The organism is Rhodococcus sp. KB6 (genome assembly GCF_001445685.1).
In the GTDB taxonomy this organism is placed as follows: Bacteria; Actinomycetota; Actinomycetes; order Mycobacteriales; family Mycobacteriaceae; genus Rhodococcus_F; species Rhodococcus_F qingshengii.
This window is the reverse complement of the sequence record NZ_LNAK01000102.1, coordinates 1-115,343: the sequence shown is the minus strand read 5'-3', so window position 1 is coordinate 115,343 and position 115,343 is coordinate 1. Positions and strand designations below refer to the sequence as shown.

Genomic DNA, 115,343 nt, shown 5'->3' with positions numbered 1-115,343 from the left:
TGTGTCGGACCTGGACGAGGTGAGGCGTTACCTGGACGGATCCGCCGCAGTGACGGCACGGCCGGCGTCGCAGACTGGGGTGCCGATCTTCGTGCTGGCGACGCGCACAGGTCTGAAAGTGGCAGCGCAGCTGGGGCTTCCGGTGGTCGTGGGTGGGCCGATACTGGGAATCGGTAGCACCGATCGGGTGGATGCGTTGGACGAGTACCGCCGAGCTTTCCAGCCCACCGACACACACCCCGAACCCTATGTGGTGGTTTCCCTCGAGGTGGCGGTTGCCGATACCACCGAGGCGGCCCGTGAGTTGCTGATCCCGGAGGCGTACGCGCTCGCAGAATCGTCACGGACAGGGGAGTTTCCGCCGCTCGTGTCGCCGGACGAGATCAGGCGCGCCCCGCGCAGTGATCGAAACGCCAGGCGCATCGAGTCGTTCACGGCTTCGGCGCTGCACGGGACGCCCGTCGAGGTGAAGCAGCAGCTTCACGATCTGGCCGAGCGAACCGGTGCCGACGAATTGCTGGCGTCCACGTCGACGTACGACCGTGACGCGCTTGCACTTTCGGACCGCCTACTGCGTGAGGTGGTTTAGCAGTGTGGTTGATCTAACGAGGCACGTGAAACTCGAGCAGAGTGGCGACGGAGTCGTCGAGTTCGGTCCACGGCACCGGTACGGAGAGGACGGCGATCGCCGAAGTCGGGAACTTGTCGCGGATACGTTGGGCCGCTTCGGAGTTTTCGTTCGATGCGAGATCGAGTGCAGTCCAGGGAATTCCGGGTTCGTGTCCGACGATCAGGAGCGTCTTGACGTGGTCGGACGTGGTTCGCGCAGCTGCAATGACGTCTGCGGGTGAGCCGCCGTAGATGGACTTCTCGAACCCGGCGGGAGCTTCGATTCCCGTCGAGGCAAGGGTTTCGACGGTCCGCCGGGAGGTGGAGCACAGAACGGCGTCGACGGGCGGGACGTTTTCACGGATCCATTCGCCGCCGATGCGGGCCTCGCGCAGGCCCCGTTCGGCGAGCGGACGCTCGTGATCACGGATGCCCTCGGGGTAGCTGGACTTGCCGTGTCGCATGAGGACGAGGGTGCGGTGGTCGGCCATGCGTTCACGGTATCCGCTTTGTGCCCGTCAGTCCGGTTACTCTGGATGGTCAGGACCTTGAAGGAGGTTTTCGATGGCCGGTAAGAAGCTCGATCGAACTAATGCCCGAACTGCACTCGAGGTGGTACGCGAAAGCCCCACCATCGCTTTCATCACCGTTGCCCCGGCAGTGGTCGTGTTCGGCGTGGTGTGGTGGCTCTTCGGTTTCTGGGCCGCGATTCTTCTTGCGTTGGTGTTCGGTGTCGCGGCTGTCGCGACCCAGAAACTGCGTTAGAGGGCGCTCACCTGCGCAACTGCGCGGAGCGCTTCGCCGACCAGGAACCAGACCGTGACGGTCTTGTCGTCGACGCGGCTGCGCAGGACGACGTCGTCGCTGGAGACGATGGGGGAGAGGTACTCGATCAGTGCTCGATGCGGAACTGTCCGTAGTTCGGTGCGAGCGCTGAGGACCTCTTCGACTGCCTGCCAGTAGACGGCGTTGTTGACGTGGTCGAACGGGTCGATATCCGTGGCGCGCAGAGCGAACGGCGTGTCCAGAACACCGGCGTCGTCCGCCTCCGGTGCGTTCTCGGCGAGTACCCGCTTCCACTTCAGGCGATGCTCGTCGGTGGATTCCTCCAGTGGCCGCATGAAGTCGTCGCTCATCCGCGTGGGCATGCCCGACTCGGCGCTGATGTTGATCCAGAAGCCTTCGGTTTCCATCAGCGCGCCGTTGCTGCCGTCGAAGCGCACACGCATGTTCGCCCATCTCGTGGAGAAGCCGGAGCACCAGCGAGTCATCGTCAACTCTTCCGGCCAGATCGCCGGGCGTACGACGTCGACGACCGTACGACGCACTATCCAGAGCGGATGGGTGTCGATGGCTCCCGCGGCCTCGATGTTGTCGTTGCCGATGTCCTGCAGGTAGCGGGCGACGGCGTCGAGCCTGACCTGCTTGGCGACGTCGATGTCGCCGGTGCGGACCGGGCGGGACTTGACGAAGATCGGTCCTCGGTCCGGCTGTTGCGCGAGCGTGAGATCTGGGTTCACGTGAGATTCCTGTTCGCTGGAGTGAGCCGATTCTGTCAGGCTTTTCAGCGAGTGGCGATTATCTGCTTTCCGCAGCCGGAGCCGTCGACCATTCGTGCCACGGCGACGGCGGTGTCGGCAAGGGGATGAACGGAGTCGATCACCGGGGTGATGTCACCTGCGTCGATCATCTGCGTCAGGACCTCCAGATCGTCGGCGTTCTCCGAAGCGATGAAGGTGCCCATTTTCTGAGATATGAACGGAGACAAGCACTGTGCGCGTATTTGGCGATCGGTTCCGCCGAGCCACCGTCCGCCGTTCTCGCCGCCGACGATCACCAGCGTTCCGGTGCGTGTGAGCGCCCGTCGAAGATCTCGCAGTCGGCGGTTGCCGCCGGTGTCGATGATGACGTCGTACCGATGCGATCCGTCGGTGGCGTCGTCGACGCGGTAGTCGAGAACCTCGTCGGCACCGATGGAGCGGACGGTATCGGTTTTCGAGGTGCTGCACACGCCGGTGACGTGAGCGCCCATGGCTTTTGCCACCTGCACCGCGTAGATCCCGACGCCACCGGATGCGCCGAGTACGAGGACGGATTGGCCCGCCTGCACGCGGCCGTGGTCGCGCACGGCTTGCAACGCTGTGAGGGCGGAGACCGGCACCGCTGCTGCTTGTGCGAACGACAACCGGGCAGGTTTTGCGGCAATCTTCGTCTCGAGTGCGCGTGCGTACTCCGCGAACGAACCGACCGCGATCCCGTATACCTCCTGGCCGACTGCCACGCGGGTCACCGAACTGCCGACGGCCTCGACTCGGCCGGATACGTCCAGTCCGCGTACCCGGTTCCTAGGTCTGCGCAGCCCGAAACCCGCGAGGCGCAACGGATATGGCAGTCCGGCCATGAGATGCCATGCCCCGCGGTCGACGGACGCGGCCTCGACGCGTATCAGCACTTCGTTGTCGGCGACAGTGGGGCGCGGAATGTGGTCGACGTAGAGAACGTCGGCCTCGCCGTAGCGATCCTGTACGACGGCGGTCATCAGTTCCTTCGGCATGCGAGTCTCCGTTCGTCGAATACTTACAGCGTAAGTATTGCACTTACGGTGTAAGTTCTGTCAACGTGGAGAAGCGCGCAAGATTGACCCGAGACGACGTCGTACACGCTGCTGTCGCGCTTGCCGATTCCGTCGGAATCGATTCGATGACCATGCGGAAGTTGGGCACCGAACTGGGCGTCGAAGCGATGTCTCTGTACAACCATGTTTCGGACAAGGGGGATCTGCTCGACGGAATGGTCGATGCGGTCTTCGCGGAGATCGATCTGCCGACGCCGGGACGCCCGTGGCGCACGGAACTTCACGTGCGAGCGGTATCGACAAGGGAAGTGTTGGGGAGGCACCCGTGGGCAACTCCGTTGATGGAGTCCCGAACGACGCCTGGTCCCGCGACCCTGCGCCACCACGATGCCGTCATCGGAACGCTACGCGCCGCCGACTTTCCCGTCGCCCTTGCTGCGCATGCCTTTTCGATCATGGATGCGTACATCTACGGCTTCGTGCTGCAAGAAGTGAGCTTGCCGTTCGAAACAGCGCAGGAAACGACGGAACTGGCGAAGGCGATCATGGGCTCGTTCGAGAGCGGTCAGTATCCGCACCTGGCCGAGTTGACCACCGAGCACGTCCTTGCTCCGGGATACAGCTACGCCGCCGAATTCGCTTTCGGTCTCGATCTGATTCTCGACGGACTCGAACGTCTGCACATCGGGAGCGAACGATGATCTGACGTGAGTACCGGGTTAAAGTCGAGAAAACCGGGTTACCGGTCCAGACTTCAGATGTCCCGAAGAGGAGCTTTCTGTGCGCGCCATGGTGGTTACGGAACTGTCCGGTCCCGAAGGAATTGTCGCGCAGGAGGTTCCCGAGCCCGCAGCCGAAGGTCTTGTTCTCATCGATGTGAAGGCAAGTGGCGTCTGCTTTCCGGACCTGCTCATCACCTACGGCAAGTATCAGATCCGCCCGGAACCGCCGTTCATTCCCGGCGCGGAGATCTCGGGCGTCGTGGTCTCCGCGCCGGAAGGGTCGGGTTTCGCTCCGGGCGATCGTGTTCTCGCGGCCGCGTATCTGGGTGGGTATGCAGAGCGGATTGCCGTCAACCCGGCGCAGGTACTCCGAATTCCGGACGGACTCGCCTTCGACGAGGCGGCCTCGCTGATCATCAACTATCAGACGATGGAGTTCGCGCTCGCTCGTCGCGCGAAGATCGTCGCGGGGGAGACTGTCGTCGTGCTCGGCGCTGCAGGCGGAGTCGGAACGGCAACCATCCAGCTGGCCAAGGCGCACAGTGCCCGGGTGATCGCCGTGGTACGACGCGAGGGCGTCGATGACTTCTTGCGTGAGCTCGGTGCCGACGAGGTGGTCGCGCTGGCTCCGGGATGGGGAGAGCGGATTCGGGAACTGACCGACGGCGTCGGCGCTCAGATCGTGGTGGATCCGGTGGGCGGCGATGCGTTCGACGACGCGGTCCGGGTTCTGGCACCCGAAGGACGACTCGTGGTGATCGGATTCGCCGGCGGCGGTATTCCCGAGGTAAAGGTGAACCGGGTGCTGTTTCGCAATATCAGCATTGTCGGCGCGGCATGGGGTGAGTTCACGCGTACCAATCCCGAGGCGGTAGCCGAGGTACACGCATCGCTGGTAGAACACGTCCGAAACGGCTTGCGTCCGCTGGTCAAGGCACGGTATCCGCTTGCCGACGCAGCAGTTGCCCTGGCTGATCTCGAAAGCGGCAAAGTTCTCGGAAAGGCCATTTTGCTGCAGGAATGATTCTTCGCAACGTGATGGTGGTCACCAAATAATAAGTTGCAACATGTTTTCATTTGGGCAATAGTTGCAACCGCACTACCATTTGCCAGGTGATCGCTTCCGATTCTGATGACCTGTATGGAGCACTCGACGAGTTGTTCACTCGCCTGATGAGCGCCGGTGATTCGGAGTCGATCGATGCGTTGATCGAACTGGATCTCTCGTTCTCTCAGGTGCGTGTGCTGTTCGTACTTGCACAACGTGATGCGGCGATCCCGATCAACGAGGTTGCCGACGAGCTTCGGCTCTCGGTGGCAGCTACGGGGCGGAACATCGATCAGCTCGTGAACATGGGTCTGGTCGATCGCCGTGAAGACGAGCGGGACCGACGCGTCAAGCGGGTTTCCTTGTCGGAGGCCGGTCGTAAGGTGACGACCAACCACATCGAGTGCAAGCGCGGCCAGCTTCGCGAATTCGCGTCGCGTGTTCCTGAGCCAGAGCGGATTCGTTTGTTCGAGGCTCTCAAGCCCATTCTCGCGGGTGACTATCTGCGAGCACTTAACCAGGAGACTTCGCGATGACATCGCCGAACGCGCCGGCACCGGCGTCCGACAAACTTGACGGGGCGGTCCTCAAGATCGCTTCCGTGGTGGTGCTCGGCGCCATCATGTCGATTCTCGACGTAACCGTGGTGAGCGTCGCGCTCACCACCTTTGCCGAGGACTTCGAAACTTCGTACGCCACCGTCGCGTGGACGATGACGGCCTACACCCTCGCTTTGGCGACGGTCATTCCGGTTACCGGTTGGGCTGCCGATCGTTTCGGCACCAAGCGCCTCTACATGACGGCCCTGGTGCTGTTCGTGCTCGGTTCGGTCGCCTGTGCGATGGCGTGGGACATCACCTCGCTCATCGGCTTCCGTGTGCTCCAGGGCCTCGGCGGCGGCATGTTGATGCCGCTCGGTATGACCATCATGACCCGGGCCGCCGGTCCGGACCGCGTCGGTCGCGTCATGGCAGTTCTCGGAATCCCGATGCTGCTCGGCCCCATCGGTGGCCCGATCCTCGGTGGTTGGCTGATCGAGGCCGCGAGCTGGCACTGGATCTTCCTGATCAACCTGCCGATCGGCATCATCGCGTTGGCAGCAGCATTCATCATTCTGCCGTCCGACAAGGCGAAGCCTTCGGAGTCGTTCGACTTCCTCGGCATGATCCTGCTGTCGCCCGGCCTGGCGCTGTTCCTGTTCGGTGTGTCGTCCATCCCTGAGGTGGGAACCGTCGCGTCCGCTCGGGTTCTGGTGTCGGCCGGTATCGGTCTGGCGCTGATCATCGCCTTCGTGTTCCACGCGCTCAACAAGGATCACCCGCTGATCGACCTGCACCTGTTCAAGAACCGTCAGTTGACCACCGCCGTCATCACGACGTCGCTGTTCATCGTCGCCTTCATGGGCGCCGGGTTGCTGTTCCCGAGCTACTTCATCCAGGTCGGCGGTCACACCACGCTCGCTGCCGGATTGTTGATGGCTCCGCAGGGTCTCGGCGCTATGGTCACCATGCCGATCGCTGGTCGACTGGTCGACAAGATCGGCCCGGGCAAGATCGTCCTGACCGGTTTGCCGCTGATTCTCATCGGTTTGGGTGTGTTCACACAGGTTGCCTCGGATTCCCCGACGTGGCTGCTGATGGGTGCCTTGTTCGTCATGGGCCTCGGTATGGGTTGCACCATGATGCCGCTGATGACCGCAGCTATCGTGACGCTCTCCAACGAGCAGATTGCTCGCGGCTCCACCCTGATGAACATCGTTCAGCAGACCGCAGGTTCGATCGGTACCGCCGTGATGTCGGTGGTCTTGACCAACCAGCTTCTCGATCGTGGCCTCGACACGACGATGGTCGGTGCGGCCTCGCACATTCCGACCGAACCGGGAAGTCCGCAGGAGTCTGCTGCGAATTCGATTCTCAGTGCGGCGTCGGATGCCTTCGGTAACACCTTCCTCGTTGCCACTGTGCTGATCGTCCTGACCCTCATCCCGGCGTTCTTCCTGCCGCGGAGCAAGACCACCAGGCCGGTGGCCGAGGGCGAGACGGCAACGCCGATCGTTATGCACTGACCGCTTTTCGGTAGATCGTTCGTCCAGGTGAGGGCGGCACACATCTTGTGTGCCGCCCTCACCTTTTTGCCGTGGAATACAGCTGGATGGTTGAATGTTTGATCAGTTACATGCAAACGCATGGATCTAGTTCGCGGAGGAGCAACCATGCAGTTCGGAATCTTCACGGTCGGTGACGTCACCACTGATCCCACGACGGGGGCGACCCCGACAGAGCACGAGCGCATCAAGGCCATGACGACCATCGCCAAGCACGCCGAGGAAGTCGGTCTCGACGTCTTCGCGACCGGCGAGCATCACAACAAGCCGTTCGTGCCGTCATCTCCGACCACGATGCTCGGATACATCGCGGCCCAGACCGAGAAGATCACGCTCTCCACGTCCACGACGCTGATCACCACCAATGACCCGGTGAAGATCGCCGAGGATTACGCGATGCTTCAACACCTCGCCGAGGGGCGCGTCGATCTGATGATGGGTCGCGGAAACACCGCGCCTGTGTACCCGTGGTTCGGCAAGGACATTCGCGCCGGTATCCCGTTGGCGCTCGAGAACTATCAACTTCTTCGCCGGCTCTGGGACGAGGAGGTCGTGAACTGGCAAGGGGAGTACCGCACTCCACTCCAGGGATTCACGTCCACACCGCGCCCGCTGGACGGCGTCGCGCCGTTCGTGTGGCACGGCTCGATCCGCAGCCCCGAGATCGCGGAGATCGCGGCGTATCACGGCGACGGATTCTTCGCGAACAACATCTTCTGGCCGAAAGAGCACTACATCGAGCTGATCAATCTTTACCGCCGGCGTTACGAGCACTACGGCCACGGGTCCGCGGATCAGGCGATCGTCGGTCTCGGTGGTCAGGTCTTCATGCGCAAGAACGGTCAGGACGCGGTCAAGGAATTCCGTCCGTATTTCGACAATGCTCCGGTGTACGGCCACGGGCCCTCACTCGAAGAGTTCACCGAGCAGACGCCGCTGACCGTCGGTTCCCCTGAGCAGGTCATCGAGAAGACGTTGGCGTTTGCCGATTTCTTCGGCGACTACCAGCGCCAGCTGTTCCTGATGGATCACGCCGGGCTGCCGCTGAAGACGGTGCTCGAGCAGCTCGATCTGCTCGGTGAGGAAGTTGTTCCGGTTCTGCGCCGTGAGTTCGCGGCCAGGCGGCCAGCACATGTGCCGGACAACCCGCCCACTCACGCGTCGATGAAGGCGGCTCGTGAGGCAAGCAGTGTCACTGCCTGACGAGCAACCGCCTGAGGTTCCGGTCAGCACCACCGAACTCGCCACCGACGCCTGGGAAGCCTTGTTTCGCGCCCAGGTGTCGGTGATGCGGCGGCTCTCTGCCGATGACGTCTGGGATCAGGTGTCGATGCGCGAGTACGACGTGCTGTTCACGCTGAGTCTTGCGCCGAGTAGTTCCCTTCGCTTGCATGACCTGAATCGGGAGATATTGCTGAGCCAGCCTTCGCTCAGTCGCCTGGTGGAACGGTTGGAGGGCGAAGGTCTGGTAACGAGAAGTGTTGATCCACAGGATCGCCGCGGGACGATCGTGCAACTCACCGAAACGGGTGCAGTGCTGCAGAAATCAGTGGGTCGCCGTCATGCGGCGAGCATCCGCCGCCACGTCGGACCGGCCCTGGACGCGGATGAACTTCGACTGTTGGCCGAATTGTGCACGCGTCTGCGTCTCGCGCAGTCATGACTGGAGGCAGGATGGACGATATGAGCAACCTCGAAGCGCAGCCCGTCGAGCAGGAATGCGAAGGCCATCCGGCGGAGAGCGAGATTCAGATCCTCACCCCGCGCGACGTACCGCTCGGTGGCCCGCGGGCCATGCGAGTGCGACGCACCCTCCCGCAACGCGAGCGTTCGCTGATCGGGGGATGGTGTTTTGCAGATCATTACGGTCCGGATGACGTCGGCTCAGGACCGGGCATGCATGTGCCGCCGCATCCGCATACCGGTTTGCAGACGGTGAGTTGGCTGTTCACCGGAGAGATCGAGCACCGTGACAGCATCGGTTCCCATGCGATGGTGCGGCCGGGTGAACTGAATCTGATGACGGCCGGGAGTGGGATCGCGCACTCCGAGGTGTCGACGCCGAATACGAAGGTTCTGCACGGGATGCAGTTGTGGGTGGCCCTGCCGGATGCGGCGCGCGATACCGCACCCGCGTTCGTTCACTATCGACCGGAGCCGGTGACCACCGATGGTGTCACGCTCAGTGTGTTCCTCGGTTCGCTCGCCGGTGAAACGTCTCCGGTGTCTACCTTCACCGAATTACTCGGTGCCGAGGTGATTCTCGATCCTGGGGCCGAGATCGCCCTCGATGTCGATCGTTCACATGAGCACGGCGTGATCGTCGATCAAGGATCGGTTGTTCTGCGTGGTACCACTGTCGGCTGGGCCGAGTTGGGTTATCAAGCACCGGGTTTCGGAAAACTGACTTTGCGCAATCCGGGATCCGAACCGGCTCGACTGCTACTTCTCGGCGGGAAACCGTTGGGCGAGCAGGTCATCATGTGGTGGAACTTCATGGGCCGTACACACGCAGAGATCGTCGAGTATCGACGCAAGTGGCAGGCCGAGCTTGCCTCCGGATTCGACGGCAGCGTCCCGGACCGGCGTTTCGGCGTCGTGCCGGGATACGACGGTCCGGCGCTCCCGGCACCCGAGTTGCCGAACAGTACGTTGCGGCCCCGAGGCTAGTCGTTGCTCTTGCTGCTACCGGCCGCGAGCGTCGTTTCGATCAGGCTTGTTCGATGTCCTGGTGAGCCTTCGCGAGCATGATGTAGCCGGCGCCGTTGGCGGTGATACCGGCCTTTTCACCTTCGGAGAGTTCACGTTTGACTTTGGCGGGCACGCCGGCGACCAGTGATCCAGGTGGGATTTGCATCCCCTGAGACACGACGGCGCCGGCTGCAATCAGTGACCCCGAGCCGATGTGTGCGCCGTTGAGCACCACGGCACCCATGCCGACGAGAACGTCGTCTTCGACGGTGCACCCGTGCAGCACTGCGTTGTGGCCGACCGAGATTCGTTCGCCCAGCACTGCGGGGAACGTCGGGTCGGCGTGCACGGTGCAGTTGTCCTGAATGTTGGTGTCAGCGCCGATGGAGATCGATTCTGCGTCGCCGCGGATAACCGCGCCGTACCAGATGCTGGCTCCCGCAGCGATGGTCACCGCGCCGACAACGGTGGCGTTGGGTGCGATGAACGCACTTTCGTCGATCTGCGGGGTGTTACCGAGAACGGTGGCGATGATCGGGTTGGTCATGGTTCTCCTGTGCGTTGGAATGACGTGCTCTGACGGTACCTGGACTACTTCGCTGTGGGTTTTCGATTCATGACGACTGTGCCGACGCCCGCGGTCACCACCAGTGCGATGGCCACGAGTGTGAACGTGTCGAGCGTTTGCCCGATCACGAGGACTCCGGCCAGTGCGGCCGCTGCGGGTTCGAGGGCGATGAGGACGGCAAAGACTTTCTTGGCTAGAGAGCGCAGCGCCCACATTTCCAAGCTGTACGGGATGACGGACGAGAGGACGGCGACGGCTGCGCCTGCGGCGAGCATCGTCGGATCCAGCAGTTCACTTCCTCCCGAGACGACGCCGAAGGGCAGCGTCAATACGGCCGCGACGATGCTTGCGCCTGCCAACCCGTCGGCGCTCGGGAGCGTCGCGGCCAGGTGGGAACCGGCCACGATGTATCCGGCCCACGCAGTAGCGGCGATCAACGCGAACATCACCCCGATCGGGTCCAAGCCGGATTCGCCGTGATCGCCCAACCCGAGCAGCAACACTCCGCCGAAGGCGAGCAGCACCCATGCTCCGTCGGCCCACCGACGAGACAGAACTGCGGCCAGGGTGAGCGGTCCGAGGAACTCGATGGTGACGGCCGTTCCGATGGGCACCGTGTCGAGGGCGAGGTAGAAGGCGCCGTTCATCACGGCGAGGGCGATGCCCAGCGCGAAGATGCCTTTGCGCTGCCGGTTCGACCATCTGCTCCATCGCGGGCGGACGATGACGCCGAGGATGATCGCGGCGATCGTCAGCCGCAGCGTCGTGGCTCCGGCCGGCCCGATCTGCGAGAACAGTGTCGTCGCGAATGCCGCTCCGAACTGGAGCGACAGTATCGACGTGAGGACTGCTCCGACCGGCAGTAGCTGACTGCCGGCCTTCATTCTCCGGTGAACTCGGGACTTCGACGCTCGAGCATCGCGGCGACGGCTTCGTGGTGATCTCGGGTGTGGTGGGCGATCGACTGCATGGCGGCGGAGAGTTCGAGCAAGCTCTCGAGGCTCTGGTGCTGGCCCTCGCGGAGGAGCTTTTTGGTCATGCGGAGTACCTGCGGGGGATTGGCGGCTACTCGAGCTGCCAAAGCGTGCGCAGCGGAAAGCAATTCCTCGGGCTCGGTCACCTGCGAGACCAGACCCCAGTCGAGTGCTCTCGCAGCATCGATCGGTTCACCGGTGAACGCCATCTCGGCCGCGCGGGCGTTGCCGATCGCGCGGGGGAGCAGCCACGCTCCGCCGTCGCCGGGGATGAGTCCTACCTTGACGAAACTCTCGGCGAAGACTGCGGCGGTCGAGGCGATGCGGAGGTCGCACATGAGTGAGAGGTCGCAGCCTGCTCCGATGGCCGGGCCGTTGACCGCCGCGATGGTCGGCACCTCACACGTGTACAGCGCGAGCGGGATGCGTTGGATGCCGTGCCGGTAGCCCCGGCGGATCTCGCCGGGTGCGCCACCGAACATGCCCTCCTTGTCTCGCATGTGCTTGACGTTGCCGCCGGAGGAGAAGGCCGATCCGGCCCCCGTCAGAATGACCGTGCGCACACTCTGATCTCGGTTGACCGCGGTGACTGCGTCTTCGAGGGCCTCGATCATGTCGATCTCGGAGATCGCATTGCGGGTGTCCGGGCGATTGAGGGTCCACGTGACCACATCGCCGGTTCGCGAGATCAGTACGGCGTCGCTCATGGGTGCTCCTGGTTGTCGATGGCAGTTGAGCTCAGTCTCTCACCACAGGATTTCGCAATAACAATCATTCGTGCTTGATTTTTATGGATGTGAGTGTGATGCTGGTCGCATGGCCGAACTTCAGACGTTCATCGATGACTTGCGGGCCGAAGGCGAGAGCCTCGACGCCCTGGTTGCGGATCTGCCCGAGGAGAAGTGGGCGACAATGACGCCTGCGGAAGGGTGGACCATCGCACATCAGATCGGGCACCTGCACTGGACGGACAGTGCAGCGATCCTGGCGATCACCGACCCGGACGGGTTCGCGGAGCAGTTGAAGGCGGCGTTCGTGAACCCGGCAGGGTTTGTCGACGACGGTGCTGCCGAACAGGCGGCCCGCCAGCCGGCGGAGTTGCTCGCCGATTGGCGAGCGGGGCGCACCGCTCTCGTCGAGGCGCTCACCGCCGCCCCGGCCGGAACCAAGTTCCCCTGGTACGGCCCGCCCATGGGCGGTGTCTCCATGGCTACCGCGCGACTGATGGAGACGTGGGCGCACGGGCAGGACGTTGCCGACGCACTCGGCGTCGAACGCGCTCCGACGGCGCGCATCAAGAACATCGCTCACCTGGGTGTGCGGACGCGAAACTTCGCGTACTCGGTCAACGAGAAGACGCCGCCCGCCGACGATTTCCGGGTTGAGTTGACCGCGCCGGACGGGTCGCTCTGGACCTGGGGGCCGGAAGATGCGCCGCAGAAGGTCACCGGGCCGGCGTTGGACTTCTGCTTGCTGGTCACCCAGCGTGCCAATCGCGCCGATCTCGATCTGGTCGCCGTGGGTGCCGATGCGGACGAGTGGCTCGGGTTCGCGCAGGCCTTTGCCGGACCCAGCGGTGAGGGACGAGCCGCCGTCGGATCCAGCGGTGAGGGACGAGCATCGAAGGTGGGCAAATGAGTTCGGTACGGATTGGTAACTGCTCCGGGTTCTACGGCGACCGCGTCTCGGCGATGCGCGAGATGCTCGAGGGCGGCGAACTCGACTACCTGACCGGCGACTACCTGGCCGAACTGACGATGTTGATCCTCGGGCGGGATCGGATGAAGGACCCGTCGCTCGGCTACGCGAAGACGTTCCTGCGGCAGGTGGAGGACACGCTCGGCCTTGCGCTCGACAAGGGGGTGAAGATCGTCGCGAATGCAGGCGGTCTCAATCCCGCCGGACTGGCCGACGCGTTGCGCGAGGTCAACACCAAGCTGGGGTTGAACGCGAAGATCGCCCACGTCGAGGGCGACGATTTGATCTCTCGGGCAGACGAACTCGGACTCGGCTCCCCACTGACGGCCAATGCGTACCTCGGCGCCTGGGGCATCGTCGAAGCATTGTCGGCCGACGCCGATGTCGTGGTCACCGGACGGGTCACCGATGCGTCGGTGATCGTCGGTCCGGCCGCTCACCATTTCGGTTGGAAGCGAGATGATTTCGATCAGCTTGCCGGTGCTGTCGCGGCGGGCCACGTCATCGAGTGCGGAACCCAGGCCACCGGCGGCAACTACGCGTTCTTCACAGAGATTCCCAATCTGGGCCGGCCTGGCTTCCCGATCGCCGAGATCAACGCGGACGGAACCTCGGTCATCACCAAGCACGCCGGAACGGACGGCGAGGTGAGCGTCGGCACGGTGACGGCGCAGCTGCTGTACGAGATCACCGGTGGACGCTATGCAGGCCCGGACGTGACGACCCGCATCGACAACGCAGTGCTCACCCAGGAAGGCCCGGACCGGGTGTTGATCAGCGGCGTCACGGGCGAGGCTCCGCCGCCGCAGTACAAGGTCTCCCTGAACACGCTGGCCGGGTTCCGTAACGAGGCCACCTTCATCCTCACGGGTCTCGACATCGAGGCCAAGGCCGATCTGGCGAAGACTCAGCTCGAATCCTGGCTGACGAAGAAGCCCGCCGAACTGGTCTGGACTCTCGCTCGCACGGATCATCCGGATTCCGACACCGAGGAAACCGCGAGTGCGTTGCTGCGCTGCGTGGTTCGCGATTCCGACCCCAAGGTGATCGGTCGCCCTTTCTCCGCGGTTGCGGTGGAAATGGCACTTGCCAGCTACCCCGGCTTCTCGCTGACGGCTCCGCCGAGCAACGGCCAACCGTACGGAGTGTTCACCCCCGGCTACGTCGACGCGGGATCGGTGCCGCACGTGGCCGTACTGCCGGACGGCACGCGCGTGGACATCGCTCCGTCCACGTTGACGCAGGACCTCGAACCCGTCGGCGAACCGGAGCGTCCGGAGCCGTTGCCGCCACAGACGTCGCTTTCAGTACCACTCGGCACGATCGCCGGTGCCCGTAGCGGCGACAAGGGCGGAAATGCCAACGTCGGCGTCTGGGTTCGCACGGACGATCAGTGGAAGTGGTTGGCGCACACACTGACCGTCGAGATGCTCAAGGAACTGCTACCGGAAGCAGCAGACCTGAACGTCACTCGCTACCAGCTTCCGCACCTTCGTGCCGTCAACTTCGTGATCGAGGGAATTCTCGGTCAGGGTGTCGCCTCGCAGGCGCGGTTCGATCCGCAGGCCAAGGGAATTGGTGAATGGCTGCGTTCGCGCCACATCGACATCCCGATTTCGCTACTCCCCGTAACTGACGAGAAAGAGGATTCACGGTGACCGTGTGGACCACACCGGAAAGGCTTGCGCTTCGCGAGACCGTACGCGGATTCGTGAACCAGGAGATTCTGCCGCATCTGACGCAGTGGGAGCGAGACGGCGAGATTCCGCGCGAATTGCACCGCAAGGCAGGCGCTCTCGGACTCCTCGGGGCCAGCGCACCCGAATCGGCCGGTGGTGAGGGCGGCGACGCCGTCGACTCCATCGTGATCTGTGAGGAGATGCATCAGGCAGGTGCGTCGGGCGGGCTGTTCGCATCGCTCTTCACCTGCGGCATCGCGGTGCCGCACCTGATCGCGGCCGGCGACGAGGCGCAGATCGAGAAGTGGGTCAAGCCGACCCTGCGCGGCGACAAGATCGGCTCGCTCGCCATCACCGAGCCCGGCGGAGGCAGCGACGTCGGGCACCTGACAACTACAGCCAAGCGCGACGGCGATCATTACGTCGTGAACGGCGCCAAGACGTTCATCACCTCCGGCGTTCGAGCGGACTTCGTCGTTACAGCGGTGCGCACCGGTGGTCCCGGCGCGGGTGGTGTATCACTGCTCGTGATCGAGAAGGGCACACCGGGATTCACCGTCTCGCGCAAACTCGAGAAGATGGGCTGGCGCGCATCCGATACCGCGGAACTCTCCTTTGTCGACGCCCGGGTTCCGGTGGAGAATCTGGTCGGTGCAGAGAACAGCGGCTTCGCGCAGATCGCCCAGGCATTTGTCTCCGAGCGGGTAGCGCTCGCCGCGCAGGCGTATGCCAGTGCAGAACGTTGCCTGGAGCTGACGCTCGAATGGTGCCGCGCCCGTGAGACTTTCGGTCGCCCCCTGATCAGTCGGCAGGCCGTCCAGAACACCGTCACCGAGATGGCCCGCAAGATCGACGTCGCAAAGGTGTACACGCACTCGGTGATCGAGCGGTACATGGCCGGTGACGGCGATCTGATCGCCGAGGTGTGCTTTGCGAAGAACACGGCAGTCGAGACGGGCGAATGGGTTGCGAACCAAGCTGTTCAGCTGTTCGGCGGCCTCGGATACATGCAGGAAAGCGAAGTGGAGAGGCAGTACCGGGACATGCGAATTCTGGGAATCGGTGGCGGAACCACCGAAATCCTCACCGGCCTCGCGGCCAAGCGATTGGGGTATCAGTCATGAGTGTCATCCGGTCAACACTGGACACCAATTCCGAGGTGTACAAGACCGCAACTTCGACCATGAACACCAAGCTCGCCGAGATCGAGGTCGAGCACGCCAAGGCGTTGGCGGGTGGCGGCGAGAAGTACACCGAGCGGCACCACAAGCGGGGAAAGCTCCTGGCACGCGAGCGGATCGAACTCCTGCTCGATCAGGATTCACCGTTCCTCGAACTGTGTCCCCTCGCTGCGTGGGGGAGTGACTTCCCGGTCGGCGCCAGCACCGTGGTCGGTATCGGCGTCGTCGAAGGTGTCGAATGCCTGATCGTCGCCAACGATCCCACCGTGCGCGGCGGCACCAGCAACCCGTGGACGCTGCGTAAGGGTTTCCGCGCCAACGACATCGCCATGCAGAACCGACTCCCGGTGATCTCCCTCGTAGAGTCCGGCGGCGCAGACTTGCCGACGCAGAAAGAGGTGTTCATCCCGGGCGGGCGTATGTTCCGTGACCTCACTCAGCTGTCCGCAGCCGGAATCCCCACCATTGCACTGGTCTTCGGTAACTCGACGGCCGGCGGTGCGTACATCCCGGGCATGTCCGACCACGTCGTGATGATCAAGGAACGCTCCAAGGTGTTCCTCGCAGGCCCGCCGCTGGTCAAGATGGCCACCGGTGAGGAATCCGACGACGAGGCACTCGGCGGCGCCGAAATGCACGCTCGCAAGTCCGGGTTGGCCGACTACTTCGCCGCCGACGAGCAGGACGCGATCCGCATCGGGCGCTCGATCGTCAAGCGGCTCAACTGGACCAAGAAGGGGCCGGCGCCGCGCGCGGAGATCATCGAACCGCTCGAGGATCCGGAAGAGTTGCTCGGCATCGTTCCGGCCGACCTGAAGATCCCGTTCGATCCGCGTGAGGTCATCGCCCGTATCGTCGACGGTTCCGACTTCGACGAGTTCAAGCCGCTCTACGGTTCCTCCCTCGTGACCGGGTGGGCAGAGCTCAACGGCTACCCGATCGGCATCCTGGCGAACGCACGTGGAGTGCTCTTCAGTGAGGAATCACAGAAGGCCACGCAGTTCATCCAGCTCGCCAATCGTTCCAACACGCCGTTGCTGTTCCTGCACAACACCACCGGCTACATGGTGGGTAAGGAATACGAGGAGGGCGGCATGATCAAGCACGGATCGATGATGATCAATGCGGTTGCCAACTCCAAAGTTCCGCACATCTCGATCCTGCTCGGAGCGTCGTACGGCGCCGGTCACTACGGCATGTGCGGACGGGCGTTCGATCCGCGATTCCTCTTTGCCTGGCCCAGTTCCAAGTCCGCCGTCATGGGCGGTGCGCAGCTCGCCGGCGTCATCTCCATCGTGGGACGCGCTGCTGCCGAGGCGCGCGGCCAGGTCTTCGACGAGCAGGCCGACGCCGGCATGCGCGCGATGATCGAGAACCAGATCGAGGCCGAGTCACTTCCGATGTTCCTGTCGGGTCGTCTGTACGACGACGGCGTCATCGATCCCCGAGACACCCGCACCGTGGTGGGAATGTGCCTGTCGGCCATCGCCACCGCCCCGATCGAAGGCACCGAGAACTTCGGCGTCTTCCGTATGTGAGGCACGCCGTGACAATCACTTCAGTACTGGTCGCCAATCGTGGCGAAATCGCCCGCCGTGTCTTTGCAACCTGCCGCAAGAACGGAATCGGCACGGTCGCGGTATTTTCCGACGCAGATGCCGACAGCCCGCACGTCGCCGAAGCCGATGCTTCGGTTCGCCTGCCGGGTAACACGCCTGCCGAGACCTACTTGCGGGGTGAGCTCGTCATCGCCGCAGCCAAGGCTTCGGGCGCCGACGCGATTCACCCCGGATACGGATTCCTCTCCGAGAACGCGGAGTTCGCGCGCAGCGTCATCGACGCGGGACTGACGTGGATCGGCCCGCCCGTCGAATCCATCGAGCTCATGGGGTCGAAGGTCGAGTCCAAGAAGATCATGGACGCCGCCGGAGTGCCGGTGCTCTCCGAACTCGATCCCGCCGCGGTGACCGAGGCTCATCTGCCGGTGCTGATCAAGGCGTCGGCGGGCGGCGGCGGACGCGGAATGCGTGTCGTTCGTGAATTGTCGGCGCTGGACGGCGAACTGGAAGCGGCGCGGCGTGAGGCGCAGTCCGCTTTCGGCGACCCGACAGTCTTCTGTGAGCGTTACCTCGAGACCGGTCGGCACATCGAGGTTCAGGTCATGGCCGACCGCCACGGTGCGGTGTGGGCGGTGGGGGAGCGCGAGTGCTCGATCCAGCGTCGGCATCAGAAGGTGGTCGAAGAGGCCCCGTCGCCGCTCGTGCAACGCATCCCCGCCATGCGCGACAAGCTGTTCGACGCCTCGCGGCTCGCCGCCAACGCCATCGGTTACGAGGGGGCAGGAACCGTTGAATTCCTGGCTGACGAAAAAGGCGACTTCTTCTTCCTCGAAATGAACACGCGTTTGCAGGTGGAGCATCCGGTCACCGAGTGCACCACTGGACTCGATCTGGTGGAACTGCAATTGCAGGTCGCTTCAGGTGAAGCACTTCCGGACGATCAGCCGGAGATCCGTGGGCATTCGATCGAAGTGCGCCTGTACGCCGAGGACCCCGCCAAGAACTGGCAGCCGCAGAGCGGAACCGTCCACCACATCGAGTTGCCCGGTGACCCGCAAGAATTCAGTGTTCTGCGTGAGCAGGGCGTTCGCCTCGACTCCGGCGTCGTTGACGGCAGTGTTGTCGGCGTCCACTACGACCCGATGTTGGCCAAGGTCATCTCGTACGCGCCGACGCGGACCGCAGCTGCCCGGCTGCTCGCATCGACGCTGGCGCGCACCAGGATTCACGGGCTGCGCACCAACCGCGACCTGCTCGTCAACGTCCTGGCCCACCCCGCCTTCATTGCCGGAGACACCGACACTGCCTTCTTCGAGACTCACGACCTCGAGAAGCTGTCTACGCCCTTGGCCGATACCGCCGCCGAAAGACTCTCGGCGCTGGCGGCGGCACTTGCCGATGCCGCGCACAACCGGGCGTCGGCCCGCGTCATCGGCCGCTTGCCCAGCGGGTGGCGCAACCTCCCGTCGCAGCCGCAGAGCAAGAGCTACTCCACTGCGTCGGGCGAGTACGACGTCCGCTACTCCCTGAGCCGAAGCGGCGTGCTGAGTGCAGAAGGCTTCGACGACGTGCGCCTGGTATCGGCAACTGCGACCCGGGTAGTGCTCGAGCAGAGCGGAGTACAGCGCTCGTTCGACGTTGCGGCCTACGGGAGTGAGATTTTTGTCGACTCCTCGCTCGGACCCGTCGCGTTGACGGCAGCACCGCGCTTCGTGGATCCGTCGGCAGAAGTCGCCGCCGGTTCGTTGCTCGCTCCGATGCCGGGATCGGTCATCCGCCTCGGTGCCGCACTCGGTGACACCGTCACCGCCGGCCAGCCGATTCTGTGGCTGGAGGCCATGAAGATGGAACACACTGTCACCGCGCCGACTGCCGGTGTCCTGGTGGAACTTCCGGTCGCCGTCGGCCAGCAGGTCGAGGTCGGATCGGTACTCGCACGTGTGGAAGAACCCGCTACAGAAGAGGAAGCATGATGAGTTTCATCGAAACCGAAGAGCAGAAGGAACTGCGGGCATCCGTTTCCAAACTGGGTGAGCGCTTCAACTACGTCGACTACGTGCTGCCCAAGGCGCGAAAGGGGGAGCCGCTCACCGAATTGTGGAACGAGGCGGGCAAACTCGGATTCCTGGGCGTCAACCTGCCGGAGGAATACGGCGGCGGCGGTGCAGGCATCTACGAACTCGCGCTGGTGCAGGAGGAATTGGCGGCGCAGGGTGCCGGTCTGCTCCTGGTTGTCGTATCCCCGGCCATCTGCGGCACCATCATCGGCAAGTACGGCACGGCGGAGCAGAAGCAGCAGTGGCTACCCAGCCTCGCCGACGGCTCCAAGATCATGGCGTTCGGAATCACCGAGGCCGACGCTGGTTCCAACTCTCATCAGATCACCACGACGGCACGCAGGGATGGCGACGACTGGATCCTGAGCGGCAACAAGATCTACATCTCGGGTGTCGATCAGGCTGACGCGGTCCTCGTCGTTGCGCGGACCGAGGACTCCAAGACGGGCAAGCTCAAGCCCGCTCTGTTCATCGTCCCCACGGATTCTCCCGGATTCGTGAAGACGCAGATGGAGATGGACATCATCGAACCGGACCACCAGTTCATCCTCTTCCTCGACGACGTCCGTCTGCCGGCCGACGCTCTGGTCGGCGAAGCCGATGCCGCCTTGATGCAGTTGTTCGCCGGCCTCAACCCCGAGCGTATCCTGGGTGCGTCGATGGCCATCGGCATGGGCCGTTACGCCCTGAACGCCGCAGTGAAGTTCGCCAACGAGCGCACGGTGTGGAAGACGCCGATCGGTGCGCACCAAGGTATTTCGCATCCACTCGCGCAGGTGAAGATCGAACTCGAGCTCGCCAAGCTGATGATGCAGAAGGCCGCGGTGCTCTACGACAGCGGTGACGATTTCGGTGCTGCCGAAGCCGCGAACATGGCAAAGTACGCCGCTGCCGAGGCCAGCATCAAGGCACTCGATCAGGCGATCCAGACGCATGGCGGCGCAGGACTGACGAAGGAATACGGACTGGCCGCCATGCTCGGTGCGGCACGTATCGCCCGCGTCGCGCCGGTGAGCCGCGAGATGATCCTCAACTTCGTCTCACAGCATTCCCTCGGTCTGCCACGGTCCTACTAGGAAGAGGCGACTCATGACGGATCAGGACAAGCCATACGTACGGTACGAAGTATCGGGCGGTGCTGCCACGATCACTCTCGACTCACCCCACAACCGCAACGCGATTTCGACGCGGTTGGTCACGGAGTTGCAGGCTGGGTTGACGGCGGCTGCCGCCGATCCGGCAGTTCGAGCGGTGGTACTCACCCACACCGGTGGAACATTCTGTGCGGGAGCCGATCTCAGTGAGGCCTCCGGTTCGTCCGCATCACCGGAGGACGCCGTCAAGGAGCGAGGACGGGGGATGCTGACACTCTTGCGCAGCATTCTCGAGCTTCCCAAGCCGGTGATCGGGCGGATCGACGGTCACGTCCGGGCCGGAGGCATGGGTCTTGTCGGGGCGTGCGACATCGTCGTCGCCGGACCGGCGAGCACCTTCGCGGTGACGGAATCACGGTTGGGTTTGGCAGCGTCCATCATCTCGCTCACGGTCCTACCGAGGCTCGACCAGCGATCTGCGAGCCGCTATCTGCTCACCGGCGAGAAGTTCGGCCAGCACGAGGCCGAATCCATCGGACTCGTCACCTCCGCGTCGCAGGACACGGAGGAGTCGATCACCGAACTGCTCGGCACCCTGCGCCAATGTTCACCGCAGGGACTTGCCGAATCGAAGTGGATCACGACGCGTTCGGTCCTTGCTGGATTCGACCGGGACGGCGAGGAGATGATCGCGCAGTCGGCTCGGCTGTTTTCCTCCGACGAGGCTCGTGAGGGCATGATGTCTTTCTTGCAGAAGCGTCCAGCGGCCTGGGCGCAGTAGAAACTGCGCAGCTGGGACACAGAAGCGCTGGAACACAGAAGTAGAAGGGATGGCGGCGCGATGACTCGAGAGCCCAAGCAGGACCGAAGTCGAGTCACGCGCTCCCACCTGCTCGAAGTGACTGTGGAGTGTCTCGCCGAACTCGGGTGGAGCGCAACGACGATGAGCGTCGTCGCGCAGCGTGCCGGGGTGTCCAGAGGCGCGATGCAGCATCACTTCCCGACCCGCGAGGACCTCATCACCGCGGCGCTCGAGGTGATGTTCGACGCCCGGATGGATCAGGCACGAAAGGAATCGACCGACCTTCCGGTGGGTGCCGGACGAACCGAGGCGATCATTTCGCGGTTGGTGGAGTACTACACCGGGACTCTGTTCAAAGCAGCACTGCAGGTGTGGACGGCCGCTGCCTCCGACCCCGACCTGCGTGCCCGCGTACTGCCCCTCGAGGAACGATTCGGGCGCATCGCGCACCGCATGGCCGTCGAGAGTCTGGGTGTCGACGACTCCGACCCGGTGACGCACCGCTTGGTACAGGCGACCCTGGACCTGGCCCGCGGGCTGGGGCTGGCTGATGTCTTGACAGACGACTCGCGCCGACGCACCGAGGTGGTCAAACAGTGGGCGGCGCAATTGGATTCCACACTTGTTCGGGTACCGGTGGCAACTCCCTGAATCGGTAGCGGCGGGGCCGGCGCCGGTGCTCTCGACGCGCACGTGGCGTGTGTCGGGGGCCACCGAGAAGTACAGTCGGCTCCATGGCCGCACGCACTCTCACTTCGATCGGGACTTCGGTATTGGTCTCGGCTGCCGTGCTCTCGGCCTTGGTCGGCTGCAGCTCCGGCGACGGGTCCGTCGATCAGCCGGGCGACGGTGCGGGTTCGCAGGCACTCGCACCTACGGATCCGGGCCCGATGTTCGCCGAATGCGGCTCGGTGACCGACGAGGAAGTTGTCAACGCCTTCAATCTCGGCGCTTTTGCGACGACGACGCGCAACGGCGTCGGGTGCCAGTGGGAAGTCGCCGGTTCGAACGGTCCGAGCGTCAGTTTCTCCTGGTACCGCGGTAGCCCGATCGGCCGCGAACGGGCCGGGTCCGACCTGCTCGGACGTCCTGCCGACGACATCACGATCGGTGGACACCAGGGCTTCATCGCGTCCACCGCAGGTTCGTTGTGCGAGTTGGGTATCGCGTTCGGCGGAGACTTCGTGCACTGGTCGATCACCTACGGTTTGCTGCCACCGACCGCGGATCCATGCACGGTGGCGCGGGATCTGATGGAAAAAACAGTTTCGAGGGCACAGTGAAGTTCGAGGGCGCCGTGAAGCGCATAAGGATCGGACTCGCCTTGGCGGGGTCGCTGGTTCTGCTGACAGGCTGCGGCTCGGTGGTCACCGGGACTCCTCGTGCGGAGGGCAGCTACGGCGGTAGTGACAGCCAGGAATTCGCGAACGTCCTCCAAGAATGCGAAGCCGTCACCGACGAGCAGATCGCCGGCGCAGTGGGTGCCGACGCCGTCGGGCGTGGGTTCTTCGGCGCTATCTGCCGTTGGGACGGCATCGGAGCTGCGGGTCCGATCAAGATCACCTTCAACTGGTTCGAGACGGGCACCCTCGATCACGAGCGCGCTGCATTCGAGCACCTGGGATACGTGGTGGCGAAAATCGACATCAACGGCAGTGGCGGGTACCAGGTTCGCCAGCCGGCCGATCCGCAGAGCTGCGGGGTGAGCGCGAGCGCACCGGCCGGGGGAGTGTTCGGTTGGTGGGTCACCGAGCCGCAAGGCGGCGCGGATCCGTGCGAGGCTGCGGCAAAGCTCGGCGCGTTGACGTTGAACCGCAGCATCTGATCGCGACCGGTCCGGCTGCGTGGTCTGAGTGTGCAGCCAGAGTCTCTGGTCAGAGCGTGAGGTCACTATCACCGTGGCCTCGCTTTGACCTCGTGGCGCGCCGACAGGTATCGTTATGGGTCGTGTCCGGCATGCCCGGGCCGATCTGTGTGCCTAGCTAGGTATTGCCGTGCGCGCGTTCGAGCAGAAACTGCTGATGAACGAGCATCCGGCTGCCTGTGTGGGGGTATGCGACACGCCCGACCTCGGGGGCAGTGCGCGGCATGAAAGTGCTGAGTACAGACTCTGAGGTGGGTGAGGAGCAGCAGCTCTCTTGCTCCAACTGCTAGATCCCTAATTTCAGAACAGCCACGTTTTCGAACGGCCCGAGTTCGCTCGAGCAGTCTGTTCGTCACAAGAAAGCCGGTAAATGCCAACCATCAACCAGCTGGTCCGCAAGGGTCGCCGCGACAAGACCGCCAAGGTCAAGACGGCAGCCCTCAAGGGCAGCCCGCAGCGTCGTGGCGTGTGCACTCGCGTGTACACCACCACCCCCAAGAAGCCGAACTCCGCGCTCCGTAAGGTCGCACGTGTTCGCCTCACGACTTCGGTCGAGGTCACCGCGTACATCCCCGGTGAAGGTCACAACCTTCAGGAGCACTCCATGGTGCTCGTCCGTGGCGGTCGTGTGAAGGACCTCCCGGGTGTCCGTTACAAGATCATCCGCGGCTCCCTCGACACCCAGGGTGTCAAGGGTCGCAAGCAGGCACGCAGCCGCTACGGCGCCAAGAAGGAGAAGAGCTAATGCCACGTAAGGGCCCCGCTCCGAAGCGCCCGCTCATCAACGACCCGGTTTACGGTTCCCCGTTGGTGACGCAGCTCGTCAACAAGATCCTGCTGGACGGCAAGAAGTCCACCGCAGAGCGAATCGTGTACCAGGCTCTCGAGCAGGCACGCGAGAAGACCGGCACCGATCCGGTCGTCACCCTCAAGCGCGCCCTGGACAACGTCAAGCCTGCACTCGAGGTTCGTAGCCGCCGCGTCGGTGGCGCTACCTACCAGGTGCCGGTCGAGGTTCGCCCCGGTCGTTCCACCACGCTGGCACTGCGCTGGCTGGTCACCTTCTCGCGTGCACGTCGTGAGAAGACCATGGTCGAGCGTCTCGCCAACGAGCTCCTCGATGCCAGCAATGGCCTCGGTGCAGCTGTGAAGCGTCGCGAAGACACTCACAAGATGGCCGAAGCCAACAAGGCATTCGCCCACTACCGCTGGTGATGTAAAGCGTCGGAGCAACTGCCATCGGGTGGGGCTCCGACGCTTGTCGCCGTTGGCGGCCTGATCATCGCGACGGATTCCGGACGCAGGTGGCCAGGTTCGCCTCGGCAGAGACATAATTGAAAGACCATGGCCCTGACGGTGGAACACACCGATAAGGCCGACACCCGAAAACCAAGCAACGAGCGGGGAAGAAACCTGTGGCACAGGAAGTGCTGACTGACCTGAACAAGGTCCGCAACATCGGCATCATGGCGCACATCGATGCCGGCAAGACCACCACCACCGAGCGCATCCTGTTCTACACCGGTGTCAATTACAAGATCGGTGAGACGCACGACGGTGCGTCGACGACGGACTGGATGGAGCAGGAGAAGGAACGCGGCATCACGATCACGTCTGCCGCCGTGACTTGCTTCTGGAACAACAACCAGATCAACATCATCGACACCCCCGGCCACGTCGACTTCACAGTCGAGGTGGAGCGGTCGCTGCGCGTGCTCGACGGCGCAGTTGCTGTCTTCGACGGTAAAGAGGGTGTCGAGCCGCAGTCCGAGCAGGTTTGGCGTCAGGCTGCCAAGTACGACGTTCCGCGCATCTGCTTCGTCAACAAGATGGACAAGATGGGCGCGGACTTCTACTTCACAGTCCAGACCATCATCGACCGCTTGGGCGCGAAGCCGCTCGTTCTCCAGCTGCCCATCGGCGCTGAGGACGACTTCGACGGCGTCGTCGACCTGGTCGAGATGAAGGCCATCACCTGGCGCGGCGTGGTCCCGACGGGAACCGCTCCGACCATCGAGGAGATCCCCGCGGATCTCGTCGAGAAGGCTGCCGAGTACCGCGAGAAGCTGCTCGAGACGGTTGCAGAGTCCGACGAAGCTCTCATGGAGAAGTACTTCGGCGGCGAAGAGCTCACCATCGAGGAGATCAAGGGCGCCATCCGCAAGATGACGGTCGCCTCCGAGCTGTACCCGGTTCTCTGTGGCTCCGCGTTCAAGAACAAGGGCGTTCAGCCCATGCTCGACGCTGTCATCGACTACCTTCCGAACCCGCTGGACATCGGCGAGGTCATCGGCCACAAGCTCGGTGACGAAGAAGTAGAGATCACTCGCAAGCCGAGCAAGGACGAGCCGTTCTCGGCTCTCGCCTTCAAGATCGCTGCTCACCCGTTCTTCGGCAAGCTGACCTTCGTCCGCGTGTACTCGGGTCGTATCGATCCGGGTGCTCAGGTGCTCAACGCAACCAAGGGCAAGAAGGAGCGCATCGGAAAGCTCTTCCAGATGCACGCCAACAAGGAGAACCCGGTAGACGAGGCCGTAGCCGGCCACATCTACGCAATGATCGGCCTCAAGGACACCACCACCGGTGACACCTTGTGCGATCAGGCGAGCCCCATCGTCCTCGAGTCGATGTCGTTCCCCGCGCCGGTCATCCAGGTCTCCATCGAGCCCAAGACCAAGTCCGACCAGGAAAAGCTGGGCGTCGCGATCCAGAAGCTCGCCGAAGAGGACCCGACCTTCTCGGTCGAGCTCGACGAAGAGACCGGTCAGACCGTCATCGGCGGTATGGGCGAGCTCCACCTCGACATCCTCGTCGACCGCATGCGTCGCGAGTTCAAGGTCGAGGCGAACGTCGGTAAGCCGCAGGTTGCGTACCGCGAGACCATCACCAAGAAGGTCGAGAAGCACGACTACACCCACAAGAAGCAGACGGGTGGCTCGGGCCAGTTCGCAAAGGTCATCATCGCTCTGGAGCCTTTCGTGGGCGAAGACGGTGCTACCTACGAGTTCGAGAACAAGGTCTCCGGCGGACGTATCCCGCGCGAGTACATCCCCTCCGTGGATGCCGGTGCGCAGGACGCGATGCAGTACGGTGTTCTCGCCGGCTACCCGCTCGTGAACCTGAAGCTGTCGCTGCTCGATGGTGCTTACCACGACGTCGACTCCTCGGAAATGGCGTTCAAGGTTGCCGGTTCGCAGGCACTGAAGGAAGCCGCCCGCAAGGCCGGCCCCGTCATTCTCGAGCCGCTCATGGCTGTCGAGGTCACAACGCCCGAGGAGTACATGGGCGACGTGATCGGCGACCTCAACTCCCGCCGTGGCCAGATCCAGGCCATGGAGGAACGCAGTGGTGCCCGTGTCGTGAAGGCGCTGGTTCCGCTCTCGGAGATGTTCGGTTACATCGGTGACCTGCGGTCGAAGACCCAGGGCCGAGCGAACTTCTCCATGGTGTTCGATTCCTACGCAGAGGTTCCCGCGAACGTCTCGAAGGAAATCATCGCCAAGGCGACGGGCGAGTAAGCACAGCGAGCTCCCCAGCCCGCGCCGGCAAGTAACCTCGGTTTCTTCCGGCACGAAGCACGACCTAGTAACAACCAACCGCACTGCTGCATACGGCAAGCAACAACAGTCCAGGAGGACACAAAGTGGCGAAGGCGAAGTTCGAGCGGACGAAGCCGCACGTGAACATCGGCACCATTGGTCACGTCGACCACGGCAAGACCACGACGACGGCGGCCATCACCAAGGTTCTCGCGGATGCATTCCCCGACCTGAACGAGGCTTCGGCCTTCGATCAGATCGACAAGGCTCCCGAGGAAAAGGCTCGTGGCATCACGATCAACATCTCGCATGTTGAGTACCAGACGGAAAAGCGCCACTACGCGCACGTCGATGCACCGGGTCACGCCGACTACATCAAGAACATGATCACCGGCGCAGCTCAGATGGACGGCGCTATCCTCGTCGTCGCAGCTACCGACGGCCCGATGCCCCAGACGCGCGAGCATGTCCTGCTCGCTCGCCAGGTTGGCGTTCCTTACATCCTCGTCGCCCTGAACAAGGCCGACATGGTTGACGACGACGAGATCCTCGAGCTCGTCGAGATGGAGGTCCGCGAACTGCTGGCCGCTCAGGAATTCGACGAGGAAGCCCCCGTCATTCCGATCTCGGCACTCAAGGCACTCGAGGGTGACCCGAAGTGGACGCAGTCCATTCTCGACCTGATGGCTGCTGTCGACGAGTCCATCCCGGACCCGATTCGTGAGACCGAGAAGCCCTTCCTCATGCCCGTCGAGGACGTCTTCACGATCACCGGCCGTGGCACCGTTGTCACCGGTCGTATCGAGCGTGGCGTTGTCAACGTCAACGAAGAGGTCGAGATCGTCGGCATCAAGGAAACCTCGACCAAGACCACGGTCACGGGTATCGAGATGTTCCGCAAGCTGCTCGACTCGGGCCAGGCCGGCGACAACGTCGGGCTGCTCGTTCGTGGCATCAAGCGCGAAGATGTCGAGCGTGGACAGGTTGTCGTCAAGCCGGGCACCACGACTCCCCACACGGAGTTCGAGGGCCAGGCATACATCCTGTCGAAGGACGAGGGCGGCCGCCACACCCCGTTCTTCAACAACTACCGCCCGCAGTTCTACTTCCGTACCACGGACGTTACGGGCGTCGTGACGCTGCCTGAGGGCACCGAGATGGTCATGCCCGGTGACAACACCGAGATGTCCGTCAAGCTGATCCAGCCTGTCGCCATGGACGAGGGCCTGCGCTTCGCAATTCGCGAAGGCGGCCGTACGGTCGGCGCCGGCAAGGTTGCCAAGATCATCAAGTGAGACTCTTGTCTCGCTAGCTGATTCACAGCACTGAAAAGGCGCTCATTCCCTTCGGGGAGTGGGCGCCTTTTCTGTGTCTGTGATCGAGTGTTCGGTGATCGGGTGCCTGCGTGGTTCTTACTTACTTGTTGGCTTCCACCCGGTCGAGGTGCAGCAGAACCTGTACTGCGACGGTTGAGCCGTCGAGGCTGCGCCTGGTTGCGCCGGCGATGCGTTCGGCCGAAGCGGTGAATCCGGCGACGTCGATCGACGGATCTGCAGTGACGACAATCGACAGCGTCGGCAGTCCGCGATCGACCGTCGCTTTGCTCTTGGTGCTCCGCACGCCGGTCAGCTGAGCGAGTTCGGCCGCTACGCCGTCTGCGACGGGTCCGAGATCCACGCTGACGTCGGTACCGGATTCGTTGTGCCGCAATGTGACTGCGCTTGTGCGGCGCCGGCGAAGGTTCAGGTACAACAGCCCGAAACCGGCGAAGACACAGAGGACGAAGGTGCCCGACAGTACCCAGTGCCACCACGGCTCCTCCGGAAGGCCGAAGAGGACCTCCCGATCGAGGCGTGACACCCAGGTTCGAATCAGCGACGCGCCCGCGTCCCACGCGATGGCGTATGCGCCCGCCGCGAGGAGTGCGATTCCGACGATGAGGACGATGATCCGATCGACCGCGGAGATCCAACGGTTCACGAGGCGTCCTTTCGTCGTACTACAGTTTCTCGCACGACAACCGAAAGTTGCAGTGGCCGCTGCAGTATCGCGAGGTGGGGCCGAACCGCCGCGTCGACGGCTGCGGCAAGTTCAGCTCGATCGCCACCGGTCGATTCGATGTGGACCTTGACGTGTTTACGGTCGACGCTGGTGTGAGCCGAGCCGACGCCGGGAACGACCGCTGCGTGGCTACTGCACAGACGTGCAATGTCAGTCGGCCGCATCCACACCGTCGATGCGCTCGGGTTCCCGAGTGGGACATGGGTTTTCGCACGGCGTTTGATCGCCGACATTATCAGGACAACACCCGCGACAACGGCAGCGATTGCCACCGGAAGTAGCCACGGTTGCCAGTGCAGACGAGACGTCCACTCCACGGAGTTTCGGATCCAGGGTGCCGATTCGAAAGTTCCACGGTTGATGAACCATTCGCGCGAGACGACGAAGGCGAGTGCGAGTAGACCACACGCGATGACGACGGCCGAAACCGCGGCCGCCGGGTTCGCAGAGGGGACCCGCGGCGGAATCGGATCCGAGAGTGCCTGCTGTGCCGGGCCCTCCGCGATCTCGACGCCGGAAACACAGGAGTCGTCAGAACCCTCGGTTGCCGCGATCATCACGTTCATGTCGTGGAGTGGAAGCCCGGTCAGCGATTCGACGCTGCGTCCGACTTCCGTTCGCACCCGGCCGGTCAACTCGGTGACCGAACACGGCCAGGACACGGCGAGGAAGAGATTGATGGCGACGGCGTCGCTACCCATCGAGATGTCGGCTCGCGGAAGGTCGCGTCCTGTCAGGCGAGTCAAGCCACCGGACTGGCGGACCACCCCCGGGACGTTCACCGCTGCGGCCGTGGCGATCTTGGCCATCGCACGGTCCTTGATGACCAAGGAGCCGCGTAGACCAGGATCGTCCGCTGCGCTGGGATCGGACGGCTCAGCCACGGCCACGGCTTCGGAGGATCGCGCCGAGGTCGAGATGTCCGTCGCGGTGTGCTCCGATCGCCATACCGGCGGCGCCGAGCAGGACTGCGAAGACGAAACCGCTGAACCCACCCATGATTCCGGCGAGTGCGAGGAGCAGACCGACCAGCAGTCCGACGGTGGTGCTGTTCATGTCAGTTCCCTTCTCGAATGTTCGGTGCAATGTCTGTGACGGTGGCAGGCTCGGTGACTGCATTTTCGGCATCAACGGGTAGATATCCCGCTGTCGACAGGTCGCCGACGGTCACGTTCACCGGTACGTCGACCAATCTCGCCACCACCGCTCGTACGCGTTCGGCGACGCTGCGAACGTCTGCCGGATAGTGAACGGAAATATGTACAGCACAGGAGTTTTCGTCGACGACGACGCCGGTGATGCGGCGTCCGGGGAGGTAGGTTCCCACTTCGCCGAACTGTCCTCCGTGCAGATCTGCCACTTCCGGGATGGCAAGAACCGCGTCGGCGACTACCTCGGCCGCGTCGATCTCGCGGCCGGCGTCGGCGGTACTCACTGAACCCTCGGCTTGGCTTCCGGATCGGTACTGCCGCCGCTCTCTGCATCCTCGAAGAGCATGACGTCGAAGACGGTGATGTTGACCTCGGTGACCTCGAGACCCGTCATGCTTTCCACTGCGGCAATGACGTTGCGGCGGATACCTACCGCCAGTTCGTGGAGTGCGACGCCGTACTCGGCGACAATGCCGATGTCGATGGCGGCTTGTTTCTCGCCTACCTCCACCGCCACGCCCTGGGCATGGTTGACGCGGGCGCCCGGTATGCGGTCGCGAAGTGCCCCCACCGCACGCGCTGTGCCCCCGCCGACGTCGTACACGCCGTTGATCTCGCGGGTCGCGATACCGGCGATCTTGGCGACCACGGCGTCGGCGATGATCGTCTTACCCTGGGTGCTGACTAGTTCCGCGCCACCGTCGGCGCCGAATCGGACGCTGTTCTTTTCACTGGAATCGCTGGTCATGGGGGCTCCCTGCTCATGTGTCAGTGCGTGCGTCTGAAGTACCTCCAACTGTAGTGACTGGTAGGTGACCATGCGGGATGCACCACACCTACTCCGGCATTTGGTATGGCAGAGTCGGAGGCAAATAGTGACGGCGTTCATAGTGAGCGCTGCAAGTGACGTGGGTCGGACAGGGTGGTACGTGGTGGCACGGATAGTGATCGTGGGTGCGGGTTTGTCGGGACTGCGGACCGTCGAGGAACTGCGACGAGCGGGTTTCGAAGGTGAATTGACGCTCGCGGGTGGGGAAACGCATCTGCCCTACGACAGGCCTCCGTTGTCGAAGGAAGTGATCCGCGGCGACAAGGACGAGACGACCTTGCGTCCGGCCGAGTTCTACGTCGAGAACAAGGTCGATCTCAAGCTCGGTTCGCCGGCAACCTCGGTGGACACGGTCGCCAAGTCGGTGGCGTTCGCCGACGGATCCACCCTGGACTACGACGAGTTGGTCATCGCGACCGGACTGACTCCGCGTCGCATCGCCGGCCTTCCGGAGTTGTCCGGAGTGCACGTTCTGCGCTCCATCGAGGAAGCGTTGGCCCTCCGCGCCGACCTTGCTCCCGGTAAGCGTGCGCTGATCGTCGGGGCCGGCTTCATCGGCTGCGAACTGGCCGCGAGCATGAAGTCTCACGGCGTCGACGTCGTGTTGCTCGAACCCCAGCCGACGCCGCTGGCGTCGGTGCTCGGCCCCACGGTCGGCGCCCTCGTCGAACGTCTGCATCGGAACGAGGGCATCGACGTCCGAGTCGGTACGGGCTTGACCTCGCTGTCCGGCGACGGAGCGGTTGCCGCTGCGACCTTGAGCGACGGTTCGGAAATCCCGGTCGACGTGGTCGCGATCGGAGTCGGTTCGGTGCCGGTCACGGGATGGCTCGACGGTTCGGGGATCGAACTCGACAACGGAGTGCTCTGCGACGGCGTCGGCCGCACCAGCGCCGAACACGTCTGGGCGGTCGGCGACGTCGCGTCCTGGCAGATCGGAGATCGACGCAAGCGTGTCGAACACTGGACCAATGCTGGGGACCAGGCCAAGATCCTGGCGGGAGCGATCACCGGAACGGGTGATCCGGATGCGCCGGCGCAGGTTCCGTACTTCTGGAGCGATCAGTACGACGTCAAGATCCAGGCATTGGGGACCGTCGCACCCACGGACACCGTTCACATCGTGAAGGACGACGGCCGAAAGTTCGTCGCATACTACGAGCGCGACGGTGTGCTGGCAGCTGTCGTCGGCGGCGGTAGCGCGGGAGCTGTGATGAAGATGCGCGCGAAGATCGCAGCCGGCACGCCCATCTCGGACGTGTTGGAGTCCACACCGGCCTGAACGGATGAGGCAGGACCGGTTCCGAGACGATAGATTTGTGCGGTGATCGTTGCACTCATCGACTCGGGACTGGGCCTGCTCCCTACCTCTGCGTGGCTCAGACGCCTGCGCCCGGATCTCGACCTTGTGCTGTCCCTCGATCCGGACGGCGCCCCCTGGGGGCCCAAGCCCGAGCCGTGGGTCGTCGACCGGGTACTCGGTGCGGTGCGGCGGAGCCTCGATCGTGGGGCTCAGGTCATCGTTCTTCCATGCAATACCGCGAGCGTCACCGCTCTCCCACACGTCCGCGAACTGGTCGGACCGGGTGTGCCGGTCATCGGAACGGTGCCCGCGATCAAGCCCGCGGCCGCCGCGTGCGATTCAGTGGCGATCTGGGCTACCGCCGCGACAACTGCCAGCCGGTACCAAGCCGATCTGATCGAACAGTTCGGCAACGGCGCCAAGGTCGTCGGGGTGCCGTGCCACGGCCTGGCCGATTCGATAGACCTCGGTGATCGTGCAGGCGCACTTGCAGCTATCGAATCCGCAGTGGCCCGGACGCCGGACGACGTCAACGGCGTTGTCCTCGGCTGCACGCACTACCCACTGCTCGCGGACGAAATCGCAGCGCGGCTACCCGCCGGTGTCACACTCTTCGACAGTGCCGAAGCCGTTGCACGACAGACCCTGCGGCGGATCGACGGGCTCGGTGACGCGGGTGAAGGATCGGGAACCGTCGAGGTTTTCGTGAGTGGACGTCCGGGCGCGCTACCGCCCAGCGCCGAAGCCTTCGACGCCGGGCGGTTGTTGGGCGCGATCAAAGCCTGATCCAGCCTGCAGCCAGCCATTCATCAATGGGCAGCTACTCCGCTCCGTCAATGGGCGGCTACTCCGCTCTGTCAATGGGCGGCTACTCCGCCGTGACCCCCGTGATGCATCCGCGCACTCATCACCGGCATCGCACTCACCGCGACCACAACGGTCAGGACCCCGACCACCCAGGCCGTCCACGACGCACCGCGTAGAGCGTCGAAGCTCATGACCCAGGGTGAAATGAACATCAAGACGCCGAAAACGCCCATCGCGTAATCCGCCATGGCCATGTCCGGACGTGCCATGTGCGCCAGACCCGACAGTGCAACCAGGACACCCAGGACGACGAGTGACCACATTGCCCGATCGGTGGTGTCGAGCCACATCGGCGAGAGAGCCGCAAAGACGCCGAGAACCACCGCGACGGCATCTTGCATTCGATTCCACGACTTCATGACGAGACCTCCAAAGACGAGAGTGTGTCCACCTGTAGTACACGCCCGCGGCAGATCGAGATCAACTCTCCGCCAATTGCATTCGCGTTGCAGTTAGAGGCGATGTGGAGGCTCGAATATCAAGATTTGTGACTATTCGTCCGGATTGCCACGAGCCCGCGCGGAGCGCTGGCCGCGATATGTCCCGAGAGTGCCATGAGGGTGAGAGTGGTGAATGCGATAGCGGCGGTGATCATGGGTGGTCCTTTCACTGACTGTCCTCGAGTGTCGTCTGCCGACCTGTGGCCGAGCAGGGCACACGGTGTGAGGACGCTGAGAGAATCGAAGAGTCCGCACAGACGACCCGTGAGAAGGTTCTGGGGTGACGCAATCGAGTGCTCAGGACGTGATCGAACAGTTGGCCGACCTCGCGGATCCCGCGGATGCCGTCCAGCTACAGAAGTTCTTCAAGACAGCGCCGGGGGAGTACGGCGAGGGTGACGTCTTCATCGGCGTGCGAGTACCGAAGACGCGTTCGGTGGTGAAGAAGCATGTCGGTCTCGAGTTGCCTCAGGTACGCCTCCTTCTCGACAGCGACGTCCACGAGCATCGCTTGGCCGGTCTGTTGATCCTGGTTGCTCGATTCGAAAAGGTCAGTCGCCCAAAATTTTTCGACGACGAGAGTCGCGCCCGCATCGCCGACTTCTATCTCAGCGCTGTCGAGGACGGGCGGGTGAACAATTGGGATCTCGTGGATTCGTCCGCCGGACAGATCCTCGGCGGCTGGCTGTACGACCGAGATCGCCGGCTGATCTTCGAGCTTTCCGATTCGGGTGACCTGTGGCGACGACGGGTGGCGCTGCTGACGACGTACGGATTCATCACTCGCGGCGACGGGTCGACCACGCTCGAGCTTGCCGCGCAGGTGCTGGGTGATCGACGAGACTTGACCCAGAAAGCGATGGGCTGGATGCTCCGCGAGGTGGGCAAGCGGGTGGACCGGGATTTGTTGACCGGTTTCCTCGCGAAGAATGCAGCAGACATGGGACGCACGGCACTGAGCTACGCGTGCGAACACCTGACCGCAGACGAGCGAGCGCACTTCCGGGCGGCCCGCTAGCGAAGTACCGCTCGGTAGGTTGTGGGACGATTCTCGGTATGCCCGCCACCCGTGTCGAGGCGTCTCGAATTGTGACGATCGGTTCACTGATCGCTGCCGGCGTCGCAGCTCTGTGTTATCTCGTGTACTCCGTTCGAGCCGTCCAACCCGTTGATTTTCTCGTCTACCGCTACGCTGCCCAGGCGTTCGCAGCGGGATCGAACATCTACGAGGGCAATCTGACCGGCCGGTTGATCGTCGACGAGGGTATGCCGTTCACCTACACCCCATTCGCGGTGATCTTCCTCTGGCCGACTGTCCTCTTCGACTGGTGGACTGCCTATCTGCTGTGGTCGGGATTGTGCATCGCGGCGTTGGTGTGGACGGTTGCGAGGTTCACTCCCGCTCGCGTCCCCAAGCGGCCGCTCGTCATGGCGGCATTGGTCCTGGCCGTGTCGGTGACCCCCATCGTCAGTGCGCACATCTCATTCGGCCAGGTGAACTTGGTGCTGATGGTGCTCGTACTGCTCGACGTGACTCGCCGAGAGGATTCGAGATTCGGCCGGTGGTTTCCGCGAGGACTGCTGATCGGCGTCGCGGCCGCGATCAAGCTGACTCCGGCTCTCTTCATCGTCTACTTCGTCGTCACGAAGCAGTGGCGACTCGCGATCTGGAGTTCGATCGGATTTGCCGCGGCGACCGCCGTCGCAGCAGTGGTGGACCCGGCCGTCAGCTGGACCTTCTGGTCGGACGTCGTCTGGAACCTCAGCGACCGGGTGGATTTGAGCGGGCAGGCGATCGCGAGTGCCGGCAACAGTTCGCTGCAGGGCGGACTTGCCGCGCTGGGCCCATGGACAGCGTCTCTGGCGATGCCGTCGACCGTGCTGTGCGCGGGGGTAGCGCTATGGATCGCCCGAGATGTCTATCGCGTCGGGCGAGCGGTCGATGCGGCGTTGGTGATCGGATTGAGCGCGCCGATTCTTTCGCCGATCAGCTGGATTCACCACTGGGTGTATCTCGTGCCTGCTGCCGTCACGGTTCTCTTTCGGCTTCGATCGCCGCTGCAGTTCGGTGCGGCCGCTCTGGGGTTGGCCATCGTCTACTGCGGGCCGAGTATGGGACAGCAGTTCATCGAGACGTCGCCGCTCCTGCTGCCGTTCGGGTTGTTCCTTCGTGAGGGTTTCCTGATCGTGACCCTCGCACTGATTCTTGCGCTGTGGCGGTTGCCCACAACGGCGCCGGTGTGGGTTTCGCGGCGGGACTCGGAAGATGACTCGGGAGACTCCGAACATGACAAAGCCCCCGATTCCGCAGGGAATCAGGGGCCGTCATGCATCGAGGCAGGGTTCAGAACTCGATCTTCAGGTGATCGGTGATCGGCTTCGCCTGGCAACCGAGGATGTAGCCGTTCGCCACGTCCTCGGCGTCGAGGATTTCGGAGTTGTCCATCTGAACTTCGCCTTCGGTGACGGTGCAGGCACACGACCCGCACTCGCCTTCCTGGCAGGAGTACGGCACGTCGAGGCCCTTGGCGAGCATGATGTCGACGAGCGTCTGCTTGCGCGGCCAGACGAGGGTGTGGGTTTCACCGTCCAGTTCGACCTCGACGGTTGCGGCGTCGGCTGCTTCCTCGTCGGAGACCTCGGCTACCTCGACGTCACGGAACGGGTCACCCGCGAGTGAATTGAAGACCTCGGCGTGAACCTGCGTGCGGGGCATGCCGGCCTCTGCCAGTGCCTTGTGGACGGCGTCCATGAAGGGGCCTGGACCGCACATGAAGGCCTCGTACGCGACAAATGGCTTGGCCAGTGTCGCCAACTGTGAGACGGCGGGGAGTCCCTGCACGGTTTCGATCCAGTGGACAACGGTGAGGCGGCCGGGGTGTTGCGCTGCCAATTCGCGAAGTTCGGCGCCGAAGATGATGGACTTCTCGTCGCGATTCGCGTAGATCAGCACGACGTTGCCGCTGCCCTGCGTGAGGGCGGACTTGAGGATCGAGATCACCGGAGTGATACCGCTGCCTGCACCGAAGAGCAGGAAGTCGTGATCGAGCGACTTGGGCGTGAAGACACCTGACGGCGGCAGCACTTCGATGGTGTCGCCGACCTGGAGCTTGTCGCACAACCAGTTGGAGCCGTAGCCGTCGACGGTTCGCTTGACGGTCACCTTGGGGGCGTCGTCGGTGAAGGGTGAACTGGCCAGCGAGTAGCAGCGTGCGACCGAGCCGGTCTGATCACTCGGGATGCGCAGGGTCAGGAATTGACCTGGCTTGTAGTCGAACTTGTCCTTCAGTTCTGCGGGAATCTCGAACACCAGCGACCGGGCGTCGGAAGTCTCTTCGATGACTCCGGACACGGTGAGTACCGCCGATCGCGAGCTGTGCGGTACCTCGACTGTCGTCATCGCGAAGCTAGTCCTCTCGTGAAGCTGGGTAAAGCGCAGGTCAGTGAAGTGCAACATCTAGAACGTGTTCTAGTTCAATGTTAGCAGTGATGAAAAGCTACTGGGGATCGTAGTCGCCGAGCAACACGTTCCCGATCAGCGGGAACCATGGCGGTCTGATCCAGCCGTCCTGGCAGTCCGGGGTGGCGTCGACCTGCCCGAACGGGCGGTTCGTGAGCGGCGTCCGGGCGGTTGAGCTGCCGAAGTCTGTGCATGGGCTGTTTGTCGGTACACAGTGGGAACCAGGTGAGACGCCGGTCACAAAGATTCGGCTCGAATCCCTCCCGCAGTCACATTCGTGCACATCCCTGAGGAGATACCGATGGCTATCGAGCTCAACCAGATCTGGGACTTTCCCATCAAGGAGTTCCACCCCTTCCCTCGCGCCCTGATGGGTGTGGGCGCTCACGACATCATCGGGGTGGAGGCCAAGAACCTCGGCTTCAAGCGCACCCTTCTGATGACGACCGGTCTGCGCGGTTCGGGCATCATCGAGGAACTCGTCGGCAAGATCGAGTACCAGGGTGTCGAGGTCGTGCTCTACGACAAGGTCGAGTCGAATCCCAAGGACTACAACGTCATGGAGGCCGCGGCTCTCTACCAGAAGGAGAAGTGCGACTCGATCATCTCGATCGGCGGTGGTTCGAGCCACGACGCCGCCAAGGGCGCTCGCGTCGTGATCGCACACGACGGTCGCAACATCAACGAGTTCGAGGGCTTCGCCAAGTCCACCAACAAGGAGAACCCGCCCCATATCGCCGTATCCACCACGGCCGGAACGGGTTCCGAGACGTCGTGGGCGTACGTCATCACCGACACGTCGGACATGAACAACCCGCACAAGTGGGTGGGCTTCGACGAGGCGACCATCGTCACCCTGGCGATCGACGATCCGCTGCTCTACTACACCTGCCCTCAGCATTTCACCGCGTACTGCGGCTTCGACGTACTCGCGCACGGCAGTGAGCCTTTCGTGTCTCGTCTCGATTTCGCGCCTTCGCTCGGTAACGCGATCTACTCGGTCGAGTTGGTCGCGAAGAACCTGCGCGAGGCCGTCTTCGAGCCGCGCAACCTCAAGGCCCGCGAGGGAATGATGAACGCGCAGTACATTGCCGGGCAGGCCTTCAACTCCGGTGGCCTCGGCATCGTTCACTCGATCTCGCACGCGGTCAGTGCCTTCTTCGACAGCCACCACGGTCTGAACAACGCAATCGCGTTGCCGCGTGTGTGGGAGTACAACCTGCCTTCGCGCTACGAGCGCTACGCCCAGTTGGCCGGCGCACTCGGTGTCGACACTCGCAACCTCACCACGGTTCAGGCCGCAGATGCTGCCGTCGAGGCTGCCATCCGTCTGGCCAAGGACGTCGGTATCCCCGACAACTTCGGTCAGGTTCGCACCGACTCGTACGCGAAGAACCAGATGAACACCAAGAAGTACGAGGGCCGTGGTGATGTCATCAAGGGTGACGAGAAGACTGTGCGCGCCATCTCCGAGCACATTCAGGACGACTGGTGCACCCCGGGCAATCCCCGTGAGGTCACCGTGGAGTCGATGATCCCGGTTGTCGATCACGCGATCAACAAGTCGTACTTCTAGCAGGGCCTTCGGCCCCGTGCGCCTTTTTGGTAGCCCGCACTACCGAAAAGGCGCACATGGGCTGTGCCCCTATCGAAAGGTGTTCCATGTCCGGTCGCAGTTTCTCCAGCGGAATCGAAGTGAAAGATGCTCTGCGAGAGCAGGACTACATTGCCGATGACGAGTTCGCGGTAGTCGTTCATCTGGCGACGGCGCTGGGGCGTCCGCTCCTGCTCGAAGGTCCGGCCGGTGTCGGCAAGACGGAACTGGCGAAGTCTCTGGCTGCGATCGGGGGCCGCAAACTGGTGCGATTGCAGTGCTACGAAGGGCTGGACGACAATCGCGCCCTGTACGAATGGGACTACGCGAAGCAACTCCTGCACGTGCAGATGCTCCGCGACCGGATCAGCGATCAGGTTTCCGAATTCGACAGCGTCGCCGAAGCGTCCAAGTTTCTGGCCGATCAGGATTTCGGTTTGTACTCCGAGAACTTCCTGTCCGTACGACCGCTGCTCGAAGCAATCCTCTCACCCGATCCGGTAGTACTTCTGGTCGACGAGGTGGACCGCACCGAGGAATCGATGGAAGCACTGCTCCTCGAAATTCTCGCCGAACAGCAGATCACCATTCCCGAGGTCGGTACGTTCGTTGCCCGCTCGCAGCCCTGGGTCATCCTGACGTCCAACGACACCCGCGAGCTCTCACCCGCACTCAAGCGTCGTTGTCTGCATTACCATCTCGGCTATCCGACGTCGGAGCGTGAACGCGAGATCGTCACGGCCCGAGCGCCGGAGGTGGATTCGGCTACGGCCACCGAGGTCGTCGAATTGGCTCGCATCCTGCGTGACCTCCCGCTGCGCAAGAGTCCGTCCATCTCGGAGGTCATCGACGCGGCCAGGGCGGCAACAGTGCTCGCGGCCGGCGGATTCGACACCGCCTCCGACGCCAAGGTGCGCGACATCCTGCTCACGGCGTTGCTCAAGTACTCGTCCGATGTGACGCTGGCCAAGGAACGATTCGACGGAAAGCGTCTCGAAGCACCGTCGCGTGACGGCGGCGAGCCGATCGAGCGGTCCACGGTGGCAGGCAAACCCGCCAACACGACGACGGCCGTGTTCCGGGGCACGGGTGGACGTGACCCTCATCAACAGGGAATCCGCGGCGGCAGCGGAATCCGTTCGACGCGATGACGACGCTCGGTGGCCTTGCCGTGTGGCAACCGTCGTTTGTTCTCGACGTGGTGTCCGCGAGTTTCGGCCGATTGCTGAGGGCGGCCGGAGTTTCCGCGTCACCGGCCGAGGTCATCGAGGTTCGGCGTGTTCTCGCGATGGTCGGCGCTTCGGATCGTGAGACGTTGCGAGCATGTCTTCGGGCAGTGTGCGCCAAGTACTCTCACGAGCAGGCCGGTTTCGATCGGGCGTTCGACGCGCTGTTCCGGCCGGCCGCAGGCAAAGCGCACGCCGAGCGGATGGCTTCGCGCGCCGAGGTGGCGGACGGTCTGCCCACCGCGCTGGGGATCGACGAGGATCAAGAAGTTGGTCGGTATGCCGAGTACAACGAGCGTGCAGCCGAGGTCGGCGACTACTTCGACACTCCGGAAGCGGAGAAGGGGTTCAACCCGCACAAGGACGACGACGATGTGTCGATGACGTCGAGCGATGCCGAACTGTCGGTCGATACCGGTTCGGAGACCGGTCGACGCGGAGTCAGTTACACGGTCGACGTGGACCGTGCAGCATCGGCGGTGGTCGGTGACCTGAGCACCAGTGTTGCTGCAGCAGTGGTCGGCTCGTTGTCCTGGGACGATCCGACGTCGATCCTCGCCTGGTTGGATGCCTACGACCCGAGCAAAGCGTATGCGGACGTCTCCGACGACGGGCCGCTGACGCAGGCGCAACTGAACCGGCTCGTCGAGGCGGTCGAAGCGTTCGTGCAAGCACTCTCGGCCGCTGCACTCGCCGAAACCGCTCCCGATGCGCCCGACAGTGAATCTGCCGCGGGCGCAACGCACAACGACATCGAACTCGCGTGCCACGAAGTGCTTCGGCGGATGAGAGGACCGTCCAGACCTCGGCCCCGTGAGCGCTCTCGTGGGCATCTCGACATGCGGCGCACGGTGCGTTCGAGCCTGCGCACCGACGGGATACCCTTCCATCTGGTCGTGAAAGCTCCTCGCCCCGATCGTGTTCGACTACTTCTCATCGCCGACGTGTCGCTGTCCGTGCGCCCCATCACCGCGTTCACTCTGCGCTTGGCTCAGGCAATGCATCGCCGAGCAGATCGTTGTGAAGTCCTCGCCTTCGTCGATCGTCCGGTCGACGTGACCGACACCCTTCTCGCCAGTAGTGGTGACGGCGCACTGGCCGCGGTACTCGCGCACCCGGGTCTGGATCTGGAAGCCAGCAGCGATTACGGGCGGGTGCTCACAGAATTGTTGGACGAGCACGGAAACACCTTGAACTCACGGACGTCTGTCATCATCGTGGGCGACGGTCGGTGCAACGGGTTGCCCCCGCAGGCGGACAAGCTCGAGGAACTCCGCCGAAAGGTCCACCGTCTGGCCTGGATTACGCCTGAACCACAGCGTTACTGGAACCAGGCATCGTGCGCGATGCCGGAGTATTCGGAGATCTGCGACGAGGTTGTTGTTGCCCGAGATGCCGCGCAACTGATGGCAAAGGCCGCCGAGCTGGGGCACGCACTTCGCTGATGTCAGTGCACTTCACCGATGTCACTGCGCGATCTGTCGTGAACTAGTTTGATCTCATGTCCGAAATCAGGGGATCGATCTGGCGACCGATCGCGGCGCTGACAGTGCTCGGCGCCGTGTGTGGGGTTGTGGCGCTCGGCGTGTTTCAGTGGTGGTGGAAGTCGTTGGCGTCACCGCACATTCTCACCGGAGGATCCTATCGGGAGCCGTTTTCCGAACCGACATACACCGGACCCGGATTCATGGACCTCTTTCCGGCAGAACCTGCCCCGTGGCTGTACTCGGGACTGGTCCTCGGACCGACGGCGGTGGGCTTGCTCGCCGGGATCGTGTTCGTGGTGTTCGTCCGGTGTAATCGTGCGCAGAACCGCACGATTGCACCGGACGAATCATCAGAGCGCTAGCAACGCGCGCGAGCGCAGGCGAGGGTCTGCCAACGGACGTAGCGCCAAGCGCAGCAGGACCAAGACGTTGTCGTCGCCGGCAATCCTGTTGACTTTCAACGTATTGCACTCGATACACTGATGAACGAGCATCCATTCACCGTCTTGACGGACCGACAGGCACAGCGCCGCCATGGCACCTCGGCACTGTTGTGCTCGGTCGCCCGGAACGCGACCGTCCACGTGGCGGCTGGCCAGACAGTTCGGGCAGTGGTTCCGATGAGCGGTACCCGGCGCCGCAGTGGAGATGTCCAAACGGCATGTGAGACAACGGAAGCTCGATCCTTGTTCTCCGCCGATTCCGTGCAGCACGTGCTTGGCCCGTTGCGGTGCCCGCCGCGCGCGGGTGCTGGGATTCCTACGTGGCATCTGATTCCCCCTCACAAGTCGCCGAAGGCTTCGAGCGGGAAGGGCGGTTGCGCGAGCGGCCGCACTGCCATTCTCATCAACAACAACTGGTTGTCGTCTCGGCTGACGGGGTTGGAGGTGAGCTCGAGGCACTGTGCGCAGCGGTGGATGATCATCCAATCGCCACTGCGCAGTACTGCGATCGAAATGGGAGCCATCCGCATTCCGCAGTCCGACGGTCCACCTTCCACCTGGTCGAACAGGTGTCGGGAATGCAGGCAACTGGGGCAGTGGTTTCGGCGATCACCATCGGGGCCGTACGTCATGACTGTGAGTCCGCACTGAATGCACGAGAAGGTGTCGGTTTTCGAGATGGAATTGTGTGATTGAGGCACTGGAGAACTCCTAGCTGAGTGAACAAAGCAGTAGGAGCAGGCCGAGGGGGCCTCGCGGCTGTCAGTCCGACGTTTCGAGGATCAGCATGTGACCCTCGAGGTTGCCGGCAGTGCAGGGGCGAGAGGCGCGCTCGGCGCGGGCTGGGTCATAAACACCTTCTGAATCGGTTCTACGGGCCACTCTGGCCGCAACCGAAAGTACAGCGGGACCTTCTCGCCGCGCCATTCATTTTCCCGAGACGCGTTACCTGCCCGAACGGGTAGGTAAGCGCCTCTCCTTCGGTGGGTGTGCCCCGACTGCTGTCCGCGTAGGCTCGGGGCCAGCGATTGTAAGGTGGATCACACCAGTTTGTGCACGTGGGAGTTGATGCGCTGAGAGCGACGGATGCGAAATCCCGACCGGAGATCTCAGAGCAGCGAGAGGAGAGTGGGGTCGTGTCCGTGGCATACCCGGATGCTGTGAACCACGGTGTTCATCGCCGCGGCACTGCTGCTCGACTGGTCAAATTTCACGCCCCCGAGATCGTCTTCGGTATCGGTTCCCTGGTCGAGGCAGCACACGCGACTCTGAGGTTCGGCGGGTTCCGACCATTCCTGGTCACCGATCCCGGTCTGATCGACGCGGGATGGGTCAGCGAACTCGAAGACCATCTCACGGAGCAGGGATTGACCGCGACGGTGTGGTCAGGGCTGACGCCCAATCCCAAGGACTTCGAGATCGCGGCCGGTTTCGAGGTGTACCAGGAAGGCGAGTGTGACGTCATCATCGCGCTCGGAGGCGGTTCCGTCATCGACGCGGCTAAGGGTGTAGCCGTCCTCGCTGCCAACGGTGGCAACATACTCGACTACGAGGGGGTAGATCAGGCGACCAAACCGATCCCGCCGTTGGTGATGGTTCCCACCACGTCCGGCACGGGCGCGGACGTGTCGCAGTTCTGCATCGTCACGGACACGACCCGCGGCACCAAGATCACCATCATCGGCCGGGCGCTGGTTCCAGATGTGACGGTCATCGATCCGCGGTTGCTCACGACGATGCCCGAGTGGCTCAATGCGGCAACAGGATTGGACGCACTGACGCACGGAATCGAAGCCTTCGTCTCACTGGCGCACAATCCGTTGACCGATCATCACGCGCTCCGCGCTGTCGGCCTCGTGACCGAGAATCTGGTGCACACGATCCAGGACCCGATGGAGATGGAAGCTCGATCGGTGATGGCGCAGGCGAGCCTCGAGGCCGGGTTGGCGTTCACCAACGCGATACTCGGAGCCGCGCACGCCATGAGCCATCAGGTGGGCGGCATGCTCGACCTTCCGCACGGCGTCATCAACGGAATTCTCTTGCCCCACGTCATCCGGTTCAATTCCACCACGGACGCCGCCCCCTTTGTCGCCATCGCTGCGGCACTGAGTCTTCCCGAGCAGCGCGGCACCCCGGAGGAAGCAGCGCTGGCAGTGGCCGACCGGGTCGAGCGTCTCGCACGGGAGGTCGGTGTGCCGAAGGGGCTGGGGGAGTTGGGTGTTCGCGAGGAAGACCTGAGTAGGCTCGCCAGCTTCGCGTTGCTCGACGCCTGCATGTCCACCAATCCCAGGGAAGCGACGCAGGAGCAGATGGTGGCGTTGTTCAGAGGTGCGTTGTGAAGAGGGACATCGTGATGCGGTGCAGGGTGAAGCGGTGCAGACGATGACCGCGGACCTGTCCCGGCTCACCGGATTACGATCGGGTAAGAGTTCGTTCTACCCGCAGTATCGCGGTGCGGCCGAGCGCCTCGAACGCGTCGTGCATGCCTTGGAGTTGATCTCGCGGGCTTTGGTGCGCACCGTCGAGGGGCCGGAAACCCTCGTCTGCGCGGTCGCGGAAGCTGCCCGTGCGCATCTGAGTGCCAACTGGATTGTCTTCGCCTTGGCTGACGGAACTTTGCCCGACGCCGGACCACGGCGACTGGTTCTCGGCCCGGACGCCACCCCTTTTCTGGTCGACAACGTCGAGGGGCCGCCACTTCCGGAGGATGTCGTCGAATGCCTCGACGACATCCGGTACGGAAGAATCGAATCCAACTCGGTGATCGACGCGCACTACGCGTTTGTGCCGATCGTGCTCGGTGGCGGCGTGGTAGGTGCCTTTGCAGCCTGGACGCCGGCTAACCGGACACTCGACACGACGGACGGAGCCGTGCTCAGCATTCTGGCCAGCCAGACTGCTGTGGCTCTGCAGAATTCGGCGCTCTATCAGCGCGGACAACTACTGCTCGAGCGTGCCGAAGATGCGTATGCGGAGGCCAATCGTACTGCAGCCGACCTTGCGGTGCGCAACAGCGAATTGGAGTCCACTCAGCGTCAACTCGGAGTGGCGCACCGGCACCAAGTGGTCGACGACGAACGTCACCGGATCGCCCGCGAACTGCACGACAGTGTGACACAGGCGGTGTTGTCGGCGGGCATGCAGATCGAGGTCTGCCGGAGCGACATCCCGGAGGCTGAACGCAGTGAAAGACTGGACTTGGCAAAGGATTTGACCAGGAGGGCGGTCGAGCAGCTTCGTTCGGCGATCTATGCGCTCAATCATTCGTCGGACGCGGACCGGACGTCGTTGCCCGAGATGCTCGAGCAACTCGGCGTGGTTCACATGCCGGACGAGTTGGCGGTGAGCGTTCGCGTCGGCGGTACCCCGACCGAACTTCCGGGCGATGCCGAACACGCTCTTCTCCGGATCGCGGGGGAAGCTCTCTTCAATGCAGCGGTCCATGCTCACGCGAATCGGGCGGTGCTTCGTCTGACCTATCGGGCGGACTCCGTGTTGCTGTCGGTCTCCGACGACGGTGACGGCGACCCTGCGCGAATGCGTCTGATCCTCAAACTCGCAGCCACCAACGACGTCGACGGCCGCCATCGCGGTCTCGCGAACATGCAGGCGCGAACACTCGAGTTGGGTGGTGCGCTCGAAGTACGGCGCGCGCGGATCGGTGGGATTCAGATTCTCGTGCGACTACCACTGCCGTTCGACTCGGGCATGGAAAACCTTTGCTCCACCACTGAAATCGAGAGCGAGGAATCATGACCACTGCGCGTCCCGTCATCACCCGCGGAGCATCGCCGGTTCAGGGATTGGTTCGAATCGTCCTGGTCGACGACCATGCAATTCTGCGGCAAGGGCTCCGCTCGGTTCTCGAGCGCGAAAGCGATCTCGAGATCGTGGGGGAGGCTTCGTCCCTCGCCGAGGCACTCGCCGTGGTCGACAAGGTCGGCCCGGACATCGTCCTGATGGATCTCAAACTCTCCGCCAGTTCCGACTACGAGGGACTGACCCTGTGTGGCCAGCTGTCCTCGGCGCATCCCGGCCTCGGACTGTTGGTTCTCACCACGTTTCTCGACGATCAACTGGTGGTGCGAGCGGTGCACGCGGGTGCTCGCGGCTATGTCGTCAAAGACGTCGACACCACCGAATTGGTGCGTGCGATCAGGGCGGTCTCGCGGGGTGAGAGTGCGTTCGATTCGCGCAGCGCGTCAGCTGTCGTGCGATCGCTCAACGGGCAGTCGTCGTCGAAAGAACGATTGACCGATCGCGAACTCGAAGTGCTCAGACTCCTCGCAAACGGCTTGTCCAACATCAAAATCGGTGAGAGATTGTTCATCTCACCGACCACCGTCAAGTTTCACGTCAGCAACATCATGCGCAAACTCGAGGTGAGCCGTCGAGCAGAGGCCGTCTACGCCGCGAGTAAGCAAGGTCTGATCTAGCTCTGCTCGGAGACCGTCCAGGCGCGCAGCGCTTGATGCTGTAGGAGGAGCACGCTCGAACGAGTTGTGCGCAGAGTCGATGCGGTCATCTCGGCAGTCAGACCCACTGCGATTCGTAGTACCAGAACCTCACGTTGGTCGTCGGTCAGGCGGCGCGGGCGTTTGAATTGTCCGTCGATGTTGCGTGACTGGGGAATTGACGCAATTCGTCGAGAGGCCAACTCGTACGCGAAGGTCTCGATGCGTGTGTCGGCCGAGATCGTGTCGGACATTCGTGTGACGACGTCCAGGGTGCATTGGTGGGCGAGATCGTCGGCGAACGTCGCGACGGGCGTCCCGAGGAGTCTGGCGCGATAGTAGAGAACGACGCGAGGGTGCAACCGGGCCAGTAGTTTCGACAATGCATGGTGATCACCGGCGAATGCCTCGGCGGCGGTGCGATTCAGGGAAATCGATCGTTCACAGGTTTCGGGTGAAGCGGTACGCGCGAAGGGTGGAGTCGGTGAAGTGTTCGCGCCCCTGATCGACAGCTTCATCAGCAACTCCTCGATTACACCGCACCTGACCATGCTGGAACGAGAATTGAGGTACCCCGCCGAAATTGCGGGTAAACCTGAAGTTACCTGCCAGGTGTCCGGTCTTTTCGCCGGGAGCGCCAGTCCGCGAGCATTCGCGGCATTTCCGCGGCCATGAAGTCGAAGAAGTCGCGCAGATCTGCCATTCGATCGCCGGCTGTTGTTCCTTCACCGAGGACTCGTATGCCCTCGTCCGCAACTGCCGAGACCTGGTAGAGCGAGGACTGTTTCGTGACAAACGCGTCGGCCCACATGTCGACGCTGACGCAGTAGTGCTGACGCCGCGATCCGGGGACGGCCACACGCTCGATCAATCCGACTTGCTGGAGGTATCTGACGGCTCCGGAAATGGCGGCGGGGCTCACTCCCAACCGAGATCCGAGATCTCCTGGCGTGGACGAGGGTGCCTCGCTGGTCATCAACGCGGCCCAGACGCGGGCGGGCATCGGCGGAAAACCCATGTTGCTCAGTACGAGTGAGAGTCGCTCGACATAGTGTCGGCTCTCGTCCGGTGCAACGGTGTGGCTGGTGTCGGTCATCGGAACCCTTCGATCTTTCCGTCTTTTCTATCTTCACACATTTGTGAAATCGGCGTACGGTCAAATTCATGGGTGCGGCAATTTCAGTGAAAAGCCTCGTCAAGACCTTCGGTACCACCCGCGCGCTGGACGGCCTCGACCTCGACGTCTCGACGGGTGAAGTGCACGGATTCCTGGGGCCGAACGGTTCCGGAAAGTCCACCACTATTCGGGTGCTCCTCGGCCTGCTCCGCTCGGACTCCGGAGACGCAACCGTTCTCGGCGGCGATCCGTGGCGAGACGCTGTCACTTTGCATCGACGTCTCGCCTATGTGCCTGGCGACGTGAATCTGTGGCCCAACCTCACCGGCGGTGAGGCTATCGATCTGTTGGCGGGCCTGCGCGGTGGCCTGGACCGAAAACGCCGCAGCGAGTTGCTCGATCGCTTCGAATTGGACCCGACCAAGAAGGCGCGCACGTACTCGAAAGGTAACCGGCAGAAGGTTGCACTCGTGGCCGCGTTCTCGTCCGACGTCGACCTTTACGTCCTCGACGAACCCACATCGGGGCTCGACCCGTTGATGGAGGCGGTATTCCAGGACTGCGTCGAGGAGGTGGCTCACGCCGGAAAGACGGTACTGCTGTCGAGCCATATCCTCGCCGAGGTCGAAGCGCTGTGCGATCGCGTGAGCATCATCCGCGACGGGCGGACGGTGGAAGAGGGAACACTGTCCGAACTCAGGCATCTCACGCGCACGTCCGTCGCGGCGGAGACGCAGCGTCCGATCGGTGGACTCGACGGACTCGGCGGTGTCCACGACGCGGTGATCGACGGTAACCACGTCACCTGCGAAGTCGACAGCGCGCAACTCGGACCACTCATGACGTACTTGGTCGGATTCGGAATCGTGGCGCTCACTTCCACTCCGCCGACTCTCGAAGAACTTTTCTTGCGGCATTACGGTGACGAACGGGCCAGGGAGACTTCGGTACACCTGCGAGCCGAGACCGGAGTACGGCCGTGACCGTTGTTGTCGAGGCCGCTTCACCGGTACCGGCCTCGGCAAGTCAATTCACCGGCACACGCCGACTGGTTCGGCTGGCTTTGCGGCGGGACCGAATTCAGCTCTCCGTGTGGGTTATCTCCATCGTCTTGTTCATGCTGCTGGTTGTCGCCAGTGTGACCGGGCTGTACTCGACATCCGAGGAATTACGAAACATCGCAGTCAGTTCCGCGGTATCGCCGGTCGCGCTGGCGACCAACGGGATCGTGTCCGGTGATTCGCAGGGCGCGATAGTCGCCAGTCAGTCGGTGCTCGTGTTCGCGTTGGTGGCCGCATTGATGAGCACCCTCGCGGTGGTTCGCCATACGCGACAGAACGAGGAGACCGGCCGAGCCGAGATGATCGGTGCAGCGGTGGTAGGTAGACGAGCGCTCCTGACCTCCGCACTGATCGTAACGGTCGGTGCGAACGTCGTTCTTGCACTGGGAATTGCACTGGGATCGATCGCCGTCGGTTTGCCTGTCGTCGGTTCGTTCGCGTTGGGCGCCTCGATAGGTGGGACCGGAATCGCGTTTGCCGGAGTGGCAGCCGTGACGGCGCAGATCACCGACGGTGCTCGTACGGCCAACGGCCTGGCGGGTGCCGCGATCGGCGTTGCGTTCATGCTGCGCGCGATCGGCGACGTGAACAGTACGGTCGTCGACGACGGAACTCGCGTTGTGAGCGGTTGGTTGTCGTGGCTCTCGCCGATCGGATGGGCACAACAGATCAGACCTTTCGACGACGACGCCTGGTGGATCCTGTTGTTGCTGATCGGATTCGCGGCTGTGCACGTGGTGGTGGCTTTTGTTCTCATCGGCCATCGCGATCAGGGAGCGGGACTCGTTCAGCCCCGACCCGGCCCGCCAGTCGCGGCATCGTGGCTACCGTCGGCCTGGGGCCTGGCGTGGCGCATGCAGCGAATGACGATGTTCTGGTGGATCTTTGCCGTTGTCATACTCGGGTTCGCGTACGGCGCTGTGGGCAACGAGATCGACGCGATGGTGGGATCGTCGCAGCAGACCGCGGAGATGTTCGAGAAACTTGGCGGCGGCGGATCGGATCTGGTGGATTCCTACTTGGCCACTGCTCTGGGGCTCACGTCGATAGTCATCGCGGCGTATTCGGTCCAGAGTCTTCTCCGGATGCGGGGCGAGGAAACATCGGGACGGCTCGAACCGTTGCTGGCAACGTCCTTGTCTCGGTGGAGGTGGATGCTTTCCCACCTGGGTGTGGTTGTGGGCGGCGTGATCCTCGCGCACGTCTTGATGGGTGCCTTCACCGGTTTTGCCTTCGGGCTCGTCACGGACGACATCGGCGGCAACACACTTCGTATGACTGGCGCCGCGTTGGCCTATCTGCCTGCGGTGCTCGTAGTCGTGGGGTTGGTGTCGTTGGCTTTCGGACTGTTTCCGACGTACGCGTCGGCGCTCTCCTGGGGAATCTTGGCGGCATGCATCGTGCTCGGGCAACTCGGCACGTTGCTGAAGCTTCCGCAGGTAGTGCTGGATCTGTCGCCCTACACTCACGTGCCGGGTGCCCCTGCCGAGCCAGTGACAGTTCTGCCACTGCTGGCAATGATCGTTGTGGCAGTGGTGCTTTCGACAGCATCGCTTGTTGCGTTCCGTCGTCGCGACCTCCAGGTGTAGGAGAGCTGAAACTCAACTCAGAATTCGACGAAGCTGGCGAGCCCGAGCAGCAAGTCGTCCGGTCGAGTCGAATAGTTCGGATTCGTCAACACAGAGAGTGTCCGTCGCCCAGGCAGTCCCGTGGCGTAGGCGATACCACGGTGACAGCGTTCGGGGATCTGCCGTGAGGTGCTCCGGGGTGAAATGCGCGGTGAACTCGATGGTCGGTATGGCCACGGGCATCGTCAGTGTCGCGAACAGTCCGGGCGGAAGCGCGTCGAGAAGGACCGCGGCGCGCTCTTGGGCCGTGAAATCGAGGTCTGTGAGCAGGCGGATCCAGACGTCGAATTCAGGGGAGTCGCCACCGGCGAACGGCCTCGCGGAATTGATCGGCCGGATGTCGAGGTGCTGGGCGAACGGCACAAAATCCACCGGGATCTCCAGCGGCGGCAGGGTTGACGGGTCGGCCGGAGCCGGTTCGGCGACAGGGGCGGACATTGTTGTAGCTCCTATGTCGCGGGCCAACCGAACGAGAGCGGATCCCGAACCGGTCAGCGTGACGTGGCAACTGACGGTCCGCCCGCCCCGCATCTCGCCGACAGTCAACTCGGCCGGCCCAGGAGGAACGGGGCGGTCCAGGTGCGCCGTGACTGCCAGCGGTTCGGCTCCGGACGCGTCGGCCGCCACTCGCAGCATCCGTGCAATTGCGAGTCCGCCCTGGATGCCGTCGAAACTCCGCCAACTGGAGTCGAATTCGGTGTGATGACGCGCTGCGTCGGTCGACGGCGCGGCCGCTACTGATGCCTGACTAGTAATTGCCATAGTCAGCACCCTAGATGCTGACTATGGCTATGGCAAGCTAGGGTCTATTCGGGAGTGCTGGACGACCCACCGAAGAGCATGTAGATGAGGATCTGAAGAATGCCGAGAGGATTGATCTCGCCGAGGCTGCTCATGTGTGAGGAACTCCTGATTGCAGGGATGGGTATTGTTGCGTCGCAACGTCACTGAAAGTACGGCAATTCGGACAGTGTGGTGCGAAATTTACCGATAATTCACTGTCCGCGAGTCGAGCGGCAGTGCAGGTAGGCGTCAGTGACCACGTCGAGAACGCGATTGCCGTGTGCATCGACCAATTTCGCTGTGATGGTCACCAATCCTCGCGCGCGATTGTCGAACACGACGTTGTCGACGGTGACCTTTCCGCTCAGGGTGTCACCGGGGCGAAGTGGACGGAGGAAGCTCACGTCGCGCATGGTTTTCCCGGCGATCACGTTCCACTGGTCGTAGAGACTGGCGACCACCAACTTCTGGCAGATCGACAGGGTGTGCAGCCCGCTGGCGATCAACCCGCCGAAGACGCCGGACTCGGCGGCTTCCTTGTCGACGTGAAACCACTGGGGATCCCACTGAGTTGCGAACTCGACGATTTCCTCTTCGGTCACCGAATACGAACCCAATGGGATCACTTGGCCGATCTCGAGATCCTCGGCGAACACTGCGCGTTTGTGAAGGGCGGCCGAATCGTTCATGGTTGTGAAAATCTCCTGCGTGTTCCGGGTGTACTCGGAACATACTCTCGCAGTGTGTTCGAGTCGGTCTCCGGTGTCGTCGGGCAATGCAGGGTCACTAGAATCGCGACATGGTCGACGACGCGAAAATCGAGCCGAGGGCGCTGGTAGGAAAGTGGCACTTCGAGCGGGACATCGTCGACCGCCTTTCCGGTTCCACCAAGCATGTATTCGGCGAGACCACTATCTCCGACGCCGGTGACGGTCTGATGCGCTGGTACGAGAGCGGCACGCTGCGTGACGGCGACCTGGAATTACCCGTGTTCCGAACTCTGTTCATTGCCGAGCGCGGCCTCGAGTGGGCCGTGACATTCGAAGACGGCAGAGAGTTCCACGACTGGGCGCCGGGGGAGGAAGTCGAGCACCTGTGCGGTGCGGATACCTACCGCGGGCGAATCGACGTCACTGCCGGAGATCGATCGACCTGGACTGTCGTCTGGACCGTGACGGGGCCGAGCAAGGACTACACGATGACCACGCATCTCACCCGGCCCTGATCACATCGCTCGCCAGTTACTCGACGCCGATCGTCACCTCGGTGGACTTCACGAATACCGTTGCGGCTTGGCCTGGTTCAAGATCGAGATCCAGTGCGGCATCGCGGGTGATCGACGAGGTCACAATCTGATTCCCGCCGTCCAACTTCACCTTGACCGTCGCCATGACGGTGCCGAGGTTGACCTCGGTGATGGTGCCGGTGAGTTGATTTCGTGTGGACAGTCGCATCGCTGAACTCCTGTGCTCTCGGGTGGGTGTTCTTCGACCATAATGCGATGGTCGCGTGTCTACCCAGCGATTCCGCAGGTGCGGACATGCGGGCGCCGCCGGTGCGCGAATATTGTCGGGCGGTGGAGGTAGATTCCGGTCATGACTGAACCCGTGAAAGGCCCGGCGTCGTATTTTCCGTCGATCGAGAAGAAGTACGGTCGGCCGATCGGTGAATGGCAAGAGCTGATCAGAAGCTCAGACCTCACGAAGCACATGGAATTGGTCAACTGGTTGAAGTCGGAGCACGGTATGGGTCATGGGCACGCGAATGCGCTTGTCGCCCATACACTGAAAGAAGGCTAGTTCTTTTCAGGCGGCCGATGCGTCCAGCACCAACCAGCCGCCGTGATGCTCGAATACCTCGAACGGCACACGGCTCTGCCGGCCGACCGCACGCAGTGACTCGAGATCGAAAGTGCGGATGTGGCCGTGGCACGCGGTGGCTTCGTCTTCGAAGGGGACTGCAATGACGACCCGTTGACGCGCGATCCGGAGTGCTTGCGCGATCACGGCCTCGCCGACTGCGTCGTCGACGTGTTCGAGGAGATGAATCGCGGTGACGGTGTCGGCGCTGTTGTCCGGTGCCGGTACTTCACCCGCGTCGCAGATCACCGTGTCGATCGTGATGCCGAGTTCGGGGGCAACCGCGTCGAGCAGGATCATCGTTCCGGGCAGGATGTCCGTGGCGGTCACGTCCATTCCGGCGCGCGCGAGCCGCAGGGGCAGGAAACCGAAGCAGGAACCCAGATCGAGCACGGAACCGCGGACCAGCTCTTCGGCTTTGTCGTGAATCGGCGCGAAATCTGCAGTGCCGTCCAGTAGTTCGGCAAGGGAGTTCCGGTAGTAGGTGGTCCAGGATTCGAGAGCGCCGTCCACGGTGGAGCGAACCAGGCCGACCATCGTCAACTCGAATTCGTCCTGACCGAACTCCGCGTCCTGGATCGACGAGGTGACTCCGGCGACGAGTCGCTCACTCAGATCGGCGGGAGTGAGGGAGTGCCTGACGTGGAGGCGACCGCCTCGGCGATCGAGCGAGATCGGACCGGACTCGACGCGTTCGACGGTGACATGCCCGAACGACCACAAGCCCGGCGTCGACGGCGCCAGGGAATCCAGGACGGGTTCGTTCGTGATGGTGGACATGATCGCCTTTCTCAGGTGGTGATGCTTTCTCAGGTGCTGATACCGGTCCGCAGGGACTGCGTACCTGTTTTCAAGAGTTCCGCTAGCTCGAGTGAATCGTCGGTGAGCCACTGCTCGTACGCCGACATCGCGACCCCGAGCAGAAGATAGCCGACCGTGCGTGGGCCGTGATCGGTCGGCTCGAGATTCATTCGGCGTGCGACGTAGTCGGCGACCACCTGCCGCCAACCTTCGTACATCACCACAGAGTATGCCTGAAGCGTCGGAACTTCGAGGATCAATTCCATCCGTTTGCGATGTACCGCAGTCTCTTCCGGTGGGAAGGTGTTGAACGTCAACAATGCGGATTCGAGTGCGTCGACCAACGGAATATCAGCGGGCAGTGAATCCAGGTGCTCGCGCATCTCGTCGAGATGTCCGTCGAAGTCTCCCCAGGGGACGGCGTTCTTGGACGGGAAGTAGCGAAAGAAGGTCCGACGCGCGATGCCGGCGGCATCGGCTATCTGGTCGACGCTCACCTCGTTGAAGCCGACTGTCGAGAACAGTTCGATCCCGATCGTGCTGATTCCCTCCTTCGTTGTGGAGGGGCGACGACCTATCCGAGCGGACGGTTTCTTGCGGCTACGCATACTTTTTTCGCTCCATGTGTGTCATTCTGCACTCGATGCCATTACAGTGGTGAACCGAGTCACAGTGAAGTCCCACTAGTGACCACCAACTCCCAGGTTGGAAGTCTGATCTACAGACTTCCAGACGGAGTGCGACCGCAGGAGGAATCCATGTCAGATCGTGACAACAAGGCGCTCGAGAACGACCTCGTCGAGGAGTCCCTCGTGGAGGAAGTTTCCATCGACGGCATGTGCGGCGTGTACTGACCGTGTCTGCTTTGGATCTCGATGCGGGGTGGAAACTCCACCCGCAGGTAGCGCTTCGCCCCGAACCTTTCGGGGCGTTGCTCTACCACTTCGGAACACGCAAGCTGTCGTTCCTGAAGAACACGACCATCGTTGCGGTGGTCAAGGCGTTGCCAGACCATCCTGATGTCCGGTCCGCACTACGTGCGCAAGGCATCGAAGATGACGCGGCTCCCCAATATGCCCGCGCGCTGAGCACTCTCGCCGACTCGCACATGATCGTGCCTGTCTGAGCCAGACGCTCGCCCCCACGTGCGGAACAGCCCTTCCGCACGTTCGCCCGCTTCATTTCTTCGCGAGGACACAGCCATGACCTCAGTTCTTGAACAGCCCTCCCCGCCCGCCAAGGTGGGTCGCCTCGTCGATCAGTTCGAACTCGGACTCGACGCCCCCATCTGCCTGACGTGGGAACTCACCTACGCCTGCAACCTGTCCTGCGTGCACTGCCTTTCGTCGTCGGGTCGTCGTGACCCCAACGAGCTGAGCACCGAACAGTGCAAGTCCATCATCGACGAGCTGCAGCGTATGCAGGTTTTCTACGTCAACATCGGTGGCGGCGAGCCGACGGTACGCTCCGACTTCTGGGAGCTCGTCGACTACGCGACCGACCACCAGGTTGGTGTGAAGTTCTCCACCAACGGCGTGAAGATCGACAAGAAGGTCGCGGCGCGCCTCGCAGCCAGTGACTACGTCGACGTGCAGATTTCCATCGACGGTGCCACCGCTGAGGTCAATGACGCTGTGCGCGGGCCTGGTTCGTTCGCGATGGCCGAGCGCGCTCTCGCGAACCTGAAGGAAGCCGGCTTCAAGGACGCCAAGATTTCGGTGGTCGTCACGCGGCACAACGTCAGTCAGCTCGACGAGTTCAAGGCTCTCGCGGACAAGTACGACGCGACCCTGCGCATCACTCGACTGCGTCCTTCGGGCCGCGGCGCCGACGTGTGGGACGACCTGCACCCGCGTCCGGAGCAGCAGCGTGAGCTCTACAACTGGCTGGTCGCCAATGGCGAAGGCGTCCTGACGGGCGACTCGTTCTTCCACCTCTCCGCCTTCGGCGATGCACTGCCCGGTCTCAATCTCTGTGGCGCGGGCCGCGTCGTGTGCCTGATCGACCCGGTCGGTGACGTGTACGCATGCCCCTTCGCGATTCACGAGCAGTTCCTCGCCGGAAACATCGTGAAAGACGGTGGATTCCAGGAAGTCTGGCAGCACTCGGACCTGTTCGAGGAGCTGCGATCGCCCCAAACCGGTGGCGCCTGCAGCAAGTGCAACCACTACGACTCCTGCCGCGGCGGCTGCATGGCGGCCAAGTTCTTCACCGGACTGCCGATGGACGGACCTGACCCCGAGTGCGTCATCGGCAACGGTGAAATGGCACTGGCGTCGGCGGGCGAGGTCCCGAAGTCCAGTGTCGACCACTCCCGTTCCGGTCAACGTAAGACCCCACGCGCATCGGTGCCACTGACACTGATGATGCGTCCGCCCGCCAAGATTTGTGACGAAAACCCGCTTGCGGGAATGCAGTAACTACTGCGCGATACCGACAGTGCGGCGAAAGCTGCACCCCAGAGAGGTCAGTTCAATGGCTAAGAATGCTTTCTTCGAGACGGTGGCAGAAGCACAGCGCCGTGCGAAGAAGAGGTTGCCCAAGTCCGTGTACGCGGCGTTGGTAGCGGGATCCGAGAAAGGGCTGACGGTCGACGACAACGTCGCGGCATTCAGCGAATTGGGTTTCGCTCCCCACGCTGCCGGGCTGTCGGACAAGCGCGAGATGTCCACCACCATTATGGGCCAGGACATTTCGTTGCCCGTCATGATTTCACCGACCGGTGTGCAGGCAGTGCACCCCGACGGTGAAGTAGCGGTAGCCCGTGCGGCTGCAGCACGGGGAACAGCCATCGGACTGAGTTCTTTTGCCAGCAAGTCCATCGAAGAAGTTGCCGCGGCCAACCCGCAGGTCTTCTTCCAGATGTATTGGGTCGGTAGCCGCGACGTGCTCCTGCAGCGTATGGAGCGCGCTCGCGCTGCCGGTGCCAAGGGCCTGATCATCACCACCGACTGGTCCTTCTCGTACGGTCGCGACTGGGGCAGCCCGTCCATCCCCGAAAAGATGGACCTCAAGGCGATGTTCCAGTTCGCACCCGAGGGAATCATGCGCCCGAAGTGGTTGCTCGAGTTCGCCAAGACCGGCAAGATTCCGGACCTGACCACCCCCAACCTCGCGGCTCCCGGCCAGCCTGCACCGACGTTCTTCGGCGCATACGGCGAGTGGATGCAGACTCCGCTTCCGACGTGGGAAGACATCGCCTGGCTTCGTGAGCAGTGGGGTGGACCGTTCATGCTCAAGGGCATCATGCGCATCGACGACGCCAAGCGAGCTGTCGACGCCGGTGTCTCCGCTATCTCGGTCTCCAACCACGGTGGTAACAACCTCGACGGCACCCCGGCGCCGATCCGTGTGCTCCCGGGCATTGCCGAGGCCGTGGGCGATCAGGTGGAAGTTGTTCTCGACGGCGGCATTCGACGCGGCGGCGACGTCGTCAAGGCGCTCGCACTCGGAGCCAAGGCCGTCATGCTCGGGCGCGCCTACCTGTGGGGCCTCTCGGCCAACGGCCAGGCCGGTGTCGAGAACGTGCTCGACCTCATGCGGATGGGCATCGACTCGGGGCTGATGGGCCTCGGCCACTCGTCCATCACCGAACTGAGCCCGGCGGACCTGGTGATTCCGGAAGGCTTCACACGCACATTGGGTGCCAGCTGAGATTACGGCTCCGATAGAGCTGTGAGTTGACACTCGACGAACACACGACCCTGGCCGGACGCCTCGTCCGGTCCAGGGTTGTTTTCGGTCCGCACGAGACCAATCTTGCTGTGGGACGCTCGCTTTCCGATCGGCACCGTGCGTACTACCAGCGCCGCGCCGAGGGCGGAACCGGGATCGTCGTCACCGAAGTGGCCTCGGTATCGGAGAACGACTGGCCGTACGAGCGGGCGCCGTTGGCGTCGCAATGTGGCCCGGGGTGGCAGTCGATCGCGGCTGCATGTGCTCCGTACGGAACGCTGGTTCTGGCCGGGCTCGGTCATACCGGCATGCAGGGATCGAGCGCATACTCCCAGTCGGTGCTGTGGGGACCGTCAAGAGTGGCCGACCCGGCGACGCGTGAGTTGCCGATGGCAATGGGGCAGCCGGAAATCGACCAGCTGATAGTCGGCTTCCGTGAGGCGTCGGCGCTGGCCGTCGCTTCGGGAATGGACGGAGTGGAACTCGATGCCGGTCCTCGAAGCATTCTGCGACAATTCCTTTCGGGTCTGACCAACACTCGGCAAGACCGATACGGTAGCGATCGCGTTGCTCTTGTTCGCGAGGTCATCTCGGCAGTGCGCGAGGAAGTCGGGTCGGATCACGTTGTCTCCCTGCGGTTGTCCTGTGACGAGGAAGCTCCATGGGCGGGCCTGACGCCCGATCTTGCCATCGGTATCGCGCGTGAAGTGTCTCCGTTCCTCGATCTCCTTGTCGTCGTTCGTGGCGGACTCTATTCGTCTGACCGGTACCGCCCCGATTTTCACTGCCCGCCGAACTTCAACCTCGATCTGTGCCGTGAGATCAAGGCCGCTCTGTCGATTCCTGTTGTCGTGCAGGGGAGCGTCGTGGACATCGCCGACGCTCACGCGGCGCTGGAAGTAGGTGAGTTCGTCGAGATGACCCGGGCCCAGATCGCAGACCCGGACCTGGTTGTGAAAGCCGCGCGCGGCGATCGTCCCCGGCCGTGTGTGCTCTGCAATCAGGCGTGCCTCGTGCGTGATCCTCGCAATCCTGTCGTGACGTGCGTCGGGAATCCGAGCGCGGGTTTCGAGACGGTGGACCCCGATGAGCGAGAGCAGATTTCGACACTGGGAGCCGTGCTGGTCGTGGGGGGTGGCCCCGCTGGGATGGAAGCCGCACGGATCTCGGCGGTGGCGGGGCACTCGGTCACACTCGTCGAGAGTTCATCGCAGTTCGGCGGCATGATCCGAACTTTTGCGCGAGGTGACGGCCGTAGCCGGTTCGCACTCCTCGCGCAGTGGTTGGAGGACGAATGCCGTCGTAGCGGCGTGACGATGCGGACCGGGGCGGCGCTCGACGCCCAAGACCTGGGTGACGCACGCAGCCGGGGCGAGTTTGTTGTCGTTGCCACCGGTAGTGCTGCGAGGCCGCCGACGTATCCGGTCGACGATTCGGTTCGGTGGTTGGATGCGTCGGAAGCCTTCGAGAAGTTGAGCACCGTGGGGCCGGGTCCGGTCGCGCTGATCGATCCCCTCGGTGGACCGATCGCGGTGGCGCTCGCAGAAGCACTCGCGGCCCATGGCATCTCCGTCTCGATTGTGACTCCCGACAGCATCGTCGGTTCGAGGCTCGGCGCGAGTGGGGATCTGGTCGGCGCCAACACGCGCATCCAGCAGGCCGGGATCACCAGGGTGCTCGCGTCACGTGTCACCGAAATCGCTCGAGGGGCCGTCTGCGTCGAACACGTCCATACCGGCGAGCGGTCACAGCTCGAGTGCGAAGTGGTGATCGACTGCTCGCCTCGTCTGCCGAACGAAACGCTGAAGGAAGAGGCCGACATTCAGGTGGGCGACTCGGTTGCCCCGAGAACTGTTCTCGAATCCATCCGCGAAGGGCGCTTTGCAGGGTTTACTACTAGAACGAGTTTCAATTCTGCAGAGAGGGCTATCTCATGACACAGGGTTCAGTTCGTTCGCTCGAAGGTCGCGTTGCTTTCATCACCGGCGCAGCGCGCGGTCAAGGACGTGCGCACGCGGTCAAGATGGCGCGCGAGGGAGCAGCGATCATCGCGGTCGACGTATGCGCGTCGGTGGCGTCGGACAATTCCTACGACGCAGCAACTTCCGAGGACTTTGCCGAGACGATACGTCTGGTGGAAGCGGAGGGCGGGAAGATCCTCGCCCGTGAGGTCGATGTCCGTGACGGCGCAGCGCTCACCGCGGTGGTCAAGGACGGCGTCGAACAGTTCGGACGTCTCGACATCGTGGTCGCCAACGCCGGGGTCTGCAACTGGAATCGATTCTGGGAAATGTCGGACGAGCAGTGGGAAACTCTGATCGACATCAACCTGACCGGAGTCTGGAAAACCCTCAAGGCCTCGGTGCCGGCGATCATCGAGGGTGGGCGCGGTGGATCGATCATCGTGGTCAGTTCGGTGGCCGGACTCAAGGCGCTGCCCGGACAGGCGCACTACGCGAGCGCCAAGTTCGGTCTCGTCGGTCTGACGCAGGCCGCGGCAAAGGAACTGGGGGAGTACAAGATCAGGGTCAACTCGATCCATCCTTACGGAGTGAATACGCCGATGGGGGTCGACCAGGGCGCTCTCGAGGTATTTGCAAAGTTTCCGCAGTACCTTCCCAACTTCACTCCGATCCTCTCGGACATCGCGTTCGCCGAACCCGACGAGATCGCCGATACCGTTCTGTGGCTCGCGGGTGACGGTTCACGCACCGTCACGGCAAGTCATATCGCTCTCGATCAAGGAAACTCCAAGGTCTGATGACGCCGTACCCGCGCCTCTTCGCGCCACTGCGCCTGGGCAACCTGACACTCCGCAATCGGGTCGTGTTCTCCGCACACCTGACCAATTACGCGGAGAACGGGTTGCCGACGGAGCAGCACGCGAGCTACTACGAGGCGCGGGCACGCGGCGGTGCGGGTCTGATCATCACCGAGGAGCACTCGACGCATCCTTCGGATCGACCGTACGAGAAGATGATTGCGGGCTATCGGCCGGAAGCGATCGAGGGATACCGGCGGATCACCGACGCCGTTCATGCGCATGGTTCGTCGATTCTCGCGCAGATCAACCACAATGGGGGTCAGGGCGCTGGAACCTATTCGCGCTCGCCGCTGTTGGCGCCGAGCGCCGTTGCGGATCCGTTGTTCCGCGAGGTGCCCAAGGCTGTCGACGACGCGGACATTGCCGAGATTCTCGCAGGGTTCGCCCTTGTTGCGCGCAACTGCGTTGCCGGTGGCTTCGACGGGGTGGAATTGCAGGCGTCGCAGTCGTCCATCGTGCGCGCGTTTCTCGCACCCTCGACCAACCTGCGCACTGATCGCTACGGCGGGGGCGTGGCGAATCGTGCGCGTTTCCTTCTCGAAGTGCTCGGGGTACTGCGTAAGGCCATCGGCCCGGATCGTGTGCTCGGTGTGCGCCTGAGTGGATACGAAGGAACGCGGGGTGGCATCGAACTGTCCGACGCGGTAACCACCGCCCAACTCATCGAAGCTGACGGTCACGTCGACTACATCAACACCACCGTCGGAATGGCCACGGAAACACTGCATCTGGTCGAAGCATCGATGGCTGTACCCACCGGCTACGCCAACTTCGTCCCGTCTGCGATCAGGGAGGTCATCGATCTTCCAGTCGTCGGAGTCGGCCGTTTCAAGACGCCGGAGCAAGCCGAAGCTGCACTCGAGGACGGTGTATGCGATCTGGTGGGCGTAGTTCGCGGGCAGATCGCCGATCCGGATTTTGTGAACAAGGCGCGTGCTGGTCAATCGGTACAGGTGCGAACCTGCCTGTCCTGCAACCAGGAATGCGTCGGGCGGATGGGTCTGGGACGTTGGTTGGGGTGCACCGCAAATCCGCGCGCTGGTCGGGAATCGGTACCGCTGCCGATGCCGCGGCGACGGGGCCGCACGGTGGTGGTGGTCGGTGGCGGCCCCGCCGGCCTGCAAGCTGCGGCTACAGCGGCCCAGCTAGGTCATGCGGTGACGCTGTTCGAGCGTGAACGAAGACTTGGGGGACAGATTCTTACCGCCTCGGTGGTACCGGCTCGCCGTGAGCTCGCCGACCTCGTCCGGAATCTCGAATCTGAGTGTCGCCGAAGCGGTGTGACGATCGAGCTGGGTGCTGGAGCTGATCTCGCGATCGTGGAGGAGCGCGCGCCCGAGGTGGTCGTGATTGCAACCGGAGCGCGGCCTTTACGCCCAGCGTGGGCGGGTAGATCAGAGCGTGTGGTGGGTGTTCGAGACGTTCTCGACGGCAAGATTCTGCCGAGTGGAACGGTGCTCGTCTACGACGAACTGGGATTCCATCAAGGTACGTCGGTGGCGGAGTTCCTCGCTGATCGAGGCTGTGCCGTCACGATCGCGACCAACGGCATGGTGGTCGCGCAGGACCTGAGCATCACCCTGGATTTCGAGGGGTGGAACCGCCGAGCGTTCGAGAAGTCGATCGGTCAACGGACAGATCTGATGGTGACTTCGGTGAGCGCTGGGGCCTCGCCGCTCGTGAGCTTGGTTCACCTTCCGACGGGTGAGACCGAGGAAGTTGCAGTCGACTGGGTGGTCTTCGCGACACAGCAGGAACCTGTCGACGAGTTGTGGAACACCTTGCAGGGAAGCTGTTTCGAGAAATTTCGCATCGGTGACGCCTTGTCTCCGAGGCGTTCGCACGCGGCCGTCATCGAGGGGCATCGGGCCGCGTTGGCGATATAAGTCGTCCGTTTTGTCTCTGGTTCTCGAAAGTATGTTCGATTAAACTTTGAGCATGGACAGTCGGGATGCGTGGCAGCTGGATGGTGAGGGCCTCAAGAGTGAGGTTCTCGATCTGGTGCGCGCCCGGCACGAGTTGCAGTCGCGGATGGTGTTGCTGATCGTGGAGATGTTTTCCCGGGAGACTTTGGTCGGGAAGGGTTTTCGGGCGATCGCGCAGTGGTTGCACGGGTCGACGAATCTGGAGATCGGTGAGTGCAGCCTGCTCGTCGGGTTGGCGCGATTGTTGATGCTCGAACCTGTTGTCGCGGATGCATTCCATCGCGGTGACGTTGATGCGTTGAAGGCGCGGCAGGTGGCGTCGTTTTGTCAGCATCCACCGAAGAACATGACCCTGGCGGATGTGGACAAGGCTCGCGGGATCCTGCTTGGCCTGGCGTCGCAGAATATTGCTGATTGTGATGCGGTGCGGGCGACGATCCGGCGGATCGACAAGCAGTACGGAAACCGTGAGGACGGCGTTCCGGTGGGGGAAGATTCGGAGCGTAACGAGTTCTACGCGTCGAAAGGTTTGTACGGGCGCGTGTCGGTGAAGGGAGACCTAGATGCTGTGAACGGGGCGCGTCTGATCACATTGTTGTCGAGTCTGTCGGCTCCGACGCCGGAGAAGGACGGCGCCAAAGACACCCGCACTCCGGCATTACGACGTGCAGACGGGTTTTGCGAGTTGTTGCGCCGGTACGAGCGGGCGGGGTTGGGTCCGATCGAGGGCGGGGTGAAACCACACATCACGGTCACCGCCAGCGCAAAAGACATGACGGACCTGCAAGCGTTGAAAGACCTCCTGCCGTCCACCGAAGAACTCGGATTTGCGTGGGCGGATTGGGTGGGCCCGATCAGTATTGACACCGCACGGATGTTGGCCTGCGATTGCACCGTGACGCGGATCTTGTTGGATGAGAATGGTGTTCCGCTCGAGTGCGGTAAGGAAGCGAGAACAGCGACGGTGCCGCAGCGGCGGGCGTTGGCGGTCCGCGATGGCGGGTGTGCGTTTCCGGGGTGCGGGACACCGTCGGGGTGGTGCGATGCCCATCATATTGTTCACTGGAACGATGGCGGCCCAACAGATCTCGACAATCTGATCTTGTTGTGCGGTCATCACCATCGGACGCTGCACCACACCGAGTGGCGGGTGGAGATCGGCCCGGATCGGAAATCGGTGTTCTATCCACCGATGTCGATCGATCCGTATCAACAGCCGATCGGCGGGAACAGCCCACCGACAGCGGCGTGAACCGCGACAACTGACGAATACGCCGGGGCACAACAATGCCCCGGTGTATCCGCATGCAGTGTTGCGGTGGGAGGGGCCCGCACCAATACGATCGGGGGATGAGTTCTCCGCGTGACCTTGCTGCCATCCCGAGTCCTGCGCTCGAGGGCACTGCGCTCACCGTCGTGGTCCCGGTCGGTTCTTTCGAACAACACGGACCGCACCTGCCTCTCGATACCGACACTCGGATCGCGAGAGCAGTCGCACAGGCTCTGCCCGACGTCGTCGTGGCCCCGGCCATCGAATACGGGGCGAGCGGCGAACACGAAGGGTTTGCCGGCACGATTTCGATCGGTGCCGAGGCTATGGAAACCGTAGTCGTCGAATACGGAAGGTCGGCGTTCAGATGGACGAAGCGGGTGCTGTTCGTCAACGGCCACGGCGGAAATGGTCCCGCATTGGCCAAAGCGGTGGCACTTCTGCGGTATGAGGGGCGTGATGCTGCTTGGGTGCCGTGCGCTGTTCCGGGTGCCGACGCCCATGCCGGACACACTGAAACGAGCCTATTGCTGCACCTTTCGCCCGATTTGGTGCACATGAGCCTTGCTGAGACAGGAAATTTGTCTCCTATCGCGGACCTGATGCCAGGAATGCGTTCGGGCGGTATGGTCGCTGTGTCGCAAAACGGCGTTCTCGGCAATCCAGTCGGGGCTACCGCCGAAGACGGCGCATACATCTTCGGTGAGTTGGTAGGACGCGTGACGGATGGACTGGCCCGGTGGGAGCCTGGTCCAGATGGGAGGCTTCGGTGACGACCACGACCGAGTGGGGGCGGACGGTCCACCTGCGACGGCTTTCGAGGCTGCGACGAGTTGCAGCACGACGGGCTACGTCCCTTACGATCATCTGATGCGACCAGCAAGACTCCCCGACGGCTTCGGCATTCGGTTGGACCCCAAGGTGCGCACGTACTCGGGTGGCCGGGTACTCATCGGCGGATCTCCGACGCGGATGCTCAAGCTGGCGCCGACGGCTGCGGCGATGATCGGTGACGGCTTCCTCGAGGTGGTCGATCAGCAGAGCGCTGCGGTTGCGCGACACCTTCTCGATTCAGGTGTCGCGAATCCTCGTCCGATGTCGACGCCGTCCGCTGCCGATGTCACGGTCGTGATTCCGGTCAAGGACAACCAGGCCGGCGTCGAACGCCTATTGCCCGTCCTCAAGGATCTGACCGTCATCGTTGTCGACGACGGTTCGGAAGTGCCGGTGGAGCCCCGTCGCGCCTGCCCGGGCACCGGCACCATCACAGTGGTCCGGCACGAGAGTGCCCGCGGACCCTCGGCAGCGAGAAACTCGGGATTGCGTTCGGCCCAAACACGTTTCGTAGCTTTCCTGGACTCCGACGTCATACCGCGTGCCGGTTGGCTCGAGTTGATGTTGGGCCACTTCAGCGATCCGGGGGTTGCCCTTGTTGCACCCCGCATCGTCGCCCTCGATCCGTACGGGACGGCGCTGGCGCGGTACGAGAACATGCGATCGTCTCTCGACCTCGGACGCAAGGAAGCTGCGGTGAAGTCGGGCAGTCCGGTCGCCTATGTCCCCAGCGCCGCCGTGATCGTCCGGCGCGACGTGGCACTCGAATGCAACGGTTTCGACGAGAGTCTCGAAGTAGCCGAGGACGTCGATTTCTGCTGGCGACTGCAGGCTGCGGGTTGGCGACTGAGGTACGAACCGGTTGCGCATGTCGCCCACGATCATCGAGTTCAGTTCGACAAGTGGTTCGCCAGGAGAGCGTTCTACGGCACGGGTGCGGCGCCGTTGGCTGCAAGACACGAGGGTTCGGTTCCGCCGATGGCGATGTCGTTCTCGACGCTCTTCGCGTGCATCGCCGCCGCAACACTGACCCGTTCCGGTCTTGCCGGCGCACTCGGCGCTTTACTGTTTACCGTTTACCGGCTGCGAAAGATGTTCACCGGCCTGAGTCAACCCACCCGGATCGCGGCGATCCTCACCGCGCAGGGAGTTGTCGGCGGATTCTGGCAACTCGCCTCGGCAATGTGTCGTCACTACTGGCCCGTGACGCTCCTGGCGGTGATCGCCTCCAGGCGAATTCGGCGGCTGGCCGTCGCTGCAGCAGTCACCGAAGGTTTGGTGGACTGGTATCGCCACCGTGAGCCAGGCGGGCTGGGACCGGTTCGGTACGTCTTCTTCAAACGAGCCGACGACATCGCGTATGGAGCCGGACTCTGGCGTGGCGCATTCGACGCCCGCGACTGGGCGGCGCTGAAACCTCGAATCACCAAGTGACAGAAGCCGACTACGCAGATTTCCTGGTTGTCGGTGGTGGCACGTGTGGTTGCGTGGTCGCAGCCAGGCTCAGTGAAGATCCATCCGCCACGGTGATGCTCCTCGAATCGGGAAGCGGATATCGATCGGCGCTCGAACTCCCGGACGTCCTGGGTGATCCGTACCGACTGCCGGTCGGACCTGCGAGCGAATACACGTGGACCTATCCGGTCGAACTGACGCCGCGTCGGGCGTCCACAATTGCGCGGGGGCGGACACTCGGTGGATCCGGAGCCGTCAACGGTGCGTACTTCACCCGCGCGACCCGTGCTGATTTCGAGAATTGGCCGAGTTCATGGCGATACGACGACGTCTTGCCGTACTTCAAGAAGTCCGAAACGGATCGTGATTTCGAGGGCGAGTTCCACGGGACCGCCGGACCGATCCCGGTCGAGCGTCGAGCGTGGGACCAACTGCATCCACTGAGCGGCGAGTTTCATGCGGCAGCGCTCGGAGCAGGCTTTCCCGACGACGTCGACAAGAATGCGCCGGACTCGTTCGGGGTGGGCCGAGTGCCACTGAACGTGTCGGATCATCGTCGGATCAGTACGGCGATCGGGTATCTGATGCCGGCGTTGCACCGGCCGAATCTGCGGGTGGAATCCGGAGTGAACGTCATTCGCATCGCGTTCTCGGGTACCCGTGCGATCGGCGTCGACGTTCTCGGCGACGGCAATGTCCGACGCATTCGTGCCGACCATGTGGTCGTGTGTTCGGGTGCGGTGGCGACACCGCACATTCTCCTCAATTCCGGTGTTGGTCCAGCGGAACAACTTGTAGAGCAAGGAGTTTCCGTCGTTCTCGATCGACCGGGCGTCGGACAGAACTTCGTCGACCACCCGGAAGTGCTGCTGCCGTACCATTTTTCGAAGCCCCGCACGATTCGATCGCAGACTCCGGTGCTGGAGACAGCCCTCAACCTCGCTGAGATCGAAATCCGTCCGTACACCGCATCTTTCACAGACCTGGTTCCCGGTGTGCCTCGCATGGACCACGGCGTCGGAGTGGTCCTCATGGCGCCGCACAGCCGGGGAAGCATCGAGCTGGCATCGGGGGATCCCGCTGGGGCGCCGCGTATTCGGTACAACTACGTCGCGTCGGCGCACGATCGAGCTGCCATTCGGGAAGGGATGCGGATCGCCGAGAATCTTCTCGAGTCGATCGCCGAGACGGGGTTGATCGATCGCCCCGTCATGGAGTACACCGATGAGTGGGTCGAATCCCGCCTGGGAACGTCGCTGCATATGTCCGGTAGTTGCGTGATGGGTGCCGAGGCGGACCCGTTCGCAGTCGTCGACGGTCGGTGCCGTGTGATCGGCGCGCAAGGACTCAGTATTGTTGACACGTCAATCCTGCCGACGATCCCGACCCGCGGCCCGCATGCGACCGCGGTGATGGTCGCGGAACGAGCAAGCGCCATTCTGCTCGGCGACGAGTGACCGCGAGGGGCAGCAGGCTGGGTCGGCAGTCATACCGAATGGTCGTTCTCGCCTATGGGCTGTGATTGGCGTTACAGTGGTCCACGGAGCGGAGGAACGCAAAATATGGCACGTGAACAGGCTGTGCCCGGCAACCCGTGGGTGGCGGTCAGGCCAGGCGATGACGTCGCGTTACTCGCGCGGCGACTTTCGTCTGCCCATCAGTCGTTCATCGATGCCCGCGGCGTGCCCGGCCAGGGGCTGACCGACGACTCCCATGTCCGCTCGGTCGTACTCGAGTCCTGGATGCGTAGCCGCAACAAGGGGGTAAATCCCGATGTGGTCGGCAACCCTGAGATGCTCGAAGGGTTGGAGCTCGAAAAATATCGCTCCGCGCATCCCATGTCACTGATCCGTCCGGTGATTCGGAAACTCCTGGTGGAAGATGCTGCCGAGACCGGACTACTGATCGCGATCAGTGACGCACACGGTCGATTGCTCTGGGTGGAGGGTGACAACTCGGCCAAGGACAAGGCGTTGTCCATGAACTTCGTCGAAGGCGCCGATTGGAGCGAAGATCGTGTCGGCACCAATGCGCCGGGAACGGCGCTTGCTCTCGATCACTCCGTACAGATTTTCGGATCCGAGCATTTCAACCGAACCGTGCACGACTGGAGTTGTTCGGCCGCACCCGTCCACGATCCCACCACTGGGCAAATCCTTGGTGCCATCGACATCACCGGTGGTCCCAGAGTTGCGGTTCCCGAAGTGCTGTCACTGATCCGTGCAACTGTCGCGGCCGCCGAATCGGAATTGCGATTCCATCTCTTGAACTCGCCCATCCCACTCAGTGCCACGGCTCCGCGCCTCGAAACATTCGGTGCCGGCCGGCCGACGCTGGTTCGCGGCGGTGACCGCATCCCGATTTCGCAGCGTCACGCCGAGATTCTCCTTCTGCTTTCCGAACACCCGGAGGGTCTCAGCTCCGACCACCTTGCGGTCCTGCTCGACGAGGGCGAACTCGACGCAGTGACCATTCGCGCGGAAATGTCGCGGCTTCGTAAGGTTTTCGGTGCCGACCGGCTGGCTTCGCGCCCCTATCGGATCATCACGGAGTTCACGACAGATGTCGGCGAGGTGCGGGCAGCGTTGGATCGAGGCGACGCAGCGACGGCGATGAAACTGTATTCGGGCCCGGTGCTGGCGGGCTCGGCGTCTCCCGGCATCGAAGAGGTGCGGGAAGAACTACGCACCAGGGTCCAGGCAGCTCTGCTGCGTGGAGGTGACGCCAACCTTCTGGCCCGGTGGACCACGTCGGTGCACGGCCGCGAAGACTCAGTCGTGTGGGAGGCCTACCTGTCCACGTTGGATCCTCAATCTCCGCTGTATTCGCAGGTCCAGGCAAGAATTGATCTCCTCGACCGCCAGTTGGGCATCTGAGAATCATCTGCGTTTCTCGCACGCAACGTACTTGCAACGTTGCAACTCCTAGTGTTGTGAATCACACCCCACCGGGGGGTGGGATTGCAGTCACCGATTTGGTGGGTGCGCCCAGGAAGATCACGTTTACATAGGAGCTTGCAATGACCGTGTACGCCCGCCCAGGTACCGCCGACGCGATCATGTCCTTCCAGTCTCGATACGACAACTGGATCGGCAACGAATGGGTTGCTCCGGTCAAGGGTCAGTACTTCGAGAACCCGACACCGGTGACCGGACAGAATTTCTGTGATGTGGCTCGTTCCACCGCAGAAGACATCGAACTCGCTCTCGACGCAGCGCACGCAGCAGCTCCGGCCTGGGGCAAGACCTCGGTCGCCGAGCGCGCGATCATCTTGAACAAGATCGCTGATCGTATGGAGGAGAACCTCGAATCCATCGCACTCGCCGAGTCGTGGGACAACGGCAAGCCGATCCGCGAGACCCTCAACGCCGACATTCCGCTCGCCATCGATCACTTCCGATACTTCGCGGGAGCTATTCGCGCACAGGAAGGTTCGCTCTCGGAGATCAACTCCGACACCGTGGCGTACCACTTCCACGAGCCGCTCGGCGTAGTCGGCCAGATCATTCCGTGGAACTTCCCGATCCTCATGGCCGTGTGGAAGCTTGCCCCCGCCCTCGCTGCCGGCAATGCCATCGTGCTCAAGCCTGCCGAGCAGACGCCAGTCTCGATCCTGCACCTCATCGGCATCATCGGTGACCTGCTGCCTGCCGGTGTTCTCAACATCGTCAACGGCTTCGGCGTCGAGGCCGGAAAGCCGCTCGCGTCCAGCCCGCGTATCAAGAAGATCGCGTTCACCGGTGAGACCACCACCGGTCGCCTGATCATGCAGTACGCGTCGCAGAACCTCATCCCCGTCACCCTCGAACTCGGTGGCAAGAGCCCCAACATCTTCTTCTCCGACGTCCTCGCCTCTAACGACGACTACCAGGACAAGGCACTCGAGGGCTTCACGATGTTCGCCCTCAACCAGGGCGAGGTCTGCACCTGCCCGTCACGTTCGCTGATCCAGGAAGACATCTTCGACGAGTTCCTCGCGATGGCAGCCATCCGCACCAAGGCTGTGCGCCAAGGGGATCCGCTCGACACCGACACCATGATCGGTGCCCAGGCCAGCAACGATCAGCTCGAGAAGATCCTCTCGTACATCGAGATCGGCAAGGCCGAAGGCGCCAAGGTCATCACCGGTGGTGAGCGAGCCGAACTCGGCGGAGACCTGTCCGGCGGCTACTACGTCCAGCCGACGGTGTTCACCGGCAACAACAAGATGCGCATCTTCCAGGAAGAGATCTTCGGACCCGTCGTCTCGGTCACCTCGTTCAAGGACTACGACGAGGCCATCGAAATCGCCAACGACACGCTCTACGGTTTGGGCGCCGGTGTCTGGTCCCGCGACGGCGGAGTTGCTTACCGCGCAGGCCGCGACATCCAAGCCGGTCGCGTCTGGACCAACACGTACCACCAGTACCCGGCACACGCCGCTTTCGGTGGATACAAGCAGTCCGGTATCGGCCGCGAGAACCACCTGATGATGCTCTCGCACTACCAGCAGACCAAGAACCTCCTGGTCAGCTACGCCCAGAAGGCTCAGGGCTTCTTCTGATCTACCCACCGGTACCCGTGAGCCCCTCGCTGCGGGTGCCGGTGAGCAAGACTGCAACACGCGAAACCTGCACAAACACACGGAGGTTGGAATGAGCGCCACGGACACACCCGATACCGGCGCCGTTCCACCCCGGTTGGTGACCACCGCTGGGGCGGCTGACCTCCTGCGCCGCCTCAGCGGGACTCACGGCGAACTGATGATGCATCAATCCGGCGGATGCTGCGACGGCTCGGCCCCGATGTGTTATCCCTCAGGCGAATTCATCGTCGGGGACCGTGACGTACTACTCGGAATCGTCGATCTCCGACTTGCTGTCGGAGAGACTCCCGAAGACCTTCCCACCGGAACCGACGCTGTACAGGTCTGGATTTCCGGATCACAGTTCGAAGCCTGGAAGCACACCCAGTTGGTGCTGGACGTCGTGCCCGGCCGCGGCAGTGGATTCAGCCTGGAGTCTCCTGAAGGATTCAGATTCCTCAGTCGAGCAAGGGCATTCACACCGGACGAAAACGAAGCACTCGGCGCGTCGAGCATTCTCGTGGGCGCTGATTGGGAAGCGGGCATGCGTCCTTTGCCCCCGACGGTTCCCCAGGTGGTCGCCGAGGCCGTCGACGCCTGCCCGGTGCCGGGCGCGGCCGCCCGATCCTGAGAACGGCAGCCTGAAGAAGATCTGAACAGACTCGGGGCCGCTCACATGACAGCCAGTTAACAGCACGGTCATCTCCAGGCGACCTTCTCCGTACATCGCCCACATACCGTTCATTTCACGCGACGCATCCACCGTGCGTCGTCTCATTCTTGACCGATTCAGAGGATGGACATGTCTCTTTCCGACCACGCAACCGGCAAAAACGCCGGTGCCGCGGGTGCACACCACGACGGCGCAGACTTCCATGCGGAAGACAATTCGTATCTGGAGAAACGAACACTCCGAAAGGGAACAGCAGGGTGGGTGCTGCTTGCGGGGTTGGGTGTCAGCTATGTGATTTCCGGTGACTACGCCGGCTGGAACAACGGTCTGGCTGAAGGTGGTTTCGGTGGCCTTCTCATCGCGGCGGTTGTCATCGCGGGTATGTACCTGGCGATGGTGCTCGGTATGGCCGAGATGTCGTCGGCACTTCCTGCCGCTGGTGGTGGATACACGTTTGCCAGACGGGCCATGGGGCCCTGGGGCGGATTTGCCACCGGCACAGCAATTCTCATCGAGTACTCGATAGCACCCGCAGCGATCGCGACCTTCATCGGTGCGTACGTCGAGTCCCTGAACCTGTTCGGGATCACCGACGGCTGGTGGGTGTACCTCGCGGTGTACGCGATCTTCATCGGCATTCACCTCACCGGCGCCGGTGAGGCACTCAAGGCGATGTTCATCATCACCGCCATTGCACTCGTCGGCCTGGTCGTGTTCGCGGTTTCGGCTGTCGGCCTTTTCGATTCGTCCAACCTCACCGATATCGCCGTCGACACCAGCGCAGTCGGATCGTCGTCGTTCCTGCCATTCGGTCTGCTCGGAATCTGGGCCGCCGTGCCCTTCGCGATCTGGTTCTTCCTTGCGGTCGAAGGTGTACCGCTGGCCGCCGAGGAAGCACGTGAGCCGGAGAAGAACGTCCCCCGCGGCATCATCATCAGCATGTTGATCCTGATCGTCACAGGCGCAACGGTTCTCTTCCTCGCCACCGGTGCGCTCGGCGCAGACGCCCTGTCCACCTCCGGAAATCCGCTCGTCGAGGCTCTGGGGGACAGCGGAGCGGCAAAGGCCGTCAACTACATCGGACTTGCCGGTCTGGTCGCGAGCTTCTTCTCGATCATGTACGCCTACTCACGCCAGACGTTTGCGCTCTCCCGCGCCGGCTATCTGCCGAAGAACCTGTCGGTGACCAACAAGCGCAAGGCCCCCACTCTCGCGCTCGTCGTACCCGGAATCATCGGCTTCGCGCTCTCACTCACCGGTGAAGGTGCAATGTTGCTCAACATGGCGGTGTTCGGCGCGGCAGTAAGCTACGTCCTGATGATGGTGAGTCACATCGTTCTTCGTAAGCGTGAGCCGAACATGCCGCGCCCGTACCGCACGCCCGGCGGTATCGCCACCACCTCGTTTGCGCTCGTGATCGCGGCAGTGTCGGTGGTGGCCACCTTCCTGGTCGATCCCGTTGCGGCATTGCTGACGTTGGTCGCCTTCGGAGTTCTGATGGCGTACTTCGGTCTCTACAGTCGTCACCACCTTGTTGCCAACTCGCCGGACGAGGAGTTTGCTGTACTTGCACAGGCGGAAGAAGAATTGGGATGAGTCGCGGGATGGCCAAGTATCACCAGCAGGTATCCGGAACCAACTACTCGTTCGACGGTCTCGTCGATCTGATGGCAAAAGCGACACCACTGCGGTCGGGTGACGAACTAGCCGGTTGCGCGGCAAGCTCCGACGCCGAACGTGCTGCTGCTCAATGGGTTCTGGCTGATCTTCCGTTGACGGTGTTCCTCGAAGATCTGGTGGTTCCGTACGAGGACGACGAGGTAACCAGGCTCATCATCGACAGCCACGATCGCTTGGCCTTTGCGCCGGTGGCCCACCTGACTGTTGGCGGACTACGAGACTGGTTGCTCGAGACCGCGTCGGCGCCGGAAGCTTCCGCACGGTTGTCCGCCGTAAGTCCCGGGCTCACCCCCGAGATGGTTGCGGCGGTCAGCAAGATCATGCGCAATCAGGACCTGATCGCCGTCGCGAAGGCCATCACCGTGACCGCGGGGTTCCGTACGACCATCGGACTGCCCGGCCGGCTGAGCACCCGACTCCAACCAAACCACCCGACAGACGATCCACGCGGCATCGCGGCGGCCACATTGGACGGTCTCCTGATGGGATGTGGCGACGCCGTCATCGGTATCAACCCGGCGACGGACTCACCCCAGGCCACCTCGGATCTGCTCCACCTGCTCGACGACATCCGTCAGCGATTCGAGATCCCGACTCAGTCGTGCGTGCTCTCGCACGTGACCACCACGATCGGACTGATCGAATCGGGGGTGCCGGTCGATCTTGTCTTCCAATCGATTGCCGGTACCGAAGGCGCCAATTCCGGTTTCGGAGTGAACATTCCGCTCCTGCGTGAGGGCAACGAGGCCGGGCGCTCCTTGAACCGCGGAACGGTCGGCAACAACGTCATGTACTTGGAGACGGGGCAGGGGTCCGCCCTCAGCTCAGGTGCCCACTACGGCACCGGCGGAGCCCCGGTCGATCAGCAGACACTCGAGACCAGGGCATACGCAGTGGCACGTGATCTCGAACCGCTGCTGGTCAACACCGTGGTCGGCTTCATCGGTCCCGAGTATCTCTACGACGGCAAGCAGATCATTCGCGCAGGCTTGGAGGATCACTTCTGCGGAAAACTCCTCGGGCTGCCGATGGGAGTGGACGTCTGCTACACCAACCACGCCGAAGCCGATCAAGACGACATGGACAACCTGCTCACCTTGCTGGGCGTCGCCGGCGCGGCGTTCGTGATCGCGGTGCCCGGCGCCGACGACGTGATGCTCGGCTATCAAAGTCTGGCGTTCCACGACGCGCTGTATGTGCGTAAGGTTCTCGGTTTGCAGCCCGCCCCGGAGTTCGAGACCTGGCTCCACAACTTGGGGATGACCGACGCAAACGGTCGGGTTCTTCCGATCGATGCCGAAATGTCGCCGTTGCGTGCTTTGACGGTGAACTCATGACCGAAGATCAGGCACCGATCCTCGATTTCTGGGGTCTACTGCGCAAGACCACACAATCGCGTATCGGGCTGGGGCGTGCCGGAGATTCGTTGCCCACCAAGCGGGTTCTCGAATTCAAGGCAGCTCACGCCGCAGCCCGCGACGCGGTCCACGAGCCACTCGACTCCGAGACGCTTGCCAGTCGGGTCGAAGGGGTGGGCATCGGGGCGCCGGTGGTGGTGGCGAGCAGCGTCTCCACCCGCAGTGAGTATCTCCGGAGACCCGACCTGGGGCGCCAGCCGGCTGACCTGAGCGCGATCAAGAGCTCCGACAAGGAAATCGGGTTCATCCTCGCCGACGGACTCTCCCCGCGAGCACTGATGGACCACGGCGAGCAACTATTGTCCGCGTTGGTCACGGTGTTGGGGGAGCGGTACTCGATTGCGCCGCCGGTGATCGCCACGAATGCCCGTGTGGCACTGGGTGATCACATCGCCGCCGCGATGGGAGTGCAGACGGCGATCGTCCTGATCGGCGAACGTCCAGGGCTCTCCGTTGCGGACAGCGTCGGGATCTATCTGACTCATCTTCCGCGCGTCGGTCGTACCGACGCGGATCGAAACTGCATTTCCAATGTCCACCCACCCGAGGGACTCGGATACGAGCAGGCTGCTCGTGTCGTCCTGGGATTGGTGACGGGAGCGCGCCAGTTGGGCCGCTCCGGCGTCGACCTCAAGGACACCTCTCGCGCCGACGCCGTTGCGTCGGGAGAAGTGCTGACGCTCGATTAATTGACAACTGCACGGCATACCCGGGTCGATCGACCCGGGTATGCCGTCGTACCCGAATCACGACGAAAACGAGGGAATCGATGTTCCGTTCGTTGCATTCCCGCGCCCTGTGCGCGTTGGCGGTAGGTAGTGTCCTGTTGAGTGCAACTGCATGTAGTTCGGCCGAGAGCGCCCCGAAAGAAGATGTGGCGCAGAGTGGTTCATCCTGCGCGGCGTTGGATCCCAGTCTTGCGTGGTACGGCGACAACCGTGTGACGTTGGATGCCATGATGACGGAGTTCGGAACGTGTGGAGCTGCAGGTGATGTCGATGACGGAGCTCCGTTGGCGCTCTTCGACTGGGACAACACAGTTGTCAAGAACGACATCGGAAGCGCCACCGCATTCTGGATGATCAAGAACAACAAGGTGTTACAGCCTGCCGGAGGGGACTGGGCAACCACCAGCCGCTTCATGACGCCAGCCGGCGTTGCCGCACTTTCCGCCGCGTGCGGCTCCGAGACCGCGCCGGGGCAACCGTTGGCAACCAGCACCGACTTGGACTGCGCGGACGAGATCGTTGCGGTACTCGAAGAGAAGACTCGCGACGGGCAGGCCGCATTCGACGGTTACGATCACCGCCGGACAAAAGCCGCATACGCGTGGGCCGTGCAGTTGATGGCAGGGCACACCGAGGACGAGGTCACCGAGTACGCCCGCGCAGCGCGTGCCGAGAATCTCGCTGCTGCAGAAGGATCCGATCAGACCGTCGGTACGACGGAAGTCGACGGCTCGGTGCGGTACTACGCGCAAATCGAAGATTTGGTGAAATCCCTCGGCGCTCATGGATTCGACGTGCGGATCATCTCCGCGTCGGCCGAACCGGTCGTTCGAGTCTGGGCGGAACAGCTGGGATTGGACGCCGATCACGTGATGGGAGTTCGGCCCATCGTCGAGGGCGGGGTTCTCACCGGGCGCCTGCGTGGGTGTGGTGGCGTTGCGGACGGCGACGACTCGGTCATTCCGTACATCGACGGCAAACGGTGCCAGGTCAACGAGGTTGTCTACGGGGTTCAAGGGCCTACGGCGTTCGAGCAGTTGGCCGCCGATCGACGTCAGGTATTTGCTGCCGGTGATTCTGTCACCGACGTGACGTTCCTCGGAGATGCGACCGGTGCGCGCCTGGTGATCAACCGCAACAATCCCGAACTGATGTGCAATGCCTACGACAACAGTGACGGGAAATGGCTGGTCAACCCCATGTTCATCGAACCGAAGTCCCGGGCGGACGCTCCCTATCACTGCTCGACCGATGCTTACACCGACGCGGCCGGGGCAAAAGGTGCCGTGACCCGCCCAGACGGCAGCGTGATCCCCGATCAGGCCGATACCGTCGCGTGACGGTCGACTTGTCGCGGTGACTTCACAACGATCGATCGGGGTGTGATCTGATTCTGTCGAGCCCTTTGTCGGGCTGCGGAAACCCACGGGTGTCCGCTGTGATGCTGGAGCCGCAGAGGCGGCACGTGAGTAGGAGAAATCGATGGCCTTCGCTGGCAATGTGGACGAGTTGGCACTGCTCCAAGCAGTACGTCTCAAGGAGCGGGTCGGAGCGGTCGTCCTGGCCGAGCACCTGGGCGTCAGCTCGGCTTCCGGTCAAGCTGCGTACGACGCACTTGTCGCGCAGGGCAAAGCGGTCGAAGCGGAAAACGCCATCAGCCTGACCGAGAGAGGTTTGGCAGAACTCGAAGATCAGTTGGACGCCGAGCGCGTCTCGATCGACGAGGACTCCATCGCTGAGGTGTACGAGGCGTTCCTTCCCTTGGACGAGGAGTTCGCCGCGCTCATCGACGACGCAGATTCGGATTCCCTTGCAGAGTTGGATCGCCGGGCGGCAAACCTGTTCGACGATCTGTCGGCATTCGTTCCGCGGTTGTCTCGTTACCAGGATCTCTTCTCGGATGCTCTCGCGAAAGTGCAAGCGGGGGAGTCCAAGTGGATTTCCGAACCGATCATCGACTCCTACGCCACGGTGTGGGGCGAGATCCGTCAGGAACTGTTCGGGGCTGCCGGAAAGGCTTGATCCGTAGCGTTGCACCGTGACGCCGTTTCTCGAGGGCCGTCCGATTCGTGAGAACGAATCGGACGGCCTGCGGCATGTCGAGGGTCGTGAAACTCGTTACCATTGCATACAAGTCGTGACAGAGATCACTCCTACCCCCTTTCGGGGGTAGTGCGGGGGTGAGCCACATCACTACCTTTCCTCCTATCGACGGTGATGCCCACAGGGCGACACCACGGGACCACGGAGGAATCGAGTGACCACAGTCTCTCCCACAGGCGGCACCAGTGCCGCCGGCGCCGGGGGTGCGAGTGCCGCAGGTGCGACGCAGCCCCCGCAGAACACCACCAGTGTGCGGCGCGTCGCAATCGCGAGTTGTATCGGCACGACTATCGAGTTCTACGACTTCTTCATCTACGGAACCGCTGCGGCACTTGTCTTTCCGACGGTGTTCTTCCCCGCGCTCGGTGCCACTGCGGGAACTGTCGCATCGTTTGCGACTTTCGCAGTCGCATTCATCGCCCGGCCCGTCGGCGCAATGTTGTTCGGACACTTCGGTGATCGCATCGGTCGCAAGAAGACGCTGATCTCGACGCTCCTGCTCATGGGTATCTCGACGCTCCTGATCGGCTTGCTGCCGGGTGCTGCAACCATCGGTGTCGCGGCCCCGATCATCTTGGTGCTCTTGCGATTCGGCCAAGGTTTCGCGGTCGGTGGTGAGTGGGCAGGCGCAACCTTGCTCACGGCGGAATACGCTCCACCGGGCAAACGTGGTCTGTATGCGATGTTCCCGCAGCTCGGCCCTGCAATCGCCTTCGTTCTCTCGAGCAGCACCTTCCTCATCACCGGCGCAGTTCTCGGCGACACCAACCAGGCTTTCCTCGATTACGGCTGGCGTATCCCGTTCCTGTTCTCCATCGTGTTGGTCGGCATCGGCCTCTACATGCGACTCGCTATCGAGGAGACTCCCGTCTTCAAGGCGGAGCAGGCAGAGCGCGTCGCGGAGCAGAAGAACGAAGCACCTCGCACCCTCCCGTTCCTGGATGCCTGGCGGTTCCAGACCAAGGAAATCCTCCTCTCGGCAGGCGCCCTCGCTTGCCTGTTCGCGTTCTTCTACATGGGCACGGCGTTCCTCACGAGCTACGGAACCAAGACCCTCGGCTTCTCCCGCCCGTTCGTCCTGTCGGTCGGTATCGCTTCCGCCTTCGTCTTCGGTGCCGCGATCATCGTCTCCGCCCTGTACTCGGACCGCATCGGGCGTCGCAAGGTCATCATGATCTCTTGTGGTCTGGCTGTGGTGTGGGCGCTCATTCTGTTCCCGCTCCTGGACACCGGAACACCGATCGCGTTCATCCTCGGAATGTTCGGCACGCTGATGATCTTCGGAATCGCGTACGGCCCCTGCGGTGCGCTGCTTCCGGAAATGTTCCAGACCCGCTACCGCTACACCGGTGCCGGCCTCGGCTACAACCTCGCCGGAGTGCTCGGTGGGGCAGTGCCGCCGCTGATCGCCGCACCGCTGGCCTCGGCCTACGGGAGTATGGCCATCGGAATCATGTTGGCAATCCTCGGTGTGGTGAGTCTGGTCTGCACCTGGGCGCTCGTCGAGACCAAGGACCACGCGCTGTAACCACTGTGCGCCTTTATTAACCGCCGGCGGTTAATAAAGGCGCACAGCAGGCGGGTGGGGTGTCCGGACTCTGAACAGTTACGGCCACCCCGCACCGGGAAGTATGTCGTGCATCACACCGAATCGAGTAAATTCGTAGATGAGAGGGTCCGCTGCGGCGGTCCCTCTCATAGGTGCCTGAACAGGCAACCGGAGAGGACAGAACACATGAGTACGCCGCTGCCCAGCTATACGTCCGGAGTATGGGACGGTCCGATGCTGGGCGACACCATCGGAGACAACCTCGATCGCACGGTTGCCGCACACGGCGACCGCGATGCGTTGATCGACCACGCCAGCGGTCGACGATGGACGTACCGGGAGTTCGCCGAGCAGGTGAACGGGCTCGCTGCCGGACTACTTTCCCGTGGTGTGGGGAAGGGTGATCGGGTAGGGATCTGGGCTCCCAACTGTCCGGAATGGACGTTCACGCAATACGCGACGGCAAAGGTCGGCGCGATCCTGGTCAACATCAATCCGGCGTACCGCTCGCACGAGTTGCAGTACGTACTCGAGCAGGCCGGGATCTCGACGCTGGTGTCTGCGGCCAGCTTCAAGACCTCGGACTACGCGTCGATGATCGAGACGGTGCGGCCGCAGTGCCCGGATCTGACGTCGGTGCTCCTGCTCGGTTCACCCGAGTGGGACGCGGTGCTTGCAGACGGCTTGGCGGCGCAGGCAAGCGATCCGGCTCCGCTCGCCGCAGCCCAGGCCGCGTTGTCGGCCGACGACGCGATCAACATCCAATACACCTCGGGTACTACCGGTTTCCCGAAGGGCGCGACGCTCAGTCACCACAACATCCTCAACAACGGCTATTTCGTCGGCGAGTTGTGCCACTACAGCGAGGTCGATCGGGTGTGCATCCCGGTGCCGTTCTACCACTGTTTCGGCATGGTGATGGGCAACCTTGCGTGCACCAGTCACGGTGCTGCCATGGTCATTCCGGGTCCGGCTTTCGATCCGCGTGCTTCGCTCGAAGCCGTTCAGGCTGAAAAGTGCACGTCCCTCTACGGCGTTCCGACGATGTTCATCGCGGAGTTGGCGTTGCCTGACTTCGACAGCTTCGATCTGTCGTCCCTTCGCACCGGCATCATGGCGGGCTCGCCCTGCCCGGTCGAGGTGATGAAGCAGGTCATCGATCGCATGGGCATGTCGGAGGTGTCCATCTGCTACGGCATGACGGAGACCTCGCCGGTGTCGTTGCAGACCCGCTCGGACGATTCGATCGAGCAGCGCACCGAAACGGTCGGCCGGGTAGGGCCGCATCTCGAGATCAAGATCGTCGATCCGGCAACCGGATTGACGGTGCCCCGCGGCGAGCCGGGTGAACTGTGCACGCGTGGTTACTCGGTCATGCTCGGATACTGGGAGAACCCGGAGAAGACCGCCGAGGCGATCGACGCTGCCCGGTGGATGCACACCGGAGACATCGGAGTCATGGACGAGGCCGGATACGTCGCCATCACGGGACGCATCAAGGACATGGTCATCCGCGGTGGCGAGAACGTCTATCCGCGTGAGATCGAGGAGTTTCTCTACACCCACCCCGACATTCTCGATGCGCAGGTCATCGGCGTACCCGACGCAAAGTACGGCGAGGAATTGATGGTGTGGGTCCAGATGCGCGAAGGTGCAGACGATCTCGACGCCGATTCGGTCCGCGCGTTCTGCACCGGCAAGCTCGCGCACTACAAGATTCCGCGGTACGTCCATGTCGTCGACGAGTTCCCGATGACAGTCACGGGCAAGGTCCGCAAGATCGCGATGCGAGAACAGGCGATCGAATTGATCGGTCAGGCCTGAGAGTATGTCCGCGAACCCAGGGGAGCGTGAGCCGGTACGCCCCGAGATCGCGCTCTCCTGGAAGCGTTCTCGACTCAGTGGCCTCGACCCGTCGTCGGCCATCGCCGTGGACACCGAGGAGCAGGACGGTGAGTCTCGTCTGCTCCGGGCCGCCGCACCCGTGCTCGACGAAGTTTCGCAACAGATCGCGGGCACCGGTTTCTGCGTGCTGCTTGCTGATCGCGAATGCCGCGTGGTCGCTTCGGTGTACTCCGACAGTCGCGTCGAGCGAACGATCGAGCGGTTGGGTGTCGTCAACGGTTCACGCTTCGGTGAAGAGCACGCCGGCACCAACGCGCTCGGTACGCCCCTCGAGGTCGGACGAAGCGTGGTGATCCACGGTGACGAGCATTTCCTCGACAGCCTCAAGGGTTTGAGCTGCTACGGACAGCCGATCCTGCATCCCGTCACACGTCGTGTCGAAGGCATTCTCGACATGACCGGCGTTGTCTCGCAGGCCAACCCACTGTTCGCGCCCTTCCTTGCGCGTGCTGCAGCGGACATCGAGAAACGGCTGCTCGAAGGCTCGAAAGCATCGGAGCAGCGGCTGGTCGACGCATTCCAGCGAGTTTCACATCAGCGCCACATTGCCGTCGCGGCCATCGGCGACGACATCCTGCTGAGCAACCGAACCGCTTTGGATCTGCTCGACACCGCAGACCATGTATCGCTCCGTTCCTTGATTGCCGACCTGAATCCGGACCAATCACGATTGGTGACAGTCGAATTGGCGTCCGGCGCGCTGGCGCGAGTTCAAGCCGACCGGATTTCCGGGGCTGACGGTGGTGCGCTCTTCCTGGTCGAACCACTCCAACGGGAACGGGCACCGATCCGCAGAACGCACGAGCGGGCACCGTCTCCCGGCGAACGACTGCGGCGCGACCTGATGCGGGCGCGGGCAACCTCTGCCGCCGTGGCGATCTCGGGTGAAGCGGGATCCGGCCGAACCTCGGCAGCATCGGACGTAGTCGGCAGTGTCGATGCGAGTTGGCTCGATGCCACGCGAATCGCGTTCGACGGCCGTGAGCAGTGGGTCACCGATCTCGTGCGAGCATCCCGTAAGCGTTCGGGCGTGGTCGTGATCGAACAGGTACAACTCCTTCCTGACTCGGTGTTGCCGCTGGTCGCAGACCTGATCGACGCCAGCGCCGAGGGGCCGAAAATCGTACTGACCAGCGGAGCGGCAGTTGATCTTCCGCCGACCATCGCCGCGCTGCTCTCACGATGCGCCTCCCGGGTTGTCATCACCCCACTGCGCGAGCGACAGGCTGAGATCGCCGAGTTGGCACAAGTCATGTTGGAGGGGATCTCACCAGAACTGAGATTGACCGCCAGCGCTGCCGAAGCACTCGCGGCGGCCAACTGGCCGGGCAACCTGGCCGAATTGCGCGTCGTGTTGAATCGCGCCTCGGATGAACGCTCGAGCAATCGCATCGACGTCGCTGATCTGCCCGAGGACTATCGCACCACGACCAAGGTGTCGCGGTTGGCAGGGCGGGAGAAAGCCGAGCGCCAGGCGATCATCGGAGCGTTGAAAGACTGCGGCGGCAACAAGGTTCACGCGTCGGCGCAACTCGGAATCAGCCGAAGCACTCTCTACACACGGATGCGGGCGCTCGACATCACTGTGTAGTTTGCTGTCCGACTTCAGTTGTACAAAGTTCGGACAGTTAGCACCCCTGGAAGCGCGGAAGTATGGCGTGCATCACATTCGCACCTCACTACTTCAGGGGAGTTTCCGATGACGGCAGTAGCCGAACACACCATCAGTTCCGCGGTACAGGGTTTCCTGAACGGACCGAAGAAGCTCTACATCGGCGGCGAATTCGTCGACGCCGCTTCGGGTCAGACCTTCGCGACGTACAACCCGGCTGACGGACAGAAGCTCGCAGACGTGGCACACGGTCAGGCCGAAGACATCGACCGCGCGGTACGTGCCGCTCGAACGGCTTTCGAGGACGGCCCCTGGTCACGTATGAAGGCAAACGAGCGCGAGCGGATGATCTGGCGCGTCGGCGACATTCTCAGTGCTCGTGCCGAGGAATTCGGTCAGCTCGAAGCTCTCGACAACGGCAAGTCCGTTGCCATCGCCACCGCCGTCGACGTGGCTTGGGCCGCAGACGTTTTCCGCTACTACGCGGGTTGGGCCACCAAGATCGAAGGCAGCACCGTCAACGTGTCGATGCCCTTCTCTCCGGGCGGCGAGTTCCACGCCTACACCCTGCGTGAGGCGATCGGCGTCTGTGGACTGATCGTGCCGTGGAACTTCCCGCTGCTGATGTCGTCGTGGAAGCTCGCCCCCGCGCTCGCCGCCGGCAACACGGTGATCCTCAAGCCCGCTGAGCAGACCCCGCTCACCGCACTGCTTCTCGCGGAGGTCTTCGAAGAAGCAGGCTTCCCGCCCGGCGTCGTCAACATCGTTCCCGGCTTCGGCGATGCAGGTGCTGCTCTGTCCGGCCACGACGACGTGGACAAGGTTGCGTTCACCGGTTCCACCGAGGTGGGTAAGAAGATCGTCGACGCCGCCAAGGGCAATCTGAAGAAGGTTACGCTCGAGCTCGGTGGCAAGAGCCCCAATATCGTGTTCGCCGACGCCGATTTCGATTCCGCGGTGGAGGGTTCGCTCAACGCGTGGCTGTTCAACCACGGACAGTGCTGCGTTGCGGGTACTCGTCTGTACGTCGAGGACACCATCTTCGAGAAGTTCACCGAGGCCGTCGCGCACGCAGCGAGCCAGGTCAAGATCGGACCCGGCCTCGATCCCACCACCCAGCTCGGACCGCTGGTCTCGCAGGAGCAGTTCGACAAGGTGACCGGCTACCTGCGTGAGGGAATCGCCGACGGCGCACGTGCACTGACGGGCGGCAACCGCTGGGGCGATCAGGGCTACTTCGTCGAGCCGACCGTCTTCGTTGACGTCAAGCCCGAATTCTCCATCGTTCAGGAGGAGATCTTCGGACCCGTCGTGGCGGCGCTGCCGTTCAACGCGGACGACGGACCGATCACTGCCGCAAACGATTCCATCTACGGCTTGGCCGCCGGCATCTGGACCCGGGACATTTCCAAGGCTCACCGCACGGCGAAGCGCTTGAAGGCCGGTTCGGTGTGGATCAACCAGTACAACGGCTTCGACACTGCAATGCCCTTCGGTGGATACAAGCAGTCCGGCTGGGGCCGCGAGCTCGGCGCTTCGGCTATCGATCTCTACACCCAGACCAAGGCCGTCAACATCGCTCTCTGACCGACCCCATCGCTCATTCTCTCGTCCGACAATCAAGGAGATCACCAGTGAAGACCAAAGCTGCTGTACTGCTCGAGCCCGGAAAGCCTTTCGAGATCATGGAACTCGACCTCGACGGCCCGGGTGTGGGTGAGGTACTGATCAAGTACACCGCTGCCGGACTGTGCCATTCGGATCTGCACCTGACCGACGGTGATCTCCCGCCGCGTTACCCGATCGTCGGCGGACACGAAGGCTCGGGCATCATCGAAGAGGTCGGCCCAGGCGTCACGAAGGTCAAGCCGGGCGACCATGTCGTGTGTAGCTTCATCCCCAACTGCGGCACCTGTCGCTACTGCTCGACCGGTCGCCAGAACCTCTGCGACATGGGTGCCACCATCCTCGAAGGCTCGATGCCCGACGGTTCCTTCCGTTTCCACGGCAACGGAATGGATTTCGGCGGAATGTGCATGTTGGGAACGTTCTCCGAGCGCGCCACCATTTCTCAGCACTCGGTAGTCAAGATCGACGACTGGCTTCCCTTGGAGACAGCGGTGGTCGTCGGCTGCGGCGTGCCTTCGGGTTGGGGAACGGCAGTAAATGCCGGTAACCTTCGCGCCGGTGACACCGCTGTGATCTACGGCATCGGTGGTCTCGGCATCAACGCCGTCCAGGGCGCCGTTTCGGCCGGCTGCAAGTACGTCGTTGTGGTCGATCCGGTTGCTCTCAAGCGTGAGACCGCACTGAAGTTCGGTGCAACCCATGCCTTTGCAGACGCCGAGAGCGCTGCTGCCAAGGTCAACGAGCTGACGTGGGGACAGGGTGCCGACGCTGCGCTCATCCTTGTCGGCACCGTCGACGAGGACGTGGTCAGTGCAGCGACGGCAGTGATCGGCAAGGGTGGCACCGTGGTGATCACGGGACTCGCCGACCCCGCCAAGCTGACCGTTCACGTGTCGGGTACCGACCTGACGCTGAATCAGAAGACGATCAAGGGCACGTTGTTCGGGTCCATGAATCCGCAGTACGACATCGTGCGACTGCTGCGTCTCTACGATGCCGGTCAGCTCAAGCTCGACGAACTGATCACCAACACCTACAGCCTCGAAGACGTCAACAAGGGCTACCAGGATCTACGTGACGGCAAGAACATCCGTGGCGTGATCATTCACGACAAGTAACCCCAAGTGCTGTGCGCCTTTATTAACCGCCCGCGGTTAATAAAGGCGCACAGCACTATTTCTTGGCTTTCGACAAAATCTGCATCAACTGAAGTAGCGCCGAGAACTTCGCGAACACCGAACGCGAGACCACCGGACCGAAAGACGCGGTGTCGGTTGCATCGAATGCGTCGAGCAGATCCCGAAAGCTTTCGATCTGCTTGATCATCGCGTCCAGGTCGACGTGCGTGACGGCGTCGGCTTCGCGCAGAGCGAGCAGGTACTGCGGCGCCGTCACCAAGGCGACCGCCGGTATCTTCCGCTCGAACAATGGTTCACCCTCACCGAAATGAATGACCGGTCCCGGCGCCACGATTCGGCGATCGCCCGCCCCGATGTCGCGCCACAGCGGTGCAACGATGCCGTGTACTTCCCGACTCGTCGCGTAGAGCAGTTCCGGTTCCGGAGTGGTCTCCAACGAATAGCTGCCGATCGAGGTGTTCTCGGTATCACCCAGTGCGCCGAGGTGTTCGATTGCGATCCCCGCTACGGCGCGCGCCTGACCGGCTTCGCCCTTCCACATCTCGGGGTGCGCTTCGAGCCAGGTGGACGTTGCCTGTCCGTGCTTGGACACCGCTGGAATACGAAGGTGGCCAGTCGTCAGGACAAAAACGTACGACCGTCGATGCGGCTGCGCCACGGCGTGCCGCGCCAAGGCCAACATTCCCAGATGGCCGTTCTCCTCGACACCGTTGGTTCCGTCGCTGTGAGTGATGAGCAGAATCGTCTCTTCGGGTGAGGTTCCGGGGGACACCGCCCACACCGTGTCGGTCCGGGTGTCCGGATGCAGAGTCGCATCCAGTACCAGAGTCGCCAGCTGACCGGAGCGAGCTGCAGCGACAACCTTCGCGCCCTCGTCGCCGGCCACCCAGACGGCGGGGATGTCGTGATATGGCTGCGTGAACGGAAGATATTGTCCCAGTGCGTTGTCCGGAGCGATGTCACGCCACACCGCGATCACGCCGAGGACACCGGCCTTGCGGGCCTTGTCGAGCTTCGGGCCCAGAAGTGTTGCGGAGAGAACCGGATTTCGAAGTGTCTCGTCGGTGGCGATCGGGCCCCACTCGCTGACCAGTAGCTTGCGGGGGAGATCGATGTGCGGGACCTCGATCACTGCGATCGCGCCCTTGGCCGCCGACCACTTGGGGCGTCGCGCGCTGACGTAGACCAGGGGAGCGGAGATTCCCTGTGGCCCGGTCAATCCGGAGTAGGGGAATGCGGACGAAACTCTGATCGGTCCCGTCGGCAATTCGATGCGAAGTCCGTCAGGTGTCGCCGGCAGATCCCAGCGTTCGAAAGTGTGTGAATCACGCCGGACGTCGAGGCCCAGTTCGGTCAGTTCGTTCGCGACTTCTTCCACCACCTCGTGGTGTGCAGGAGAGCCCGTCAATCGTGGGCCCAGCGCGTCGAGTCGCTGTTGGCCGGCAAGGAGGAGATCGCGATCGACGGCCTGGCCGTGATTCATGGGATTGCCTTTCGTACTACGTGGCGTCTGCTCTGGCGAGGCGCCTGCCCGTGTCGTGTCCACGGTACCGAGCGGTCTGAAAACGGGACGAAGGCGCGTCGGATATGCCGTTTTCGCAGATATACCGGGTGCCAACAGGCCGATCGGTCCGTACCGTATGTCCCTGGCACCGAAAGACTCCGTGTTCTTCGGACAGACCAGTCCACGGCGAGAGAGGCCTACGTTGGCTACGTATCTTTACAGGTTGGGGAAGTTTGCTTTCCGCCACAAGTATCTTGTGGTGGCCGCGTGGATTATCGTGATCGCGGTGGTGGGGGGCGCAATCAGCGCCACAAATCCGACGTTCTCCAAAGAATTCAATCTTCCGGGCACTGATTCCCAACGTGCGACCGAGTTGATGAACGAGAACTTTGCAGCGGCAGCAGAGCAACAAACTCAGGCGTCGACCAGCATTCTCATCGCGGCAGACGACGGACTTGCCGCACACAGCGATCAGATCGACCAGTTGATCGCGCAGGCGAAGACGTTGCCGGATATCGTCGATCCCGAGAAGATCGTCAATCCGGTGACCCTCGCGGAGGCAAATCCGGCGGTGGCGTCGGCCGTTCTCGGCGACAACGGCAAGGTCGGGCTGATCCAGCTCAATCAGTCGATTCGCATCGAGGATCAGACACAGGCCAACAAGACGGCGTTCCTCGACTTGATGGCAAAATTCCGCACCGGTGGCCTGCAAGTCGAAGGCACCGGTTCGATGATGCAGGTACAGGCCGCAGGTGGTCTGTCGGAGATGCTCGGCTTCGCGGTGGCGTTCATCGTGATGATCGTGGCGTTCGGCGCGCTCATTGCGGCCTTTATTCCGCTGTTCACCGCAATTCTGGGAATTGCGCTGGCCACTTTGACGGTCACACTCGGTTCGGGCTTCTTCGACATCAACGAAGGCGTCACGGGAATCGTCACGATGATCGGCATCGCAGTCTCGATCGACTACGCGTTGTTCATCGTTTCGCGTTACCGCAGTGAGCTCAATTTGGGCGGAACGAGGGAAGCCGCTGCCGGGCGCGCAGTGGGTACTGCCGGTTCGTCCGTCGTCTTCGCCGGCCTGACGGTTGTGGTCGCGCTGGCAGCCCTGGCGGTGGTCGGGGTTCCGATGATCACCCAGATGGGAATCTCTGCAGCGGTTGCCGTCATCATCGCCGTCCTCGGCGCAATCACGTTGATCCCGGCTGTCCTGGGTATCTTCGGCAGATTCGCGTTCTCGCCTCGTATCCCCGGGCTTCGCCACGGTGACGAGCCCGAGACGATGGAATCCAACGGACATCGCTGGGCCAAGATAGTCACCAAGTACCCGTGGCCGATCGCGGGTGCTGCGCTGGTGCTTCTGGTGATCGCGGCTATTCCGATGACGAAGCTCGAACTCGGACTCTCGTTCACTCAGGACGAAGAGCGGCCGGCACTTGCCCTGCTGCAACGTGGGTTCGGTGAAGGCGTCAATGGCGAATTGTTCGTCGTGCTCGACGCGCCTGACGGCACCGACATCACCGCGATTGCCGAAGGCACTGTCGCGCACATCAAGGGCCTCGACAACGTCGCAACTCCGGATCAGTTGATGTGGGTCGGAAACGGACCGGACGCAGCAAACCCGATGGCGGGCGCCAACTCTGCGCTGATCGCGGTCACCCCGCAGATGTCACCGAGCGGCCCAGAAACCCACGAGCTGATGAATCAGATCCGGGATTACGGATCGACGGTGAAATCGGAAGGCGCAGAACTCGGTGTAGCGGGGCAAACCGCGATCGTTGCCGACATGTCGTCGAAGCTCAGTTCCGCGCTCATCCCGTATCTCATCGTGGTTGTGGGGCTGGCGTTCATCATCATGATGGTCGTCTTCCGCTCGATCCTGGTGCCGCTGACCGCAACTCTCGGATTCCTGTTTTCCGTCTGTGCGACCTTCGGCGCCACGGTGGCCATCTTCCAGGAGGGCGACTTCGGGCTGATCGAGCACACACAACCCATCATCTCGTTCCTGCCGATCTTCATGATCGGTGTGGTCTTCGGGTTGGCGATGGACTATCAAGTGTTCCTCGTGACGCGAATGCGCGAGGAATACGTGCACGGATTGTCGGCCAAGGACGCCATCATCTCCGGCTACACCCATGGTGCTCGCGTGGTCGCGTCGGCGGCCATCATCATGATCTCCGTGTTCGGCGCATTCATGCTGTCCTCGGAGACGACAAGCAAGATGATGGGCTTCGGCCTCGCGGCTGCAGTCTTCTTCGACGCCTTCATCATCCGCATGATCGTGATCCCTGCGGTCATGTCGATTCTCGGTGATTCGGCATGGAAGTTGCCGGCGTGGCTCGACAAGATCCTGCCGAACGTCGACATCGAGGGTGAAGCGATTCGACGGATTCCGATCGAGCAGGATCCGGATTCCGATCCAGACCCGAATCAGGTGCCTGTGAGGGTGTAAGCACTCAGGCAGTCAGAACGGGGTGCCGGTTGCACAGCAACTGGCACCCCGTTCTTCTGTGTTCATACGGAGCCCGCGCGATAGGAAACCATCCGGTTGGTAACAGAAATTGCTGTGATCGCGACAGGAATTCCAGAGGCGACGCGCATCGGGGGCGAGCCGTGACGGTGACTGCGAGGGTACGTGTCGAAGGAGCAAACCGATTTGAAGCGGGCCGAGAAGTGGACCTTCGCGCTGACGGTCGTCTCCCTGATCGCCGGTGGGACAGTGGTTGCCGGGCTGGTGGATCGGTGGAGCAGTTCGCCGTCCGATGACATCTCGGTAGCTGCGTCATCTTCGATCACCATGACGTCCACACCGGACGAGATTCCGGCGGAAGACGTGCCTGAATTCTCGTACGTCACGCCGAGCGCGGTGTACCCGACCACGATTCCGGGTTGTGAAAGCGTCGAAGCGCCGGACGACGAACACGGAATCTCGATCTTCACATCGACAGGTGGCGACGACGCGTACGACGACCCACGTTTTCCGTGGTTTTCCGGCGCCAAAGCTGTATCGATGTCGGATGCGGTCGCCGATGCGATTCCGGACGGCGTCGAGATCAAGTTCGCCAGTCCGAGCCGATCACTCCAGTTCGGTCCGATCTCGGCACCGTCGACCTCGGACGAGTTACCCGAGGGATGGACGATCGAGGATCTGGCGTCCACTGATGCGTCGGCGACAATACTTCGAGGCGAGGCCAGTGGTGGACTGTCGGTCTCGGTCAACAGCAGTAAGGCGCCGGTTCCTCCGTGCATTGCCGGTTCTCTCGTCGAACGTCGCTCACTCGCGGATGGTTCAGTTGTGGACGTGCAGGACTCGTGGAGTGAAATCAACGGACAACGCACTCTCTCTCGTTCGGCGTTCCTTTACGGCATCGATGGCACACGAGTTCACGCCTATCTCGATGACACTGCCGATCGAGTCGGCGCCGAGGTTCAGGCAAGCGGCGCGCTTCCACTGACCATCGACGAACTGGTGTCCTTGGTCAGCCTGCCGCAACTGCGAATCACGACGCCTGCTCCGCCGGGTACGGCACCGCTTTCGCCCGGGTGCCACGGGATCCCCCGAGACTCTGGCGACGTGGCCGAACTCGATCGCGCGACGATCGAACGTCTCAACGCGGTACTCGAAGTCAGATGGCGCGCTGTACCTCCGGGTTTTCCGATTCTTGATACCGGACCGGGCACTCTGACGGTGGCGGAGAATGACAAGTCCACTGCATGTCAGAGACTTCTCACCCGGACGGGAGACAGCGAGTCGACGCTCAACATGACAATTACCGGCGGACAACCACTCCCTACGGAGCCCAACAAATACGACCCTTCCTACGACGGGCACCCCTTGGAGGTCGTGACGCGACCGGATGGATCCGTGATCGAGCGAGACGAACGGAACTACGCGACCGTGCCCATGACAAATGACGGCTCGAAAGCAGAATCGACGCAGGAAACGAGCAGGTCGGTGGTCGTCACCCGCCCGAATGGGACCCAAGTCTCGGTTTCGTCGTCGGCTGCGATCCCGAACGATCCGATGACGTTCGCGCAGTTGGAGTTTCTCGCGACGACCGAAGGCATGGAGATTCGATGACCACCAGATTCTCCCCGAAATCGCGACTTCGGATCGCGGCCGCCGCAGCCGTAGTCACCGTCACTGCCGCCATCGCCACGGTGGTCACGTCGACGAGTTCCGAACCGACAGCGATCTCGTCGCCGCTATGGAGCGTCGAGGCCTCCGAGATTCTCGGGCGCGAGTTCGCGATCTTCCGGAGCCCACTTGTTGGAACCGAATTCAACATGGACATGGGCGGATTCATCGACGCCGGATCACTCGTGGTCACGATGATCGGTATGCCGGATCGTCAGGCGTATTCGTTGGACGACGCAGAATTGGTCGGATTGGACGCCGAAGATGGCACAGTTCGTTGGCGCACGTCGGCGGTCGACATCGGTGGTTGCTCCGAGACTCTGCTCGGCAGTTCGGTGCTGTGTTTCTCCGGGCCGTACGTATCCGGTGGTTCGTACTCGCTGTTCGACATCGAGACGGGAGAGCGGCGAGACATCAAGACACCGTGGTCGCCGATCGTCGCGGTTGTCTCGGGCGACACCGTACTCGCGCTCGAAGGTGATATCGAGAGCAACGACGTTCGCGTGCACAGCGGAACCGTCGACGATCCGGAAGCGAACTGGTCCAAAGCGTTCGACGTCGGTGGATCGTGGGAAGCCGGATATGTCGATCCGGTGATGTCGGTTCACGGCGACCTGGGCGTGATCGCTCTCGACGAGTCCTTGGGATTCGACGTGAAGACCGGCGAACAGCGGTGGGTACACGGTTACTCCACCTGTTCGACCGCGCACACATCGTCCGTCGGGGTGACATTGGTGTCGGATGGCGGTTGCGAAGGCAATGGCCGTCCGACAAGTGAGTACGCGCTCGATCAGTACGGGCGCGAGTTCGAAAGGACGGACGAACTGCCCTCGGAGTCCTCGTACTACGGCGGACGATACAGCCGAGATGATCCGGCGGGAGGATCGACTCCGATCATTCTGGGACACAGCGGTTTCGACCGGACTTCGGGCGAGAAATTGTGGTCCAACAGTGAAGTCTTCGACACCGCACAGTCGTTGGCGGTGATCGGCAACGTGATCGCCGTGACCCGCTCCGGTTCCGAGCCCGAGGTCCAGTTCGTGGACCTGCTCACCGGGGAGGTCCTGTGGCGCTCGAACGCCGAGCGCGCCGGAGAGATCGCCTGGCACGGGGATGTCGTTATCGACGAGGGCAACGTCTACGGAACAGATGTCAGGACCGGCCAACGGAGTTGGGAGGTCCAAGTCGTCCAGGACGGGGACGACGAGTTCACGCCTTGGGTGATGCCGCGCGAGCTGTGGGCGGGGGAGAAGGTGCTGTTGCGTTCCAGTGAAGACCGCATCACGGCGTTGAAACTGTCGTGAAATTCGGTGGCTGCGAACCTTCGGCGATTAGCGAAATTCGATGGGTTACTGGTGAACTGGCATGATTCGACCTTTCGACATGCCGAACAAGCGCCTGAACTCCAGGCGCTCCTGCTCGAAGTTGTAGATGCGGTAGACGGGCCACACGAGCGCATGGAGCATCGAGTCGCCCCAGATGGTCAGTTTGAGGCGCCAATTCATGATGTTGTGAAGGTGCAGAACCGATTCGGATGCTTGGTTGTACTTCAGGTACTCCAACGGAGGGGTTTCACCGCGTCGACCGGACGTTTCTGCTCGCATGTCGGCGATCTGACCGATCGTCATCCCTTCCTCCCGAAGGCACAGTGAAAGGTCGATATCTTCGTGGATGTCCGGCCGGTCACTGACTTGCTCGCGGACCGACAACCATGCGCTTTTTCTGATCGCCATGTTCGCTCCGGCGACAGCGAGTACTTGACGTTCGCAATCGAACTTCCCCTGCTTCACCTGCCTGTCCAGTGCGTAGCGGTGGATTCGAGCAAACGGCGATTCGAAGAGGTAGGTGAGTCCGGCAACCGCTGAATGAGCGGTGCTGCGTTGGAAGAAACCCTTGACAGCATCTGCCCATCCCGGTTGTACCCGTGTGTCCGCGTCGATACGACCGATGATGTTGCCGGTCGAGGCGTCGAAGCCCGCGTTCCGGGCGTGTACGACGCCTTGGCGGGCCTCGAAGACATATCTGACTTTGTCGTACTTCTCGGCGAACTCCTGGATGATCGATGCAGTACCGTCCGTCGAGTTGTTGTCGACAATCAGAATCTCATCGATTTCCGACTCGGTCAGTAGACGCTCGATGCAGCCGGAAACCGCGTTCTCTTCGTTGAATACCGGAACAACCACCGAAAGTCGATTAGTGGACAAGTGTTCAATATCCTGCATGGATGCGGTCACTGTATTCCTTTGCTGGGCAATCGGGTCCAGTCCTTCGCAAAGGTTACGATAGCAATAGGTGACCATTCGGACAATTTGAACCGAGGGCCATATGATCAATCCCGCAACAGCTTATTGCGGGAAACTATCAGCATAAGTGCAGCTGGCACGGCATAAATGTATGCAGAATAAGGCTTTCGGAACTGATTGATTTTTACCCACTTGAGTCTATTCGTCGGTCGAACACCGGACTTTAGTCCTTCTAATTCCGGCAAATATAATGCTGCCCGTTCGCTGAATTGTGAATCGCCACTGCGGCAACCGTCGGGCAATATCTAGATGTCGCAAGTTGCTTTTCAGTGAAGTGGAGTCGGTGCAGCGCAAGTGCCATATTTGTAGATTCAACGGACCCTTGACGGCAAGGTTGCCGCCATCTGCAAATATTTGCTTTTGTAGCTGTCGGTCTGGATTTTCCAGTGAAGTCTGCCCCCGCGACTTTTCAGCACCGATTTCCGATGTGCAAACAGCAGCCGGCACCTACCTATCGGGTCAGGATGCCTTCGGTTTCGGGTGCCGGAACGGTTTTCCCCGTGATCGGATCGACTTCCTCGAGCGGTGGAACGTCTTCTCCGTCGAGCACTCGGCGCATGCGCTCCTTGTCGAGCTGCCCCTCCCAATTGGCGACCACGAAGGTTGCGACACAGTTCCCGAGCAGGTTCACCGACACCCGCATCGAATCCATGATTCGATCGGCGCCCAGTAGGAGAGCGACTGCGGCGACGGGAATTGCGCCGTGACCGATTGCGGCCACGGTGGCCGACAGCGCCAGGAATGACGATCCCGGCACGCCGGCCATTCCCTTGGACGTGAGCATCAGTACCAGGACGGCAGTGATCTGCTCACCGAGTGTCAGGTCCACACCGAGTGCCTGAGCCAGAAACAGCATGCAGATCGACAGGTACAGCGTCGCGCCGTCGAGATTGAACGAGTAGCCGGTAGGCACCACCAATCCTGTTGTAGTGCGCGAGCATCCGGCGTTGGTGAGCTTGACCATGATTCGGGGCAGAACTACTTCGGTCGACGCCGTTCCCAGAGCGAGGAAGAGTTCGTCCTTGATGTACTTGACGAACTTCCACAGGTTCACGCCCGCGAAGTACCTGACTATCGCGGCCAGGATGAGGATGAACAGGACGGCGGCGAGATAGCATGCGGCGATCAGCTTTCCGTAACTTCCGAGCGAAGCGATCCCGTACTGACCGACGATGTACGCCATCGCGCCCAAAGCGCCCAAAGGCGCCAGTCTCATGATCCAGCCGATGATCGTGAAGAACAGATGGCTCAGACGATCGACGAGTTCGAACACGATCGGTGGTCCACTCTCACCCGCCTTGGCCAATGCGAGCCCGAACAGTACGGCGAAGAAGAGGACTTGGAGGAGTGCGTTCTCGGCGAAGGCCGAAACTATCGACACCGGAATGATATTGAGCAGGAATTCGACGGTGTGGGGAAGTTCGCCACTTCCGGTCTTGGCTGCCACGGCGTCCGCACCGTTCGCCAGCGTCTCCGGATCGATGTCGAATCCCGCACCCGGCTTCATCAGATTTCCGATGAGCAGCCCGAACAACAGGGCGAAGGTGGTCACGACCTCGAAGTAGATGAGTGCTTTGACGCCGATACGCCCCACGGCCTTCAGATCCCCGACGTGGGCGATCCCGATCACAACGGTGCAGAAGATGATCGGCGCGATCAGCATTTTGATCAGCTTGATGAACCCGTCGGCGAGGGGCTTGAGGTTCGCGCCGAATTCCGGCCACAACCAGCCGATGAGAACACCGATGACGATAGCGGCGATCAATTGCACGAACAGTGATCGGTACCAGGGCGGCTTGTTGGCGAGTCGCGCGAGCTCGCTGTTCGGCAGTTTTACGGAAGTTGGCATGGATGGGAACGGTAGGTTCGCTTGATTGCGAAAAAATAACTCGCGAATGTCGTGGATGTAACGCGTCGAGGTTGCATCTCGGACAACAATTCGGTCAACAAGCGACAGTTGTGTGTGACTGTGGTTATTGTTTCCCTGAGCGGTGATCTTCCGTCCGCGTGCATGCACGACGTGTGAGAGGGGCTGTCATGGGGCAAATTATCGGAACCATCATTTTCGGCGCAGTCATCGGAATCCTGGCTCGTCTCGTACTGCCAGGTAAGCAGCAGTACGGCATGATCGTGACCGTCGTGCTGGGTATCGCCGGAGCGCTTATCGGGTACTGGGTCTGGGGAGCGATCTCGGACAAGGGCGACACGGGTGGAATCGACTGGATCCGCTGGATCATCAGCATCGCCGCGGCGGCCGTGCTCTCGATCGGCTACAGCGCCGTCACTGGCAAGAAATAGCAAGCCGACCCAATTCGAGAAGTGCGCCCTCCCGAAGTTCGGGAGGGCGCACTTCTTTTTGTTTGCCCTAGTTGTCCGACCCCAGTTGTGAGCGAACGGCACTTTCGTCGCCTCAGATGCGCCGAAAGGCGCGTTCGCTCAGGGGAGGGGGACCGAAGTCAGAGCGCCCGTCGCTGAAGATGCAGCGCCTCGAGGAACTGCGCCGGCAGATCCTGCTCGAGGATTTCGTCGTCAGGATGCGGTAGCGCTTTGATTTTCGCGAACTCGTCGTTGAGTCGTTCCATCTTGACGTCCAGGCGGTGTGCCGCGGCCGCTGCCTCGGTGAGTTCGTCGAGGAGTTCGACGGGAACCTCGCGGTTGTACTTGTAGTAGATCTTGTGTTCGAGGCTCGCCCAGAAATCCATCGCGATCGTGCGGATCTGAAGTTCGATCGGTACGTGCCTGACGCGGTCACTCATGAAAACCGGGACCTCGACGATCAAGTGCAAGCTCTTGTAGCCGTTGGGTTTCGGATCGGCGATGTAGTCCTCGCGCTCGATCACCCGAAGGTCCGTCTGGCTGGTGAGCATCTCGGCGATTCGGTACGTGTCGGAAATGAAGCTGCAGGTGATACGTACTCCAGCGATGTCGAAGATGTTCTTCGAGATGTCGTCGATCGTCAGCGGGACGTTCAGGCGTTGAGCCTTTCGCAGGATGCTGTCCGGTGACTTGACTCGTGACGTGACGTGTTCGATGGGGCTGTACTGATTGATGTGAGTGAACTCGTCCTTGAGGATGTTCACCTTGGTCATCAGTTCGGAGATTCCGAATTGGTACAACATCATGAAGCGGGAGAACTCGGTCCGCAGTTCGGCGAAATCGGCCCTGCTGACCCCACTGCTGTCTTCCACGTTCGGCACCCTCATCTGTTAGCTGGTGTAACCAGTCTGCCACCGATTGTGCCGTGTCCGGTTTCAGTGGGTGCGCAGTGCGGCGAGCGTCATATCCCGCAGGACTCGACGCGCGCGTGCCGGCGAAGCGGGGTTGGCGCTGTGAGGGGTCGAGTTGATCAGACCGAAGGTGGCATGCGCTTTGATTCGTGCGTCCGCCTGATCGAGTTGGGGATCGAGTTGCTCGAGCACCCCGACCCACACCTCGACGTACTTGCGCTGCGTCTGGCGTACCTGTCGACGCGCGTCGGCCGGCAAGCTTTCGAGGTCGCGGTCCTGGATGCGGATCAGGTCCGGCTCGCCCAGTGCGAAGTCGAGGTGGAACTCCACCAGTGCGTCGAGAGCAGCGCTCGGTGAGTCCGCTGCCTCCGCTGCCGCAGAGCCGCCTTCGTGCAGGCGCGTGCTGATGCCGACGAGAAGTTCCACGAGGACGGCGTCCTTGTTCGGAAAGTGCCGGTACACGGCCGGGCCGCTGATGCCGACGGCCGCGCCGAGGTCTTCGAGTCGCACACTCACGAATCCGCGTTCGGCGATCAACCGTGCGGCGGCGTCCAAGAGCTGACGTCGACGGTCGGCCTTCATCTGATCGCGTCGCGTCGGAGCTGCTACCTGCTCAGAGGTCATTCTCTCGATCTTTCTTCGCTTGTGTTCTGGACAACTCAGTTAATCATAGTTAATCTAGTTTCAGTTATCGAGCATTAACTCATGGCGAAGGCGGCGGGATGACTCCCAGTGGAATCACGCAAGGATCGGGCTACCGGTCCGATCACACCGTTCTGGTGGACGAACTGAAGAAGAAACTGGCGCAAGCAGCGCTGGGTGGCAACGAGCGCTCTCGCGAGCGTCACGTGAGCAGAGGGAAGTTGCTGCCGCGAGATCGCGTCGACTCGCTGCTCGACCAGGGCAGCCCGTTCCTCGAGCTGTCCCCACTGGCGGCCAACGGCCTGTACGACGACGAGTGCCCGGGCGCCGGCGTCATCACCGGTATCGGCCGTGTGTCGGGTCGCGAGTGCGTCGTCGTTGCCAACGACGCGACGGTCAAGGGCGGCACCTACTACCCGATGACGGTGAAGAAGCACCTGCGCGCGCAGGAAGTTGCGCTGCAGAACAACCTTCCCTGCATCTACCTCGTCGACTCCGGCGGCGCCTTCCTGCCGCGCCAGGACGAGGTCTTCCCGGACCGTGAGCACTTCGGCCGGATCTTCTACAACCAGGCGACCATGAGCGCCAAGGGGATTCCCCAGATCGCCGCAGTTCTCGGTTCGTGCACCGCGGGCGGCGCCTACGTGCCCGCGATGAGCGACGAAGCAGTGATCGTCCGCAACCAGGGCACCATCTTCCTCGGCGGACCGCCGCTCGTGAAGGCTGCCACCGGTGAGATCGTGACGGCCGAAGAGCTCGGCGGCGGCGACCTGCACTCCAAGGTTTCCGGCGTCACCGATCACTTGGCCGAGGATGACCGCGACGCACTTCGGATCGTGCGCAACATCATTGCCACGCTCGGCCCCCGCTCCGAGCGCCCGTGGGACGTCATCTCCACGGTTCCGCCCGTCGCCGATCAGAGCGAGCTGTACGACGTCGTTCCGACTGATCCCCGTACTCCGTACGACGTGCACGAGGTCATCACCAAGCTCGTCGACGGTGGCGCGTTCGAGGAGTTCAAGGCTGAATACGGCAAGACGCTCGTCACCGGTTTCGCCCACATCGAGGGCCACCCGGTCGGCATCATCGCCAACAACGGCGTGCTCTTCGGCGAATCCGCCATGAAGGGAGCACATTTCATCGAACTGTGCGACAAGCGCAGTGTGCCGCTGCTGTTCCTGCAGAACATCGCAGGCTTCATGGTGGGACGCGACTACGAGGCCGGCGGCATCGCCAAGCACGGCGCCAAGATGGTCACGGCAGTCGCGTGTGCACGGGTCCCCAAGCTGACAGTCGTCATCGGCGGCTCGTACGGCGCCGGCAACTACTCCATGTGTGGACGCGCGTATTCACCTCGCTTCCTGTGGATGTGGCCGAACGCGCGCATCTCGGTCATGGGCGGCGAGCAGGCCGCGTCGGTGCTCTCGACGGTTCGTAGTGACCAGCTCGACAGCGCGGGTAATCCGTGGTCGGCCGAGGACGAAGAATCCTTCAAGGCGCCGATCCGCGAGCAGTACGAGGCTCAGGGCAATCCGTACTACTCCACTGCGCGGCTGTGGGATGACGGTGTCATCGATCCCGCAGATACCAGAACTGTTCTCGGCCTGGCCCTTTCGGTGTGCGCGAACGCGCCGATCGAGCCGGTCTCCTACGGCGTCTTCCGGATGTGAGCGAAATGACTGAGTTGCGCACTATCGATACTGTTCTCGTGGCCAACCGCGGTGAGATCGCGGTTCGCGTGATCCGCACGTTGCGTGAGTTGGGAATTCGCAGCGTCGCCGTCTACAGCGACGCCGACGCGAATGCTCGCCACGTCCGCGAGGCCGACACTGCCGTCAACATCGGACCGGCCGCGGCGCGTGAAAGCTACCTCGTCATCGACAAGGTCATCGACGCTGCCAAGTCCACCGGTGCTCAGGGTATTCACCCCGGTTACGGCTTCCTGTCGGAGAACTCGGCGTTCTCGGCTGCCTGTGCGGCTGCCGGAATCGCCTTCCTCGGCCCCTCCGAGCACGCCATCGAGGTGATGGGTGACAAGATCACCGCGAAGAACGCCGTTGCCGCGTTCGACGTGCCGGTGGTCCCGGGTATCGCTCGCCCCAATCTGACCGACGAAGAACTGATCGCAGCGGCCGAGGACATCGGCTACCCGGTGTTGGTCAAGCCTTCGGCCGGCGGAGGCGGCAAGGGAATGCGTCTGGTCGAGGATCCGGCCAATCTGGCCGAGGCTCTTCGCAGTGCCCGCCGTGAGGCCGCGTCGTCGTTCGGCGACGACACCCTGTTCCTCGAGCGATTCGTCCTGCGGCCCCGGCACATCGAGGTCCAGGTTCTCGCCGACCAGCACGGCAACGTCGTTCACCTCGGTGAGCGCGAATGCAGCCTGCAGCGGCGTCATCAGAAGGTCATCGAAGAGGCTCCATCGCCGCTGCTCGATCAGGTGACCCGTGACCGGATCGGCGCGGCAGCGTGCAACACCGCTCGAAGCGTCGATTACACCGGCGCCGGCACCGTGGAGTTCATCGTCTCCGCCGACAAGCCGGACGAGTTCTTCTTCATGGAGATGAACACCCGCCTCCAGGTCGAGCATCCCGTCACCGAAATGGTGACCGGACTGGATCTGGTCGAATGGCAGGTCCGTGTGGCAGCAGGGGAGAAGTTGGCCTTCTCCCAGAGTGACATCACGCTGACCGGGCACGCCATCGAAGCTCGTGTGTACGCGGAGGATCCGGGCCGTGGATTCCTGCCGACCGGCGGCAGCGTCGTCGATCTGGTCGAGCCGTCAGGTTCCGGCGTGCGCGTCGATTCCGGACTGCTCGCGGGCACCGTCGTCGGCAGTGACTACGACCCGATGCTCAGCAAGGTCATCGCCCACGCTCCCGACCGCGCGGGCGCACTGCGCAAGCTCGATCGCGCACTCGGTGACACCGCAGTGCTCGGAGTCGTGACCAACATCGAATTCGCACGGTTCCTCCTCGCTGATCCGGATGTGATCGCGGGCAACCTCGACACCGGTCTGCTCGATCGTCGCGTCGAAGACTTTGTCGCAGCCGACGCCTCCGACGAGGTGCTCATTGCTGCCGCGGCGTATCGCTGGCTCTCGCGATGGACAACTTCGGAATCCGTTGATCCCTGGGACGTCCCGAGTGGGTGGCGCGTCGGAACTCCCGCTCCGACCAGCATCAGGCTCGCCGCCGGCACCCGAACGTCGCACGTTGCGATCGTCGGCGTTCCCGCGGATGCAAAGGTCGAGGTCGAAGGTTCACAGCCTCGCGCATTCAGCGCGACCCTGACGGGATCCGAACTGGCGGTGGTGATCGACGGACGTCGACGCACGTTTGTCGTCGCCCAGACCGATGGCGGTCTGTGGCTGGCAGGCGGCGGAACCTGGCACGTGCGCGAGGTAGCCGAAGTCAGCGTTCGCGGTGAGGACAAGCATGCCGGTGACGCCGAAATCGCCAGCCCCATGCCCGGTGCCGTCATCGCAGTCAACGTCGAGAACGGCGCGGCAGTGAGCGCGGGACAACCACTCGTCGTGGTCGAGGCCATGAAGATGGAGCACTCCTTGACGTCCCCGATCGACGGGATCGTGGAAGTGCTTGTCCGTCAGGGCGATCAGGTGATGGTGGATCAGGTTCTGGCCCGCGTGGTACCTGTCGCGGACGAAGAGACTGCAGAAGTAAAGACCGAGAACACGACGCAGAAGGAAGACGCCTGATGTCCGATTACCTTGCCACCGGAGCGCTTCCGGACGAATACCAGCAGCTCGCCAAGACGGTTGCGGATTTCGCGAAGACCGTAGTGGCACCGGTTGCTGCCGAGCACGACGCCAACCACACCTTCCCATACGAGGTAGTGGCCGGGATGGCCGACATGGGACTGTTCGGCCTGCCGTTTCCCGAGGAGTACGGCGGAATGGGCGGCGACTACTTCGCACTCTGCCTGGCGCTCGAAGAGCTGGGCAAGGTCGACCAGAGCGTCGCGATCACTCTCGAAGCTGGTGTGTCCCTTGGTGCCATGCCGATCTACCGTTTCGGTAACGAGGCACAGAAGCAGGAGTGGCTTCCGCAGCTCACCAGCGGCAAGTCGTTGGCTGCCTTCGGCCTGACCGAACCCGGTGCGGGTAGCGACGCCGGCGGAACCAAGACCACCGCGAAGTTCGACAGCGGTGAGTGGATCATCAACGGCAACAAGCAGTTCATCACCAACTCGGGCACCGACATCACCAAGCTCGTGACGGTCACCGCGGTCACGGGTGTCAAGGACGGCGGCAAGAAGGAGATCTCGACGATCCTCGTGCCGACCACGACGCCCGGCTTCACGGCCGAACCGGCGTACAACAAAGTCGGTTGGAACGCATCCGACACCCATCCGCTCACGTTCGCCGATGTTCGTGTCCCCGAAGAGAATCTGCTCGGTGAGCGCGGCCGCGGCTACGCGAACTTCCTGCGCATCCTCGACGAAGGCCGCATCGCCATCTCCGCGTTGAGCGTCGGTGCCGCCCAGGGCTGCGTCGACGAGTCGATCAAGTACGCCAAGGAGCGCGAGGCGTTCGGTCGCCCCATCGGACACAACCAGGCCATCGCGTTCAAGATCGCGCGTATGGAGGCTCGTGCCCACGTCGCACGTACCGCGTACTACGACGCGGCCGCACTCATGTTGTCGGGCAAGCCGTTCAAGAAGCAGGCGTCCATCGCCAAGCTGATTTCCTCCGAAGCTGCCATGGACAACGCCCGTGACGCCACGCAGATCCACGGCGGATACGGCTTCATGAACGAGTACGCCGTCGCGCGCCACTACCGTGACAGCAAGATCCTCGAAATCGGTGAGGGAACGACCGAGGTGCAGTTGATGCTCATCGCTCGTGAGGCAGGGCTGTGACGAACCCCAAGAAGATCACTCAGCGCGGGCTCTGGTTCGAGGAGTTCGAGGTCGGCGCGATCTACGAGCATCGCCCAGGCCGGACGGTGACCGAGGCTGACAACGTCCTGTTCACGACTTTGACCATGAACACGCAGGCGTTGCATCTCGATGCCGCGTACAGCGAGGACACTCAATTCGGTGTGCGGCTGGTCAATTCGATGTTTACCCTGTCGACCATCGTCGGCCTGTCCGTCGCGCAGTTGACGCAGGGCACCATCGTGGCGAACCTCGGTTTCTCCGAGATCAGCTTCCCGAAGCCGCTCTTTCACGGCGACACCTTGTATGCCGAGACGCTCATCGCGGACAAGCGCGAGTCGAAGAGCCGTCCAGGTGAAGGCATCGTGACCCTCGTGCACACCGGGCGTAACCAGCACGGTGACGTCGTCGCACTGGCCACGCGCAAGACACTGGTGCAACTGCGTCCGGCAGAGGTGTCCTCATGACGTGGACACCGCCGGGGCCGGCGTGGTTGTTCTGCCCGGCGGATCGTCCCGAGCGCTATGCGAAGGCCGCGGCTGTTGCCGACGTCGTGATCCTCGATCTCGAAGACGGTGTGGCTCCGGCCGACAAGGAAGCCGCACGTGCAGCCCTGATCGACACGCCTCTCGATCCGGAGCGGACGGTCGTGCGCGTCAATCCGGTCGGTACGCCTGATCACGAACTCGATCTGATCGCGCTGGACGGCACACACTATTCGCGTCTCATGCTGTCCAAGTGCGAATCGGCCGAGGACGTCCTCTCGCTCGCACCGGCGGACGTGGTTGCGCTCGTCGAGTCCCCGCGAGGAGCCCTCGCCGTGGCCGACATCGCGCTTGCTGCGAACGCCATCGGTGTCATGTGGGGAGCCGAGGATCTTGTTGCCGGTCTCGGCGGCAACTCGAGCAGGCACCCGAACGGTTCGTACCGCGACGTTGCCAAGCACGTCCGATCGACGTCTCTCCTGGCCGCGAAGAGCTACGGCCGGTTGGCTGTCGATTCCGTGTACCTCGACATCAAGGACCTCGTCGGCCTGGGCGTCGAGTCCGCTGATGCCGTCGCAGTCGGCTTCGACGTGAAGGTTGCGATCCATCCGAGTCAGGTCGAGGTCATCCGCGGGGCCTTCGCACCTTCGGAAAAAGAGATCGACTGGGCCACACGAGTGCTTGCCGCGGTGTCTACTGAACGTGGTGTGTTCGCGTTCGAGGGCAAGATGGTCGACGCTCCCGTTCTCCGTCACGCCGAGAAGCTTCTTCACCGAGCCGGAATCTTTCAGCAGAAGGAGAACTAACGGATGAGCAAAGTCGTGAATACGGCAGCTGAGGCAGTTGCCGACATCGCGAGCGGATCCAGGCTCGCAGTGGGCGGCTTCGGGCTGTGCGGTATTCCCGACGCACTGATCGCGGCGATCGCCGACGGCGACGCCACCGATCTCGAGGTGTTCTCCAACAACTGCGGTGTCGACGACTACGGTCTCGGCATTCTGCTCGGCGCGCACCGGATCGCCAGGGTGACGGCGTCGTACGTGGGGGAGAACAAGGAGTTCGCGCGCCAGTATCTCGCCGGTGAGCTCGAAGTGGAGTTGACGCCGCAGGGGACGCTGGCCGAGCGGCTGCGAGCAGGCGGTACCGGCATCCCGGCGTTCTACACTCCGGCCGGCGTCGGCACCCCGATCGCCGAGGGCGGCTTGCCGTGGCGATACAACCCGGACGGTTCGATCGCCGTGGCGTCGCCACCGAAGGCGACGGCAGTGTTCGGTGGCCGCACGTATGTATTGGAAGAGGCGATCACCGCTGACTTCGCGCTCGTGCACGCGGACTACGGCGACACCGAAGGAAATCTCGTCTTCAACAAGACGGCGATGAACTTCAACCCGCTTGCTGCCATGGCCGGCCGGATCACCATCGCGCAGGTGGAGAACCTCGTCGAGCCGGGCGACATCGACCCCGCACACGTGCACCTACCTGGAGTGTTCGTCGCGCGGGTCGTGCACACAGGCCCACAGGAGAAGCGGATCGAGAAGCGGACCGTCTCAGGAGGCACCAAGTGACCAGTGCAGAGGAAACCCGTATCGGTTGGACTCGCCACGAGATGGCCGCTCGCGCTGCCGCCGAGATGCGGCCGGGGGAGTACGTCAACCTCGGCATCGGCCTGCCGACTCTGATCCCCAGTTACCTGCCCGAGGGCGTCAAGGTGGTCCTCCACAGCGAGAACGGCATCCTCGGTACCGGACCGTATCCGACCGATGATCAGGTCGATGCCGACCTCATCAATGCCGGTAAAGAAACCGTCACCGTCAATTCAGGCGCCGCGTTCTTCGACTCGGCTCTCTCCTTCGGCATGATCCGCGGTGGTCACATCGACACCGCGGTGCTCGGCGGGATGCAGGTGTCGAAGACCGGTGACCTTGCCAACTGGATGGTGCCGGGCAAGATGGTGAAGGGTATGGGCGGGGCGATGGATCTGGTCCACGGTGCCCGCCGCGTCATCGTCGTGATGGAGCACACCGACCGCGACGGCAATCCCAAGATCGTCGAGGCCTGCACGCTGCCGCTTACCGGTCAGAGCGTCGTCAACCGGATCATCACCGACCTGGCAGTGCTGGACGTCACCGCGGACGGGCTGCAGCTTGTGGAGCTGGCTCCAGGGGTCAGCAGCGAGCACCTGAAGAGTGTGACTGGTGTGGGCTTTTCCTGAAGCTTCGTACCGTAAATCGAAGAACGCGCCGACCGCTGGTCGGCGCGTTCTTTCGTCGGTCTGTCGGCGAGTACCGATAGTCTCGATCAGCGACTGTCGAATCTTGTTCGAGCTCAGACACCCAGTACCCGGCGGCCCTGTAAATTGTCCGAGGTGACTGATGTGGATTGGGGTGTAGATCGTCGGTTGCAATTGATTGTCCCAGGGGGAGAGGTGTCGCGCGCCGCGTCTGAACGGTGCGTTTCGGCAATGCGATCGGGGGGTAGATGAGCTGGGCGATTTGTAACGAATTGCAACAAAACCGTCGATACACCGGGGTATGGATTTCTCTTGTCACCTATGTATCGGAGACAATGGGTGGTTCTGGCTCGTCGAGGTTGGATGAGGTCGGTAGCTGCTGCGAATCGGACGTTCGGCTCGCACGGGTGCGCAATGGTGTGGAAGAGAGGCTGTGGGCGTGAATTCGCTGGGTAACGGAGAACTGGGGAGCGGCAAGCCGGAGGTCGGCAGCTCGCCGGAAGACGTTCAGCGATCCGACGCATTCCCGCTTTCCGCGGCCCAGCTCGGTATGTGGTTCGCGCAACACCTCGATCCCGCCGTTCCGGTCAACATCGCTCAGTACGTCGAACTCCGTGGTGCTCTGGAACTTGACGCCCTTCGGCAGGCCTGCGCAGACGCCGGTCGCGAAATCGGGTCGGCCTTCGTCCGGATCTTCGAGATCGACGCCCAGCCTTACCAGATCATCGACCCCGCACTCGATGATTCGGTCGGTTACGTCGACCTTCGTAGTGAAGACGACTCGCACGACGCTGCCATGCGGTGGATGCGAGCAGATCGCAGCCGGCCGATCGACATGCTCACGGACCGCTTGATCTCTGCCACGATCCTGCGGCTCGGCGAGAATCGCTACTACTGGTACACACGGGTCCACCACACAATTCTCGACGGTTTCGGTGCGTCGACGTTCGTCACTCGTGTGGCGGAGCTGTACTCGGCGCGCGTGGAGGGCCGGGATCCGGAGCCGAGTGAGGCCTCCGATCTCCGGAACGTCTACGAGGTGGACAACAAGTACCGCCAGTCGAGTCGTTTCGAAACCGATCGCAAGTACTGGGCAGACAAGATCGAGAATCTCGACGAGATCTCGAGCCTCGCGGGTCGAAGTGCCGCGCCGGCTCCAGTCAGTCGGATCGACAGTGCAGCGCTGTCCAACCACGTCGAGGCTCTGCTCGGGCGGTTCCTCGAGCGCATCGAGAAGACCACTGTTGCCGGCACTGTCGTCGCGGCGTTTGCGGCGTACCTCGCTCAGATGACCGGACGAGAGGACGTGTCGCTGAGTCTGCCCGTTTCCGGTCGAACAACAGCCGTGCTGCGTCGATCCGGAGGCATGGTCTCCAACGTCGTGCCGCTGCGCCTGACCGTCACCGCGGACACCACCGTCCAGGAGCTTCTGGACGATGTCAGGAACGAAATGTCCGGCGCACTGCGCCACCAGCGATACCGACACGAGGACATGGTTCGCGGCGGTGACGGGCCGGGCCGGGGCGGATTCTTCGGCCCGTGGATCAACATCATGATGTTTTCCACCGAGTTGGCGTTCGGGCCCCTCGTCGGCGAACTTCACATCTTGTCCACGGGTTTGATCGAAGACCTCGGTGTCAACCTGTATCAGAGCGTCGGCGATACCCGCACACACATCGACTTCGAGTCGAATCCCAATCTGTACGCGCCCGCGGACGCCCAGCGAAATCACTCGCGGTTCGTAGAGTTTCTCGAGAAGTTCGTCTCGGCCGAAACGAGCCGCAAGGTCTGGGATCTTCCTGTCGCAACCGACGAGGAGCGAAACAAGGTTGCCTTGTGGAACCGCACCGGCTTCCACGTTGCCTCGCAGACCATCACCGAAGCATTCGAGCGTCAGGTCGAGAGAACTCCCGATGCCACCGCTGTCATTTTCGAAGGCGCCAGCCTCACGTACGCCGAATTCGACTCTCGCGCAAATGGTTTGGCTCGTCAACTCATCGCCATGGGTGTTGGGCCCGAATCGCTTGTAGGACTGTCGATCCGCAGGTCTTTGGACTTGATGGTCGGTCTGTACGCGATTGCCAAGGCCGGCGGAGCCTGGGTACCGGTGGATCCCGACCACCCAGCCGACCGCACCGCCTACATTCTCGAGTCGGCGCAGCCCACGTGTGTTGTGACCACTGCGCGGGACGACGTGGATCTGCCCTCGGGCACACGGGTCATCGAGATCGACACACTGGACTATGGGCAGCTCGACAGCAGGCCGATCGTCAACGCGGATCGCCTGTCTCCCTTGCATTTCTCGAACACTGCGTACGTGATCTACACCTCGGGTTCGACCGGTCGACCCAAGGGTGTCGCGGTCACTCACGCGGCGATCAACAATCAGCTTCAGTGGATGAACGCCGAGTACGGGCTTTCGGCGTCGGACATCTACCTGCAGAAGACCGCTACGACATTCGACGTGTCGCTGTGGGGATTTTTCATGCCGTTGCAGGTCGGCGCCACGCTCGTCGTCGCGACTCCGGACGGTCATCGAGACCCGATCTACGTGGCGAACAAGATCGCGGAGCTCGGCGTCACGATCACCGACTTCGTGCCATCCATGCTCACGCTGTTCACTGCGAATGCACCTGCCGGATCTTGTGATTCGTTGCGCCACGTGTTTGTCATCGGCGAGGCGCTCCCGCCCGAGACGTCTTCCGCCTTCCGCGAACTCTGTGGAGCCGGACTGCACAACCTGTACGGTCCGACCGAAGCCGCGGTATCGGTCACGTACTACGAGGCCGTGGCCACGGATACTACTTCCGTGCCGATCGGTATGCCGCAGTGGAACACTCAGGCGCACGTACTGGACGGGCAACTTCGCCCGACCCCCATCGGGCAGCCGGGTGAGCTCTATCTCGCCGGCGTTCAACTCGCGCGCGGATACGTTGGTCGACCGGACCTGAGCTCGGATCGGTTCGTAGCCAATCCGTACGGCACGGCCGGTGAGCGTATGTACCGGACCGGCGACCTCGTTCGTCGCCGTGAGGACGGAAATCTCGACTACATCGGGCGTACAGACTTCCAGGTGAAGTTCCGCGGGCAGCGCATCGAACTCGGCGAGATCGAGACCGTCCTTCTGGCGCACCCCGACGTTTCGCAGGCTGTCGTTTTGGTGACCGTCACCCCGACCGGTGATCAATTGGTCGGCTACGTCGTGCCGGGTCCAGGCCGAAACATCGATGCTGCGGTGCTCAGTGAGTTCGCCGGCCGAAGCCTCCCGTCGTACATGGTTCCGGCCGCGTTGATGGTGCTCGATGCGTTGCCGCTCAACACGAGTGGCAAATTGGATCGTGCCGGGTTGCCCGAGCCGGTGTTCGCGAGTGCGAAGCAGTACCGCGAGCCCCGCACCGAAATCGAACGCATCGTGGCGGACGTGTTTGCCGACGTTCTCGGTGTCGAGCGCGTCGGTATCGATGACGACTTCTTCGAGCTCGGTGGAAACTCTCTGGTTGCAACACAATTAGTGACGCGAGTGGGTTCGGCATTGGGAGTGCAACTCGGCGTTCGAGAGCTCTTCGAATCCACCACGGTCGCCACCCTGGCGGCCCGCGCCGAGTCGGTGGCGGGCAACGCCAGGCAGCTCACCCCGCTGATCGCCAAGCCTCGTCCCGAGGTCGTCCCGCTCTCGCTTGCGCAGCAGCGCATGTGGTTCATCAACCGTCTCGATCCGTCGACGCCCGCCTACAATCTTCCGTTCACGGTCCGGCTCACCGGTTCGGTGGACCCGTCCGCCCTGCATGCCGCGGTGATGGATCTTCTCGAGCGACACGAGTCCTTGCGGACGATCTACCCTGATGTCGACGGAACCGCGCAACAGCTGGTTCTGCCGGTCGACCGGGCCGCGGTGGAGTTGAATCCGGTCAAGATTCGGAATTCGCATCTCGACGCGGCGCTGTTCGACGTGGCATCTCGCGGCTTCGACGTGACGCTCGAAATCCCGGTACGGGTTGCCCTCTTCGAGGTGTCTCCGACGGACTACGTCCTGGTGATGGTTCTCCATCACATCGCTGCAGACGGACTGTCGTTCCGTCCGCTCGCACGTGACCTTCTCGTCGCCTACTCGGCGCGAAGTGAGAAGTCTGCGCCGGCGTGGACGCCGCTGCCGATTCAGTACGCCGACTACGCCCTGTGGCAGCGCGAAGCACTGGGATCCGACGAAGACCCGCGCTCGGAGTCGTCTCGCCAGATCAACTTCTGGCGCCGGGCACTTGCCGATCTGCCGGATCAGTTGGATCTGCCGACCGACCGACCTCGTCCTGCCATCGCGTCCAATCACGGTGCCAAGCACCATTTTCAGATCAGCGAACGCACGACGCGCAAGTTGAACGAGTTGGCGCGCTCGAGGAGCGTCTCGCTGTTCATGGTGTTGCAGGCGGCATATGCAACGCTGTTGAGCCGGCTCAGTGGTACCTCCGACATCGCGATCGGTGCCCCGATCGGCGGGCGAGGCGATCAAGCGCTCAACGACGTGATCGGCATGTTCGTGAACACCCTGGTGCTTCGCACCGAGGTCGATCCGAACGAACGATTCGAAGAGTTGCTCGCTCGGGTAAGGGAATCGGGCTTGTCTGCCTACGGGCATGCCGATGTGCCGTTCGAGCGGTTGGTCGAAGTCCTGAGTCCGGCGCGTTCGCAGGCTCGTCACCCGCTGTTCCAGGTTGCGCTCACTGCGGAGATCAGTGGACGACGCGAACTGGAATTCTCAGGTGTCAAAGCAGTTGCAGCTGAATTGGAAGTGCCGGTCGCCAAATTCGATCTCGAGCTCATGGTGTCCGAGAATCCTGAAGGCAGCGAAGACTCGGACGTCTTGAGCGCCACCTTCACCTATGCCACGGACCTGTTCGATCCGGCCACGGTGAACACTTTCGCTACTCGGTTCGTGCGCATCCTCGATGCCGTGGCTACCCGACCTGAAACGATCGTCGGCGATATCGACCTGCTCTCACGCTCCGAGCGCACCGATCTGACGGTCGTAGCCGCGGATGACACGATGCCCCGGCAGAGTCTCGTCGACATCTTCCTGTCCGGCACGGCTGAGGCGGATTCGGTTGCTGTGCGCTTCGAGGGTCGATCGATCACCTATCGAGAGCTCGATGAGCAGTCGTCGAAGCTCGCTCGGGTTCTGATCGGACGTGGCGCCGGCCCCGAGACCATTGTTGCTCTCGCCTTTCCTCGCTCGTACGAGATGGTCTGTGCAGTATGGGCGGTGGCGAAGTCAGGGGCGGCATACGTCCCAGTCGACCCGAGTTATCAGGAAGATCGTGTCCGGCACATGCTGGCCGATTCTTCGGCCGCGATCGGACTCACGTCGGGACAGTTCGTAGATCAGCTTCCTGCGGTCACAGAATGGTTGGTCCTTGACGGCCAGGCGCTGAACGGAGAACTGTCGGCGCAATCTTCAGCGCCGGTCACGGACGAGGACCGAATCGCTCCGATTCACAGTTCTCACGTTGCATATGTCATTTACACATCCGGTTCCACGGGAAAACCGAAGGGTGTCAGCGTCACTCACGGTGGACTCCGTGGCGTCAGAGACGCAGCACAGCGTCGCTACGGGGTAGAACAGTCCTCGCGCTTCCTCCATATCTGTTCACCGAGCTTCGACCCGTCGGTACTCGAATGGATGGTCGCCTTCTCCGCGGGTGCAACTTTGGTGATCGTTCCGTCGACAATTATCGGTGGACACGAGTTGTCGGATCTTTTTCATTCCGAGAAGGTCACACACGCGATCATCACTCCCGCAGTACTCGGGACCATGGAGCCGGCAGAGCTGCCTGAATTGCGAGTCGTCTCCGTCGGCGGTGACGTGACCACTCCCGAGTTGCTGGCGAAATGGGCCCCAGGGCGCGCCTACTTCAATGGGTATGGTCCGACCGAGACCACTATCATCTCGTCGTTCGGCGATCTCGCGATCGGCCGATCGATCGACATCGGGCGTCCCGTCGAGGGAATGTCGGCACTGGTACTCGACGAGCGTCTGCATCCTGTTCCAGTCGGTACCAGGGGAGAGCTCTACTTTGCGGGCGCTGCATTGGCTCGCGGCTACCATGAGCGGCGAGGCCTTTCTGCGGAACGGTTTGTCGCCAACCCGTATTCGCCGGATGGCGAGCGAATGTACCGGACCGGCGATGTCGTGCGCTGGACCGGCGGAGACGCGCGCGGTGACGCGGGGGTTCTCGAATACGTCGGCCGCAGTGACTTCCAGGTCAAGGTTCGCGGATTCCGTATCGAACTCGGTGAGATCGACGCAGTTCTGTCCTCGCACGAGTCTGTGCGCTTCGCGGTGACGGTCGGAAGCGAAGGCGCGGCGGGTGTCACAACCCTCGTTTCCTACGTCGAACTGGCTGACGGGTCGAGTTTCGATCGGGACGTGCTCGCCTCGTTCGTGGCGGAGGCTCTGCCGAGCTACATGGTTCCGTCCGTCATCATGGAACTCGCTGAGGTTCCGTTGACCCCGGTGGGCAAATTGGATCGCCGGGCTTTGCCGGAGCCTGTTTTCGAGGTCCGCGAGTTTCGTGCACCCACCACGCCGGTGGAAGAGATTGTCGCGCAGGTGATTGCAGATGTTCTCGGAGTGGAACGAGTCGGCCTCGACGACGACTTCTTTGAACTCGGTGGCAACTCCCTGGTGGCTACTCAGGTCACCTCCCGATTGGGGCGGGCGCTCGACACGACGGTGCCAGTGCGAACGCTATTCGACGTTTCCACCGTCGAGGCGCTCGCCGCACACATCGAGTCGCACGTAGGTAGCGGCGGGCAGAAGGCGCTCGTCGCACAGGTGCGTCCCGCGGAAATTCCGTTGTCGCTGGCGCAGCAGCGCATGTGGTTCCTGAACCGCTTCGATACCGACTCAGCTGCTTACAACATCACTTTTGCTCTGCACCTGACTGGTCATCTCGATACTGCCGCGATGGAAACTGCGCTCGAGGACGTACTGGCCCGGCATGAAGTGCTCCGAACGGTATATCCGGACGGGGCTTCCGGACCGAAGCAGTCGATTCTGTCGCTTTCGGAGGCATTCGGTGGACTGACCGTGGAGTCGGTTTCGGATCCGGACGAGCTCGAAAGTCGAGTCGCTGCAATCGGATCCTCAGCGATCGACGTCACTGTCGATGTGCCGATCCGTGTCCGCCTGTTGACGGTCAGCGACACCGAGCACACCCTCGCGATCGTGGTTCATCACATCGCCGCTGACGGTTGGTCGATGGCGCCCCTGGCTCGCGATGTCATGATTGCCTACTCGGCACGCAAGAACGGGATCGCGCCGGCGTGGCAGCCGTTGACTGTGCAGTACGCCGACTATTCGTTGTGGCAGCGTGAGGTTCTGGGGTCGGAAGAGGACTCGGAATCACTGATCTCGCAGCAGATCTCGTACTGGACCGAGACTCTGGCAGACCTACCGGATGTGATCGAGCTTCCGTCGGACCGGTCTCGGCCTGATGTGGCGTCGATGCGCGGCGAGCGATTTGCGTTCGAGATCTCCGGGGATGTGCACCGTCGATTGGACGCGCTGGCACGGGAGAACAACGCGACGCTCTTCATGGCGTTGCACTCGGCGCTTGCCGTTCTGATGGCCCGACTGAGCGGGACCTCGGACATCGCCGTGGGCACTCCCGTTGCCGGTCGCGGGGACGAGGCGCTCGACGATCTCGTCGGCATGTTCGTCAACACGCTTGTTCTGCGCACCGAGGTCGACCAGGCCCAGGCATTCACAGATCTGCTGGCTGCGGCGAGTGATTCCGCGCTCGGAGCGTTCGCTCACTCGGACGTGCCCTTCGAGCGGTTGGTGGACGTCTTGGCTCCCGCCCGGTCGCAGGCCAGACATCCGCTCTTCCAGGTTGTGCTGTCCTTGCAGAATCTCGCACAAACGGCATTGGAACTGCCGGGACTGGCGATCAAGGCCGCCGAAATCGACACGACCACTGCCAAGTTCGACCTCGAACTCGCAGTGACAGAGTCGATCGGCGAAGACGGGATCCAGCAAGGGCTCTCGGCCGAATTCACGTTTGCTGCAGATCTGTTCGACGTTTCGACGGTCGAGGGGTTTGCTCGGCGTCTGGTTCGTATCCTCGAGACTGTCGTGTCGGTTCCTTCGATTGTCGTCGGTGACATCGATATTCTCGATGCGGCCGAGCGGGATGTGCTGGCCGATGTTCACGGAGGTCAGTCGGTCTCGGGAACCCTGGTCGAGATCCTCACAGCGGCGGCCGCTTTGGATCCGTCGGCGGATGCGATTCGCTTCGACGGTCAGTCGATCAGCTACCGCGAACTCGACGAGCGGTCGTCGCGACTCGCTCGTGTTCTGATTGCGAAGGGCGTCGGGCCGGAGGATCGGGTCGCGATCGCGATTCCGCGTTCGGCCGATTCAGTTCTCGCTCTGTGGGCGGTGGTGAAAACGGGTGCTGCATTCGTGCCCGTCGACCCGACGTATCCGGTTGACCGTATCGCCCACATGATCTCCGATTCCGGTGCGGTGCTGGGTCTTGCGCTCAGTGACGTCGAGGCAGGATTGCCGTCGGCGTTGACGTGGGTTGTTCTCGACGACGAGAGGACAGTGGCAGCGTGCGCGGCAGAATCTTGCGCGCCGGTAAGTGATTCGGATCGACGCAGTGCGATCGACGAGCGGCAGCCTGCTTACGTCATTTACACCTCGGGCACCACGGGTCTGCCCAAGGGCGTTGTGGTCACCAATGCGGGTGTGGCGAACTTCTGCGCCGAGCAGGTCGAGCGCTATGCGCTGACCGCGGATGCTCGGACGCTGCATTTCGCCTCGCCGAGTTTCGATGCTTCTGTTCTCGAGTTGCTGATGGCATTCGGAGCAGCATCGACGATGGTGATTGCGCCGACGACGGTGTACGGCGGCGCGGAATTGGCCGAGATCTTGCGCTCGGAGGGCGTGACGCATGCGTTCGTGACGCCCGCTGCGCTGGCATCAGTGGATCCGAGCGGGCTCGACGCGTTGCGGGTGGTTGTCGTCGGTGGCGAAGCCAGTTCGCGGTCTCTCGTTGCCAAGTGGGCGGTGCCGCTTCCGGATGGCGGTGTGCGTGGATTCTTCAATGCGTACGGTCCGACGGAGTCGACAGTCGCCTCGAACATCAGCGATACGCTGACCGCGTTTGATCGTATGAACATCGGCGGCCCGATTCGGGGAATGGCCGCGCGGATCTTGGACGGCCGCTTGCAGCCCGTTCCGGTTGGTGTCGCAGGTGAGTTGTACGTGTCGGGTGTTCAGGTCGCTCGTGGATACCTGGGACAGCCGGCATTGACAGCGGGTCGTTTTGTCGCAGACCCGTTCGGGGCGCCGGGAGAGCGGTTGTACCGCACGGGTGACGTGGTCCGGTGGATCGACGGTGGCGCAGTGGAGTACGTGGGCCGCAGTGACTTCCAGGTCAAGATCCGTGGGTTCCGTATCGAACTCGGCGAGATCGAGGCCGCGCTGACCCGTTGCGCGGGCGTTGCGCAAGCTGTTGCTCTCGTTCGTTCCGACGATCACTTCGGAGATCGTCTCGTTGCATACGTCGTGCCGCAGGCCGGCGCCGAGGTGGATCCCGCACAGGTCATCGAGTCGGTGTCGACGTTCCTGACCGGCTACATGGTCCCCGACTCGGTACTGGTACTCGATTCGATTCCGTTGACCACCGCGGGCAAGACGGACATCAAGGCTCTGCCCTCGCCCGTGTTCGAGTCCAAGGTGTACCAGGCGCCGATCACGACCGTCGAAGAGACTGTCGCGCAGGTGTTCTCCGAAGTTCTCGGAGTCGCACAGGTTGGCCGCGACGACGATTTCTTCGAACTCGGCGGCAACTCGTTGATCGCGACCCGTGTCGCCGCTCGGCTGGGAGAGGCGCTCGACACAAGCGTTCCGGTTCGTGCGCTCTTCGAAGCGTCGACCGTGCAGTCACTCGCCGTCCGGCTCGAGCTGCACGCCGGTTCGGGCGCCACCGCCCCACTGGTGCAGCAGCCCCGGCCAGCTCGGATCCCACTTTCGTTGGCACAGCAGCGCATGTGGTTCCTGAACAGGTTCGAACCCGCGTCGGCAGTGAACAACGTCCCGGCGGCGATCAGGATTTCGGGCGCCCTCGATGTGGCAGCTCTTGACGCCGCCGTGATCGATGTCGTGGGCCGACACGAATCACTGCGAACTGTGTATCCAGACGTCGACGGCGTCGGCTATCAGGACGTCCTCGACGTCCAAGACGTTGTCGTCGATCTCAGCCCCGTGTCGATCACGGAAGATCGCCTGGCTGCGGGCGTCGCCGAGCTGGCGACAGTCGGCTTCGACGTGACGTCCGAAGTCCCGTTGCGCGCCAAGCTTTTCAAAGTCGGCGACAGCGAATACGTTCTGGTGTTCGTCGTGCATCACATCTCGACCGACGGTTTCTCGATGGGTCCGTTGACCCGTGACGTGATGGTTGCCTACGAAGCACGTACACGAGCGTCGGTGCCGGCTTGGACGCCGTTGCCGGTGCAGTACGCCGATTACTCGTTGTGGCAGCGTGAGGTTCTCGGGTCCGAGGACGATCCGCGGTCCGTGATCGCGAAGCAGATTGCGTTCTGGTCGGATGCGTTGGCTGATCTTCCGGAGCAGTTGGATCTGCCTGCCGATCGTCCGCGTCCCGAGGTCGCTTCAGGGCGCGGAGCCGAGGTCGAGTTCGATATCGACGCCACCCTGCACGAAGCTGTCAATTCGATTGCGCACAGCAGTAACTCGACACCATTCATGGTTGTTCACGCAGCGCTCGCCGTCGTACTTTCTCGTTTGTCCGCAACGACCGACATCGCGATCGGTACACCGATCGCGGGTCGCGGTGAGGCGCAGCTCGACGATCTGATCGGTATGTTCGTCAACACTTTGGTGTTGCGTACCGAGGTTGATCCGTCGATGTCGTTCACGGATCTGTTGGCGTCGGCGCGTGAAGTGGATCTACAGGCGTTCGCGCATGCGGATGTTCCGTTCGAGCGTGTGGTGGAGGTTCTCGATCCGGTTCGTTCGCAGGCTCGTCATCCGCTGTTCCAGGTGGCATTGACGTTCCAGAACCACGAACAGACAACGCTCGAACTGGGCGACCTCGAAGTGTCGATCGAAAGTGCCGATCTTGCGCTGGCGAAATTCGACCTCCAGTTGACCCTGACCGAACGAACCGACGAGGCCGGCGCACCCGCCGGAATGTCCGCCTCTTTGACGTATGCGACGGATCTGTTCGACGAGTCGACCGTTGTGGAATTCGGTGATCGGCTGGTAAGGACCTTCCGTGCGGTGACTGCTGATCCCACCGTAGCGGTGGGTGACGTTGACATCTTGGTCGATGGAGAACGAAACCTGCTGTCCCGCTTCAGTGCCGGCCAGATCGATCGTGGTGTGGATTCGACGTTGTCGGCGTGGTTCGATGATGCTGCTGCGCGGTTTGGTGATCGGGTTGCGGTGCGGTTCGGTGGCGCGTCGTTGTCGTATGGTGAGTTGTCGGTGCGGGCTAATCGTTTGGCGCGCAGGTTGATTGCTCAGGGTTGTGGTCCGGAGTCGTTGGTGGCGGTGGCGTTGCCGCGGTCGGCGGATCTTGT

Annotated in this window: 101 protein-coding genes (1 of these 101 running past the window's edge); 74 read left to right on the top strand and 27 right to left on the bottom strand. The window is 62.6% G+C overall.

Translation table 11 applies throughout. From position 1 onward, the window contains the following. Positions 1-589 carry the 3' portion of an LLM class flavin-dependent oxidoreductase gene (locus tag ASU23_RS14150; protein ID WP_058038139.1) on the top strand. Its footprint begins 419 nt before the window's first position, so 589 of the gene's 1,008 nt are visible here — the last part of the coding sequence; its start codon lies off the left edge, out of view; the stop codon is at positions 587-589. Positions 590-602: 13 nt separating this feature from the next. Here ASU23_RS14150 and ASU23_RS14145 read toward each other — a convergent pair whose 3' ends face one another. Further along, complete coding sequence (locus ASU23_RS14145; RefSeq protein ID WP_007728426.1) at positions 603-1,100, bottom strand: histidine phosphatase family protein; 498 nt, start codon at positions 1,098-1,100, stop codon at positions 603-605. A gap of 73 nt (positions 1,101-1,173) precedes the next feature. Here ASU23_RS14145 and ASU23_RS14140 point away from each other — a divergent pair, with 73 nt between their 5' ends. Further along, positions 1,174-1,374, top strand: coding sequence for a hypothetical protein (locus tag ASU23_RS14140; RefSeq protein ID WP_003941897.1), 201 nt, complete (start codon positions 1,174-1,176; stop codon positions 1,372-1,374). On the opposite strand, the gene ASU23_RS14135 is transcribed toward ASU23_RS14140, so the two are convergent. Together ASU23_RS14135 and ASU23_RS14130 are read right to left on the bottom strand one after the other, a co-directional pair. Continuing rightward, complete coding sequence (locus tag ASU23_RS14135; RefSeq protein ID WP_007728423.1) at positions 1,371-2,129, bottom strand: acyl-[acyl-carrier-protein] thioesterase; 759 nt, start codon at positions 2,127-2,129, stop codon at positions 1,371-1,373. The genes ASU23_RS14140 and ASU23_RS14135 overlap by 4 nt on opposite strands. 44 nt (positions 2,130-2,173) lie before the next feature. Then, the gene (locus ASU23_RS14130; protein WP_007728421.1) at positions 2,174-3,163 is read right to left on the bottom strand and encodes an NAD(P)-dependent alcohol dehydrogenase; all 990 of its coding nucleotides are present in this window, start codon (positions 3,161-3,163) and stop codon (positions 2,174-2,176) included. 65 nt (positions 3,164-3,228) lie between these two features. Between ASU23_RS14130 and ASU23_RS14125 the strand changes: the two genes are divergently transcribed. The 7 genes from ASU23_RS14125 (at position 3,229) to ASU23_RS14095 (ending at position 9,728) form a co-directional block, all read left to right on the top strand. After that, positions 3,229-3,885 carry a TetR/AcrR family transcriptional regulator gene (locus tag ASU23_RS14125; protein WP_003941871.1) on the top strand — a complete coding sequence of 219 codons (657 nt, stop codon included), beginning with the start codon at positions 3,229-3,231 and terminating at the stop codon, positions 3,883-3,885. Positions 3,886-3,964: 79 nt separating this feature from the next. Next, positions 3,965-4,930 (top strand): NADPH:quinone oxidoreductase family protein, encoded by a 966-nt coding sequence (locus tag ASU23_RS14120; RefSeq protein ID WP_058038138.1) that lies wholly within the window; start codon positions 3,965-3,967, stop codon positions 4,928-4,930. Positions 4,931-5,019: 89 nt separating this feature from the next. Next, positions 5,020-5,490, top strand: a complete 471-nt coding sequence (locus tag ASU23_RS14115; RefSeq protein WP_003941890.1) for a MarR family winged helix-turn-helix transcriptional regulator — start codon at positions 5,020-5,022, stop codon at positions 5,488-5,490. After that, complete coding sequence (locus tag ASU23_RS14110) at positions 5,487-7,019, top strand: DHA2 family efflux MFS transporter permease subunit (protein WP_003942006.1); 1,533 nt, start codon at positions 5,487-5,489, stop codon at positions 7,017-7,019. Before ASU23_RS14115 ends, ASU23_RS14110 begins: the two co-directional genes overlap by 4 nt. Positions 7,020-7,166: 147 nt before the next feature. After that, a complete protein-coding gene (locus ASU23_RS14105) occupies positions 7,167-8,261 on the top strand; it encodes an LLM class flavin-dependent oxidoreductase (protein ID WP_058038177.1) in 1,095 nt (364 codons plus the stop codon). Next, complete coding sequence (locus ASU23_RS14100; protein ID WP_058038137.1) at positions 8,248-8,721, top strand: MarR family transcriptional regulator; 474 nt, start codon at positions 8,248-8,250, stop codon at positions 8,719-8,721. Before ASU23_RS14105 ends, ASU23_RS14100 begins: the two co-directional genes overlap by 14 nt. A gap of 20 nt (positions 8,722-8,741) precedes the next feature. Beyond that, entirely contained in the window at positions 8,742-9,728 is a 987-nt protein-coding gene (locus ASU23_RS14095; RefSeq protein WP_058038176.1) for a pirin family protein, read from the top strand. Between the two features lie 40 nt (positions 9,729-9,768). Here the strand turns inward: ASU23_RS14095 and ASU23_RS14090 are convergent, their stop codons facing one another. The 3 genes from ASU23_RS14090 to ASU23_RS14080 are packed head-to-tail and all read right to left on the bottom strand — an operon-like array spanning position 9,769 to position 11,998. Further along, positions 9,769-10,296, bottom strand: coding sequence for a gamma carbonic anhydrase family protein (locus ASU23_RS14090; RefSeq protein ID WP_003941993.1), 528 nt, complete (start codon positions 10,294-10,296; stop codon positions 9,769-9,771). Positions 10,297-10,340: 44 nt separating this feature from the next. Next, on the bottom strand, positions 10,341-11,201 hold the full coding sequence (locus ASU23_RS14085) for a DMT family transporter (protein WP_058038136.1): 861 nt from the start codon (positions 11,199-11,201) through the stop codon (positions 10,341-10,343). After that, positions 11,198-11,998 (bottom strand): crotonase/enoyl-CoA hydratase family protein, encoded by an 801-nt coding sequence (locus ASU23_RS14080; RefSeq protein WP_058038135.1) that lies wholly within the window; start codon positions 11,996-11,998, stop codon positions 11,198-11,200. The genes ASU23_RS14085 and ASU23_RS14080 overlap by 4 nt, the downstream gene beginning before the upstream one ends. Before the next feature lie 109 nt (positions 11,999-12,107). On the opposite strand from ASU23_RS14080, the gene ASU23_RS14075 reads away from it, so the two are divergent. The 14 genes from ASU23_RS14075 to tuf all read left to right on the top strand — a co-directional run bounded on the left by ASU23_RS14075 (position 12,108) and on the right by tuf (position 28,059). Next, positions 12,108-12,929 carry a TIGR03084 family metal-binding protein gene (locus ASU23_RS14075; protein WP_003941918.1) on the top strand — a complete coding sequence of 274 codons (822 nt, stop codon included), beginning with the start codon at positions 12,108-12,110 and terminating at the stop codon, positions 12,927-12,929. After that, positions 12,926-14,647 (top strand): acyclic terpene utilization AtuA family protein, encoded by a 1,722-nt coding sequence (locus ASU23_RS14070; RefSeq protein WP_047268913.1) that lies wholly within the window; start codon positions 12,926-12,928, stop codon positions 14,645-14,647. The genes ASU23_RS14075 and ASU23_RS14070 overlap by 4 nt, the downstream gene beginning before the upstream one ends. Next, entirely contained in the window at positions 14,644-15,792 is a 1,149-nt protein-coding gene (locus tag ASU23_RS14065) for an acyl-CoA dehydrogenase family protein (RefSeq protein WP_007728404.1), read from the top strand. The genes ASU23_RS14070 and ASU23_RS14065 overlap by 4 nt, the downstream gene beginning before the upstream one ends. Next, the gene (locus ASU23_RS14060; RefSeq protein ID WP_003941989.1) at positions 15,789-17,387 is read left to right on the top strand and encodes an acyl-CoA carboxylase subunit beta; all 1,599 of its coding nucleotides are present in this window, start codon (positions 15,789-15,791) and stop codon (positions 17,385-17,387) included. Before ASU23_RS14065 ends, ASU23_RS14060 begins: the two co-directional genes overlap by 4 nt. Before the next feature lie 8 nt (positions 17,388-17,395). Next, complete coding sequence (locus ASU23_RS14055) at positions 17,396-19,381, top strand: biotin carboxylase N-terminal domain-containing protein (RefSeq protein WP_058038175.1); 1,986 nt, start codon at positions 17,396-17,398, stop codon at positions 19,379-19,381. Next, positions 19,381-20,541, top strand: coding sequence for an acyl-CoA dehydrogenase family protein (locus ASU23_RS14050; RefSeq protein ID WP_003942033.1), 1,161 nt, complete (start codon positions 19,381-19,383; stop codon positions 20,539-20,541). Before ASU23_RS14055 ends, ASU23_RS14050 begins: the two co-directional genes overlap by 1 nt. A gap of 13 nt (positions 20,542-20,554) precedes the next feature. Then, on the top strand, positions 20,555-21,340 hold the full coding sequence (locus ASU23_RS14045) for an enoyl-CoA hydratase family protein (RefSeq protein ID WP_058038134.1): 786 nt from the start codon (positions 20,555-20,557) through the stop codon (positions 21,338-21,340). A gap of 60 nt (positions 21,341-21,400) precedes the next feature. Next, positions 21,401-22,012: a TetR/AcrR family transcriptional regulator gene (locus tag ASU23_RS14040; protein WP_003942008.1), complete on the top strand. Its 612-nt coding sequence runs from the start codon at positions 21,401-21,403 to the stop codon at positions 22,010-22,012. Between the two features lie 83 nt (positions 22,013-22,095). Beyond that, positions 22,096-22,644, top strand: coding sequence for a DUF3558 domain-containing protein (locus tag ASU23_RS14035; protein ID WP_058038133.1), 549 nt, complete (start codon positions 22,096-22,098; stop codon positions 22,642-22,644). Further along, entirely contained in the window at positions 22,641-23,186 is a 546-nt protein-coding gene (locus ASU23_RS14030; RefSeq protein ID WP_003942022.1) for a DUF3558 domain-containing protein, read from the top strand. Before ASU23_RS14035 ends, ASU23_RS14030 begins: the two co-directional genes overlap by 4 nt. Positions 23,187-23,595: 409 nt before the next feature. After that, positions 23,596-23,970: a 30S ribosomal protein S12 gene (gene rpsL / locus ASU23_RS14025; RefSeq protein WP_003941908.1), complete on the top strand. Its 375-nt coding sequence runs from the start codon at positions 23,596-23,598 to the stop codon at positions 23,968-23,970. Further along, positions 23,970-24,440, top strand: coding sequence for a 30S ribosomal protein S7 (gene rpsG / locus ASU23_RS14020; protein ID WP_003941856.1), 471 nt, complete (start codon positions 23,970-23,972; stop codon positions 24,438-24,440). Before rpsL ends, rpsG begins: the two co-directional genes overlap by 1 nt. Before the next feature lie 200 nt (positions 24,441-24,640). Continuing rightward, positions 24,641-26,743 (top strand): elongation factor G, encoded by a 2,103-nt coding sequence (gene fusA, locus ASU23_RS14015; protein WP_007728394.1) that lies wholly within the window; start codon positions 24,641-24,643, stop codon positions 26,741-26,743. A 125-nt stretch (positions 26,744-26,868) separates the two neighbouring features. After that, entirely contained in the window at positions 26,869-28,059 is a 1,191-nt protein-coding gene (gene tuf, locus ASU23_RS14010) for an elongation factor Tu (RefSeq protein WP_003941926.1), read from the top strand. A 121-nt stretch (positions 28,060-28,180) separates the two neighbouring features. On the opposite strand, the gene ASU23_RS14005 is transcribed toward tuf, so the two are convergent. Genes ASU23_RS14005 through ASU23_RS13985 form a run of 5 tightly spaced genes read right to left on the bottom strand, consistent with a single transcriptional unit; the run spans position 28,181 to position 30,724 of the window. Then, positions 28,181-28,744 carry a hypothetical protein gene (locus tag ASU23_RS14005; RefSeq protein WP_003942084.1) on the bottom strand — a complete coding sequence of 188 codons (564 nt, stop codon included), beginning with the start codon at positions 28,742-28,744 and terminating at the stop codon, positions 28,181-28,183. Next, the gene (locus ASU23_RS14000) at positions 28,741-29,709 is read right to left on the bottom strand and encodes an Asp23/Gls24 family envelope stress response protein (protein ID WP_003941956.1); all 969 of its coding nucleotides are present in this window, start codon (positions 29,707-29,709) and stop codon (positions 28,741-28,743) included. Before ASU23_RS14000 ends, ASU23_RS14005 begins: the two co-directional genes overlap by 4 nt. After that, positions 29,702-29,881 carry a hypothetical protein gene (locus tag ASU23_RS13995; RefSeq protein ID WP_003942043.1) on the bottom strand — a complete coding sequence of 60 codons (180 nt, stop codon included), beginning with the start codon at positions 29,879-29,881 and terminating at the stop codon, positions 29,702-29,704. Before ASU23_RS13995 ends, ASU23_RS14000 begins: the two co-directional genes overlap by 8 nt. A 1-nt stretch (position 29,882) precedes the next feature. After that, positions 29,883-30,260, bottom strand: coding sequence for a hypothetical protein (locus tag ASU23_RS13990; RefSeq protein WP_042453130.1), 378 nt, complete (start codon positions 30,258-30,260; stop codon positions 29,883-29,885). Continuing rightward, positions 30,257-30,724 carry an Asp23/Gls24 family envelope stress response protein gene (locus ASU23_RS13985; protein WP_003941912.1) on the bottom strand — a complete coding sequence of 156 codons (468 nt, stop codon included), beginning with the start codon at positions 30,722-30,724 and terminating at the stop codon, positions 30,257-30,259. Before ASU23_RS13985 ends, ASU23_RS13990 begins: the two co-directional genes overlap by 4 nt. A gap of 184 nt (positions 30,725-30,908) precedes the next feature. Between ASU23_RS13985 and ASU23_RS13980 the strand changes: the two genes are divergently transcribed. Both ASU23_RS13980 and ASU23_RS13975 read left to right on the top strand, forming a co-directional pair. Then, entirely contained in the window at positions 30,909-32,087 is a 1,179-nt protein-coding gene (locus ASU23_RS13980; protein WP_253741347.1) for an NAD(P)/FAD-dependent oxidoreductase, read from the top strand. Positions 32,088-32,129: 42 nt separating this feature from the next. After that, positions 32,130-32,894, top strand: a complete 765-nt coding sequence (locus tag ASU23_RS13975; protein ID WP_058038131.1) for a glutamate racemase — start codon at positions 32,130-32,132, stop codon at positions 32,892-32,894. A gap of 71 nt (positions 32,895-32,965) precedes the next feature. Here the strand turns inward: ASU23_RS13975 and ASU23_RS13970 are convergent, their stop codons facing one another. Then, positions 32,966-33,334 (bottom strand): SPW repeat protein, encoded by a 369-nt coding sequence (locus ASU23_RS13970; protein WP_003941901.1) that lies wholly within the window; start codon positions 33,332-33,334, stop codon positions 32,966-32,968. Positions 33,335-33,695: 361 nt separating this feature from the next. Here ASU23_RS13970 and ASU23_RS13965 point away from each other — a divergent pair, with 361 nt between their 5' ends. After that, on the top strand, positions 33,696-34,433 hold the full coding sequence (locus ASU23_RS13965; RefSeq protein WP_058038130.1) for a DNA alkylation repair protein: 738 nt from the start codon (positions 33,696-33,698) through the stop codon (positions 34,431-34,433). A 38-nt stretch (positions 34,434-34,471) separates the two neighbouring features. Beyond that, on the top strand, positions 34,472-35,788 hold the full coding sequence (locus ASU23_RS13960; protein WP_058038129.1) for a glycosyltransferase 87 family protein: 1,317 nt from the start codon (positions 34,472-34,474) through the stop codon (positions 35,786-35,788). Here the strand turns inward: ASU23_RS13960 and ASU23_RS13955 are convergent. Further along, positions 35,760-36,815, bottom strand: a complete 1,056-nt coding sequence (locus ASU23_RS13955) for a ferredoxin--NADP reductase (RefSeq protein WP_058038174.1) — start codon at positions 36,813-36,815, stop codon at positions 35,760-35,762. The genes ASU23_RS13960 and ASU23_RS13955 overlap by 29 nt on opposite strands. A 361-nt stretch (positions 36,816-37,176) precedes the next feature. Between ASU23_RS13955 and mdo the strand changes: the two genes are divergently transcribed. The 4 genes from mdo to ASU23_RS13935 all read left to right on the top strand — a co-directional run bounded on the left by mdo (position 37,177) and on the right by ASU23_RS13935 (position 41,544). Continuing rightward, on the top strand, positions 37,177-38,451 hold the full coding sequence (gene mdo, locus ASU23_RS13950) for an NDMA-dependent methanol dehydrogenase (protein ID WP_003942095.1): 1,275 nt from the start codon (positions 37,177-37,179) through the stop codon (positions 38,449-38,451). A gap of 86 nt (positions 38,452-38,537) precedes the next feature. Continuing rightward, entirely contained in the window at positions 38,538-39,620 is a 1,083-nt protein-coding gene (locus ASU23_RS13945; RefSeq protein ID WP_058038128.1) for a MoxR family ATPase, read from the top strand. Then, complete coding sequence (locus ASU23_RS13940) at positions 39,617-41,140, top strand: VWA domain-containing protein (protein ID WP_058038127.1); 1,524 nt, start codon at positions 39,617-39,619, stop codon at positions 41,138-41,140. Before ASU23_RS13945 ends, ASU23_RS13940 begins: the two co-directional genes overlap by 4 nt. 56 nt (positions 41,141-41,196) lie before the next feature. Beyond that, positions 41,197-41,544: a hypothetical protein gene (locus ASU23_RS13935; RefSeq protein WP_047268921.1), complete on the top strand. Its 348-nt coding sequence runs from the start codon at positions 41,197-41,199 to the stop codon at positions 41,542-41,544. On the opposite strand, the gene ASU23_RS13930 is transcribed toward ASU23_RS13935, so the two are convergent. Both ASU23_RS13930 and ASU23_RS13925 read right to left on the bottom strand, forming a co-directional pair. Continuing rightward, positions 41,533-41,952 carry an RNHCP domain-containing protein gene (locus tag ASU23_RS13930; protein ID WP_058038126.1) on the bottom strand — a complete coding sequence of 140 codons (420 nt, stop codon included), beginning with the start codon at positions 41,950-41,952 and terminating at the stop codon, positions 41,533-41,535. The two genes, ASU23_RS13935 and ASU23_RS13930, sit on opposite strands and share 12 nt — an antisense overlap. 11 nt (positions 41,953-41,963) lie before the next feature. Further along, positions 41,964-42,326: an RNHCP domain-containing protein gene (locus ASU23_RS13925; protein WP_003941922.1), complete on the bottom strand. Its 363-nt coding sequence runs from the start codon at positions 42,324-42,326 to the stop codon at positions 41,964-41,966. A gap of 435 nt (positions 42,327-42,761) precedes the next feature. On the opposite strand from ASU23_RS13925, the gene ASU23_RS13920 reads away from it, so the two are divergent. The 3 genes from ASU23_RS13920 to ASU23_RS13910 are packed head-to-tail and all read left to right on the top strand — an operon-like array spanning position 42,762 to position 46,064. After that, on the top strand, positions 42,762-43,967 hold the full coding sequence (locus tag ASU23_RS13920) for an iron-containing alcohol dehydrogenase (protein ID WP_003942060.1): 1,206 nt from the start codon (positions 42,762-42,764) through the stop codon (positions 43,965-43,967). Positions 43,968-44,010: 43 nt separating this feature from the next. Then, positions 44,011-45,384 (top strand): GAF domain-containing sensor histidine kinase, encoded by a 1,374-nt coding sequence (locus ASU23_RS13915; RefSeq protein WP_003941844.1) that lies wholly within the window; start codon positions 44,011-44,013, stop codon positions 45,382-45,384. Further along, positions 45,381-46,064: a response regulator transcription factor gene (locus ASU23_RS13910; protein ID WP_003942005.1), complete on the top strand. Its 684-nt coding sequence runs from the start codon at positions 45,381-45,383 to the stop codon at positions 46,062-46,064. Before ASU23_RS13915 ends, ASU23_RS13910 begins: the two co-directional genes overlap by 4 nt. Here the strand turns inward: ASU23_RS13910 and ASU23_RS13905 are convergent. Both ASU23_RS13905 and ASU23_RS13900 read right to left on the bottom strand, forming a co-directional pair. Then, complete coding sequence (locus tag ASU23_RS13905) at positions 46,061-46,600, bottom strand: hypothetical protein (protein ID WP_007728324.1); 540 nt, start codon at positions 46,598-46,600, stop codon at positions 46,061-46,063. The two genes, ASU23_RS13910 and ASU23_RS13905, sit on opposite strands and share 4 nt — an antisense overlap. An 83-nt stretch (positions 46,601-46,683) precedes the next feature. Beyond that, positions 46,684-47,178, bottom strand: coding sequence for a GbsR/MarR family transcriptional regulator (locus ASU23_RS13900; protein WP_047268922.1), 495 nt, complete (start codon positions 47,176-47,178; stop codon positions 46,684-46,686). 68 nt (positions 47,179-47,246) lie between these two features. Between ASU23_RS13900 and ASU23_RS13895 the strand changes: the two genes are divergently transcribed. Both ASU23_RS13895 and ASU23_RS13890 read left to right on the top strand, forming a co-directional pair. Beyond that, on the top strand, positions 47,247-48,182 hold the full coding sequence (locus tag ASU23_RS13895) for an ABC transporter ATP-binding protein (protein WP_003942009.1): 936 nt from the start codon (positions 47,247-47,249) through the stop codon (positions 48,180-48,182). Beyond that, complete coding sequence (locus ASU23_RS13890) at positions 48,179-49,849, top strand: ABC transporter permease (protein ID WP_058038125.1); 1,671 nt, start codon at positions 48,179-48,181, stop codon at positions 49,847-49,849. Before ASU23_RS13895 ends, ASU23_RS13890 begins: the two co-directional genes overlap by 4 nt. A gap of 12 nt (positions 49,850-49,861) precedes the next feature. Here ASU23_RS13890 and ASU23_RS13885 read toward each other — a convergent pair whose 3' ends face one another. Together ASU23_RS13885 and ASU23_RS13880 are read right to left on the bottom strand one after the other, a co-directional pair. After that, positions 49,862-50,650, bottom strand: a complete 789-nt coding sequence (locus ASU23_RS13885) for a thioesterase family protein (protein ID WP_042920993.1) — start codon at positions 50,648-50,650, stop codon at positions 49,862-49,864. Positions 50,651-50,883: 233 nt separating this feature from the next. Then, the gene (locus tag ASU23_RS13880) at positions 50,884-51,360 is read right to left on the bottom strand and encodes a MaoC/PaaZ C-terminal domain-containing protein (RefSeq protein ID WP_007728315.1); all 477 of its coding nucleotides are present in this window, start codon (positions 51,358-51,360) and stop codon (positions 50,884-50,886) included. Positions 51,361-51,470: 110 nt separating this feature from the next. Here ASU23_RS13880 and ASU23_RS13875 point away from each other — a divergent pair, with 110 nt between their 5' ends. Then, a complete protein-coding gene (locus tag ASU23_RS13875; protein WP_058038124.1) occupies positions 51,471-51,896 on the top strand; it encodes a DUF6314 family protein in 426 nt (141 codons plus the stop codon). A gap of 16 nt (positions 51,897-51,912) precedes the next feature. Here the strand turns inward: ASU23_RS13875 and ASU23_RS13870 are convergent, their stop codons facing one another. Then, entirely contained in the window at positions 51,913-52,125 is a 213-nt protein-coding gene (locus ASU23_RS13870) for a molybdopterin-binding protein (protein ID WP_003942061.1), read from the bottom strand. 141 nt (positions 52,126-52,266) lie between these two features. Between ASU23_RS13870 and ASU23_RS13865 the strand changes: the two genes are divergently transcribed. Next, complete coding sequence (locus ASU23_RS13865) at positions 52,267-52,470, top strand: DUF4287 domain-containing protein (protein WP_007728313.1); 204 nt, start codon at positions 52,267-52,269, stop codon at positions 52,468-52,470. A 6-nt stretch (positions 52,471-52,476) separates the two neighbouring features. On the opposite strand, the gene mftM is transcribed toward ASU23_RS13865, so the two are convergent. Together mftM and mftR are read right to left on the bottom strand one after the other, a co-directional pair. After that, on the bottom strand, positions 52,477-53,310 hold the full coding sequence (gene mftM / locus ASU23_RS13860; protein WP_058038123.1) for a mycofactocin oligosaccharide methyltransferase MftM: 834 nt from the start codon (positions 53,308-53,310) through the stop codon (positions 52,477-52,479). Positions 53,311-53,339: 29 nt separating this feature from the next. After that, a complete protein-coding gene (mftR, locus tag ASU23_RS13855) occupies positions 53,340-53,939 on the bottom strand; it encodes a mycofactocin system transcriptional regulator (protein WP_058038122.1) in 600 nt (199 codons plus the stop codon). 150 nt (positions 53,940-54,089) lie between these two features. Here mftR and mftA point away from each other — a divergent pair, with 150 nt between their 5' ends. From mftA to ASU23_RS13740, 24 genes are all read left to right on the top strand, one after another. After that, positions 54,090-54,185 carry a mycofactocin precursor MftA gene (gene mftA, locus ASU23_RS33400; RefSeq protein WP_063836238.1) on the top strand — a complete coding sequence of 32 codons (96 nt, stop codon included), beginning with the start codon at positions 54,090-54,092 and terminating at the stop codon, positions 54,183-54,185. After that, positions 54,170-54,457 carry a mycofactocin biosynthesis chaperone MftB gene (gene mftB / locus ASU23_RS13850; RefSeq protein ID WP_007728309.1) on the top strand — a complete coding sequence of 96 codons (288 nt, stop codon included), beginning with the start codon at positions 54,170-54,172 and terminating at the stop codon, positions 54,455-54,457. The genes mftA and mftB overlap by 16 nt, the downstream gene beginning before the upstream one ends. A 76-nt stretch (positions 54,458-54,533) precedes the next feature. Next, on the top strand, positions 54,534-55,751 hold the full coding sequence (mftC, locus tag ASU23_RS13845) for a mycofactocin radical SAM maturase (protein ID WP_003942089.1): 1,218 nt from the start codon (positions 54,534-54,536) through the stop codon (positions 55,749-55,751). 55 nt (positions 55,752-55,806) lie between these two features. After that, complete coding sequence (mftD, locus tag ASU23_RS13840; protein ID WP_003942047.1) at positions 55,807-56,985, top strand: pre-mycofactocin synthase MftD; 1,179 nt, start codon at positions 55,807-55,809, stop codon at positions 56,983-56,985. Between the two features lie 26 nt (positions 56,986-57,011). Continuing rightward, positions 57,012-58,943, top strand: coding sequence for a mycofactocin system FadH/OYE family oxidoreductase 1 (locus ASU23_RS13835; protein WP_058038121.1), 1,932 nt, complete (start codon positions 57,012-57,014; stop codon positions 58,941-58,943). Next, positions 58,940-59,767, top strand: a complete 828-nt coding sequence (locus tag ASU23_RS13830; protein ID WP_003941966.1) for a mycofactocin-coupled SDR family oxidoreductase — start codon at positions 58,940-58,942, stop codon at positions 59,765-59,767. Before ASU23_RS13835 ends, ASU23_RS13830 begins: the two co-directional genes overlap by 4 nt. Further along, a complete protein-coding gene (locus ASU23_RS13825; protein WP_058038120.1) occupies positions 59,767-61,716 on the top strand; it encodes a mycofactocin system FadH/OYE family oxidoreductase 2 in 1,950 nt (649 codons plus the stop codon). Before ASU23_RS13830 ends, ASU23_RS13825 begins: the two co-directional genes overlap by 1 nt. Positions 61,717-61,768: 52 nt before the next feature. Further along, a complete protein-coding gene (locus ASU23_RS13820) occupies positions 61,769-63,007 on the top strand; it encodes an HNH endonuclease signature motif containing protein (RefSeq protein ID WP_058038119.1) in 1,239 nt (412 codons plus the stop codon). A 98-nt stretch (positions 63,008-63,105) separates the two neighbouring features. Continuing rightward, positions 63,106-63,798, top strand: coding sequence for a mycofactocin biosynthesis peptidyl-dipeptidase MftE (gene mftE / locus ASU23_RS13815; RefSeq protein WP_058038118.1), 693 nt, complete (start codon positions 63,106-63,108; stop codon positions 63,796-63,798). A 97-nt stretch (positions 63,799-63,895) separates the two neighbouring features. Beyond that, on the top strand, positions 63,896-65,293 hold the full coding sequence (gene mftF, locus ASU23_RS13810) for a mycofactocin biosynthesis glycosyltransferase MftF (protein WP_007730153.1): 1,398 nt from the start codon (positions 63,896-63,898) through the stop codon (positions 65,291-65,293). Beyond that, entirely contained in the window at positions 65,290-66,771 is a 1,482-nt protein-coding gene (mftG, locus tag ASU23_RS13805) for a mycofactocin system GMC family oxidoreductase MftG (RefSeq protein ID WP_058038117.1), read from the top strand. The genes mftF and mftG overlap by 4 nt, the downstream gene beginning before the upstream one ends. A 105-nt stretch (positions 66,772-66,876) precedes the next feature. Then, positions 66,877-68,190 carry a helix-turn-helix domain-containing protein gene (locus ASU23_RS13800; RefSeq protein WP_047268928.1) on the top strand — a complete coding sequence of 438 codons (1,314 nt, stop codon included), beginning with the start codon at positions 66,877-66,879 and terminating at the stop codon, positions 68,188-68,190. Between the two features lie 143 nt (positions 68,191-68,333). After that, entirely contained in the window at positions 68,334-69,857 is a 1,524-nt protein-coding gene (adh, locus tag ASU23_RS13795) for an aldehyde dehydrogenase (RefSeq protein ID WP_007730158.1), read from the top strand. A gap of 91 nt (positions 69,858-69,948) precedes the next feature. After that, positions 69,949-70,509 carry a DUF779 domain-containing protein gene (locus ASU23_RS13790; RefSeq protein ID WP_058038116.1) on the top strand — a complete coding sequence of 187 codons (561 nt, stop codon included), beginning with the start codon at positions 69,949-69,951 and terminating at the stop codon, positions 70,507-70,509. A 165-nt stretch (positions 70,510-70,674) separates the two neighbouring features. Further along, the gene (gene eat / locus ASU23_RS13785) at positions 70,675-72,147 is read left to right on the top strand and encodes an ethanolamine permease (RefSeq protein ID WP_003941913.1); all 1,473 of its coding nucleotides are present in this window, start codon (positions 70,675-70,677) and stop codon (positions 72,145-72,147) included. Then, positions 72,144-73,568 carry an ethanolamine ammonia-lyase subunit EutB gene (locus ASU23_RS13780; protein WP_007730162.1) on the top strand — a complete coding sequence of 475 codons (1,425 nt, stop codon included), beginning with the start codon at positions 72,144-72,146 and terminating at the stop codon, positions 73,566-73,568. Before eat ends, ASU23_RS13780 begins: the two co-directional genes overlap by 4 nt. After that, on the top strand, positions 73,565-74,338 hold the full coding sequence (gene eutC / locus ASU23_RS13775; RefSeq protein ID WP_058038115.1) for an ethanolamine ammonia-lyase subunit EutC: 774 nt from the start codon (positions 73,565-73,567) through the stop codon (positions 74,336-74,338). The genes ASU23_RS13780 and eutC overlap by 4 nt, the downstream gene beginning before the upstream one ends. An 80-nt stretch (positions 74,339-74,418) precedes the next feature. After that, the gene (locus ASU23_RS13770) at positions 74,419-75,717 is read left to right on the top strand and encodes an HAD family phosphatase (RefSeq protein ID WP_058038114.1); all 1,299 of its coding nucleotides are present in this window, start codon (positions 74,419-74,421) and stop codon (positions 75,715-75,717) included. 142 nt (positions 75,718-75,859) lie between these two features. Beyond that, positions 75,860-76,399: a hypothetical protein gene (locus ASU23_RS13765; RefSeq protein WP_058038113.1), complete on the top strand. Its 540-nt coding sequence runs from the start codon at positions 75,860-75,862 to the stop codon at positions 76,397-76,399. 331 nt (positions 76,400-76,730) lie between these two features. Further along, on the top strand, positions 76,731-78,008 hold the full coding sequence (locus ASU23_RS13760) for an MFS transporter (protein WP_020906868.1): 1,278 nt from the start codon (positions 76,731-76,733) through the stop codon (positions 78,006-78,008). Positions 78,009-78,215: 207 nt separating this feature from the next. Then, positions 78,216-79,853 carry an AMP-binding protein gene (locus ASU23_RS13755; protein WP_039973143.1) on the top strand — a complete coding sequence of 546 codons (1,638 nt, stop codon included), beginning with the start codon at positions 78,216-78,218 and terminating at the stop codon, positions 79,851-79,853. Between the two features lie 4 nt (positions 79,854-79,857). Then, positions 79,858-81,525 carry a sigma-54-dependent Fis family transcriptional regulator gene (locus ASU23_RS13750; protein WP_058038111.1) on the top strand — a complete coding sequence of 556 codons (1,668 nt, stop codon included), beginning with the start codon at positions 79,858-79,860 and terminating at the stop codon, positions 81,523-81,525. 108 nt (positions 81,526-81,633) lie between these two features. Continuing rightward, positions 81,634-83,133 carry an aldehyde dehydrogenase family protein gene (locus tag ASU23_RS13745; RefSeq protein WP_019744236.1) on the top strand — a complete coding sequence of 500 codons (1,500 nt, stop codon included), beginning with the start codon at positions 81,634-81,636 and terminating at the stop codon, positions 83,131-83,133. Positions 83,134-83,180: 47 nt separating this feature from the next. After that, positions 83,181-84,293: an NDMA-dependent alcohol dehydrogenase gene (locus ASU23_RS13740; protein WP_003942086.1), complete on the top strand. Its 1,113-nt coding sequence runs from the start codon at positions 83,181-83,183 to the stop codon at positions 84,291-84,293. A gap of 55 nt (positions 84,294-84,348) precedes the next feature. On the opposite strand, the gene ASU23_RS13735 is transcribed toward ASU23_RS13740, so the two are convergent. After that, the gene (locus tag ASU23_RS13735) at positions 84,349-85,797 is read right to left on the bottom strand and encodes a hypothetical protein (RefSeq protein ID WP_058038110.1); all 1,449 of its coding nucleotides are present in this window, start codon (positions 85,795-85,797) and stop codon (positions 84,349-84,351) included. Positions 85,798-86,020: 223 nt separating this feature from the next. Between ASU23_RS13735 and ASU23_RS13730 the strand changes: the two genes are divergently transcribed. From ASU23_RS13730 to ASU23_RS13720, 3 genes are all read left to right on the top strand, one after another. Further along, positions 86,021-88,267, top strand: coding sequence for an MMPL family transporter (locus ASU23_RS13730; RefSeq protein ID WP_047268953.1), 2,247 nt, complete (start codon positions 86,021-86,023; stop codon positions 88,265-88,267). 183 nt (positions 88,268-88,450) lie between these two features. Next, positions 88,451-89,896: a hypothetical protein gene (locus ASU23_RS13725; protein WP_058038109.1), complete on the top strand. Its 1,446-nt coding sequence runs from the start codon at positions 88,451-88,453 to the stop codon at positions 89,894-89,896. Continuing rightward, positions 89,893-91,257 carry a PQQ-binding-like beta-propeller repeat protein gene (locus ASU23_RS13720; protein ID WP_058038108.1) on the top strand — a complete coding sequence of 455 codons (1,365 nt, stop codon included), beginning with the start codon at positions 89,893-89,895 and terminating at the stop codon, positions 91,255-91,257. The genes ASU23_RS13725 and ASU23_RS13720 overlap by 4 nt, the downstream gene beginning before the upstream one ends. Positions 91,258-91,302: 45 nt before the next feature. Here the strand turns inward: ASU23_RS13720 and ASU23_RS13715 are convergent, their stop codons facing one another. Together ASU23_RS13715 and dctA are read right to left on the bottom strand one after the other, a co-directional pair. Next, the gene (locus ASU23_RS13715) at positions 91,303-92,157 is read right to left on the bottom strand and encodes a glycosyltransferase family 2 protein (RefSeq protein ID WP_231915080.1); all 855 of its coding nucleotides are present in this window, start codon (positions 92,155-92,157) and stop codon (positions 91,303-91,305) included. A gap of 550 nt (positions 92,158-92,707) precedes the next feature. Then, a complete protein-coding gene (gene dctA, locus ASU23_RS13710) occupies positions 92,708-94,105 on the bottom strand; it encodes a C4-dicarboxylate transporter DctA (protein WP_037129867.1) in 1,398 nt (465 codons plus the stop codon). A 188-nt stretch (positions 94,106-94,293) separates the two neighbouring features. Here dctA and ASU23_RS13705 point away from each other — a divergent pair, with 188 nt between their 5' ends. After that, the gene (locus ASU23_RS13705) at positions 94,294-94,554 is read left to right on the top strand and encodes a GlsB/YeaQ/YmgE family stress response membrane protein (protein WP_003942027.1); all 261 of its coding nucleotides are present in this window, start codon (positions 94,294-94,296) and stop codon (positions 94,552-94,554) included. A gap of 158 nt (positions 94,555-94,712) precedes the next feature. Here ASU23_RS13705 and ASU23_RS13700 read toward each other — a convergent pair whose 3' ends face one another. Further along, on the bottom strand, positions 94,713-95,459 hold the full coding sequence (locus ASU23_RS13700) for a GTP pyrophosphokinase family protein (RefSeq protein WP_024487832.1): 747 nt from the start codon (positions 95,457-95,459) through the stop codon (positions 94,713-94,715). Between the two features lie 48 nt (positions 95,460-95,507). Next, positions 95,508-96,107, bottom strand: coding sequence for a TetR/AcrR family transcriptional regulator (locus tag ASU23_RS13695; RefSeq protein WP_003941968.1), 600 nt, complete (start codon positions 96,105-96,107; stop codon positions 95,508-95,510). Between the two features lie 98 nt (positions 96,108-96,205). Here ASU23_RS13695 and ASU23_RS13690 point away from each other — a divergent pair, with 98 nt between their 5' ends. The 8 genes from ASU23_RS13690 to ASU23_RS13655 form a co-directional block, all read left to right on the top strand. Continuing rightward, positions 96,206-97,795, top strand: coding sequence for a carboxyl transferase domain-containing protein (locus tag ASU23_RS13690; protein ID WP_058038107.1), 1,590 nt, complete (start codon positions 96,206-96,208; stop codon positions 97,793-97,795). Between the two features lie 5 nt (positions 97,796-97,800). Beyond that, positions 97,801-99,840: an acetyl/propionyl/methylcrotonyl-CoA carboxylase subunit alpha gene (locus tag ASU23_RS13685; RefSeq protein WP_058038173.1), complete on the top strand. Its 2,040-nt coding sequence runs from the start codon at positions 97,801-97,803 to the stop codon at positions 99,838-99,840. Then, a complete protein-coding gene (locus ASU23_RS13680) occupies positions 99,840-101,003 on the top strand; it encodes an acyl-CoA dehydrogenase family protein (RefSeq protein WP_007730190.1) in 1,164 nt (387 codons plus the stop codon). Before ASU23_RS13685 ends, ASU23_RS13680 begins: the two co-directional genes overlap by 1 nt. Beyond that, on the top strand, positions 101,000-101,488 hold the full coding sequence (locus ASU23_RS13675; protein WP_003942078.1) for a MaoC family dehydratase: 489 nt from the start codon (positions 101,000-101,002) through the stop codon (positions 101,486-101,488). The genes ASU23_RS13680 and ASU23_RS13675 overlap by 4 nt, the downstream gene beginning before the upstream one ends. Continuing rightward, a complete protein-coding gene (locus ASU23_RS13670; RefSeq protein WP_003942031.1) occupies positions 101,485-102,312 on the top strand; it encodes a CoA ester lyase in 828 nt (275 codons plus the stop codon). The genes ASU23_RS13675 and ASU23_RS13670 overlap by 4 nt, the downstream gene beginning before the upstream one ends. Positions 102,313-102,315: 3 nt before the next feature. After that, a complete protein-coding gene (locus tag ASU23_RS13665) occupies positions 102,316-103,071 on the top strand; it encodes a CoA transferase subunit A (RefSeq protein ID WP_007730192.1) in 756 nt (251 codons plus the stop codon). A gap of 41 nt (positions 103,072-103,112) precedes the next feature. Beyond that, complete coding sequence (locus ASU23_RS13660; RefSeq protein ID WP_039973146.1) at positions 103,113-103,718, top strand: 3-oxoacid CoA-transferase subunit B; 606 nt, start codon at positions 103,113-103,115, stop codon at positions 103,716-103,718. A 457-nt stretch (positions 103,719-104,175) separates the two neighbouring features. Beyond that, the coding region (locus tag ASU23_RS13655) for a non-ribosomal peptide synthetase (protein WP_156423162.1) at positions 104,176-115,343 on the top strand (11,168 nt) is incomplete at its 3' end.

Bases quoted from the DNA above. Each gene is read 5' to 3' on its own strand.
- dctA (WP_037129867.1), bottom strand. From the start codon at position 94,105: ATGCCAACTTCCGTAAAACTGCCGAACAGCGAGCTCGCGCGACTCGCC.
- ASU23_RS14110 (WP_003942006.1), top strand. From the start codon at position 5,487: ATGACATCGCCGAACGCGCCGGCACCGGCGTCCGACAAACTTGACGGG.
- ASU23_RS14045 (WP_058038134.1), top strand. From the start codon at position 20,555: ATGACGGATCAGGACAAGCCATACGTACGGTACGAAGTATCGGGCGGT.
- ASU23_RS13680 (WP_007730190.1), top strand. From the start codon at position 99,840: ATGTCCGATTACCTTGCCACCGGAGCGCTTCCGGACGAATACCAGCAG.
- ASU23_RS14050 (WP_003942033.1), top strand. From the start codon at position 19,381: ATGAGTTTCATCGAAACCGAAGAGCAGAAGGAACTGCGGGCATCCGTT.
- ASU23_RS13875 (WP_058038124.1), top strand. From the start codon at position 51,471: ATGGTCGACGACGCGAAAATCGAGCCGAGGGCGCTGGTAGGAAAGTGG.
- ASU23_RS14095 (WP_058038176.1), top strand. From the start codon at position 8,742: ATGAGCAACCTCGAAGCGCAGCCCGTCGAGCAGGAATGCGAAGGCCAT.
- ASU23_RS14130 (WP_007728421.1), bottom strand. From the start codon at position 3,163: ATGCCGAAGGAACTGATGACCGCCGTCGTACAGGATCGCTACGGCGAG.
- ASU23_RS14040 (WP_003942008.1), top strand. From the start codon at position 21,401: ATGACTCGAGAGCCCAAGCAGGACCGAAGTCGAGTCACGCGCTCCCAC.
- mftA (WP_063836238.1), top strand. From the start codon at position 54,090: ATGTCAGATCGTGACAACAAGGCGCTCGAGAACGACCTCGTCGAGGAG.
- mftE (WP_058038118.1), top strand. From the start codon at position 63,106: ATGAGTTCTCCGCGTGACCTTGCTGCCATCCCGAGTCCTGCGCTCGAG.
- ASU23_RS13750 (WP_058038111.1), top strand. From the start codon at position 79,858: ATGTCCGCGAACCCAGGGGAGCGTGAGCCGGTACGCCCCGAGATCGCG.
- ASU23_RS14105 (WP_058038177.1), top strand. From the start codon at position 7,167: ATGCAGTTCGGAATCTTCACGGTCGGTGACGTCACCACTGATCCCACG.
- ASU23_RS14140 (WP_003941897.1), top strand. From the start codon at position 1,174: ATGGCCGGTAAGAAGCTCGATCGAACTAATGCCCGAACTGCACTCGAG.
- ASU23_RS13685 (WP_058038173.1), top strand. From the start codon at position 97,801: ATGACTGAGTTGCGCACTATCGATACTGTTCTCGTGGCCAACCGCGGT.
- rpsL (WP_003941908.1), top strand. From the start codon at position 23,596: ATGCCAACCATCAACCAGCTGGTCCGCAAGGGTCGCCGCGACAAGACC.
- ASU23_RS13765 (WP_058038113.1), top strand. From the start codon at position 75,860: ATGGCCTTCGCTGGCAATGTGGACGAGTTGGCACTGCTCCAAGCAGTA.
- ASU23_RS13670 (WP_003942031.1), top strand. From the start codon at position 101,485: ATGACGTGGACACCGCCGGGGCCGGCGTGGTTGTTCTGCCCGGCGGAT.
- ASU23_RS13905 (WP_007728324.1), bottom strand. From the start codon at position 46,600: ATGAAGCTGTCGATCAGGGGCGCGAACACTTCACCGACTCCACCCTTC.
- ASU23_RS13690 (WP_058038107.1), top strand. From the start codon at position 96,206: ATGACTCCCAGTGGAATCACGCAAGGATCGGGCTACCGGTCCGATCAC.
- mftF (WP_007730153.1), top strand. From the start codon at position 63,896: ATGCGACCAGCAAGACTCCCCGACGGCTTCGGCATTCGGTTGGACCCC.
- ASU23_RS13735 (WP_058038110.1), bottom strand. From the start codon at position 85,797: ATGAATCACGGCCAGGCCGTCGATCGCGATCTCCTCCTTGCCGGCCAA.
- ASU23_RS13780 (WP_007730162.1), top strand. From the start codon at position 72,144: ATGAGTCGCGGGATGGCCAAGTATCACCAGCAGGTATCCGGAACCAAC.
- mftR (WP_058038122.1), bottom strand. From the start codon at position 53,939: ATGCGTAGCCGCAAGAAACCGTCCGCTCGGATAGGTCGTCGCCCCTCC.
- ASU23_RS13910 (WP_003942005.1), top strand. From the start codon at position 45,381: ATGACCACTGCGCGTCCCGTCATCACCCGCGGAGCATCGCCGGTTCAG.
- ASU23_RS13770 (WP_058038114.1), top strand. From the start codon at position 74,419: ATGTTCCGTTCGTTGCATTCCCGCGCCCTGTGCGCGTTGGCGGTAGGT.
- ASU23_RS13960 (WP_058038129.1), top strand. From the start codon at position 34,472: ATGCCCGCCACCCGTGTCGAGGCGTCTCGAATTGTGACGATCGGTTCA.
- ASU23_RS13745 (WP_019744236.1), top strand. From the start codon at position 81,634: ATGACGGCAGTAGCCGAACACACCATCAGTTCCGCGGTACAGGGTTTC.
- ASU23_RS14085 (WP_058038136.1), bottom strand. From the start codon at position 11,201: ATGAAGGCCGGCAGTCAGCTACTGCCGGTCGGAGCAGTCCTCACGTCG.
- ASU23_RS14070 (WP_047268913.1), top strand. From the start codon at position 12,926: ATGAGTTCGGTACGGATTGGTAACTGCTCCGGGTTCTACGGCGACCGC.
- ASU23_RS13935 (WP_047268921.1), top strand. From the start codon at position 41,197: ATGTCCGAAATCAGGGGATCGATCTGGCGACCGATCGCGGCGCTGACA.
- ASU23_RS13915 (WP_003941844.1), top strand. From the start codon at position 44,011: ATGACCGCGGACCTGTCCCGGCTCACCGGATTACGATCGGGTAAGAGT.
- mftM (WP_058038123.1), bottom strand. From the start codon at position 53,310: ATGTCCACCATCACGAACGAACCCGTCCTGGATTCCCTGGCGCCGTCG.
- mftD (WP_003942047.1), top strand. From the start codon at position 55,807: ATGGCTAAGAATGCTTTCTTCGAGACGGTGGCAGAAGCACAGCGCCGT.
- ASU23_RS13885 (WP_042920993.1), bottom strand. From the start codon at position 50,650: ATGGCAATTACTAGTCAGGCATCAGTAGCGGCCGCGCCGTCGACCGAC.
- ASU23_RS13665 (WP_007730192.1), top strand. From the start codon at position 102,316: ATGAGCAAAGTCGTGAATACGGCAGCTGAGGCAGTTGCCGACATCGCG.
- ASU23_RS13995 (WP_003942043.1), bottom strand. From the start codon at position 29,881: ATGAACAGCACCACCGTCGGACTGCTGGTCGGTCTGCTCCTCGCACTC.
- ASU23_RS13900 (WP_047268922.1), bottom strand. From the start codon at position 47,178: ATGACCGACACCAGCCACACCGTTGCACCGGACGAGAGCCGACACTAT.
- ASU23_RS13825 (WP_058038120.1), top strand. From the start codon at position 59,767: ATGACGCCGTACCCGCGCCTCTTCGCGCCACTGCGCCTGGGCAACCTG.
- ASU23_RS13720 (WP_058038108.1), top strand. From the start codon at position 89,893: ATGACCACCAGATTCTCCCCGAAATCGCGACTTCGGATCGCGGCCGCC.
- ASU23_RS13705 (WP_003942027.1), top strand. From the start codon at position 94,294: ATGGGGCAAATTATCGGAACCATCATTTTCGGCGCAGTCATCGGAATC.
- ASU23_RS13790 (WP_058038116.1), top strand. From the start codon at position 69,949: ATGAGCGCCACGGACACACCCGATACCGGCGCCGTTCCACCCCGGTTG.
- ASU23_RS13755 (WP_039973143.1), top strand. From the start codon at position 78,216: ATGAGTACGCCGCTGCCCAGCTATACGTCCGGAGTATGGGACGGTCCG.
- ASU23_RS13930 (WP_058038126.1), bottom strand. From the start codon at position 41,952: ATGCCACGTAGGAATCCCAGCACCCGCGCGCGGCGGGCACCGCAACGG.
- eat (WP_003941913.1), top strand. From the start codon at position 70,675: ATGGACATGTCTCTTTCCGACCACGCAACCGGCAAAAACGCCGGTGCC.
- ASU23_RS13865 (WP_007728313.1), top strand. From the start codon at position 52,267: ATGACTGAACCCGTGAAAGGCCCGGCGTCGTATTTTCCGTCGATCGAG.
- ASU23_RS13700 (WP_024487832.1), bottom strand. From the start codon at position 95,459: ATGAGGGTGCCGAACGTGGAAGACAGCAGTGGGGTCAGCAGGGCCGAT.
- ASU23_RS13895 (WP_003942009.1), top strand. From the start codon at position 47,247: ATGGGTGCGGCAATTTCAGTGAAAAGCCTCGTCAAGACCTTCGGTACC.
- rpsG (WP_003941856.1), top strand. From the start codon at position 23,970: ATGCCACGTAAGGGCCCCGCTCCGAAGCGCCCGCTCATCAACGACCCG.
- ASU23_RS13870 (WP_003942061.1), bottom strand. From the start codon at position 52,125: ATGCGACTGTCCACACGAAATCAACTCACCGGCACCATCACCGAGGTC.
- ASU23_RS13985 (WP_003941912.1), bottom strand. From the start codon at position 30,724: ATGACCAGCGATTCCAGTGAAAAGAACAGCGTCCGATTCGGCGCCGAC.
- ASU23_RS14145 (WP_007728426.1), bottom strand. From the start codon at position 1,100: ATGGCCGACCACCGCACCCTCGTCCTCATGCGACACGGCAAGTCCAGC.
- ASU23_RS13660 (WP_039973146.1), top strand. From the start codon at position 103,113: ATGGCCGCTCGCGCTGCCGCCGAGATGCGGCCGGGGGAGTACGTCAAC.
- ASU23_RS13830 (WP_003941966.1), top strand. From the start codon at position 58,940: ATGACACAGGGTTCAGTTCGTTCGCTCGAAGGTCGCGTTGCTTTCATC.
- ASU23_RS13945 (WP_058038128.1), top strand. From the start codon at position 38,538: ATGTCCGGTCGCAGTTTCTCCAGCGGAATCGAAGTGAAAGATGCTCTG.
- mdo (WP_003942095.1), top strand. From the start codon at position 37,177: ATGGCTATCGAGCTCAACCAGATCTGGGACTTTCCCATCAAGGAGTTC.
- ASU23_RS13800 (WP_047268928.1), top strand. From the start codon at position 66,877: ATGGCACGTGAACAGGCTGTGCCCGGCAACCCGTGGGTGGCGGTCAGG.
- ASU23_RS14090 (WP_003941993.1), bottom strand. From the start codon at position 10,296: ATGACCAACCCGATCATCGCCACCGTTCTCGGTAACACCCCGCAGATC.
- ASU23_RS13695 (WP_003941968.1), bottom strand. From the start codon at position 96,107: ATGACCTCTGAGCAGGTAGCAGCTCCGACGCGACGCGATCAGATGAAG.
- ASU23_RS14060 (WP_003941989.1), top strand. From the start codon at position 15,789: ATGAGTGTCATCCGGTCAACACTGGACACCAATTCCGAGGTGTACAAG.
- ASU23_RS14075 (WP_003941918.1), top strand. From the start codon at position 12,108: ATGGCCGAACTTCAGACGTTCATCGATGACTTGCGGGCCGAAGGCGAG.
- ASU23_RS13970 (WP_003941901.1), bottom strand. From the start codon at position 33,334: ATGAAGTCGTGGAATCGAATGCAAGATGCCGTCGCGGTGGTTCTCGGC.
- ASU23_RS13955 (WP_058038174.1), bottom strand. From the start codon at position 36,815: ATGACGACAGTCGAGGTACCGCACAGCTCGCGATCGGCGGTACTCACC.
- eutC (WP_058038115.1), top strand. From the start codon at position 73,565: ATGACCGAAGATCAGGCACCGATCCTCGATTTCTGGGGTCTACTGCGC.
- ASU23_RS13880 (WP_007728315.1), bottom strand. From the start codon at position 51,360: ATGAACGATTCGGCCGCCCTTCACAAACGCGCAGTGTTCGCCGAGGAT.
- mftC (WP_003942089.1), top strand. From the start codon at position 54,534: ATGACCTCAGTTCTTGAACAGCCCTCCCCGCCCGCCAAGGTGGGTCGC.
- ASU23_RS14080 (WP_058038135.1), bottom strand. From the start codon at position 11,998: ATGAGCGACGCCGTACTGATCTCGCGAACCGGCGATGTGGTCACGTGG.
- ASU23_RS13820 (WP_058038119.1), top strand. From the start codon at position 61,769: ATGGACAGTCGGGATGCGTGGCAGCTGGATGGTGAGGGCCTCAAGAGT.
- ASU23_RS13940 (WP_058038127.1), top strand. From the start codon at position 39,617: ATGACGACGCTCGGTGGCCTTGCCGTGTGGCAACCGTCGTTTGTTCTC.
- adh (WP_007730158.1), top strand. From the start codon at position 68,334: ATGACCGTGTACGCCCGCCCAGGTACCGCCGACGCGATCATGTCCTTC.
- ASU23_RS14035 (WP_058038133.1), top strand. From the start codon at position 22,096: ATGGCCGCACGCACTCTCACTTCGATCGGGACTTCGGTATTGGTCTCG.